89 protein-coding genes and 21 pseudogenes (1 of these 110 cut by a window edge) are annotated in these 115,343 nt (G+C 68.4%); 61 read left to right on the top strand and 49 right to left on the bottom strand.

The genetic code is table 11. The features are described 5' to 3' along the window. Window positions 1-683, bottom strand: the 5' end (the start) of a protein-coding gene (locus tag AS594_RS35045) for a type I polyketide synthase (RefSeq protein WP_069935743.1). Its footprint begins 6,844 nt before the window's first position; only the first 683 of its 7,527 coding nucleotides appear in the window; its start codon is at window positions 681-683; the stop codon falls past the left edge of the window. A gap of 325 nt (window positions 684-1,008) precedes the next feature. Between AS594_RS35045 and AS594_RS35040 the strand changes: the two genes are divergently transcribed. From AS594_RS35040 to AS594_RS35030, 3 genes are read left to right on the top strand one after another with little or no spacing between them, the layout of a single operon-like run. Continuing rightward, complete coding sequence (locus AS594_RS35040; RefSeq protein WP_069774555.1) at window positions 1,009-1,308, top strand: hypothetical protein; 300 nt, start codon at window positions 1,009-1,011, stop codon at window positions 1,306-1,308. After that, on the top strand, window positions 1,305-2,345 hold the full coding sequence (locus AS594_RS35035) for a GNAT family N-acetyltransferase (RefSeq protein ID WP_069935742.1): 1,041 nt from the start codon (window positions 1,305-1,307) through the stop codon (window positions 2,343-2,345). Before AS594_RS35040 ends, AS594_RS35035 begins: the two co-directional genes overlap by 4 nt. Next, window positions 2,342-2,947: a M15 family metallopeptidase gene (locus AS594_RS35030; RefSeq protein WP_069774526.1), complete on the top strand. Its 606-nt coding sequence runs from the start codon at window positions 2,342-2,344 to the stop codon at window positions 2,945-2,947. The genes AS594_RS35035 and AS594_RS35030 overlap by 4 nt, the downstream gene beginning before the upstream one ends. Before the next feature lie 65 nt (window positions 2,948-3,012). On the opposite strand, the gene AS594_RS35025 is transcribed toward AS594_RS35030, so the two are convergent. The 5 genes from AS594_RS35025 to AS594_RS35005 all read right to left on the bottom strand — a co-directional run bounded on the left by AS594_RS35025 (window position 3,013) and on the right by AS594_RS35005 (window position 10,437). Continuing rightward, the gene (locus AS594_RS35025; protein WP_069774527.1) at window positions 3,013-4,530 is read right to left on the bottom strand and encodes a hypothetical protein; all 1,518 of its coding nucleotides are present in this window, start codon (window positions 4,528-4,530) and stop codon (window positions 3,013-3,015) included. Window positions 4,531-4,635: 105 nt separating this feature from the next. Then, the gene (locus tag AS594_RS35020; protein WP_069930134.1) at window positions 4,636-5,049 is read right to left on the bottom strand and encodes a hypothetical protein; all 414 of its coding nucleotides are present in this window, start codon (window positions 5,047-5,049) and stop codon (window positions 4,636-4,638) included. Further along, a complete protein-coding gene (locus AS594_RS35015; protein WP_069774529.1) occupies window positions 5,046-7,169 on the bottom strand; it encodes an integrase in 2,124 nt (707 codons plus the stop codon). The genes AS594_RS35020 and AS594_RS35015 overlap by 4 nt, the downstream gene beginning before the upstream one ends. Continuing rightward, a complete protein-coding gene (locus AS594_RS35010; RefSeq protein WP_069774530.1) occupies window positions 7,166-8,899 on the bottom strand; it encodes a hypothetical protein in 1,734 nt (577 codons plus the stop codon). Before AS594_RS35010 ends, AS594_RS35015 begins: the two co-directional genes overlap by 4 nt. Next, window positions 8,896-10,437 carry a site-specific integrase gene (locus tag AS594_RS35005; protein ID WP_069774531.1) on the bottom strand — a complete coding sequence of 514 codons (1,542 nt, stop codon included), beginning with the start codon at window positions 10,435-10,437 and terminating at the stop codon, window positions 8,896-8,898. The genes AS594_RS35010 and AS594_RS35005 overlap by 4 nt, the downstream gene beginning before the upstream one ends. Before the next feature lie 42 nt (window positions 10,438-10,479). Here AS594_RS35005 and AS594_RS46660 point away from each other — a divergent pair. Further along, window positions 10,480-10,569 (top strand): annotated as a pseudogene (locus AS594_RS46660) (M15 family metallopeptidase); the annotation flags it as partial. Window positions 10,570-10,598: 29 nt separating this feature from the next. Next, window positions 10,599-11,066 carry a class I SAM-dependent methyltransferase gene (locus AS594_RS35000; protein WP_069774559.1) on the top strand — a complete coding sequence of 156 codons (468 nt, stop codon included), beginning with the start codon at window positions 10,599-10,601 and terminating at the stop codon, window positions 11,064-11,066. On the opposite strand, the pseudogene AS594_RS41715 reads toward AS594_RS35000, so the two are convergent. From AS594_RS41715 to AS594_RS34990, 3 genes and pseudogenes are all read right to left on the bottom strand, one after another. Next, window positions 11,030-11,266: pseudogene (locus AS594_RS41715) on the bottom strand (transposase domain-containing protein); the annotation flags it as partial. The gene AS594_RS35000 and the pseudogene AS594_RS41715 overlap by 37 nt on opposite strands. A 270-nt stretch (window positions 11,267-11,536) precedes the next feature. After that, window positions 11,537-11,935 (bottom strand): annotated as a pseudogene (locus tag AS594_RS34995) (SMI1/KNR4 family protein); the annotation flags it as partial. A gap of 21 nt (window positions 11,936-11,956) precedes the next feature. After that, window positions 11,957-13,330, bottom strand: coding sequence for a cytochrome P450 (locus tag AS594_RS34990; RefSeq protein WP_069936045.1), 1,374 nt, complete (start codon window positions 13,328-13,330; stop codon window positions 11,957-11,959). Between the two features lie 136 nt (window positions 13,331-13,466). Between AS594_RS34990 and AS594_RS34985 the strand changes: the two genes are divergently transcribed. After that, window positions 13,467-13,934 carry a VOC family protein gene (locus AS594_RS34985; protein WP_176733054.1) on the top strand — a complete coding sequence of 156 codons (468 nt, stop codon included), beginning with the start codon at window positions 13,467-13,469 and terminating at the stop codon, window positions 13,932-13,934. A gap of 239 nt (window positions 13,935-14,173) precedes the next feature. On the opposite strand, the pseudogene AS594_RS46655 reads toward AS594_RS34985, so the two are convergent. After that, window positions 14,174-14,377: pseudogene (locus AS594_RS46655) on the bottom strand (helicase associated domain-containing protein); the annotation flags it as partial. A gap of 408 nt (window positions 14,378-14,785) precedes the next feature. On the opposite strand from AS594_RS46655, the gene AS594_RS34980 reads away from it, so the two are divergent. Further along, entirely contained in the window at window positions 14,786-15,307 is a 522-nt protein-coding gene (locus AS594_RS34980; RefSeq protein ID WP_069774535.1) for an RICIN domain-containing protein, read from the top strand. Between the two features lie 622 nt (window positions 15,308-15,929). On the opposite strand, the gene AS594_RS34975 is transcribed toward AS594_RS34980, so the two are convergent. Both AS594_RS34975 and AS594_RS41705 read right to left on the bottom strand, forming a co-directional pair. Further along, window positions 15,930-16,475, bottom strand: a complete 546-nt coding sequence (locus AS594_RS34975; protein WP_069774536.1) for a hypothetical protein — start codon at window positions 16,473-16,475, stop codon at window positions 15,930-15,932. 22 nt (window positions 16,476-16,497) lie between these two features. Continuing rightward, a complete protein-coding gene (locus tag AS594_RS41705) occupies window positions 16,498-17,406 on the bottom strand; it encodes an IS3 family transposase (RefSeq protein ID WP_420877912.1) in 909 nt (302 codons plus the stop codon). 130 nt (window positions 17,407-17,536) lie between these two features. Here AS594_RS41705 and AS594_RS34960 point away from each other — a divergent pair, with 130 nt between their 5' ends. Then, window positions 17,537-18,760: a site-2 protease family protein gene (locus AS594_RS34960; RefSeq protein WP_069935741.1), complete on the top strand. Its 1,224-nt coding sequence runs from the start codon at window positions 17,537-17,539 to the stop codon at window positions 18,758-18,760. Between the two features lie 151 nt (window positions 18,761-18,911). Here AS594_RS34960 and secD read toward each other — a convergent pair whose 3' ends face one another. The 3 genes from secD to AS594_RS34945 all read right to left on the bottom strand — a co-directional run bounded on the left by secD (window position 18,912) and on the right by AS594_RS34945 (window position 23,419). Then, on the bottom strand, window positions 18,912-21,200 hold the full coding sequence (gene secD / locus AS594_RS34955; protein WP_079144232.1) for a protein translocase subunit SecD: 2,289 nt from the start codon (window positions 21,198-21,200) through the stop codon (window positions 18,912-18,914). Between the two features lie 580 nt (window positions 21,201-21,780). Continuing rightward, a complete protein-coding gene (locus AS594_RS34950) occupies window positions 21,781-22,440 on the bottom strand; it encodes a response regulator (protein ID WP_069774539.1) in 660 nt (219 codons plus the stop codon). Beyond that, entirely contained in the window at window positions 22,433-23,419 is a 987-nt protein-coding gene (locus AS594_RS34945) for a HAMP domain-containing sensor histidine kinase (protein ID WP_069774540.1), read from the bottom strand. The genes AS594_RS34950 and AS594_RS34945 overlap by 8 nt, the downstream gene beginning before the upstream one ends. A 360-nt stretch (window positions 23,420-23,779) precedes the next feature. Here AS594_RS34945 and AS594_RS34940 point away from each other — a divergent pair, with 360 nt between their 5' ends. The 4 genes from AS594_RS34940 to AS594_RS34925 all read left to right on the top strand — a co-directional run bounded on the left by AS594_RS34940 (window position 23,780) and on the right by AS594_RS34925 (window position 26,067). After that, window positions 23,780-24,109 (top strand): TraR/DksA family transcriptional regulator, encoded by a 330-nt coding sequence (locus AS594_RS34940; protein WP_069774542.1) that lies wholly within the window; start codon window positions 23,780-23,782, stop codon window positions 24,107-24,109. A gap of 59 nt (window positions 24,110-24,168) precedes the next feature. Further along, window positions 24,169-24,540 (top strand): TraR/DksA family transcriptional regulator, encoded by a 372-nt coding sequence (locus tag AS594_RS34935; RefSeq protein ID WP_069930973.1) that lies wholly within the window; start codon window positions 24,169-24,171, stop codon window positions 24,538-24,540. A gap of 4 nt (window positions 24,541-24,544) precedes the next feature. Then, the gene (locus AS594_RS34930; protein WP_069774564.1) at window positions 24,545-25,357 is read left to right on the top strand and encodes a rod shape-determining protein; all 813 of its coding nucleotides are present in this window, start codon (window positions 24,545-24,547) and stop codon (window positions 25,355-25,357) included. A gap of 89 nt (window positions 25,358-25,446) precedes the next feature. Further along, window positions 25,447-26,067: an Rv1733c family protein gene (locus AS594_RS34925; protein ID WP_069774567.1), complete on the top strand. Its 621-nt coding sequence runs from the start codon at window positions 25,447-25,449 to the stop codon at window positions 26,065-26,067. 277 nt (window positions 26,068-26,344) lie between these two features. Here the strand turns inward: AS594_RS34925 and AS594_RS34920 are convergent, their stop codons facing one another. Continuing rightward, window positions 26,345-26,713 (bottom strand): hypothetical protein, encoded by a 369-nt coding sequence (locus AS594_RS34920; RefSeq protein ID WP_107383070.1) that lies wholly within the window; start codon window positions 26,711-26,713, stop codon window positions 26,345-26,347. Here AS594_RS34920 and AS594_RS46650 point away from each other — a divergent pair. Then, the gene (locus AS594_RS46650; protein ID WP_420877911.1) at window positions 26,600-26,953 is read left to right on the top strand and encodes a hypothetical protein; all 354 of its coding nucleotides are present in this window, start codon (window positions 26,600-26,602) and stop codon (window positions 26,951-26,953) included. The two genes, AS594_RS34920 and AS594_RS46650, sit on opposite strands and share 114 nt — an antisense overlap. A 49-nt stretch (window positions 26,954-27,002) precedes the next feature. Here AS594_RS46650 and AS594_RS34910 read toward each other — a convergent pair whose 3' ends face one another. From AS594_RS34910 to AS594_RS34895, 4 genes and pseudogenes are all read right to left on the bottom strand, one after another. Next, window positions 27,003-27,587 (bottom strand): DUF488 domain-containing protein, encoded by a 585-nt coding sequence (locus tag AS594_RS34910; RefSeq protein ID WP_069935740.1) that lies wholly within the window; start codon window positions 27,585-27,587, stop codon window positions 27,003-27,005. A 67-nt stretch (window positions 27,588-27,654) separates the two neighbouring features. Beyond that, window positions 27,655-28,310: pseudogene (gene folE, locus AS594_RS34905) on the bottom strand (GTP cyclohydrolase I). Window position 28,311: 1 nt separating this feature from the next. Then, window positions 28,312-28,734, bottom strand: a complete 423-nt coding sequence (locus AS594_RS34900) for a hypothetical protein (RefSeq protein ID WP_069774548.1) — start codon at window positions 28,732-28,734, stop codon at window positions 28,312-28,314. A gap of 63 nt (window positions 28,735-28,797) precedes the next feature. Then, window positions 28,798-29,337, bottom strand: a complete 540-nt coding sequence (locus AS594_RS34895; protein WP_069774549.1) for a DUF2231 domain-containing protein — start codon at window positions 29,335-29,337, stop codon at window positions 28,798-28,800. Window positions 29,338-29,464: 127 nt separating this feature from the next. Between AS594_RS34895 and AS594_RS34890 the strand changes: the two genes are divergently transcribed. The 4 genes from AS594_RS34890 (at window position 29,465) to AS594_RS34875 (ending at window position 34,191) form a co-directional block, all read left to right on the top strand. Continuing rightward, entirely contained in the window at window positions 29,465-30,280 is an 816-nt protein-coding gene (locus AS594_RS34890; RefSeq protein ID WP_069774551.1) for a helix-turn-helix transcriptional regulator, read from the top strand. Between the two features lie 29 nt (window positions 30,281-30,309). Continuing rightward, window positions 30,310-31,425 (top strand): transaldolase, encoded by a 1,116-nt coding sequence (tal, locus tag AS594_RS34885; protein WP_069774553.1) that lies wholly within the window; start codon window positions 30,310-30,312, stop codon window positions 31,423-31,425. 192 nt (window positions 31,426-31,617) lie between these two features. Continuing rightward, window positions 31,618-32,868, top strand: a complete 1,251-nt coding sequence (locus AS594_RS34880) for an NAD(P)/FAD-dependent oxidoreductase (protein WP_069774554.1) — start codon at window positions 31,618-31,620, stop codon at window positions 32,866-32,868. A gap of 528 nt (window positions 32,869-33,396) precedes the next feature. Next, complete coding sequence (locus AS594_RS34875; RefSeq protein ID WP_107383068.1) at window positions 33,397-34,191, top strand: IS5 family transposase; 795 nt, start codon at window positions 33,397-33,399, stop codon at window positions 34,189-34,191. Here AS594_RS34875 and AS594_RS48090 read toward each other — a convergent pair. After that, on the bottom strand, window positions 34,139-34,954 hold the full coding sequence (locus AS594_RS48090; RefSeq protein WP_420877874.1) for a hypothetical protein: 816 nt from the start codon (window positions 34,952-34,954) through the stop codon (window positions 34,139-34,141). The two genes, AS594_RS34875 and AS594_RS48090, sit on opposite strands and share 53 nt — an antisense overlap. A 536-nt stretch (window positions 34,955-35,490) precedes the next feature. Here AS594_RS48090 and AS594_RS34865 point away from each other — a divergent pair. The 10 genes and pseudogenes from AS594_RS34865 to AS594_RS34830 all read left to right on the top strand — a co-directional run bounded on the left by AS594_RS34865 (window position 35,491) and on the right by AS594_RS34830 (window position 42,330). Continuing rightward, window positions 35,491-36,717: a PP2C family protein-serine/threonine phosphatase gene (locus AS594_RS34865; protein ID WP_141747195.1), complete on the top strand. Its 1,227-nt coding sequence runs from the start codon at window positions 35,491-35,493 to the stop codon at window positions 36,715-36,717. Window positions 36,718-36,773: 56 nt separating this feature from the next. Then, window positions 36,774-37,253 carry a universal stress protein gene (locus AS594_RS34860; RefSeq protein ID WP_069774561.1) on the top strand — a complete coding sequence of 160 codons (480 nt, stop codon included), beginning with the start codon at window positions 36,774-36,776 and terminating at the stop codon, window positions 37,251-37,253. Continuing rightward, the gene (locus AS594_RS47355; protein ID WP_256096716.1) at window positions 37,250-37,381 is read left to right on the top strand and encodes a hypothetical protein; all 132 of its coding nucleotides are present in this window, start codon (window positions 37,250-37,252) and stop codon (window positions 37,379-37,381) included. The genes AS594_RS34860 and AS594_RS47355 overlap by 4 nt, the downstream gene beginning before the upstream one ends. Window positions 37,382-37,387: 6 nt before the next feature. Next, the gene (locus AS594_RS34855; protein ID WP_338120222.1) at window positions 37,388-38,512 is read left to right on the top strand and encodes a glycoside hydrolase family 15 protein; all 1,125 of its coding nucleotides are present in this window, start codon (window positions 37,388-37,390) and stop codon (window positions 38,510-38,512) included. Then, a complete protein-coding gene (locus AS594_RS47350; protein WP_256096717.1) occupies window positions 38,509-39,066 on the top strand; it encodes a glycoside hydrolase family 15 protein in 558 nt (185 codons plus the stop codon). Before AS594_RS34855 ends, AS594_RS47350 begins: the two co-directional genes overlap by 4 nt. Then, window positions 39,063-39,545, top strand: coding sequence for a hypothetical protein (locus AS594_RS34850; RefSeq protein ID WP_069774563.1), 483 nt, complete (start codon window positions 39,063-39,065; stop codon window positions 39,543-39,545). Before AS594_RS47350 ends, AS594_RS34850 begins: the two co-directional genes overlap by 4 nt. A 132-nt stretch (window positions 39,546-39,677) precedes the next feature. After that, complete coding sequence (locus tag AS594_RS34845) at window positions 39,678-40,175, top strand: VOC family protein (RefSeq protein ID WP_256098522.1); 498 nt, start codon at window positions 39,678-39,680, stop codon at window positions 40,173-40,175. A gap of 53 nt (window positions 40,176-40,228) precedes the next feature. Continuing rightward, window positions 40,229-40,731: pseudogene (locus tag AS594_RS34840) on the top strand (DUF488 domain-containing protein). 8 nt (window positions 40,732-40,739) lie between these two features. Beyond that, window positions 40,740-41,453, top strand: a complete 714-nt coding sequence (gene folE / locus AS594_RS34835) for a GTP cyclohydrolase I (RefSeq protein WP_079148810.1) — start codon at window positions 40,740-40,742, stop codon at window positions 41,451-41,453. After that, window positions 41,446-42,330, top strand: coding sequence for a RibD family protein (locus AS594_RS34830; protein ID WP_079144235.1), 885 nt, complete (start codon window positions 41,446-41,448; stop codon window positions 42,328-42,330). Before folE (AS594_RS34835) ends, AS594_RS34830 begins: the two co-directional genes overlap by 8 nt. A gap of 598 nt (window positions 42,331-42,928) precedes the next feature. Here AS594_RS34830 and AS594_RS44965 read toward each other — a convergent pair. From AS594_RS44965 to AS594_RS48085, 3 genes and pseudogenes are all read right to left on the bottom strand, one after another. After that, window positions 42,929-43,081: a hypothetical protein gene (locus AS594_RS44965; protein WP_167368092.1), complete on the bottom strand. Its 153-nt coding sequence runs from the start codon at window positions 43,079-43,081 to the stop codon at window positions 42,929-42,931. Between the two features lie 239 nt (window positions 43,082-43,320). Further along, window positions 43,321-43,960, bottom strand: a pseudogene (locus AS594_RS43350) (cation:proton antiporter domain-containing protein); the annotation flags it as partial. Continuing rightward, window positions 43,921-44,052 (bottom strand): hypothetical protein, encoded by a 132-nt coding sequence (locus tag AS594_RS48085; protein WP_420877910.1) that lies wholly within the window; start codon window positions 44,050-44,052, stop codon window positions 43,921-43,923. The gene AS594_RS48085 and the pseudogene AS594_RS43350, both read right to left, overlap by 40 nt. A 385-nt stretch (window positions 44,053-44,437) precedes the next feature. On the opposite strand from AS594_RS48085, the gene AS594_RS34810 reads away from it, so the two are divergent. Both AS594_RS34810 and AS594_RS34805 read left to right on the top strand, forming a co-directional pair. Beyond that, complete coding sequence (locus tag AS594_RS34810; RefSeq protein ID WP_069774572.1) at window positions 44,438-45,484, top strand: glucose 1-dehydrogenase; 1,047 nt, start codon at window positions 44,438-44,440, stop codon at window positions 45,482-45,484. Window positions 45,485-45,520: 36 nt separating this feature from the next. Next, window positions 45,521-46,030 carry a gluconokinase gene (locus AS594_RS34805; protein ID WP_069774573.1) on the top strand — a complete coding sequence of 170 codons (510 nt, stop codon included), beginning with the start codon at window positions 45,521-45,523 and terminating at the stop codon, window positions 46,028-46,030. 88 nt (window positions 46,031-46,118) lie between these two features. Here the strand turns inward: AS594_RS34805 and AS594_RS47660 are convergent, their stop codons facing one another. The 3 genes and pseudogenes from AS594_RS47660 to AS594_RS34795 all read right to left on the bottom strand — a co-directional run bounded on the left by AS594_RS47660 (window position 46,119) and on the right by AS594_RS34795 (window position 49,396). Beyond that, complete coding sequence (locus tag AS594_RS47660; RefSeq protein ID WP_338120221.1) at window positions 46,119-46,568, bottom strand: hypothetical protein; 450 nt, start codon at window positions 46,566-46,568, stop codon at window positions 46,119-46,121. A gap of 98 nt (window positions 46,569-46,666) precedes the next feature. After that, a pseudogene (locus AS594_RS47655) lies at window positions 46,667-47,491 on the bottom strand (IS110 family RNA-guided transposase); the annotation flags it as partial. 606 nt (window positions 47,492-48,097) lie between these two features. Next, window positions 48,098-49,396 carry an ArsB/NhaD family transporter gene (locus tag AS594_RS34795; protein ID WP_069774576.1) on the bottom strand — a complete coding sequence of 433 codons (1,299 nt, stop codon included), beginning with the start codon at window positions 49,394-49,396 and terminating at the stop codon, window positions 48,098-48,100. 874 nt (window positions 49,397-50,270) lie between these two features. On the opposite strand from AS594_RS34795, the gene AS594_RS34790 reads away from it, so the two are divergent. Further along, window positions 50,271-50,486: a hypothetical protein gene (locus AS594_RS34790; RefSeq protein WP_069774577.1), complete on the top strand. Its 216-nt coding sequence runs from the start codon at window positions 50,271-50,273 to the stop codon at window positions 50,484-50,486. Window positions 50,487-50,921: 435 nt separating this feature from the next. Here the strand turns inward: AS594_RS34790 and AS594_RS34785 are convergent, their stop codons facing one another. The 4 genes from AS594_RS34785 to AS594_RS34770 form a co-directional block, all read right to left on the bottom strand. After that, entirely contained in the window at window positions 50,922-51,818 is an 897-nt protein-coding gene (locus tag AS594_RS34785) for a universal stress protein (RefSeq protein WP_069774615.1), read from the bottom strand. Between the two features lie 282 nt (window positions 51,819-52,100). Further along, complete coding sequence (locus AS594_RS34780; protein ID WP_069930976.1) at window positions 52,101-52,724, bottom strand: FMN reductase; 624 nt, start codon at window positions 52,722-52,724, stop codon at window positions 52,101-52,103. A gap of 4 nt (window positions 52,725-52,728) precedes the next feature. Further along, window positions 52,729-53,853: a CE1758 family FMN-dependent luciferase-like monooxygenase gene (locus AS594_RS34775; RefSeq protein ID WP_069936042.1), complete on the bottom strand. Its 1,125-nt coding sequence runs from the start codon at window positions 53,851-53,853 to the stop codon at window positions 52,729-52,731. Between the two features lie 423 nt (window positions 53,854-54,276). Further along, a complete protein-coding gene (locus AS594_RS34770; protein WP_069774618.1) occupies window positions 54,277-55,128 on the bottom strand; it encodes an SMP-30/gluconolactonase/LRE family protein in 852 nt (283 codons plus the stop codon). Window positions 55,129-55,212: 84 nt separating this feature from the next. Between AS594_RS34770 and AS594_RS34765 the strand changes: the two genes are divergently transcribed. Beyond that, entirely contained in the window at window positions 55,213-56,397 is a 1,185-nt protein-coding gene (locus AS594_RS34765; RefSeq protein ID WP_069774620.1) for an FUSC family protein, read from the top strand. Between the two features lie 23 nt (window positions 56,398-56,420). On the opposite strand, the gene AS594_RS34760 is transcribed toward AS594_RS34765, so the two are convergent. Beyond that, entirely contained in the window at window positions 56,421-57,803 is a 1,383-nt protein-coding gene (locus AS594_RS34760) for a glucose-6-phosphate dehydrogenase (protein ID WP_069774622.1), read from the bottom strand. A gap of 161 nt (window positions 57,804-57,964) precedes the next feature. Here AS594_RS34760 and AS594_RS34755 point away from each other — a divergent pair, with 161 nt between their 5' ends. From AS594_RS34755 to AS594_RS34740, 4 genes are all read left to right on the top strand, one after another. Then, the gene (locus AS594_RS34755; RefSeq protein ID WP_167368090.1) at window positions 57,965-58,597 is read left to right on the top strand and encodes a cytidylate kinase-like family protein; all 633 of its coding nucleotides are present in this window, start codon (window positions 57,965-57,967) and stop codon (window positions 58,595-58,597) included. Between the two features lie 35 nt (window positions 58,598-58,632). Beyond that, a complete protein-coding gene (gene uidA, locus AS594_RS34750) occupies window positions 58,633-60,414 on the top strand; it encodes a beta-glucuronidase (RefSeq protein ID WP_069774627.1) in 1,782 nt (593 codons plus the stop codon). Then, a complete protein-coding gene (locus AS594_RS34745; protein ID WP_206281734.1) occupies window positions 60,378-61,802 on the top strand; it encodes a glycoside-pentoside-hexuronide (GPH):cation symporter in 1,425 nt (474 codons plus the stop codon). The genes uidA and AS594_RS34745 overlap by 37 nt, the downstream gene beginning before the upstream one ends. A gap of 361 nt (window positions 61,803-62,163) precedes the next feature. Continuing rightward, window positions 62,164-62,526: a UBP-type zinc finger domain-containing protein gene (locus AS594_RS34740; RefSeq protein WP_069774635.1), complete on the top strand. Its 363-nt coding sequence runs from the start codon at window positions 62,164-62,166 to the stop codon at window positions 62,524-62,526. Between the two features lie 87 nt (window positions 62,527-62,613). On the opposite strand, the gene AS594_RS34735 is transcribed toward AS594_RS34740, so the two are convergent. Next, on the bottom strand, window positions 62,614-63,555 hold the full coding sequence (locus AS594_RS34735; RefSeq protein ID WP_069774590.1) for a DUF5996 family protein: 942 nt from the start codon (window positions 63,553-63,555) through the stop codon (window positions 62,614-62,616). 473 nt (window positions 63,556-64,028) lie between these two features. On the opposite strand from AS594_RS34735, the pseudogene AS594_RS34730 reads away from it, so the two are divergent. The 3 genes and pseudogenes from AS594_RS34730 (at window position 64,029) to AS594_RS34720 (ending at window position 68,050) form a co-directional block, all read left to right on the top strand. Then, window positions 64,029-65,368: pseudogene (locus AS594_RS34730) on the top strand (APC family permease). A gap of 437 nt (window positions 65,369-65,805) precedes the next feature. Then, complete coding sequence (locus AS594_RS34725) at window positions 65,806-66,492, top strand: NADPH-dependent F420 reductase (protein WP_069774591.1); 687 nt, start codon at window positions 65,806-65,808, stop codon at window positions 66,490-66,492. Window positions 66,493-67,051: 559 nt separating this feature from the next. Then, entirely contained in the window at window positions 67,052-68,050 is a 999-nt protein-coding gene (locus tag AS594_RS34720) for an IS4 family transposase (RefSeq protein WP_079148807.1), read from the top strand. A gap of 196 nt (window positions 68,051-68,246) precedes the next feature. Here the strand turns inward: AS594_RS34720 and AS594_RS48080 are convergent. Next, window positions 68,247-69,322 (bottom strand): IS630 family transposase gene (locus AS594_RS48080; RefSeq protein WP_420877873.1). Its coding sequence is split into 2 segments (ribosomal slippage): window positions 68,247-68,837 and window positions 68,840-69,322, totalling 1,074 coding nucleotides; the frame shifts between segments, so codons are not numbered across the junction. Window positions 69,323-70,108: 786 nt separating this feature from the next. Between AS594_RS48080 and AS594_RS34705 the strand changes: the two genes are divergently transcribed. The 9 genes and pseudogenes from AS594_RS34705 to AS594_RS48075 form a co-directional block, all read left to right on the top strand. Beyond that, a complete protein-coding gene (locus tag AS594_RS34705) occupies window positions 70,109-70,387 on the top strand; it encodes a hypothetical protein (protein WP_069774658.1) in 279 nt (92 codons plus the stop codon). Window positions 70,388-70,540: 153 nt separating this feature from the next. Further along, window positions 70,541-71,599, top strand: a complete 1,059-nt coding sequence (locus AS594_RS34700; RefSeq protein ID WP_069774660.1) for a 2,3-butanediol dehydrogenase — start codon at window positions 70,541-70,543, stop codon at window positions 71,597-71,599. Window positions 71,600-71,687: 88 nt separating this feature from the next. After that, on the top strand, window positions 71,688-73,514 hold the full coding sequence (locus tag AS594_RS34695; RefSeq protein ID WP_069774662.1) for a glycoside hydrolase family 15 protein: 1,827 nt from the start codon (window positions 71,688-71,690) through the stop codon (window positions 73,512-73,514). A 516-nt stretch (window positions 73,515-74,030) separates the two neighbouring features. Then, window positions 74,031-75,466, top strand: a pseudogene (locus tag AS594_RS34690) (NF041680 family putative transposase). Window positions 75,467-75,532: 66 nt separating this feature from the next. After that, window positions 75,533-76,732: pseudogene (locus AS594_RS34685) on the top strand (ISAzo13 family transposase); the annotation flags it as partial. 741 nt (window positions 76,733-77,473) lie between these two features. Then, window positions 77,474-78,760 (top strand): group II intron reverse transcriptase/maturase, encoded by a 1,287-nt coding sequence (gene ltrA, locus AS594_RS34680; RefSeq protein WP_240509018.1) that lies wholly within the window; start codon window positions 77,474-77,476, stop codon window positions 78,758-78,760. Window positions 78,761-78,890: 130 nt separating this feature from the next. Then, a pseudogene (locus AS594_RS34675) lies at window positions 78,891-79,391 on the top strand (helix-turn-helix domain-containing protein); the annotation flags it as partial. Between the two features lie 140 nt (window positions 79,392-79,531). Further along, window positions 79,532-80,014 (top strand): annotated as a pseudogene (locus AS594_RS41685) (GrpB family protein); the annotation flags it as partial. 50 nt (window positions 80,015-80,064) lie between these two features. Next, window positions 80,065-80,316: pseudogene (locus AS594_RS48075) on the top strand (transposase family protein); the annotation flags it as partial. A 443-nt stretch (window positions 80,317-80,759) separates the two neighbouring features. Here AS594_RS48075 and AS594_RS34665 read toward each other — a convergent pair. From AS594_RS34665 to AS594_RS34640, 8 genes and pseudogenes are all read right to left on the bottom strand, one after another. Continuing rightward, complete coding sequence (locus AS594_RS34665; protein WP_167368089.1) at window positions 80,760-83,696, bottom strand: CHAT domain-containing protein; 2,937 nt, start codon at window positions 83,694-83,696, stop codon at window positions 80,760-80,762. Further along, complete coding sequence (locus AS594_RS34660) at window positions 83,693-84,637, bottom strand: hypothetical protein (RefSeq protein WP_069774673.1); 945 nt, start codon at window positions 84,635-84,637, stop codon at window positions 83,693-83,695. Before AS594_RS34660 ends, AS594_RS34665 begins: the two co-directional genes overlap by 4 nt. A gap of 6 nt (window positions 84,638-84,643) precedes the next feature. After that, entirely contained in the window at window positions 84,644-85,069 is a 426-nt protein-coding gene (locus AS594_RS34655; protein WP_141743718.1) for a hypothetical protein, read from the bottom strand. A 361-nt stretch (window positions 85,070-85,430) separates the two neighbouring features. Beyond that, window positions 85,431-85,550, bottom strand: a pseudogene (locus AS594_RS46640) (toxin Doc); the annotation flags it as partial. A 261-nt stretch (window positions 85,551-85,811) separates the two neighbouring features. Then, on the bottom strand, window positions 85,812-85,958 hold the full coding sequence (locus AS594_RS46635; RefSeq protein WP_240509171.1) for a hypothetical protein: 147 nt from the start codon (window positions 85,956-85,958) through the stop codon (window positions 85,812-85,814). A 66-nt stretch (window positions 85,959-86,024) separates the two neighbouring features. Then, window positions 86,025-86,423 carry a hypothetical protein gene (locus AS594_RS34650; RefSeq protein ID WP_240509170.1) on the bottom strand — a complete coding sequence of 133 codons (399 nt, stop codon included), beginning with the start codon at window positions 86,421-86,423 and terminating at the stop codon, window positions 86,025-86,027. A 379-nt stretch (window positions 86,424-86,802) separates the two neighbouring features. Then, on the bottom strand, window positions 86,803-87,351 hold the full coding sequence (locus AS594_RS34645) for a hypothetical protein (RefSeq protein WP_069930137.1): 549 nt from the start codon (window positions 87,349-87,351) through the stop codon (window positions 86,803-86,805). Further along, window positions 87,348-87,938, bottom strand: a complete 591-nt coding sequence (locus AS594_RS34640; protein WP_069774679.1) for an RHS repeat protein — start codon at window positions 87,936-87,938, stop codon at window positions 87,348-87,350. The genes AS594_RS34645 and AS594_RS34640 overlap by 4 nt, the downstream gene beginning before the upstream one ends. A gap of 248 nt (window positions 87,939-88,186) precedes the next feature. Here AS594_RS34640 and AS594_RS34635 point away from each other — a divergent pair, with 248 nt between their 5' ends. The 8 genes and pseudogenes from AS594_RS34635 (at window position 88,187) to AS594_RS34605 (ending at window position 101,593) form a co-directional block, all read left to right on the top strand. Continuing rightward, entirely contained in the window at window positions 88,187-91,669 is a 3,483-nt protein-coding gene (locus AS594_RS34635) for a WD40 repeat domain-containing protein (protein ID WP_141747194.1), read from the top strand. A gap of 316 nt (window positions 91,670-91,985) precedes the next feature. Continuing rightward, on the top strand, window positions 91,986-93,605 hold the full coding sequence (locus AS594_RS34630) for a hypothetical protein (protein WP_069774685.1): 1,620 nt from the start codon (window positions 91,986-91,988) through the stop codon (window positions 93,603-93,605). A gap of 170 nt (window positions 93,606-93,775) precedes the next feature. After that, window positions 93,776-95,017, top strand: a complete 1,242-nt coding sequence (locus tag AS594_RS34625) for a tRNA nucleotidyltransferase/poly(A) polymerase family protein (protein WP_167368088.1) — start codon at window positions 93,776-93,778, stop codon at window positions 95,015-95,017. Continuing rightward, window positions 95,017-96,438: a hypothetical protein gene (locus tag AS594_RS34620; protein ID WP_069774612.1), complete on the top strand. Its 1,422-nt coding sequence runs from the start codon at window positions 95,017-95,019 to the stop codon at window positions 96,436-96,438. Before AS594_RS34625 ends, AS594_RS34620 begins: the two co-directional genes overlap by 1 nt. Before the next feature lie 50 nt (window positions 96,439-96,488). Beyond that, window positions 96,489-97,097: an SLATT domain-containing protein gene (locus AS594_RS34615; RefSeq protein WP_240509169.1), complete on the top strand. Its 609-nt coding sequence runs from the start codon at window positions 96,489-96,491 to the stop codon at window positions 97,095-97,097. A gap of 238 nt (window positions 97,098-97,335) precedes the next feature. After that, window positions 97,336-97,462: pseudogene (locus AS594_RS46630) on the top strand (telomere-protecting terminal protein Tpg); the annotation flags it as partial. A 414-nt stretch (window positions 97,463-97,876) separates the two neighbouring features. Then, window positions 97,877-100,882 carry an NACHT domain-containing protein gene (locus tag AS594_RS34610; RefSeq protein ID WP_069774694.1) on the top strand — a complete coding sequence of 1,002 codons (3,006 nt, stop codon included), beginning with the start codon at window positions 97,877-97,879 and terminating at the stop codon, window positions 100,880-100,882. Window positions 100,883-100,891: 9 nt separating this feature from the next. Further along, window positions 100,892-101,593, top strand: coding sequence for an IS5/IS1182 family transposase (locus AS594_RS34605; RefSeq protein WP_069774617.1), 702 nt, complete (start codon window positions 100,892-100,894; stop codon window positions 101,591-101,593). A gap of 121 nt (window positions 101,594-101,714) precedes the next feature. Here AS594_RS34605 and AS594_RS46625 read toward each other — a convergent pair. Beyond that, window positions 101,715-101,908, bottom strand: a pseudogene (locus AS594_RS46625) (IS110 family transposase); the annotation flags it as partial. A 338-nt stretch (window positions 101,909-102,246) separates the two neighbouring features. On the opposite strand from AS594_RS46625, the gene AS594_RS34595 reads away from it, so the two are divergent. Then, a protein-coding gene (locus AS594_RS34595) for an IS3 family transposase (protein ID WP_240509316.1) occupies window positions 102,247-103,484 on the top strand; the annotation gives its coding sequence in 2 pieces (ribosomal slippage) (window positions 102,247-102,570 and window positions 102,573-103,484; 1,236 coding nt in all). 433 nt (window positions 103,485-103,917) lie between these two features. Further along, window positions 103,918-105,002 (top strand): IS630 family transposase gene (locus AS594_RS48070; RefSeq protein ID WP_420877872.1). Its coding sequence is split into 2 segments (ribosomal slippage): window positions 103,918-104,358 and window positions 104,361-105,002, totalling 1,083 coding nucleotides; the frame shifts between segments, so codons are not numbered across the junction. A 41-nt stretch (window positions 105,003-105,043) separates the two neighbouring features. Here AS594_RS48070 and AS594_RS34580 read toward each other — a convergent pair. Both AS594_RS34580 and AS594_RS34575 read right to left on the bottom strand, forming a co-directional pair. Continuing rightward, entirely contained in the window at window positions 105,044-105,736 is a 693-nt protein-coding gene (locus tag AS594_RS34580) for a hypothetical protein (protein WP_069774704.1), read from the bottom strand. A gap of 11 nt (window positions 105,737-105,747) precedes the next feature. Further along, window positions 105,748-107,829, bottom strand: coding sequence for a pre-toxin TG domain-containing protein (locus AS594_RS34575; protein ID WP_240509168.1), 2,082 nt, complete (start codon window positions 107,827-107,829; stop codon window positions 105,748-105,750). Between the two features lie 620 nt (window positions 107,830-108,449). Here AS594_RS34575 and AS594_RS34570 point away from each other — a divergent pair. Next, a pseudogene (locus AS594_RS34570) lies at window positions 108,450-109,653 on the top strand (IS256 family transposase). Window positions 109,654-109,778: 125 nt separating this feature from the next. After that, a complete protein-coding gene (locus AS594_RS34565) occupies window positions 109,779-110,201 on the top strand; it encodes a DUF6924 domain-containing protein (RefSeq protein WP_069774286.1) in 423 nt (140 codons plus the stop codon). A 30-nt stretch (window positions 110,202-110,231) separates the two neighbouring features. Here AS594_RS34565 and AS594_RS43335 read toward each other — a convergent pair. From AS594_RS43335 to AS594_RS34550, 4 genes and pseudogenes are all read right to left on the bottom strand, one after another. Then, window positions 110,232-110,351 (bottom strand): annotated as a pseudogene (locus AS594_RS43335) (IS5 family transposase); the annotation flags it as partial. Window positions 110,352-110,740: 389 nt separating this feature from the next. Next, window positions 110,741-111,259 (bottom strand): pentapeptide repeat-containing protein, encoded by a 519-nt coding sequence (locus tag AS594_RS34560; RefSeq protein ID WP_069935732.1) that lies wholly within the window; start codon window positions 111,257-111,259, stop codon window positions 110,741-110,743. A gap of 904 nt (window positions 111,260-112,163) precedes the next feature. Then, complete coding sequence (locus AS594_RS34555; RefSeq protein ID WP_167368087.1) at window positions 112,164-113,009, bottom strand: alpha/beta fold hydrolase; 846 nt, start codon at window positions 113,007-113,009, stop codon at window positions 112,164-112,166. 335 nt (window positions 113,010-113,344) lie between these two features. Continuing rightward, a pseudogene (locus AS594_RS34550) lies at window positions 113,345-114,217 on the bottom strand (IS110 family RNA-guided transposase); the annotation flags it as partial. Between the two features lie 361 nt (window positions 114,218-114,578). On the opposite strand from AS594_RS34550, the gene AS594_RS34545 reads away from it, so the two are divergent. Both AS594_RS34545 and AS594_RS46620 read left to right on the top strand, forming a co-directional pair. Next, window positions 114,579-115,106, top strand: a complete 528-nt coding sequence (locus AS594_RS34545) for a hypothetical protein (protein ID WP_240509167.1) — start codon at window positions 114,579-114,581, stop codon at window positions 115,104-115,106. Beyond that, window positions 115,103-115,315, top strand: a pseudogene (locus AS594_RS46620) (peptidase inhibitor family I36 protein); the annotation flags it as partial. The gene AS594_RS34545 and the pseudogene AS594_RS46620, both read left to right, overlap by 4 nt. Window positions 115,316-115,343: the final 28 nt, after the last annotated feature.

The raw sequence follows: 115,343 nt of genomic DNA, 5'->3' as shown, positions 1-115,343 counted from the left end.
CCCGCGGGGCTCAGCAAAACGTTCACTCCGCCGGCGATCGCCAGCGGGCTTCGCCCCATGCGCAGCGCCTCGCACGCCTGGTGCACCGCCGTCAGAGCCGAAGAGCAGGCGGTATCCACCGCGTTCGACGGGCCCTGGAAGTCGAACACGTACGAGAGGCGGTTGGCGGTATTGCAAGCTGCCGAACCCCCCATGGTGTAGGGGTTGTACGTGCGCAGCCGCCGCGCTTGCAGATCGGAGTAGTCGTGAGAGGAGACCCCGATCACCACGGCTGTGTCACTGCCGGCCAGCGTGGCCGGATCGATCGCGGCGTCGTCGAACGCCTCGACCGCGCACTCCAGCAGGAGCCGCTGCTGAGGATCGATACGGGTGGCTTCCTTGGGAGCGATACCGAAGTAGCCGGCGTCGAACGACGCCACATCATCGAGAAACCCGCCCGCGCCTGTGTAGGACTTACCCGCCCGCCCGGCGTCGGCCGCGACGAAGGCCCCGGTGTCGAACCGGTCAGCGGGCACCTCCCCCACCAAGTCCCGTTCCCCTTCAAGGGCTGCCCACAGACCGTTCAAGGTCCGAATCCGACCAGGAAGGCGCAGGCCGACGCCCACCACAGCCACCGCATCTCCGGGCAGACCCCCGGACACCGAGCCTGGAAGCGGCTCGGAAGCTTGAATTTCTACTGTCATGACAAGGCTCCAGGAGGTAGGCAGCAACGGACTGATCGCCCCGAAAACAAGCAGGGGGCCGCCCGTATAACGGCCAACAGCTGCACAAGTCGCGCTTGATCGACGATCTTGTGTCAACGGCCTTGAGTACCCGTGTCTGAGCGCGCACGTTGCCGTAGGAGTGAGCCGAGTTGACGGACTGGACAGCCGCCGGCCGATCCGCCCCTCCGGGGCGTGATCTCAATCACGCCCCGGAGGGGCGAACGAGACATGACGGCTCGCGGTGGCGCAACACGGGCTCGAGAGCCAGCTCTCCCGTAAAGCGACACGACCTGCGGGGGACACGGTGAGTGCGACAACAAAGCGGAGCGAGCCGGGACCGGCCGTACGGGATCTGGTCCGCCTGTCCGACACCTGGGCCGGCCGCCCGGACCTGTTCGAGGCGTTTCTGGCCGGGTACGGCAGGCCCTTGACCGCCGCCGAACAGGCCCGCCTCGTCATCGACGCAGCTCTGGATTCCGTGAGCGGGATTGCCTACGGCGCCGCCCACGGTGACCCCGAGCTGGTCGAACGCGGGCGGCGGACCCTGGCCCGCCTGCGCGCCGAGCACCGTGCCGCCCTCTCACCGACAGGAGATGCCCCGTGAACGCCGACACGGCCCCCACTGCCGCGGCCGAGCCGCGCGACGCCGCCGGACGGCCTCCGGTCCGCGCGGCAACCCCCGCTGACGCCGAAGCCTTCACCCGGATGCGCTCCGAACATGTCCTGTCCGCACCGTTCACCGAGGACTGGGTCCGGCAGTGCACGGACGAGCTGGCGCCACGGCTCACGCCGCAGGGAGATGCCCGGGCCTTCGTCGTCGACGCCGCGGACGGCACGATGGCCGCCTGCGCCCTCGGCCTGATCCACCCCGTACTCGCGGCTCCGGCCTACCCCCGGGGCCGGGCAGCCCGCGTGCAGCTCGTCGCCACGCACCCGGACCACCGGCGACGCGGTTACGCCCGGGCCGTCGTATCCGCACTCCTCGACCACCTCGCCGACGTCGAAGACGTCACCCTGTTCGAACTGCACACCAGCACGGAGGCCGCGCCCCTGTACCGGGAGTTCGGCTTCAGCGGCAGCCCGGCACTGATGCGGATGACCCGCCACCGTCAACGTGCCGGTGGCGTGCCCGGTGCGCAGCCGGACTCGACGTGGGTGCCGCCGCAGCAGTACGCCGACGCACTGCCCCGGGCGGCCGCGTACGTGTGCCTCTACGTCACCGACGAGGACGACCGGCCGCTCCAGCTGCACTCCGTCTACTCCCCCGGCCACCCCTGGCACATGATCGGCGGCGCGATGGATCTGGGCGAGCGGCCCTGGGACGCGGTGGTGCGCGAGTGCCGAGAAGAGACCGGCATGATCGCCGCCGGGCCGGCCCGGCTGCTGGCCACCGTGTTCGGGCTGCCCCCGGAGCAGCGGCCGTACAGCACGCTGCAGCTGATCTTCGACGGCGGGCGCCTGACCGCTGAACAGATCCGGGGCATCACCCTCAATCCGCGCGAGCACGACGAGGCCCGTGTCCTGCCCCTGGCCGAGTGGGAGGCCTTGATGCCGGCCCGCGATTTCGTGCGGCTGCGCGCCGTGGAGGAGGCCCGCCGCACGGGCGTGGCCGCATACGTCGACACCTGGGGGAACGCATGAGCGCCAGCAGCATCGTCTTGATGTCCGACCGGCGGGTCGCCGCGATCCCTGTCCAGGAGCGCGGCGAGGTCCTCCTCGATGCCCGCGTGCACGGCCTGATGGTCGACGACCGCAAGCAGGACGCTGCGGGCGCCTGGGCCCACGTCCGCCGCGGCGTGCTCACGCGGCTCCAGCAGGCGCAAGCGCTGCTCCCCGGCGGTGTGCAGTTGCTGTTCATCGAGGGCTACCGGCCCCCGTCCCTGCAGCGCCGGTACTTCGATGAGTACTCCGACGAGCTCGCGCGCGCCCATCCGGACTGGCAGGCCGCCGAGCTTCGGGAGGCCGCCAGCCGCTTCGTATCGCCTCCGGAGATCGCGCCGCACTCCGCCGGCGCAGCCGTCGACGTGACGCTCGTCGACCACCAGGGCCGCGAGCTGGACATGGGCACGCGCGTCAACGCCTCCCCGGAGGAGTCCGACGGCGCCTGCTACACCGACGCCCCCAACCTGAGCGGCCGGGCCCGCACTAACCGGGCCACCCTGGGCGGCGTGCTGTCCACCGCCGGGTTGATCAACTACGGCACGGAGTGGTGTTCCCAGTCAAGTTCTTGTGTTCAAGAATAGGAGGTCCTTCGAAGGGCCCCCAGGATGTGACTGGCGGGGCAGAGAGTTCAATCGGCGGCCAGGGCTTACAGCCGGGGTATCAGATCCAACATGACAGCGAGCGGCAGCGAAGGATTGGCGGCTGCCGCCTCCACCACCCGCCAGTCGGCGTCGGTGAGTAGCTTTTCGATGATCGGCGGCGGAAGTGCCGCATGGCTGGCTGCTATAGGCCTCGCCTGTGCGTCTGCCAGGCAGGCGAGCAGCGCCGGTGCCGACGCATTGCGATGCCGGGCGATCTCGCGGAACGCCTTCTGTACCGATGGTTCGCGCCGGGCAAGGTCCTCCAGAAGTGCCGGAGTCGCGTCTGGATTGGTGGCCACCTTAGCGAGGACCCGGACTCCGTGCCGGTCGAGCATGGTGCGCAGTTGGCCTTCCGAGAGGCCCGGGTGTGGAGCGATGGACTTGACCACTTTTGCGTCGGAGTCGGCGGCCAGCGCGTCGCGTACAGCGAGTGGCAGATCGCGGCGCTGGGCTATGAGCATCCGCGCGGCCGGGTTCGGTGATTCGGCCAGCTTCTCGACCTCGTCGGGGGATGCCGAGGCGATCCGCGGCAGCAGAGTGGCGCCGATCCTGGTAACGCTGGCCAACTGGGTCAGCACATCGAGCGGTACGAGCGGGTTGTGGGCGAGCCTGCGCCGCACTTCATGGTCACGGTCGGTGGCCAGTGCGCGGATCAGGACGTCGTCGATCGCCGGATTCTCAGCGAGATCGGCTCGAACACCGGGATTCGAATCTACGGCGAGCCGAGCGCAGACCTCCAATGGCAGATTGGGGCGGCCGGCGAGTGCCCAGCGCAACAGCAGCGAAGGGTGGCCGGCGAAGCCGACGACGGCTTCGGCAGGTGTGGCCGGATTCCGAATCGCCATCTGCTGTGTCTCGTGCCTGGTGGACTCGTGGGAGCCGTCGCAGGAGGTGCCGGACGGCAGATCGCAGTCGAGTCGCGAGCATTGTGGATCGTGCACGAACGGCGTCTCTTCACGGTCGCAGACCAGGCACCGCTGTGCGGGTGGCAACCCCTCGCCGGTGAGTAGCGCCGCCAGTACGGCGGGTGGCGTCGCCTCGTTGGCCGCCACCGCGCGACGGACCTCGGCATGGGGATGCGCCGCAAGTCTGGTGGCCGTCTCCGGTGTCGTCCACAACGCGAGCTCCGCGACGACCTGTACGTCCGAGTCGGTGGCCAGCATCTCCACCACATCGAGCGGAAGGCCGGAGCAGGCGGCCAGCTTCTCCCGGCGCTCGACGACTGGATCTTTTGCGAGGCGGCGCGCCCACTCCGGGCGTCCGGCACACTCGGCAAGCAGGGCGAGCGCGACGTCCGGTTGCGTCGCGGGATCAACGTCTGCGGCGGTCAGCAGACCTGCGTACGCAAGCGACACAGCACTTTCCTCGACACGAGAGGCCAGCACCACCGCCTGCGCGTGGCTGAGGTCGGCCCGATGAGCGAGGTCTGCAGCGATCTCGGCATCCGCGACCGCGATCAGCCGGTCGACCAGCTCGGACGGCAGGCTTACGTTGGCGGCAAGCCCGCACAGAACATGGTTCACAGAGGCATCCTGCCTGGAACGCCAGCGAATGGCTCCTGGATTTCGATGCCCAGGTGCTACCGGTAGAGAAGTGGCCCGGACCTGCGGTCGGCGGTGCCCGTCTGGTCATTCTCCCTTCGGATGGAGGGGTACGACATTGGCTGGTGCCTCCGCCGAGCTCTCGCTCAGATTGTGGCCCTGGCGAGTGAGGACGGCGTTGGCGAGTGCGAGCTGAGTGACTTGGTGCCGGAGCGCCGTGATTTCGGCCTTCTGTGCGGCAACGGTTTCCTTCAGGTCGGACACCGTCTTACGGAGCCGCTTTTCCGATTCCGGGGGTTGCTTCGTCTCAATGCGGACGCGTTCGTAGAACTCGTGCTTCAGGTCCGCATGGCGCTTTTGGAGGGCCATGCGGTGAACACCGGCCTCGGCCGCGAGAGCGACGACGGTCAGTGCGCCGTCGGAGGCTGTAGGCCGGCCGGCGAGGAGCCGGTCGATGGCAGCGCGAATACGTGCGCGCTCGTCAGTGGATTGCTCGGTCATGTCAGAGCCTCGGCGGGGTGAGCGGTGGCGTGGTGAGTGTCGGCGGTATCGCGATGCTGTTCGGCGGCGGCGCGGAGGCGCCTGGCCAGCGGCTGAGGGGCGTGCGCCGCGAGTTGGTTGAGGCGGTTGGTCTCTTCCAGCAGTTCGTTCGCGTGACTGTCGAGGCGGACGGCGTTCCCGCAGCCGGGGCGGCAGTCGAACTGGTTCGGGGCGGTTGCGTCGGGGCCTGGTTCGCAAAGCGCGTTGTCGCGCTTGAAGACGCAGATCAGGGAAGCGTCGGGGTTGTCGAAGAGGACCAGGCCGTCGCGGGCCAGGTAGTCGGCGGCCTGTCTGGCGAACTTCTGGGTGACGGTACGGCCCTCGAATCGTGGCGCCTGGACGGCGGCGGTGAGGGCCCGTCGGGCGGCGGGTCCGGAGATCTTCTCGCCGGTGGCGAGGCGGTCCCGCAGCCGCGCGGCGGTGTCAGCGGCAGCCAGGGCGGTCTCGACGTCGAGGACGCTGTGGATGCCGCGGCGGCTTCGGCTGCCGTAGCCGCTGGAGGTACGGGCGTCGAGGACGGTGCGCATGTGGCCGTACTGGATCGCGAGCGCGACGAGTCCGCCAGGTCTGCGGGCGATGTGCCATGCCAGGGTCCGACGGAACCGCCCGAGCCCGATGGCGCCGTGAGGATCTTCGGGAACGCCCTGGTCTGGTAGCCCTTGGGATTCTGCTTCCCGGTTGATCCACGCGACGAAGCTCTCGATCCGCTGGTTCATACCGGCGTTCTTCAAGGCGCCGCTGAACTGGCGGCCACGGACAAAGTCGTGATGGGCGGAACTGAAGAGCAGCTCGCCCTCGGGGACCATGCGTTCAAGGACTCGGATCGCACGGACGACCGGGGTGATGGCGACCCAGGGGACATCCCGTTCCTCACCGGCCGAGACGTGCTGGCCGTCGGCGTCGGTGACGTTCTTGTAGTGGTGACTGCGGATGAGATGGCGGCCGCCGTCTTCGGGGTCGGGGCAGCAGCCGGACCGCAGACCTTGTACTTCCTGCGGCCGCATGCCGGTCAGGTAGAGGCAGACGATCATCGCGGCGGTGGACAGGTGCCGCATCAGGGTCGGGGCCTCGTTGAAGTCGAGGTGCTCGCGCCAGGGCCTGCCGTTGATCTGCCCTGTCACCGGAACCTGCAGCGGACACGGGCCGGGCTGCGGCGTGCTGAGGCGATGGCGTTGCCGAAATCCGTTGACCTGGTTGATGCTGCAGCCGACGGTGGCCGCGATGAAAGAGGTGTTGAGGACAGTTCTGCCTTGACGCCCGGTGGCCGGAAGCCCCTCGCCCGCAGCGAGTCGGGGCAGGAGGTAGGCGTCCAGCGCGGCCAGTCCTTCGAGCGTACTCGGGTTGGAGGTGGCCAGCTGCTGCAGATGGAGCCGCTCCGCCCAGGCGGACAGGACGTCGTCGGCGAAGCCGTCGACCATGCGGATGGCCCACATCAGCAGCGGCCCCAGGACCTTGGGGTCCAGCGGCTCGGTCGTGTTCTCACCGGCGTCCCGCGATGCGGACGAGGGTAGATAGTCGTCGATGCCGTGTCGTTCCCAGGGCGGTTGGGTGACGCCGACGGGGCGAGTGCAGAGCTGGTCGAACGCCCAAAGATCGGCCAACCGGCTCAGGGTCTCGCTGGCGTGGTGCCGCGAGATTTTGGCGCTGAAGCGGTCTGCGGCGTAGGCGGCCCAGTGATCGTCGGTACAGTCTCGAAGATTCTTGATGCCGGCGGTGTGCAGCCAGCGGGCGAGCCTCATCCATTCATAGCAGGTCTCGCGCATCTCGGTGGCGGAGCCTCTTGGCCGGGCGCGGATTCCGCGAGTCTGGAGGTAAGTGGGCCGCAACTGGCCGTTCAGCAAGATCCAGGTCACCTGCCTGATCTGCCACTCCAGGCGATCCGGGCAATGCCTCCAGTGGATCTTGGCCAGGCTGGCGCCGGGCCTGTCGATGAGCGGGCCCAGCGGCCAGATCGACTCCTGGTAGCGGCCGTTGGGGTTGGTATTGCCGGCACTGATCCATTGAGGAAGGACGACGAGACTGTCCGGGGTCGGGACCGGCAGCAGATAGGGATCGTCACCGGAGGCAAGAGCAAGGGTCATGGAGCCAGCTGTCCTTTCAGCAGGAGGTCGACCAAGGCGCGGTCGGTGTCGCTGACCCGGCCCAAGGCGGTAGCCCAGGACGGGCGACCGGCCTTGTCCGCCAGGTCGTCGAGCCGCTGCCAGTGCTCGTACCAGCGCTGGTGCCATCTGTGTTCAGGCATCGCCGACCGCAAGCTCTGGATCTGTTCGTGGAGGAGGGCGAGGCGGGGGTGGTGGCCTGGGTGGACGTGTGCGTTCGGGCAGGCGAGGCAGAGCAGGAAGTCGGCTCCGCAGCCACCGCCCGGGGCAGGCCACGGGGTGGTGGTCTCGTCCGCACAATCCGCGGTCGCGGTCTGCCCGTGGGCCGGGTCCGGCCCCAGAGCGAGGTGACCGCCGAAGAAGATCTTCTTTGCCTGGTCGAGAGCTTCGAGCGCGCCGTCCTCGAAGATCTGCTGCGAGTCTTGCCGGACTTTCTGGTCGGGCAACACGTAGACGCTCTCATGAGTTCCCTGCGTGTGCTGGAGAGGCTTGCCCTCCCTCGTCACCGTCGTGCGTCGGATCTGACGGAAGGGCGAGCCGCTCAGCTCGTGTTCACTGGCCCAGGATTTCCCGTCGACACCCGAGACACCGAAAACGAGCGGGCCGACTACCGGAGGACGGTCCATGTCCTTGCGTCCGCCCTTCTGGCGAACCGCGCGGGCCGTCATCAACAGATCCGTTCCCGGAGCCAGTTGCGCAGCAAGGAGTCGTCCATGGAGCGTGGCCTGCAGTGCCTGCGTGATCAATCGCCCTGGCGAGTCGGCCCCGGAGTCGGTGAAGTTCTCCGTGGAAAACCAGCGGCCATTCCCCGCCCGGCGTTTCTCGACCTGCACTTGGTAGGTCACGTTCTTGGTCTCCGCGACCGACGGAGCCCTGGTCGGGGCCGGCATACGGTCATAGACGGAGAGGTTCCAGCCGAAGCGGTCGGTCAGCAGCACGGCCAGGGCCGTCAGCTCCGACGGGGTCAAGAACAGCCGGCCCCACGTGTGCTCGCTGTCGCGGCCGCCCAGCAATCCGCGGTTGGTGACGGCCTGCCTGCCGCTCGGCAACTGCGTGCGCGGGACGTCTCCGACGCGAGCGACATGGTCCAGTGCTTCCCCGAGTCGCCAGTCAAGGCTGCCGTCGGCCAGGAATCCCGCCCTCCACTGCTCCAGCAGGACGGTGTTCTCCCGGATCCTGAGCCATGCGGTCCGGAACTGACGGCCTGCTGCCAGCAGTACGTGCTCGCGTTCCGCCTCGTCGTAGGACTTCCTGACGGGCTTCGGTGCGGGAACGCGACGAGCCAGTTCCTCTGCGACCGGCCCTTCGCTCAACCGTGGGTCGCTGCGGAGTATCCGATGGACCACCCGTAGCGTGGTGCGGCCGGTGTTGGTGCTGATGTTCTGCAGCCGCCAGCGCTTGAGCGCCGCCGCGTCCAGTCCGGTCAGATCCTCGGGAGGAGTGTCGAGACCGGAGATGAAATCGGCGAACACCTTCAGCCTGTTCCAGGCGGCTGTGGCGCTGTAGTGGCTGGTCCACTTCATCTGCTGGGCAGCGAACACCACTGCCAGGGAGCACTTCATCGGCTCAGGGATTGGCAGGTCGGAGAAGACGAAGTCCTTCCCGTGGCCCGCCTTGTTGACGATGGTGACCACCAGTCCGTTTGCGGCGAGCGCTGGTTCCGTCGCGAAGTTGGTCGGCGGCAGGACCGCCCGGCGTCCACGGCGGCTCAACGGCCGGCCACCGGCAGCCGGTCGACGATGACGTCGATGTCCTGGATCCCGGCTGACTCCTTCGCGAGCCGAGCGAACACGCCGTCGATGTTCTCGACCTCGCGGTCGGGCCCGTCGGCCTCGGCCGTCGCCAGGATCGATTCGAGCTGTAGATGTGCAACCGGAGCCAGGTAATGACGCTTGGTCGTCTCGACGTCCGCGTGCCCGAGGAGGGTCTTGACCAGCCACCAAGGATCACCGAACAGCATCGCGAAGTCCCGGCGATCCGCTGCGGTCAATCCGAAGCGGGCCTCCATCAGCTGGTTCAGCACGATGAGCATGTAGAGCGCGAAGGAGTGTCGGGTGGAATGCGGGGTCGCATACGGGGTCCGGCCCCGGACTTCTGCGGCTCGCAGGTTCCGGCCCACTTCCCGCTCCGCGGGGGTCAACAGAGCCTCTTCACAGCGCAGGTTCGCCGTGGTGAACACCGTGTTCCAACGGTCGGGAAGCATCGGCAAGCCCTGCTCGGTCAGCCACAGCCAGGCAGGCTCCGGCCCCTCCGGTCCCTCGATGAACAGCAACTGCCTCTCCCGCCAGCCCAGATGAGTCAAGTACTGATGGCCCTCGACACCATCCCGATCGACCCAGAAGACCCGTGGCGCCCGGCCGCGAGTCACCTTTGTGACCAGACGCATCTGCGCGACCCGCTCGTAACGGCCCATCTGCTGCGCGCGCTTCACCGCCCAAGCGCGCTCCGACTGCACGTAGGTCTCGACCTGCCCCAGGGCGTCCAGCGAGGTGTAGAAGGTACGACCGTTCTTCGATCGGGTCACCGCCCCGGCGAGCTGGCCGTGCTGGAAGCGCCCGTGCTGCAACCGCTGAGCGGGCAGCTCGAACGTCAACAGCGACCCGCCTTCCTGCCGTCGGAGCCCCGAGCTCAAGGTGAACTGGACGAACGAGGTGTTGCGGGCCTCGGTCCGCGCATCCCATCCCCAAGTCGGTACCCCGTCGCGGCCGTGACCGCGCAGGCCGACGTCCGACCACAAGCTCCACGTACGCGGTGTCAGCCACGACACCCGGGCACTGACCGAGTCAGCCGCACGGTCCTCCCGCCGGGACGCGTCCACTGGCCGCGGGCTCACTCTCGCCCACTTGAACAGGCGGGTGAAGGCGGCGGCCTCACGGTTCCATTTCGACCCGCTGATTCGCTCGGGATTCTGCGGAGCATCACAGCGCCAGGTCCTGTAGTTCAGCAGGTCCTGCTCGGAGGCCCGGCGCCAGTCGATCCCGCGCGACGACAGGAACGTCAGGAGGATCCGAATGTCCGTGGCGTAGTTTCGCTTCGTCTCCCGCGCAAGGAAGCGGAAGTGCTTCGAGAGAACGAACTCCAACAGGTCGGAGTCGATGGTGAAATCTGGAGCGATGAAGACAGGATCACCCGGCATCAAACCGATCCGCTCGACCGCCGCCGGAAGGTCTTCGACCCCCAACCCTCCCGCCTCAGGAAGCGTCCCCCACCGGCCCGGGTCGGGCACCCACACCACATGCCACTCACTCATACCGCCCCCTCCTTGATGCTTGAACACATCTAATCATCAGGGAAGTGGTGGCACTGGTCGTTCGGTGACCGGTACTGGGCGCTGCAGACCCAGCAGTCGGCCGCCCTCTACGGCCCCGTCGAACTGCCCTGACACCGCCTTTCACGAACGAGGAGCGACCTGTGGGATGCACGTGGACTGACTGGTCCGAGCACTACAACGAGGGGCGAGGCTTCCGGCGGCTCGGTGACCAGGAGAAGGGCCTACTCGTCGAGCACGCCCCGGCCCCCGAGGGCGGCCGTGCGCTCGACATCGGCTGTGGCACGGGCGAGTTGTCCGTCTACCTCACCTCGCTCGGCTACACCGTCGACGGAGCGGACTTCGCCGAAGGCGCGCTCGAGCGGGCTCGCGCGGAGCACGCCGAGGTGGAGGGGGTGCGCTGGCTGAGCCTGGATGTCGAGCACGGCGACCTGGCCGACCTCGCCGAGGACGGCTACGACCTGATCGTCCTGCGGCTGTCCATCGCGTTCATCCGCGATCGCGCCCGTGTCCTTCGCGCTCTGGTCGCGCGGCCGAGGTCACCGACGATCGGGGAGGCCACCGGCACTTCGGCCAGCCCGGCCGTCAGCTTGTCCCAGACCAGCCGGTAGCCGACTTCAGGGAACAGACACATCGCGAGCAGGAAGTAGATCCCGACCCGCGAGGGAAGATCACGTAGTCGTCTCTGCACCGAGCGGGTCTCCGCCAGGACCGCGTCGATGAGCTCGAACGGCACGACGGCCGTCAGCTCCCCCAGATGCCCGGGCGCGAACCGGCCCGCGGCCACGGTGACCGTACGGGTGATAGCCATCACCGGGGCCGGCAGGACATGATGAAACGGCAACGGAGCTCCTCAGGTACAAGCTGTCTTGGACGACTGCCTGTATCAACGAGCTCCGTTGTTCTGCGTCGGAAAACCTTCAACTGGCTTGCGTGACCTGCAAAAACGTTAACTACCCGGCCTTGGGACAAGGCCCCACGTCGTCCGCGAGCTACAGACCCTCCTCGCCACCTGGGCCGGCGCCTGCCCAACATGTCACCGCGGCATACCCACACCGACCCCAACCTGACCAAGCCCTACTAGCAACAGGGAGCCGTGGTCGAACGCGGCGTCCATCCGGGCCTCACGCTCCTGCTCCGGCAGTGCCTCCTCGTCCTCCTCGCCGTTCTCCCACATCCACGTCGCCGTGAGGGGAAACGGCTCGACAAGCAGGCGCTCGGGGCGGTCGGAGCCCCAATCCGAGGGCGTTTGCGCGAAGGGCAGCAGACCGTAGTAGGGCGGCCCGGCCCGCAGGCCGTCGCAGACCTCCGCCACGAACGTGCGGTACGGCTCCGGCAGCACGATGCCGTGCTCCGCCTCGAAGGACCGCACCGCCCCCCAGCCGGCCGGCGGCGCCGCCTCGGAACGGGGCGCGAAGATCTCGCGGAGGGCGGCCAACTCGGCCGGGTCGCAGGTTTCCGTGTTCATGCCGATCATCATGCAAGATCCGAGAAAGACGGCCTAGGCGGTACGGGGCCGGACGCCGCAGCGTGCCGGGCCGGTCGCCCGGAGGGTGATCGCGGAGCTGACCGGCACCTCCGTGTCGATCGCCTCCAGGTCGTACTTCTGGAGGATCATCGCCAGCGCGATCACGGACTCCAGCATCGAGAAGTGCTGCCCGATGCAGGCGCGCGGGCCGCCGCCGAAGGGGAACCAGGCGTAGCGGGGGCGGCCCGCCTCGGCTTCGGGGGTGAAGCGCTCGGGGTCGAACCGCTCCGCGTCCTCCCAGTACGCGGGGTGCCGGTGGGTGACCCAGGGGGCGACGATCACGTCGGCGCCGGCGGGGATGGTGTGGCCGCCGATCTCGGTGGCGGCTACCGCCCGGCGGCCGATGACCGGTGCGGCCGGGAAGAGCCGCATGGCCTCCTTGAGCACCTGGGTCACGTAGGGCAGGGCCTCGAGGTCGGCGGCGCCGGGGGTACGGCCGGCCAGGACGCGGTCGACCTCCTCGTGGGCCCGCTTGCGCTGCTCCGGGTGGAGGGCGAGCAGGTGGAGGGCGAAGCCGAGGGAGGTGGCGGTCGTCTCGTGTCCGGCGAGCAGGAAGACGAGGACCTGTTCGCGCAGTTCGGAGGCGTCGAAGCTGCCGTCCTCGGCGCTCTCGGCCTCGACGAGGAGGGACAGCAGGTCCTGTCCGCCGCCGTCCCCGGCGTCCTGCCCGGCCGCCCGTCGCTCGGCGATGATCCGGTCGCAGACGGCGTACAGCTCCTCGTGCGCGGCTGCGGCGCGGCGGTTGCCGGGGGTGGGCCAGTCGCGGGGGATGTTGACGGGCGAGAACCCGCGGCGCAGGACGTAGTCGCCCATGACCGGGAAGGCGCGCTCGACGATCTCGACGGCCGCCTCGACATCCGTGCCGAAGAGGATGCGGGCGACGGCGCGCAGGGCGAGTCGCGTCATCTCGTCGAGGACGTCGACGGTGGAGTCCGTCGCGGTGCGCCATTGCGAGGTGACGCCTTCCACCTCGGCGGCGATGGCCTCAGCGTAGCTGTCGACGCGGCGGCGGGTGAAGAGCGGCTGGGCGAGCCTGCGCTGGCGCAGGTAGTCCTCGTCCTGGCTGGTCAGCAGGCCGTTGCCGAAGGACTCGCGGACTTCTTGGTAGAAGTGGTTGTCCTTGCGGAAGTTGGCGGACTCGGTAGCCAGGATCTGCTGGGCCCCTTCGGCGGAGAAGACGCCGTAGACGACGCCGCGCATGCCGGGCGGTCCGGCGGTGATCCGGACGACGTCCCCGTGTGCGCGCTGGGAGTTCAGGAAGGTGCCGAGGGAGTCGTTCTTGAGGTCGAACATCGAGCCGAGCAGCGGTAGCCCCGCCGGGCCCGGAATCGTGCTGGTGGTTGCCATGTGTGCGTTGCCCCCTTGATCGTCACCGGCCCGCTGATTGTCCCGCACCGGGTGACTCACCGGTAGCCTCGGACGAACACCGGGCCGGATGCGGAGAGTTGGCTCGATTGTCGGTGGCGCCTGGCAGGCTCGTCCCATGGAGCCCATCGACATGACCCTGCAGATCACCATCGACTGTGCCGATCCCCAGAGGCTCGTCCTCTTCTGGGCGGAGGCCCTGCGCTATGTACCGCAGCCGCCGCCGGAGGGCCACGCGACCTGGCGGGCGTACTGGGAGTCGATCGGCGTCCCGGCGGAGGAACTGGCCGACGGGGCCGGGGAGCTGCCCGAGTCCGTCGTGGACCCGAAGGGGATCGGGCCGCGGATCTGGTTCCAGCAGGTCCCGGAGCCGAAGACGGTGAAGAACCGGGTGCATCTGGACCTGAAGGTCGGCGGCGGCCGGGAGGCCCCGCTCGCCCTCCGGCGCGAGCGGGTGGACGGAGAGGTCGCCCGGCTGACGGCACTGGGCGCGTCGATCCTCTGCACGATGGACGAGCCGGAGGGGATGGACTATTACGCGGTGGTGCTCCAGGACCCGGAGGGGAACGAGTTCTGCGTGGTGTGATTTCCGTGGTGGATTCGGGAAGGCACGGTCACCGAATCGTGAAGCTCGGGCGAGACGCTTGTGCCCTGTCGGCACACGCACGTCGCACTCGGGGGAGAACCGATGAACCGTCACGTCCGCCACGGGGTCCGCAGAACCGCCTTCACCCTCGCCGCCGTGTCCGCACTGGGGCTCACGGCCTGCGGGCCCGAGGAGGTCCCGTGTACTGCACGCCATATGCGTAGCGCCATGGGTAGACCGCTCTTCCGGCGCAGGTTGGCCATGTGCTGGCCGACCGGCACCACCGCCTCGCCCTCGCCCCAGACCGCGTCTTGCCGGGGCGCGAAGGTGCCCCGTGGCCTGCCGGTAGGACCGGAGCGCGGTGAGCTCGTTCTCCCAGGCTTCCTCGCCCGGCTCCAGACCATCCCGGCCTCCGGCGCGTCCAGCAGCGCCTTGCGCCGCTCCCACGAGGAAGGCGCCCGGCCGCCTGGACAACTGGTCGTTCGCACAGCCTCCGCTCCTGCAGCGCCGAGGCCATCCCCGCCTCGGCCTGTGGCGGGCCGCTGTACCACGGTCGGGCATTGCACCAGGAGGCCTTTCCGCCCCCACCCTGCACCACCCCAGCAAGATCGGAATCGGCTCTTGACGGATCGGCCGCCCTCGCGCAGTCTTTGATCTGCATGAAGATCATGCAGGTCAGGAACCTGGTGCGTCAGGTTCCGACCGGGGGATGTCACCACAGGTTGAGGACCAGTCGCCTCTGCGCGCTGAGCCGCTGTCTGTCGTGCGCGCACGCACTTGGGGTTGCACGAACCCGCCAGTGACCATGGGCGTCCCTCGCCTCGCATCACAGTCTGACAGGGATTCCCACCATGAAGAACCTGGCTCGCAGCGCTGCCACTCTCGCGGCTGCCTTCCTGGCGTTCGCCACGCTCAACGTTGCGCCGGCGCAGGCCGCCGACACAGTCGGGCGCGTCGCCAACTACAGCAGCAGCGGGACGAAGTGTCTCACTCCTGAGGGGAACCGCACGTCCAACGGAACCGTCCTGACCTTCTGGGACTGCACGGGCAGCGCCCTGCAGACCTACTACCAGGAGATCGGCGACGACCGCCTGATCCACCGGGCGAGCGGCAAGTGCGTCACGCCCAAGGGCAACGGCTACAACACAAACGGTGCCGTTCTGACACTGTGGGACTGCGGAGCACGCAACAACACCGTCCAGTCCATCGTGATGCCCTCCCGCGGCTATTACGCCAGCCAGGCCCGGATGAAGTACAGCGACAAGTGCTTCACCGGCTACGGCAACGGCACCTCCAACGGCACCTGGGTCACCCTGTGGACCTGCGGCAACCCCATCCCGGAGACCCAGAACTGGGGCATGACCACCTTCTAGGAAAAAGCGGCGCCGAGGGCCATGCCCTCGGCGCCACAGCGAAGCCGGCAGGCAACCTCACGCCGGGCGGACGGGAAGCGGCTGCCCACCCCACCCAGCCTGAGGCTGGTCGAACGCGGCACGGGGCCCGTGAATCAACGAGCCCGCAGCCAGACGTACCGCCCCCTGCCCACCGTCGGCCAAGAACCGTCGTCACCCCGTCTCGTAGCCGTTCTCCAGATACACGGTCCGCTACCACCCCCGAGTACGCACGCCTGCACACGGCACGCCAAGACCGGCACGAGCACAGCGCCGACCGACCCGACGTCCACGAAAGCGAAACCGCGCAGCGCCTCCTCCCGAGACGGTACAGCGGAGATCTAGCCCAGAGGCCGGACCGCCCCTGCAGCTCGACCGGCGGCCTTTCGAACCCGACACAGGTTCAGGTGTACACCTCCGACGCGGCCGGCCGGTATCAAGGCCGGGCCCACTCGCCCGGCTGCGCCCACCGGCGCCCCGAGCACGGCGCCGGCCGCGACGACGACCTGGTGAGCCTCGAGGAACTTGTCGGCAGCGAGGCCTTCGACCCGTGCAGCAAGTGCGGCGGGTACGCGATACGCCGCCTGAACCAGGACCAGGTCGCCTACGACCGTGCCGCGCACCGGCTGCACCGTCTAGGACAGCAAGTGCATCCCGCAGCACGCAAGGGTGCTGCGGATGACCCGGGCTTGGTGGTTTCGGCACGATGGACGCAGGTCATGGCTTCGCCGTGATGGATGCCGGTGTCGCTTTGCTCAAGGAGCCGCTTGACGCTGGCCTGCGCGCGAACGGTGCGACCGAGGAAGGCCGCGGCGCCTGCGGAACGGCGTCGGTACTCGGCTGCGGCCGGCCCGCTGACGTGCTCGTTGTCCTCATCCAGACGGGTCCAGTCGTCCTCGGACTGCTCGAGGACCATCTCCAGTCGCTCCACCGCGACGTCATCCAGCCAGGAATCGTCGCCTTGGGCGGCGTAATTCAGAGTGACCTTCGTCTTGAGATGGCCGTACTGCAGGGCGGCGGCGATGAGGCCGCGGGGGCGGCGCACGATGAAGTACGCGAGGGTGCGGCGGAAGCGCGACGCGTGCAGGTGCTTGATGGGATCTGGGGGAATCGCCACGCCGCCATCGGCGGGGGCGAAGGTGGAGTTCACCCAGTCCTGGAGCCGCTGCAGCTCACGCTTGGTCTTGCTGGAGCCCCACGTTGAGGGCGCCCATTCGGCTCTTGCGGCCACCGGTGCCGGGCAGGCGGGTCGGGAAGAGCAGGTCGGTTTCGTGGAGCGTCTCCAGCAGGTCGATGGCCTGATGTACGGGGCGGACGACGGCCCAGGGGCGGCTGGCCGGCCCGCGTGACTCCGCCGCGGTGCGGTCATGGCCTTTGCCGCGGTGCCCGAGCAGCAGCAACTCCCCGGAATCCCACAGCCGGTTCGGTCCCTTCGCGGTGAAGTCGCGTTGCACGAGGTCAGGGGCCAGGTCGGCGTCCGGGTCACGTCGGGTGAAACCCGTGCCCCGGCGGGGGCTGATCCCGGCCAGGCCGGCCTGGCGCATGAGCCGTTCGACGCGCTTGCGGCCGACGTGGACGCCCTCACGCTTGAGGACGGCGTGCACGCGGGGTGAGCCGTAGATCCGGCCGGACTCGTCGTGGACCTGCCGGATCCTGTGCGTCAGCTCGGCGTCCCGGCGGTGCCGTTCGCACGGTTCCTTCTCCGCCTGGCGCCACCGGTAGTAGGTGGAGGAGGGGATGTTCAGTTCCCGGAGTACGGGCTCGACCCCCAGATGCGGGTGCTCGTCGACGAGCGCCGTCCTGGGCCGGGTCGGGTCGAGCTGGGCCGCGAAAAAAGCCGAGGCCGTCCGAAGGACCTCGTTCGCCCGCTTGAGCTGGGCATTCTCTTTGCGCAGGGCGGCAAGCTCCTCACGCTCGGCGGTGGTGAGCATGTCGTCGCGTTCGCCGGCGTCAGCCTCGGCCTGGCGGATCCAGTTGCGCAGGGCCTCGTGGTGCACGCCGAGTTCCTCGGCCATGCGGCGGATCACGGGCTTCGGCTCGGTGGTCCGGTACATCCGTACCGCACGCTCACGCAACTCCAGCGGGTATTTCCTCGGGGGCAGGCATCGTCTGGGCTCCTCTCATGAACCCATCTGACCCTCTGTCACCCAGCCCCGCATCTCGGGGGAACCTCACCTATCCAGTGATCGACAACGGACTTGTCACTGGACCGTGCCCCTGCTCGTGGTGCTCTTCGGATACAGCCTGGGCAGCCAGACGCTCCCTGCCTGGGTTCCGGAACAGTCGAACGCCGCATACACGGTCGCCGGCCTGGCTGGTGCGCTGCTGCTCCTCGCAAGCCTGCTGGCTCATGAGGCCGCCCACGCGATCACTGCCCTGAAGAATGGCATACCGGTCGAGAACATCACGCTGTGGGCGCTGGGCGGGATGACCGAGATGGGCAAGCCGCGCGCGGCCGGCGCAGCCTTCCTGGTTGCTGTGAGCGGCCCGCTCACCAGCCTGGTCTTGGGTGCGGCGGCGCTCGGCGCGGGCCTTGGCCTGAACGCGCTGACTGGCTGGGCGGTGCCCGCGGCTGTCATGGTGTGGCTGGGGTGGGTGAACTTCGTGCTGGGGGTGTTCAATCTGCTGCCTGCCGCGCCGCTCGACGGAGGACGGGTGGTGCAGGCGCTGGTGTGGTGGCGTACGGGCGACCAGGCCCGGGCCGAACGGGCAGCCGCACGCGGCGGGCAGGTTTTTGGCTTACTGCTGATCGCCGCCGGATGGATCTCCGTTTTGCGCGGTGCCTTCGGCGGTCTGTGGCTGATGGTCATCGGTTTCTTCATCATGATCGTCGCCAACGCGGAGCGGCGGCACGCCGGGCTGGCCGCAGCCCTGCACGGGGTACGCGCAGGCGATGCCATGTCGAGTCCGGTGGAAACCTGCCCCGACTGGCTGACCGTGGAACGCTGCATCGACGAAGTGGCCATGCAGGCCCGCCACTCCACCCTGCCCCTGATCGACTTCGAAGGACGCCCCAGCGGCATGGTCCACCTGCCACAACTCGCGAACACGCCGACGCCGCAGCGGGAGACATGGCGCGTACGTGACGTGGCAACCCCGCTGTCGCAGTACACCACATGCGCGCCCGACGACTTCCTCGAAGACGTACTGGAAAAGGTCCACCGGAGCAGCGGCATGCGGATCCTCGTCACCGACGGCCAGCACCTCATGGGCATCATCACCGCGCGTCCCCCACCAGACCGGGCGCGGTCCCGCCTCCGCGACCAGCACCACGAGAAGGACATCAGTGATCCCCAGGCCGCCGGCCTCGCGCTGTCCGGCGGCCCGCATCATCGCCATCAGCACCAGGAAGGTGATCGTGCCCCGCAGGAAAATCTCCAGGACCGGGGTGCTCGGGACGAAGACCGCGTTCCAGTCAGGCATGCACCGAGATAACCATCCTCGCGGTGGCCGCCCGGCCCGCGACGCGCGAGGCGCTTTGCCGCGCTGGTCGCAACTCCGCCCGGCATCGCCGCCGACAGGCCGGGCAGATTTGCCCGTTGGCGTCATTGCCCAGGGCGGAGGATGACGCTACGCATGCACTACGTCAGGGCGTCTGTGCGCTCTGATGCCCGCTCGGCGCAAGGCGCCCCGGTGGCGGAGTGCTGCGGGAGTGGAGTTCGACGGCTAGCGGTGCTGCGGTGAACATCGAGGAGTAGGTGCCGACGACGATGCCGATGAGCAAGGCGAGGGCAAAGTCGGTCAAGGAGTCCCCGCCCAGCAGGGCGAGCGCGGACAGGATGAATGCCGCGCCCATCCCGGTGTTGATGGTGCGCGGGACTGTCTGCAGGATCGCGGTGTTGGTGACTTGCGCGAAGGACGTCTTATGCGGCGCAGCGGCAGTCTTTCTGCCCGCCCACAGTTCCCGGATGCGGTCGAAGACGACGACGGAGTCGTTGACCGAGTAGCCGATGACGGTGAGCAGGGCGGCGAGGAACACGCCGTCGATGGGTTTGCCGAGCCAGGCGAACACGCCGATGAGGATGAGCGCGTCGTGTGCCATGGCGGCGACCGCTGCGGTCCCGAACGTCCAGCGGAAGCGGACGGCGAGGTAGAGCAGTTGGGCGGCGAGAGCTGTGGCGAGGGCGATGAGGGCACCTTTGCGCAGCTCTGCGCCAAGGCTGGGCCCGATCAGTTCGTCACGGGTTTTCTCCGCGGTGCCGGCGAGGTCGTCGATCGTCTCGGTGATCCGGGCCTCCTCGGCGTTCGAGAGCTCGTCGGTGCGCACGGTCAGGGCGTCTTCCCCGGAGGTCTGGACGACGGCGCGGGGGAAGCCCGCGTCGGCCAGGGCATCACGGGCCCGGTCGACAGACACCGGTGCGCTGGTGGAGTACTCGATGAGCCGGCCGCCGGTGAACTCCACGCCGAAGTTCAGCCCGCGCACCGCGATGCCGGAGATGGCCAGGGCGAGAGCTGCGGCGGACAGGGCCATCCAGCGGCGCCGGTGGTGCATGAGGTCTGGGTTGCGGCGGTCGAGCCAGTCACGGACCGCGCCGGTGTCGGCGATGCCGGTCAGGCGGGGACGTCGGCGTACGGCGCGGCGGGCGACGGCGAAGTCGGCAAGGACACGGGTGATGACCAGGGCGCTGAGCATGGAGGCGAGTACTCCGATGCCCAGGGTGACGCCGAAACCGCGGACGGGGCCGGAAGCGAGGAAGAACAGCAGTCCGGCGGCGATGAGGGTGGTGATGTTGGAGTCGGCGATGGCGCTGAAGGCGTTACGGAAGCCGGCTGTCACGGCGGAGCGCAGGCTCTTGCTCCGGCGGGTGGCGTATTCCTCGCGGGAACGTTCGAAGACGAGGACGTTTGCGTCGACCGCCATTCCGATAGCGAGGACGAATCCGGCGAGCCCGGGCAGGGTCAGCGTGGCACCCAGTGCAGCGAGGGCGGCGTAGGAGATCAACCCGTAGCAGGCCAGTGCCAGGACGGCCAGCGTGCCCACGAGCCGGTAGATGGCGATGAGAAACAAGGAGGTCAGCACGGTGCCGATGACGGCGGCCTGCGCGCTGGCTTCGATGGCCTGGGCGCCCAGGCTGGGGCCCACGGTGCGCTGTTCGACCGTCTCAACCGGTACCGGCAGGGCGCCGCCGTTGATGAGCAGCGCCAGTTCCTTGGCCTCGTCCGCGTTGAAGGACCCGGTGATCTGGGTGGATCCGCCGGCGATGCCGCTACGGCAGCGCACAGAGGGATCGACCTGGGGCGATGAGATGACCTTGTCGTCCAGGACGATAGCGACGCGACGCGACGGATCGCCGACAGGGGCGCAGGCCGCTGTGGCGGTCAGCTCGGCCCAGCGGTCCGCGCCCGCGCCCTTGAAGTCGACGCCGACGAACCAGCCAGCGAGGCCCTGCTGGTCGATCCCGGCTTCGGCTTCGTCGACGTCCGCACCGGTCAGCATGGGCGCCCCAAGGCGCAGGGGTTGTCCCTCTTCGTCGGGCAGGATTTGTTCCTTCGGGCGCTTGGGAAGCGGCTTAGGTTTCTCTTGACCGGGGTCGGCCAGGCCGAGCACGGGATGAAAGGCGAGCTGGGCGGTACGGCCCAGGACGTCGGCGGCTTCCTTCGGATCCTGCACACCGGGCAGTTCGACGATGATCCGGTTGTCCCCGGAACGGGCGATCGTGGGCTCAGCGACACCGAGCGCGTCGACGCGGCGGCGCAGCACCTCCAGGGTGCGATCGGTAGCTGCCGAGTCCGCCTCGGCGGTCGGCGAGTCACGGGTTTCCAGCACGATCTGGGTCCCGCCGCGCAGGTCGAGGCCGAGGCGGACCGGTACGGCTGCGGCGATGTAGAGCGACAGGGCGAGAACAGCGAGGGCGAAGAATGCCCGTACACGCATGGCGCGCGTCAAGAGTGCCTCCAGCAGGCATACCGCAACCGCCCCGGGCGGCGCGGAGAAGACAAGGGGAGATGTCAGGGGCCGGCTGGAGACGGTGGCGCCCGCCCGCTGTGCCGCACGGTGTGCTCAGGTGGTCCGGCCGCCTCGGGCGCCGGCAGCGCCACCGGCTCGGGCCGTGGCCACACGGGGCATCGTGCGACGGGCGGGCCCCCGGTCGAGAGAGCGTGCCGCTCAGCGATGGTCTCCCGGCAGACCCGCGTCGGGACGCCCCAGGGCGTAGTGCACGTGTCGTCAGTGTGCGGGACGATACTGCCGCCGCTGCCCTCGGTCACTACGGATGGGTGCGAAGTGGTCACGACGCTGCGAGAGGCGGGGGCTGCGGTGCCGAGGATGGTCAGAAGGCCGAGGAGGGTGAGCAGTACGGGCAGCAGCCTGCCAGCGGTGTCAGCGCGGCGTGGACAGCCGCTGAGAGTGGCGGTGTGGCGCGGCTGGGCCATCCGCCGCCTCCTTCTCGGGCTGGGTCGTCGTACTCTCGGGTGGGGCGCGGCCGGGGTCGGGATTTGGCGAGGTGCGGGCCGGCTCAGGGTTCGATCAGGCCAGCCCGGATGGCATAGCGGGTCAACTCCAGGCGATCGCGCAGACCGAGCTTGTGCAGCAGGTTCGCCCGATGGCGCTGCACGGTCTTGACACTGATGAACAGCGTCTCCGCGATCTCCTTGGAGGAATGGCCTTCGGCGACGAGTTTGAGGACCTCCTCCTCCCGGGCAGTCAGCACGCGGTCCGGGACCTCCTCGCCACGCCGGACGCGGTCGAGGTAGTTGCGGATAAGGGCGGTGACCGCTCCCGGGTAGAGGAACGGCTCGCCGCGCATGGCCGCCCGGCACGCGGCGACCAGATCGCGGTCGGCCACCGACTTCAGGACGTAGCCGCAGGCTCCGGCCTTGAGTGCCTCGAAGAAGTACTGCTCGTTGTCGTACATCGTCAGCATCAGGATCCGCAGCTGCGGTTGGCGGGAGGAAAGTTCCCGTGCGGCCTGCAGCCCTGTCATGCGGGGCATGGCGACATCCAGGACGGCCAGGTCCACTTCGTGCGCGCTGGCCAGGGCGATGGCTTCCGCACCGTCACCGGCCTCGGCGACGACTTCAAGGTCTGGTTCGCCATCGAGGATGAGCCGCACCCCGCGGCGGACCAGGGCATGGTCATCGGCGAGCAAGATCCGGATCGGGGCCTGGTCAGCCATGATCGGCGTCCTCCTCCTGTGCGGTGGGCACGGGCTTCTTGGCCGTGGGTGCGGACAGGGACACGTGCGTGCCACCGGTGGTGCCGGTGTCGATCTCGAGTGTCGCGCCGATGAGCAGGGCGCGTTCGCGCATACCCCGGATCCCGTCACCTTCCCGGCCGATTCCGATGCCTCGGCCGTCGTCGCTGATGTGCAGCACCACGGCACCGGTGGTTCGCCGCAGCCTCAGCTCGATGCGTTCGGCCTCCGCGTGGCGGGCGACGTTCGTCAGCGCCTCCTGCGCCACCCGGTAGAGCACGAGTTCGGTCTGCGCGTCCAAAGGCGGCAGATCCGCAGCGAAGTGACGTGTGATCTTCAACCCGGTATGGGTAGCGAAGTCATTGGTCAGTGCCGTCAGCGCACTGACCAGGCCAAGGTCCTCCAGGACGCCGGGGCGCAGCCGACGCGCGAGCCGGCGTACTTCGTCCAGGCTTTCGCGAGTGGTCTCCTGCACCTGTTGCAGTTCGGCGCGCAAGGGCCCCGGGGCCTGGTCGGCTGCTCGCTTGAGTCCCAGCAGGACCGCGGTCAGGCTCTGCCCGACCTCGTCGTGGAGTTCCTGGGCGATGCGTTGCCGCTCAGATTCCTGGGCGGACAGGGCGCGGGCGCTGCTCGTGGCGCGTTCGGCCTCCAGCCGGTCGAGCATGGCGTTGAAGGTACGGATCAGCTCAGCCACCCCGCCGTGTCCGGTCACCGGCAGACGCTGGCCCGGGCGCAGCAGGTCCACCCTGGTCATCAGCTTCGTGAGCCGGTCCAGTGGGGCCAGCCCGATGCGCAGCAGGGCAGCGTTGGCCACCAGCATGACGACCAGGCCGCAGACCAGGATCACTGCCTCGGTCAGCAGCACCGGCACCGAGACGGTCACCGGTGCCCACAGCAGCAGCGCCGTGGCCGTACCGAGCACCACGGCATTGAGCCCGAAGATCCGCCAAAACAACGACACAGCCCGTTGAGCCTCCCTTGGAATACGCCCCGATCACCACTATCCGTCAGGCGGGGCCCGGGTTCCCTGCCGCGCCTCGCCAGGCTTGCCTCGCCGCCTTGGGTCAGCCTGCCTGCGACGCGGTAAGCGTGTCGATGGGGTGCAACACCCATCTCCCACGGCGCCTGCATCGCCGAGCCCCCTGTAGATGGGTGCTGCGGCCGATGGTTTCCCCTGACCCGGCGGACCAGGGTGGAGCCATGAGCCAGACGGCCGCCCCACCAAGACGGCCGCAAGCAACTGCGGCACGCAGCCCACCGTGCCTCCGTGATACCGCGGATTGGCCCATGGTCACCGCTCCGTTCGAAAGGACTACTTTCCATGCCGCTCGACACCGCCGCCCGCCGGGAGTCCGGCCCTGAACATCTGACGGCGCATGAGGCCCGGCAGCGTCTTGAGCATGAGCGCGCCTCGCGGCTCGTCCAGCTCACCGCGATCGAAGAGGCCGGGCCTGGGGCGAACGACCAGGTCATGGCCGTACAGAAGGACGCCTTGCAGCGCGTGCTGAAAGCAATCGACGCTGCCTTCGATCGCCTCGAGAACGGCACCTACGGAATCTGCCAGGACTGTGCCCAGCCCATCCCCGTCCAACGACTGGAGATCCTGCCGTACGCGCGCTGCTGCGTCGGATGCCAGCGCCGCACCACCTGATCGCAGACAGCCAGGGCAGGTGGATCGAGTTCCATTCCGCTGTGTGGAGGCATGAGGACGTGAACAACCAGGTCATCGGCGCCGACAACGCGGGCCTGCGGCCCGAGGATCTCGCCGGACTGCGCGAGAACCTGCATGAGCAGCGCCTATTCCGCAAGGACCAGCTGCAGCAGATCGCAGCGCCTTCCCAGACGCGGGCCCAGCGGATGCGCGGGCGCCAAGCGGCTTCACAAATGGAGGTCCACGTCAAGCTTGCCGCCTCCGCCCGCATGGTTCTTTCGGACGTGGAAGCGGCGCTGCAGCGTATGGACCAGGGCCGTTACGGCAGGTGCCACCTGTGCGCCCAGCCCATCGCCCTGGCACGCCTGAAGATCGTGCCGCAAGCCCGCTACTGCGGCCGCTGCCACCACGTCCGAGAAGCAGGTCGGTGACCGTATGTCCGTGTACTTCGCACCCTCTGATGACCCCACCACCTGGCCGGTGTGCCGACGCTGTCCCGGGATCGCCCTTGACATGGGCAGCTCCCGCACCCGCGCCTGGGCGCCCGGCCGCGGGATCATCCTCGACGTCCCCACCATCACCTTCGAGGGCGCCGCAGGGTCCCACCCCATCCAGCGCGGCACCATCGTCGACCCCCAGGGCACCGCACGGATGCTGCAGCGTCTCTTGGGCCCCCGCATTCCCCGCCACGCCCGGCCTCTTATCGCCCTAACCACGCCCGTGCTGGGCGGCATCGCCTACCGCGAGGCAGCGCGCACCGCATTGGAAGTGCTACGCCCCCGGACCGTGTTGACCATCCCCACCGCCACAGCAGTGGCGCTGGGCGCGGGGGCGGACATGAGCCGCCCCCTGCTCATCGTGGACATCGGCGCCCACCTCACCGATGTGTTTCTGCTCAGCGACGGGGCGGTCGTCGATGCGCACCGCACCGCCCTGGGCACCGACGACCTGGACCACGCGACCACCCATCGCACCATCGCCGACGCGGTGACCGGCACGGTGACCGATATGCTCCGAAAGGACCACACCACACAGACCCTCGACGCCGTCCAAAGCGGAGTCCTCCTGGCCGGCGGCGGTGCCCTGCGCCCCCACTTCGCCGGCCAGCTCGCGCAAGACCTACACGTGCCCGTGCGGCTGCTGCCCGCCCCGCACACCGCCGCCCTTCGCGGCGCCGCCAAAATCCTGCAGTCCGCCCGCGGACACCCTTCCGCCACCCACTTCGCCGGCCACCCGCCACCGCGGTAGCAGCAGCGCGGCCGAGCCACCACCCCTGATCGCTCGGTCCGCTGAGTCAGCAGGCAACGGCCTCTTCGCAAGTGAAGGAGAGAGGCGACGTGACCGACGAGATACCGCAGGCCGAGCCGCGCCCCGCCCTGCGCCCCGCCAGACTGTGGCGATGGCGGCGCAGCCCCCTGCGCCGCCCCACCGACCTGGTACAGGCATGGATCGGGCTTGCCCTGACCTTGGCCCTGCTGGCTGCCACCCCGCTGGCCATGGTGCTGGTGGGCACCACCGTGCACCGCTCCCTGCAGCAGACCGCCGACGAACAGGCCCAGTCACGACACCGCACCACGGCCGTACTGCTCCACGACGCCCCCCGCCACCCCGAACCCGGATCACAGGAGGAGCAGCACAGCCGATACCCGGTCAAGGTCCGCTTCACCGGTCCCGCAGGACACCCCCAAACCGCCACGACCGAAGTACGGCCCGGCCTGCCCGCCCAGAGCACTGTCCAGGTGTGGACCACCGACACCGGAAGAATCACCGGCCCGCCCTGGACCGTTGAGCAGATCCGCAGCCGCACCTTCGGCTCGGCCGGCGCAGCCGGCACAGGAGTGCTCATTGCCGGAGCGCTCACCTACGCCGCGGCCGCCCGCGCACTGGACCGGCGACGCCTGGCCGACTGGGACAAGGCATGGGCCCAGACCGCACCCCGCTGGACGCCACCAACATGACAGCCGCTCCCTGGCCAATCAGGCCGGTGACGCGCTTCACAGCCGTCAGTGGACCGAGCACCGTGCATCACCTGACGACTTCAGCTTCGTGGCATTCCCCGCACATCGCTCAAGGGAGAGCTGTACAAGGCAGAGGCCATCATCTGTTCCGATCTGCTGGTTCCGTAGCGAAGGCCGCTCAGAATCACACCGATCAGGCGCAAATCACCTTTCCTCCTCATCGAGGCACCTACGTGCCGTGACGAGGCCGCGGTGACCGGGCCACGACGCGGTTGTTTCAGGCGGCCAGGGCAGCGGTGCCCAGCGCGACCAGCGCGACCAACTTGCCCCCCTCGCAGGCGACGTAGACCAGGTGAGCGCGGGAGCGCGCGACGTCCTCTCCGACCAGGACCCGGTCGGAGCGACGGTTGAGGACGGGCCGGACCGCGACCATCTGCACCGCCAGCAGCGCGACGGCGATGACCGTCAGGACGAGCACGGCCACAGGCGGCCCGCCACTGGCGACCGCCACTGGCGACCGCCACGACCACGACTGGAGACGCTCGGCCCGGCATCGACGGGCGCGGTGTGGCGGTTGTCGGAGCCCGGTCGGCAGGTCGACGCCAATGTCGTCCGGATCCCGCCCGAGCGGCGCGTCGAAACCCATGCCGAGCCGGACCTGGATGTCCTTCTGCTGGTCGTGGCCGGCGACGGCACGCTGGTCACCCCTGAGGGGTCGTCCCCTCTGGGTCAAGGCAGCCTCGCCTGGCTGCCCCACGGCTCTACCCGCGGCCTTGCCGCGGGGGAACGGGGCATGTCGTACCTGACCGTTCACCGGCGCCGGCCCGGCATGCGGATCCAGGCCGCTGGAAGCCGGGATCCGGGACCCGGTCGACTGCGGCCCTGAACTGTCCTCTGCTGGGGGTCTTTCTGGCGTAGGCGCCGTCCCACCGAGCTCACGGGAGTGCCGAGCCGGCGTCGTCGTACACAAGAAGGCCGTCATCGCGAAGACGCACGCCTGGCGTCGGACTGTGCGCCGTGAGGCGTCCGTCGTGCATCAGGTGGCGGACGAGCATGCCGCGGGCCAGGACGGCGAAGTCGGCGATCAGGCGCCGGTGGCATCGCCACCACACCGCCTCGCTGCACATCACCACGGTGCGCTCCCGACCCGCTTGTTGCATGAGGGCGTCCATGGCGGAGACGAACTCCGGGCTGCGGGTATGCGCGGCGTAGCCGCGGAAGGACGTGTTACGCCAGACCGTGTCGGGCGAGTTTGGCGGCGGTTTGCGGAAGCCGCCCAGGCGCGGCTCCCACCGGTAGGCGATGCCCTCTTCGGGCATCCACAGGGCCAGCCGATGCCGTGACAGGTCCGGGTCACGGCGGCTGCCGGGAGCGGTCCTGACGTCCACGACGGCGGTGACACCGGCTTCCCGGAGGAGCTGTGACAGTGAAGCCCGGCCTGCGGTGCTGTGGCCGAAGGTGATCAGCCCGAGCCGGGGCATCACGGATCCGTCTGCGGGGCCGGTCCGGTCAAGGTCCATACATCGAGTTCAGCAGCTTCCGGCCGGAACGGCACCGGCCGACCAGCGCCCCGTTCGGCTGTCCAGGTCAGTGAGGCAGGCCGGTTAGGGCGAGGAACTCACTGCGGGATCGTGCATCGCTGCGCAGCAGGCCGAGGAGTGTGGAGGTCATGGTCGTCGTCCCGGTGGCCTGGACGCCGCGCAGCGTCATGCAGGTGTGCTCGGCTTGGATGACGACGCCGACGCCTTTGGGCTCCAGGTGGGCCTGGAGCCAGTCGGCGACCTGCTTGGTGAGCCGCTCCTGCACCTGAGGACGGCAGGCGAAGTACTCCAGGACCCGGGCGAGCCTGGACAGCCCCAGGATCCGGTGCCCGGGCAGGTAGCCGATGTGGGCCGTCCCTACGAACGGCAGAAGATGATGCTCACAGACGCTCCGGAGCGGGATGCTCCGGGCGAGCACCAGTTCGTCGTAGCCCTCGTCGTTGGGGAACGTGGTCAGGTCGAACGGGCGAGGGCTGAACAGTTCGGCGTAGGCGCGGGCCATGCGGCCCGGCGCAGGCTCTCCGAACCGGTGTCGATACCCAGCGCCTGGAGGAACTGCCCCGCTGCCAGTTCAGCGGCCGTCAGATCCACCCCTTGCGCGTCGTGGACCACGCGCAGGGCGGCGGGCACCGCCGCTATCGATGCCTGGTTGACCGCGGCGCCGGGGGCAATGTGCAGGGCGGACTGGAGGTGCTGGGTCATGTCACTCACCCGTCCCGAGTGCGGTGAGCAGGACGAGGACCAGGGTCACGACCGCGGCGAGCCCGTGTCCCGCGACGACGGGGACGGGGAAGTGGCGTTCGGCCGGTGCGCTCTGGCCGGCACCGGCCGGTGCGGCAGCGCGGCCCCGGTGGACGGGAATCCAGCGGGCGAACATCACGAACCCGAGCAGGGCGACGGGCAGCAGGAGACCGAAGGCGGTCCAGGCCAGAGGGTCCTTGCCAGTGACCACGTAGAGGATCCACACGACGAGGCCGACGGCGGCGAGTGCGAAGTGGCCGAAGATGACAGGGACGGGCAGGTGGCTGGTGCCGCCACGGGCGCCGCCGCGTGAAAGCCAGATGCCGAGCATGTAGAAGCCGCCGAGAGCGGTGACCACCCAGGTGATCAGTGCGGCGATGTCCATGGGGAACTCCGTGAGCGGTAGAGGTGAAGGCGTAGTGCCGATGCGTCGCTGGAGGCGCACGGGTCAACGGCGCTCTGAGTGCCGGCGGGAGGAAACGAAACCCTCGACCTGGGTCGCCTCGTCGGCGACGCGGACGCCGTAGCGGTAGGCGAGCTTGCCGCCCAGGAACCCCGAAACGCCGAGCACGGCCAGCGTCACGGCGTTCAGTACGAGCTGCCCCGCCCCGACGCTGCCGGACGGCCCGTCCCCGGCGTGACGCCACAGGAAGTTGCCTGCGTACGCGGCGGTCACCAGCAGGTTCAGCGTCATGTGGATGAGGCCAATACGGAAGGCGCGCGTGCCGGCGGGGATGGCGAACAGATCCAGGAACCCGGCCATCGCAGCAGCCAGTGCCCCGATAACGCCCATGGCGATCAGCCACATCGCACCGCGGGCGAGGAAGTCGGGATCGTCCACGAGGTGGGAGGCGATGTCGAAGATGAGGCTGCCCACCCACGCGCCGATCGGCACTGTGACCAGGATCGGATGGAACGGGTGCCCGTACGGGCCGGCGAGGACGGCGCTGACCGGCTGCTTCGCCTGTTGGCGCAGTTCGCTGGACATGGCATGGTCCTCTCCCGCGAGTTTCACTAATGAGTATTGGACTTATTCTCTGGAACAGTCAAGCCGCCAGGGAAGAGAGGCGGACCCGACCGGTTACGCACACACAGATTGGAGTTATCGTGAATGTATGACCTCTGACCTGACCCCGGCTTCTCCTCAGGCCCCCGCCGCTTCGGGGGTGGAAGCGGTCTCGGTGCTCGGGGACGAGGTGCGCCGCAGGCTGTATGGCTTCATACGGCGCGCCCACCGGCCGGTGACGCGGGAGGAGGCCGCCGCCGATGCCGGGATCTCGGCCAAGCTGGCCGCGTTCCACCTCGACAAACTGGTCGCGTCGGGGCTGCTGACTTCCCGATACGACCACCCGGGCGGCATCCGCAGGGTGGGCCGCAAGCCCAAGGTGTACGAGCCGGCAGACACCGACATCCGCATCTCCATCCCCGAGCGCCGTCCCGACCTCGTGGCCGAGATCCTCATCGACGCGGTCCTCCACCAGCAGCCGGGCGAGGACGCGCAGTCCGCTGCATTGCGCACGGCCCGCCACCGCGGTGAGGAACTTGGAGCCGCGACACGCGCCAGCGGCCGTCCCGGCCGTTTGGGGCCCGAGCGTTCTCTCACGCTTTCCGAGTCCGTGTTGGAGGAGTACGGCTTCGAGCCCGACCGGCAGGCCCCAACCGAGGTGCGGCTGCTGAACTGCCCCTTCCACCCGCTGGCCGCCCGGTCGCCTGAGCTGGTGTGCGGGATCAACCACGCCTTCCTCGGCGGCTTCCTCACCGGCCTGCAGGCAAGTGGGATCGAGGCGGTACTCGCCCCTCACCCGGGCCGGTGTTGTGTGGAACTACGTGCCGCAGCCGGCGGTGCGAGCGTGCCCGAACCTGCCACCGGGTCGTGCGCGAAGGAGGTCTGCACCCGGCCCGCACAGGATCCGGGCGGCACGTGGACGTAATCCCGCGAAACGACGCAAGGGAGAAGATCATGAGTGAGAACCTGGACCGGTTGGCCGCCGAAGGCGTAGCGGTCTGGCTCGATGATCTGAGCCGGGAGCGGCTCGCCAGTGGCGGGCTGGCCGACTTGGTGCGTGACCAGCGGGTGGTGGGCATCACCAGCAACCCGACGATCTTCGCCAAGGCGATCCGCTCGGGTGCCCGCTACGACGCACAGCTCGGTGATCTCGCCCGGCGCGGGGTGCGGGTCGAGGAAGCTGTCAGGCTGCTGACAGCGTTCGACGTGCGCTGGGCCTGTGACGTACTGCGCCCCGTGTACGAGGCCAGTGACGGGGTGGACGGCCGGGTGTCGCTCGAGGTGGACCCGCGCGTCGCGCACGACACGGCGGCGACGATCGCCGAGGCCCGAGCCCTGTGGTGGCTGGTGGACCGGCCGAACCTGTTCGTGAAGATCCCCGCCACCCGGCCCGGCCTGGAGGCGATCAGCACCGCGCTCGCGGAAGGCATCAACATCAACGTCACACTGGTCTTCTCCCTCGACCGTTACGACCAAGTGCTCCGCGCCTTCCTCGACGGCATGGGTAAGGCTCATGCCGCGGGGCGTGACCTGGCGTCCATCGCGTCGGTGGCCTCCTTCTTCGTCAGCCGTGTGGACACCGAGGTCGACAGCCGGCTGGACAAGATCGGCACGCCGGATGCAATGGCCCTGCGCGGGCGGGCCGCGATTGCCAACGCGCGCCTGGCCTACCAGCACTTCGAGCAGGCCGCCGCCTCCCAGGAGTGGCAGGCGCTGGCCGCGGCCGGGATGCGGCCCCAGCGCCCGCTGTGGGCTTCCACCGGGGTGAAGGATCCCGCCTACGCCGACACCCGCTACGTCGACGAACTGGTGGCGCCCGGGGTGGTCAACACCATGCCGGAGCAGACTCTGCGTGCGGTCGCCGACCACGGCCGCATCCAGGGCGACACCATCCACGGCACTTACCCGGCATCCCAGCAGGTCCTCGACGACCTGGAGACCGCCGGAGTGTCCTACGACGACGTGGTCCGCGTGCTGGAGGACGAGGGCATCGCCAAGTTCACCGCCTCCGGCAACGAACTGTTCGAGCAACTGGACGCCGAACTGCAACCCACGCGCACCGCCGCCTGACGCAGCGACAGTCGACGAACGGTCCGAGCACCCCCTCACCGGCGACCACCTATCGGCAGACACACCGGGGAACAAATCAAACCGCTGACAGCGCAGGGCTATCGACAACGATGGCCTGGCCACGGGCGACGCCTGGCAGTGAGCGGATCACCACCCGCCCGCGGGCCGAGCCAATGCAGCAGAGGAGAGGACATGGCCGTGAATAACGCATTCGTGATCGTCGGAGCCAGCCTGGCCGGTGCGAAGGCAGCACAGACCCTCCGCGAAGAGGGCTTCGACGGCCCGATCGTGCTGCTCGGAGAGGAAAGCGAGCGCCCCTACGAAAGGCCGCCGCTGTCGAAGGGCTACCTGCTGGGCAAGGACGAGCGTGACACCGTCTACGTCCATCCTCCCCAGTGGTACGCCGAGCACGACGTCGACCTGCGCCTTGGCAGCACGGCAACCGCGGTCGACCCGGCCGGACACGAGGTGACGTTCGCTGACGGCAGCCGCATCGGTTACGAGAAGCTGCTCCTGACCACCGGCTCCTCACCACGTCATCTGACCGTGCCCGGTGCCGACCTCGACGGCGTGCACTACCTGCGCCGGCTCGCCGACAGCGACCGCATCAAGGAATCCTTCGAATCCGCATCCCGCATCGTGGTGATCGGCGCCGGCTGGATCGGTCTGGAGACCGCGGCCGCCGCCCGCGCGGCGGGCGTCGAGGTCACAGTGCTGGAGATGGCGGAGCTGCCGCTGCTGCGCGTGCTGGGCCGCGAGGTGGCCCAGGTCTTCGCCGACCTGCACACCGATCACGGAGTCGACCTGCGCTTCAGTGTCCAAGTCGCCGAGATCACCGGTACCGAGGGCAGGGCGAACGGTGTGCTGCTGGAGGACGGCAGCCGCATCACTGCCGACGCGGTCATCGTCGGGGTCGGCATCACCCCCAACACTCAGCTCGCCGACGCTGCCGGCCTGGAGGTCGACAACGGCATCCGCGTCGACGCCCACCTGCGCACCTCGCACCCGGACATCTACGCCGCCGGGGACGTCGCCAACGCCTTCCATCCACTGCTCGTCAAGCACATCCGTGTCGAGCACTGGGCCAACGCCGTCAACCAGCCGCAAGTCGCGGCCAAGGCGATGCTCGGCCAGGACGTGGCCTACGACCGTGTGCCCTACTTCTTCACCGACCAGTACGACCTGGGCATGGAGTACACCGGCTACGTCGAACCCGGCGGCTACGACCAAGTCGTCTTCCGCGGCCGAAGGGAGACGCGTGAGTTCATCGCGTTCTGGCTCTCCGGCGGCAGGGTGCTCGCGGGCATGAACGTCAACGTCTGGGACGTCACCGACCCGATCCGCGCTCTCGTCACCTCCGGCCGAGCAGTCGACGCAGGCAAACTCGCCGATGTGGACGTTCCCCTGGCACAGCTTCTCAAGCACCCCGACGCGACCGGCTGATTCGGAGAAGAACCGTTCCGCGAGGGCCTTTCTCATCAGCCCGGTTATCCCGGTCCGGATCGTCGCCGATCAGGCAATGTCGGCCACTCACCGGCGGCGTTCTATTGCACTTCTTCAAGCTGTCCTGTGGCGACGTCGAGGACGAACCCGCGTACGGACTCGCGGTGGGGAAGGTAGGGACTCGCTTTGATGCGGCTGATGGACCGTCGCACGTCGACCTCCACGTCATGAAAGGACTCCTCCGGCCAAAGTGGGCTAAGTAGCCGTATCTCAATCGAACATGGAACGTGTAGGTCGAACAGGTTTCCCGCCGGGGTGATCTTCCCGTTGTGCGCGCATGAAGGCAGGGCCTCTCGGTAGCTCGGGGATGCGAATCTAACCGAGCAGTGCCGGGAGGCCCTGGTGTCGTTGTTGTACGCGTCCGAACCCGTTCAGTTCAACTCGGCTGCTCCATCGTGTGACTGCCTCGCGCATGTGTACGGCAACGCGGCCGACCATCCGGACCGGGAACGCCGGTATCCCTCGGACATGTCGGATGCGGAATGGGCGGCCATCCGGCCTTTGGTGCCGGTGCCGGCCTGGCTTCAGGGACGGGGCGGGCAGCCCGAGGGCTACTGCCATCGGCAGATGTTGGACGCGATCCGTTACCTGGTCGCGGGCGGGATCTCCTGGCGGGCGATGCCCGTGGACTTCCCTGATTGGGGCCGGGTCTACGCGTTCTTCCGCCGCTGGCGCGAGCACGGGCTGACCACAGAGTTCCACGACCGGATGCGCGGACGGGTGCGTGAGCAGGAGGGCCGTGAGGCGGAGCCGACGGCCGGGATCATCGATGCGCAGTCGGTGAAGGCAGCGGCCTCGGTGCCGTCCGTCTCGCGCGGATGGGACGGCGGGAAGAAGGTGGGCGGCCGCAAGCGGCACATCGTGACCGACTGCCTCGGTCTGCTCCTGGTCGTCGCGGTCACCGCCGCGAACATCGGTGACCGGGATGCCGCGGTGGGTCTGCTGCAGCGGCTACGCCGCCTGCACCGCGACATCTGCCTGGTCTGGGCCGACGGCGGTTACACCGGCGGCCTGGTCGACTGGTGCCGGCAGAAACTCGCGCTCACCCTGGAGGTCGTCAAGCGCACCGAAGATACGGCGGGGTTCGTGGTGCTGCCGAGGCGTTGGGTGGTAGAGCGCACGTTCGCGTGGTTGATGCATTCGCGCCGACTGGCCCGGGACTACGAGACGTTGCCAGCCAGCAGCGAGGCGATGATCCGGTGGTCGATGGTCACGCGGATGGGCCGGCGTCTGGCGCGGACACGGGCCGCCGGCCGGCTCTGAACATCCCCGACGTCTCCTGCATGAGCCACCCGCGCTCCACCAGGCGCCTGGCCTTCGAGCGCACCCCCTCGACCTTCGCCGGCGTCGTCTCCAAGCCCAGCCCCACCGTGATCTCCCTGGCCTTCAGCGGTCCTTGGCCCGCCGACTGCCGCTCCTCCAGCACGCCCAGGATCCGCTGGTAGTCCGGCGCCAGCACCGTCACGGGCAGTCCTTCGCGCCAGGGTGGCACGATCGAGCCCGGCACCGGCGCGGGCGCGGTTTCCCGCTCCGCCTCAACCTCGGTCACTGCGGTGGTCCCGGCAACCGAGGCTGCCAGGGCCTCGACCAGCTCTTCCCGCGCGATCACCCGCCGGTCCAGCTCGATCTCGGCGGCCTCCAACACCCCAGCCAAACGGGCGACTTCCTCCCGCAGCCCTTCCACCCGCACCCGGGCCGCTGTCTCCCGCTCCTCCAGCACTCCCAGCACCGACGCCATCGCGCACCCCTCACTCACGGAGCGGAAACAAGACGCCGGATGTCTCCCTCCTTCAGAGCTAGACCATTCCTGACCAGCACAAATCAAGCGATCATGTTCGGTTGAGATACGGCTTCTAAGACCCGACTCGCTGCGGATCGGCTCCTTGAGCGTGTAGCCGGGGTAGGTCAGCATCCGGCAGTCAGTGTGGTGGATGAGGATGATCTCGTCCGTTCCCAGCAACTGCTGGCTCACTGCCAGCGATCGGATGACGTCGTCGGTGATCACTCCCCCCGCGTTGCGAATCACGCTGGCCTCGCCATCCTTCAGGCCAAAGCACGGCGTAGATGTTCTGGGAGGGTTCCATCGGAAGCGGACCGCTGAAACGAGAGGCATAGGCCCGATTGTTCGCGAGATACTGCTCGGTGACCGACATCTTCGCCGCCTTTCCCGCAATGGTCTTGGCACGGATGAACGCTGCCGCAGGATTCTTCTGCTGCAACGCACCCGCTCGCCCGGGCGTCGAGGGCTGTGCCGGCACGGGCCTGCAGCCGACGCCGACCGCGTCACAGCCTGGACGAGAACTACGTCCCTCACTTCGATGATCGCCCCGGATACGTCCGCATACGACCCGACGCCTCCCGGGCGGACGCCACACGCACAGTGCCGTGCAAAGCGCGACGAGCAGTGAGCCACCGCCTGGCGTCATACCCGGCCAACTCGAACAGGTCAGTGGTAGCCACTGATCTGACCAGCGTTGATGCGCTGGTCGTTCGCCCATCCTTAGCCGCTGGATTCGGGACCATCGCGTGTTCCAAACGTGCTGCACGCTCGGCAGTAGTGCCGTGCTGTTCAGAGCGTTCTTCGTGCCGGAGCGACGCGGAGCCCGTCGCTTTGCGGCGGCGGGTGGACCGCGAGAGTCTGGAAAGGTGATTCGTCGGCGCGTGGCGGCCCCTGCGCCCGGCGCGCCGCTGAAGTCGCGCGCCGGGCGCGGTGTCGAGTCATCGCCCATAGGTGGCGTCAAAGCCCCGATGGCCTATGTGGTCGCGGCGACCGTACCGATTGTGCTGCTGGAGTTGATGATCGATGACCGCACGGTGCGGCTCATCCCCCTACTGATCCTGCTTCCCGCGTTCCCGGCGGCGGTCGGCACCATGCGGCAGACCGTCTACGCGGTGGGCTGGGTGCTGATCGTCATCGCCGCAGTTCTGATCTACCGGCCACTCCCCTCGTCGTACAACTTCGCGATCGTCATGGTGCTGGCCTTCGTGCTCGGCATTCTGTGCGTGGTGACCTGCCACTGGCGGATCCGGCGGGAGCGGGAGTTGCTGCGGACCCGGTCCACGGCTGTCGCTCTCCAACGGCAGATGCTGCGGTCCTTGCCGATCCTCACCGACCGGGTGATCGTCGACGGTGTGTACCTGCCGGTGGAGGCCGACAGGCTGGTAGGCGGAGACGTCTACGAGGTGGTGGCCTCGCCGTACGGCACGCGGCTGCTCTTCGGCGATGTCCAAGGCAAGGGCCTGCCCGCGATCGGAGCCGCTTTCGCCGTGCTCAGCGCTTTCCGCGAGGCCGCCCCACGCGAGCCGACCCTCACAGCGCTCGTGGATGACCTGGAGCAGGCGGTGGTCCGGCACAACGTTTTTGCCCAGCAGACCGGCGAACCCGAGCGATTCGTCACCGCTCTCATCCTGGGCATCGACACGTCGATGGAAACGCAGGCCGTCAACTGTGGTCATCCTCCGCCCTACCTGCTGAATGCCGGACCGGTGGCCCCCGTGCAGCTCGGTGACCCGGGCGTACCCCTGGGCCTTGCGGACCTCACTCCCAATCCCCGGACCGTCGCGTGGTTCCCATTCCCACCGGGCGCCACCCTCATCAGCTGCAGCGACGGTGTCACCGAGGCCCGTGGCATAACCGGCGCCTTCTATCCACTCGAAGAGCGCTTGGGGGCCTGGGCGGACATCTCGCCCTGGGAAGTCGCCGACCACTTGGCCGAAGACGTCATCCGCCACACCGCGGGCAAACATCGGGACGACATCACCGCGCTCGTAGTCCGCAGGAGTGACTGAACACGCGCCTGCCGTGCAGGCAGCACACCACACGACACGGCTTGGAGGCACCCTCGATGACGAACGCCGCCCCTCCCTCACCAATCGTGGTCGGTACCGACGGCTCTGCCGCCTCTGGGCCGGCCGTGCGCTTCGCCCTTCAGGAGTCACAGCTACGTGGGACCGGGCTGCGCGCCGTATGCGCGTACGACTTCGCCACCAGGTACAGCGGTTTCGAGTGGCCTGCCGTCTCCGGTTTCGTCGATCTGGACACGCAGCTGCGCGACACCACGTGGGAGGCGGTTACCAAGGCGCTGGAGGAGGCCCGGGAGCAGGTCGGCGGGCCGCCGGTGGAGGTCGAGATCAGAGTCGAGCAGGGTCGCCCGTCGCAGGTCCTATTGGACGCGAGCGAAGATGCCTGCCTCCTGGTGGTCGGCAGCCGGGGCTCGGGCGCATGGGGGCGCCTGACCCTGGGCTCCACCAGCACCGAGGTCGTGCATCACGCCCCTCTCCCGGTCGTCGTCGTGCCCGGCGGGCAGCCGGGCCGGCCGTCGTGAATGACTCCATCGCCGCCGCGCCGGCACGGGTGGACGGTTACGCGGAGCTGCGGGACTACGCGGTGATCGGGGACGGCCGCTGTGTCGCGCTCATCGCCCGCGACGGAGCGGTGGACTGGCTGAGCTGACCGGACCTGGACTCTCCGACTCTGTTCGCCGCCGTCCTCGACCACGTCCGCGGCGGCAGTTTCCTCCTGCGGCCCGAAGTGCCGTACACCGCGGCCCGCCGCTATCTACCCGGCACCAACGTGCTGGAGACGACGTTCACCACCGCGGGCGGCACGGTCCGGGTGACCGACGCGCTGACCCTGCCCGACACCACCTCGCTGGCACCCGGCCGCGAGCTGGTCCGGCGGATCGAGGGCATGGCGGGCAATGTCCCGATGCTCTGGAGCGTCCAGCCGCGCTTCGGCTACGGCGCCCACCCACCACACCTGGCGTGCCGAGCGGGCGTACCGGTGGCCACTTGCGGCGTCGAAGCGGTCGCGGTCTGCGCCTGGTACGCCGGCCAACCGCAGTGCACGGCCGACTCCGTCACCGCCCGGTTCCGGGCCGACTCCGGTACCCGGGCACTGATCGCATTGCCGTACGCGCACCAAGAACCCCTGGTCCTGCCCACGCGCGCCGAGTGCGAGGCCCGCCTGGACCACACCGCCGCCACCTGGCAGAAGTGGGCAGACAACCGCACCTACACAGGACCTTGGCGTGAAGCCGTTCTGCGGAGCGCCCTCACCCTCAAGCTCCTGGTCTTTGCCCCTTCCGGCGCGGTCGCCGCCGCCGCGACCTGCTCCCTGCCCGAATCCGTCGGCGGGGAACGCAACTGGGACTACCGCTTCAGCTGGATCCGTGACTCCGCCTTCACTCTGGACGCCTTCCTCAAGCTGGGCTGCGCGCCGGAAGCCACCAGCTACCTCTGGTGGCTCATGCATGCCTCGCAGCTCACCCACCCTCGCCTGCACGTCCTGTACCGCCTCGACGGCGGCACCCGAGCACCCGAGCACACCCTGCCCCTGGCGGGCTACCGCAGCTCGTCGCCCGTACGCGTGGGCAACGCAGCCGCCGATCAGCTCCAGCTGGACACATACGGGGAGCTGATGCAGACCGCCTGGCTCTACACCACCGCAGACCATCGACTGGACGCCGACATCGCCCGCCGACTGACCGAGATCGCCGACTTCATCTGCACCGTCTGGCAAGAGCCCGACGCGGGATTCTGGGAGGTCCGGAGCGCCCCGAACATTTCACGCAGTCCAAGATGATGTGCTGGATCACCCTCGACCGCGCCCTCGACCTGGCGGGGCGGCATCTGATCTCGGACCGGCACACGGCCCGGTGGCACCGCGAACGTCAGGCCGTCGCCGACTTCGTCGACACCCGCTGCTTCAGCGAGCGGCTGAACAGCTATGTGCGCTCCGCCGCCGGCGACGCCCTGGACGCAAGCCTCCTGCTCGGCCTGCTGCACGGCTACCGCCCGCCCGACGACTCGCGCATGCGCGGCACCGTCTCCGCCGTCCAGCAAGCCCTCCGAGAGGGCCCCTACGTCAACCGCTACCTGCGCACCGATGGTGTGCCCGGCAGTGAGGGTGCCTTCCTGGCCTGCTCCTTCTGGCTCGCCGAGGCCCTCGCCCGATGCGGCCGTATCGAAGAAGCCGTGTCCCTCATGGACCAGCTCGTGGCCCTCGGCAACGACGTCGGCCTCTACAGCGAAGAAATCGACCCCACCACGAACGCCTTCCTCGGCAACCTGCCCCAGGGCCTGTCCCACCTGGCCCTGGTCAGCGCCGCCTGCGCGATCGGGGAGGCCACACGATGAGCATCTGGGCTGCGCTGGCGGGTGGCTTCGTCGGCACCCTGGTCTTGACCACCGGCCTGCGGGCGGCTAACACCTTCAATCTCACTCGCATCGATCTGCCGTTCCTGCTCGGCACCGCCTTCACCAGCGACCGGACCCGCGCCAAGGCCCTTGGCTACGGCGCGCACTTCGTCAACGGCCTGGTCTTCGCCCTGCTCTACTACGCGGTCTTCGCCGCCATCGGCTACAGCAGTTGGTGGCTGGGCACCGTCTTCGGCCTCGTCCACGGCCTGTTTGCCGCCACCGCGCTGGTCAACATCCTGCTGCCCCTCGTCCACCCGCGCATGGGCACATCCCAAACCAGTGCCCCCGAAGTCGCGCTGCTCGAACCACCCGGCTTCCTCATGCTCAACTACGGACGCGGCACACCCACCGTCACCCTCGCCGCGCACCTCGCCTACGGAACCATCGTGGGAGGTTTCCTCACCTGGCCGGGCTGACACCCCGGCCGGCGCCGTTCAGGGCCGGCGGTGTGATCCCGGCAGGTTCTGCGCGGGCCGGGTAGCGTGAAACCAGGACCAGGAACCCGCGCAAAGTGGCCTGCCATCGCGGGAGAAGGCGGAGAGGTCCTCATGGCACATTCACATGCAGCGGCGCCCAGCGGCCCGCATCCTGCGCCGCTTCCGACGGATTCCGAGCCGACCGGTGGCGGACCGGATACGCGCGGTCCGCGGCTTGCCTCGGTCGTGGTGTTCGTCCACGACCACGACGCATCTGCGGACTTCTACAGAGAACTGCTGAACATGGAGGTGACGGTCCGCACTGCCACTGCCGCGTTGCTCGTGGGCCGTGGCGGCTTCCAGGTGTACCTACGCGCCGTGGGCCCTCACGCCGCACACCCGGTGGGCCACGTCGGCGCACAGTACGTCATCTGGACAGCAGACGGCCCCGACGACTTCCAGCGCTGCGAGCGCGTGCTCAGAGCCCGGTCCGACCTGGTGGACACCCGGCACGGTGACGGCTTCACCATCGTCGAAGGCCGGGATCCCAGCGGCCTGCCGGTGCTGGTGGCCTACCCGGGGCCGGACGAAGTGGCACGGCTCGAGATCATCTCTCGTTACTACGTGTGACGCGGAGGGAAGCGGAAGCAGCTGGCCCACAAGGAGGTCGAGGAGGTCCTTCCATGGCTCGCAGCAGAACGGTGCACGTGCGCCGCGTCTACGAGGCTCCGGCGCAGACCGACGGCGTGAGAGTGCTGGTCGACCGGGTCTGGTCCCGAGGGATGACCAAGGACAAGGCCCACATCGACGAGTGGTGCAAACAGGTCGCCCCCTCCACAGAACTGCGCAAGTGGTACAGCCACGCCCCCGACCGTTTCGCGGATTCAGCCGTCGCTACCGGACCGAGCTCAAAGATCCCGAACACGTAGACGCTCTGGCGCACCTGCGCGACCTCGCCCAAGACCAGCCGTTGACGCTACTCACCGCAACCAAGCATCCCGAGATCAGCGAAGCAGAGGTGCTCGCCGAGCTGCTGCGGAGCCGACAGTGGGGACCACACGCCCCGGGATACGCTCGGCGCCTCACCGTGCTTGCGCAGGGGCATTATGTTCCTGGGCGGCGCCCATACGGAAACCGGATGATAATGGTCGTGACTAGCTCTAGTGAGATGTTCTTCGCATCTTGAGGCTGCTTATGAACGATCAACTGCCGCAGATGAACGGTCCCCCGCCCGTCGCAGGGCTGGTCGGCGAGAGCCTCGTGCCCGTTACAGATGAGATCGAGTGGGCGGCCGTCTCTCCGCGGCAGATCACCCCCGAGGAGTGGCAGCGGTTCGAGGACCACCTCAAGGAGATCTTCGAGGCACTGGGCCTGGCCGTCGGGTCAGCGGCCACGGCCGACACACCCCGTCGCTTTCTGCGCGCCCTCTTCGACGCCACCAGCGGTTACGAGGGCGACGAAAAGCTGGTGACCGCCTTCGAGACCGAATGCCACGGCGGGTCGGACTGCCGGATCAGCCAGATCGTCGAAGGACCGATCCCGTTCTTCGCCCTATGTGAGCATCACGCTCTGCCGTTCTTCGGCAAGGCGTACGTCGGGTACGTCGCACACGAGCACATCCTCGGCCTGTCCAAACTGACCAGGCTGGTACGGCTGTTCGCCCGCCGCTTCTCGGTGCAAGAACGCATCGGCCACCAACTCGCCGAATCCTTGCAGCAAATCATGCTGCCACACGGCGTCGCGGTCCATTTGGAAGCGGTGCATCTGTGCACGCAGATGCGCGGCGTACGGGAGATCGAGTCCAGCACCCGTACCACCCATTGGCGGGGCACCTACGACGAGGATCCGCAACTGCGGGGAGAATTCTTCACGTTGTGCGGCCAACGCGGCCTGGCCGGTCATGGCTGAGGACAGCACCGCCCGCCCCGTCGCCGGAACACAGCCAGGCTCGTTGGAGCCACTGGAGTTGCTGTACGAGGAAGCCGGACAGCCCAGCTTCGGTCTGCCAGCCACGCTCGCCACGGCCTACGGTGGCGACCTGGGATTCACGACGCCGTGCGTGTACGCGAACTTCGTCGCCTCCCTTGACGGAGTGGTCGCCCTCGGCCCCGAGTATCCATCCTCCGGCTCGGCGATCAGCGGGCGTGAACCCGCGGACCGCTTCGTCATGGGACTGCTGCGCGCATGCGCCGACGCGGTACTCATCGGCGCCGGCACACTCCGAGCCACACCCCGCCACCTGTGGACCCCCGACCACGTCTGTCCGCAAGCCGCACCCGACTTCCGCGAACTACGGCGCAGCCTGAAACGCGCCACCCCACCGCAACTGGTTGTGGTCACAGCGAGCGGCGATGTGCCCACCGAGCACCCGGCCCTGCAGTCGGGCGCGCTCGTGGCCACCACCGCGGACGGCGCCCGCCGACTCGAGGGCCGCCTGCCGCCAACCTGCGCGATACTCACCGCGGTCCAAGGACCCGCCCTCCGTATGGCCGACGTCCTCGCGGCTCTCCACACCCATGGACACACCGCGGTGCTCACCGAAGGCGGACCGCGGCTCATCGGCCACCTCCTCGGCGAGGGCCTGCTGGACGAGCTGTTCCTCACGACATCCCCAGTGCTCGCCGGCCGGGCTGGCACACCCCGACCCGGGGTGATCTCCGGACTCGAACTGTTGCCGAACCAGCCGGCGTGGACGGACCTGATCAGCGCCCGCCGCCGGGACTCATATCTCTTCCTGCGCTACCGACTTCGTACCCCGAGCGGCGGCCCAGCACTGGCCCATTGACGCAGGCCGAGGTGCGACGCCGAATGCCTGGTCGCGTGCGGACGATGTGAATCTCCCGCTCATACAGCCTCCGGACATCGCACGCGCTACGGAGCCGCGGCGACCACCGGGGCATCTGCGGACCGTCCTCAACCAGCAGGTGTGCGCCGCCCTGACGACCACTGGCCTTCACATGATCAGCCATCGCCGTCGACCCGTGATGGAGAACCGACGGAATCCGCTGGCCCGCACAGCTCGCGCGGTGTGGAGCGCCCCGTCGCGTTGTCAGGGGAGCGTACCTGTATGCCGTCGGCCGGGGGGCTCACCTCACCTACCGCTGTCAGGCGGGGGAAGAGGAGTTCCTCGAGAGCATCCATGGCGAAGAGAAACGCCATCATCAGAGCGGGCACGAGCAGAACGAGCAGAATCACAGGACCTCCCGAGGGATGGTCGGCCTGTGGAGCCGATGGTGCCGCTTTCCAGAATGGGGCCGAATGGGGTAGCGCGCATGCCATGCGCGGAGGCGCACCGTGTGTCAGAGGGCTGCCAGCGCGAGAACCCGGGACCGTGCCCTACCGTTCCAGGTCTCTGTGCGCACCGTGTGCTGCATGCTGTCGCTCTACCGCTCCAAGGCCGCCACCGACTGCTCTGAACCTGTCACCGGGGTCACCGGCCCCTCATCCACGGGATCGAGGGCCTGGGCCAACCGCGCCATCCCTGCCGCCTGCGAGCGGACCGCATTGATCACCTCGACCAGCTGGTCACGCAGCACTTGGCAGCCACTCCTCGCGGCGGGAGTCCACGCCGGTCTCTCCGAACCGATCATCCTCACCCCCATAGGGCGCCCGGGACAGGACCCGCCCTGAACGTCTTCCGCCAGTGCCAGGGCGGCGACGGCCGTCACCGCCGAACCGACGGCCATCCCGCACAACGCGCGATCAACGCCCATGACAACGTCAGCGCCGAAGGCATCACACCATTGGCCCAGCTCGGGGCACCTCGGAGTGGCCTCTAGCCATGGGGGGCGGGGCCTGCCGGGCCGGGGTGGCCGTGTTCGCCGAGCCAGCGGGCGAGTTTGCCGCGTCGGCCGATCGCGCGCAGCCGCCGTTCGGCGGCCTCGCGTACCTGGGGGGTGGTGATCAAGAGCAGTTCGTCTCCGGTACGCAGCATGGTGTCCTGGGTGGGACCATGGTGGTGGCGTCTCGGACGATCAGCGTCAGGGCGGTGGGCGAGGGCAGGCGCAGTTCGAAGACCGCCACCCCGGCCAGGCGAGAGCCTTGAGGGACGGTGACGGTGAGCAGGTCGGCGTCCAGGACATCCAGAGGGGCGGTTTCCACCTGGAGCTCGCGTAGTGCGCCGGGGCGGGTCAGGCCCAGCCATCGGGCGGCAGCGCGGGGCCCTGGATGAGGGTGAAGAGGACCACCAGGACGAACACGATGTTGAGCAGGTCACGCGCACCGGCGATGCCGGAGACGATGGGGTAGGTGGCCAGCACGATCGGCACGGCGCCGCGCAGCCCGGCCCAGGAGATGAACGCCTGTTCGCGCCAGGGGATGCGGAAGGGCAGCAAGCAGGTCATGACGGAGGCGGGCCGGGCGGCCAGCAGCAGGATCAGGCCGGCCGCGAGAGCCGGAAGAACAGCGGAGGGCACACCAGCCAGGCTGGTCGGTGTCTGTACTTCCGCGGACGGCGCGGGCGCCCGGATTCGAGGGCCTGGGCGAATCGTGGGTCGCTCTGTTCCATCTGCTGTTCGAGATCCTTCAGCAGCCTTTCGTCGAAGTGCGACACAGCTCCTCCTTCCAAGGACCATCCGAGCCGGAATGGCGGCTTCGCCTCCAGGGTCTCCCGCATTCCGTAGCGGCCGGAATCGGTACCCAGCACCCATTTGTCCCGGTTCAGGAATCGGTCCGTCCCCCGCGGCGGGGCCGTCTGTCCGTTGGGCCGGTCCCTCTCGAGCCCTGAGCGGCTCATCCCTTCCGGGTAGCACAGCGGCACACGGACGTGTCCCTCCATTCCGGCTGCCTGGTGCTGGAAAGCTCTGTGCGGGACACATGTCAAGGCGGGACATACGTCAAGACAGCGGCGCGCGGACATCAGGCGTCCGCGGACGAGAGGGACGAGGTTGACGATGCGTGCATTGACCGTGCGACCCGGCGAAAAGGACTCCCTGGAGGTCCGGGATGTGCCTGAGCCCGTCCCGGCTTCCGGGGAACTGCTGGTGGAGGGCCTGGCGGTGGGGGTGTGCGGAACGGACAGGGAGATCGTCCGGGGTGAGTACGGCTGGGCCCCCGCGGGCCGTGAGTGGCTGGTGCTGGGGCATGAGTCGCTCGGGCGGGTGCGGCAGGCGCCGCTCGGCAGCGAGTTCGCGGCCGGTGACCTTGTCGCCGGGGTGGTGCGCCGCCCGGACCCCGAGCCGTGCGGGGCCTGCGCTCGCGGAGAGTTCGACATGTGCCGCAACGGCCGCTACACCGAACGCGGCATCAAAGAGATCGACGGTTTCGGCGCGCAGGTGTGGTGCGTCGAGGCCGACTACGCGGTGAAGCTGGAGCCGCATCTGGAGCACGTCGGTGTGCTCATGGAACCGACCACCGTGGTGGCGAAGGCATGGGAACAGGTGGAGCGTATCGGCGCCCGTTCATGGTTCGAGCCGCGCCGCGCCCTGGTGACCGGTGCCGGGCCCATCGGTCTGCTGGCCGCCCTCCTGGGCACACAGCGCGGACTGGAGGTGCATGTGCTCGACCGGGTGACCGAAGGGACCAAGCCCGCTCTGGTACGGGACCTGGGCGCCACCTACCACGCGGAGGACATCGAGCAGGTGATCTCCGCCGTGTGCCCGGATGTCATCATCGAAGCCACGGGAGTGAGCGAGCTCGTCTTCGCCTCGTTGACGAGCACCGCACCCTACGGGGTGGTGTGCCTGACCGGTGTGTCGCCCGCCGGCCGCAGGGTGAGTGTGGACGCGGGCGCCATCAACAGGGAGATCGTGCTGCAGAACGACGCGGTGGTGGGCTCGGTCAACGCCAACCTGCGGCACTACCGCCAGGCTGCCGACGCGCTGGCCCAGGCCGACCTGTCATGGCTTGAGCGCCTGATCACCCGGCGGGTCCCGCTGGAGCGCGCGATGGAGGCGTTCACGCCACAACCGGACGACGTCAAGGTGCTCGTCGAGTTGTAGCGGGCAAGATCCGAAGGCAGGCCCTAGCCTGGACGGATGTCTCACAACACTGCTCCATTGGTCGTGGTCATGGGAGTGTCGGCCTCGGGAAAGACCACGGTGGGCCGACTGCTGGCACAGCGCCTCGGTGTTCCATACGCCGAGGCGGACGACTTCCACCCCGCAGCCAATGTGGCCAAGATGCAAGCCGGCCATCCGCTCGATGACGAAGACCGCCGCCCCTGGCTAGACGAAATCGCACGATGGCTGACCGACCAAGCGGACAGCGGTGGAGTCGTCTCGTGCTCGGCGCTGAGGCGGCGTTACCGTGACCGGCTGGCTTCCGCAGCGCGGCACGTCTTCTTTCTCCACCTCGATGGCTCGCCTGAGCTGATCGCCGCACGGATCACCGCGCGACAGGGCCACTTCATGCCGCCCGGCCTGCTGGAGACGCAGTTTGCCGACCTCGAACCTCTGGGCGACGACGAAGCGGGCGCGGCCATCCCGATCGACGGTACGCCGCAAGAGACCGCCGCCCTCGCTCATGCCGCCGTCACCTCCTCCTGAACATTGCGCAACCTGCTCCAGCAGCCCTCAAACCGCCTGCCGGTCAAGTAGAGGCATCGCCGTCGTTGCCGTCCCCGTTCTCCGCGTCCTACCGTCGATGCTGAACGGAAAATCCCCGTTTCTCCGGGCAGGCGGGAGCGCCGTACGGCGGAGCCGGACGGTTTCTCTGTGGGTGGGGGTGACTGAGGTCAGGCCACGATAGTGGGTGCGAGGGTGACGTGGTGCCGAGGGCCTGGAGCTGGCGGACGAGGTCGCGGGTCTTGCGGGCGGGATTGAGATGGCGCTGGTGCCAGTCGGTGCCGAGTTCCTGGTATCGGGCGTCGGGGTCGTTGATCAGGTGCCAGGTGATGACGAGGATGGAGCGGGCGACGGCGACGAGGGCTTTGGCGTGGCCGCGGCGTTTGACGATTCTGCGGTAGCGAGCGCCGAGGAAGGTGTCGGTGCGGGCAGCGGCGTTGGCGGCTTCGCCGAGGGCGCCCTTGAGCCATGGGTTGCCCTTGCCCGCCGGGCCGGCGGTGTTCTTCGCTCCGGACTGAATCGTGCGGGGGCACAGCTTCGCCCACGAGACGAGGTGTTCGGGGTGGGGAAGCGGCTCATGTCCAGGCCGATCTCGGCGAGGACGATCTGGGCGGTGGCGGGACCGATGCCGGGGACCGCATCGAGACGCTCGGCCAGTTCCTGCGCGGTCACACCGTCGCGGACAGACGGCCCGCCGGTGTCGTCCCCGTCCGACGGCCCGCCGGTGTCGTATGGAGCCGTGGTCTGTTTCATGAGGTCGGCGATCAGCCGGTCGAGTTCCTGGACCTGCGTGGTGAGGTGGTCGACGGTGCCCAGCAGCACGCCCAGCAGGCGGCCGTGATGTTCTTCGAACTGCCCGGTGAGTGCCTCGGCCAGGGCCGGCTTCTTCTTCACCAGGCTCCCTCTGGCGAGATCCGCCAAAGCTCGGGGGTTGCGTTCACCGGCGGCCAGGGCATCGAGCATGGCCCTGCCGGACAGACCGAAGAGGTCGGAGACAACGTCGGACAGCTTGATCTGCGCGTCCTGCAGGGCCTTGTCCACCCGGTGCTTGTGCCGGGTGCGTTCCTGGATGAACACTGTGCGGGTGCGGGTGAGGTCTCGTAGCTGCCGGACTGGCTTGGGCGGTACGAACGAAGCGCGGACCATGCCGCGTTCGGCGAGCTTGGCCAGCCAGACCGCGTCGAGCTTGTCGGTCTTCGGCCGGCCGGGGACGTTCTTCACATCACGTGCGTTGACCAGCCAGCATTCCAGGCCGCGGGCCTCCAGGAGGTAGAAGAAGGGCCGCCAGTAGCTGCCCGTCGCCTCCATCACCACCCGCTGGACCCCCTGGCAGACCAGCCGGTCGCCGAGTTCGAGGATCGCGTTCGTGGTGGACGCGACCGTCCAGACCTGCTGGACGCGCCGGCCTTCGATGGTGTCGTGCGGGATGCGCAGGCACACCATCCCGGTTGCCTTGGCGATGTCGATCGCCGCGACCCGGGCAACACTTCCGTCGTCGTGGTCGTCTTTGGACTCCTCCATCGTCTTCCTCCCCTTGGGCATTGGTGCGGGCGGGGGCTGCCCGGGGAGCCTGAGGGGAGACGGAGAAGCTGAACGGCGTGCTCGAGACGACAGTGTGCGGCCCCTCGGACGGCTCCCTCACCAGACTCCTATGCGGGCTCACAGCCCAGACATCGATCGGCGTCGGCGGACAGCCCCCGTACCGATTTTCACGCCCGCGAGGCGTCATCCGCAGGTGAACGGCTGACTCCTATTGCTGTCATCGTCCGTCCGGCGACGCCCGAACCCGCGCCTACGTCGCGCGACAGAGTGCCCGAGTCACGACCACCGGAACCCGAGTATCAGCATCAATGTCAGTGCTTCCGGTTCCTTAGCTGCAGCAGCACGCTGGCAGCGTCGAAGCCAGGGAATCGAGGAGCACAGCGGGCTTGACGTCCCGCCTCCTCGGCGTGCGGACAGCCCAGTTCACCGACAAGCGGGAAGACGGTGAGCCGGATCGGGCGACGAGTTCGGGTAGCCCGGCGCCTCTCCTCTGCCGGGTCGTCACGATCAGGCCAGGGCGAAGTAACGAAGCCATACATACAGGGCCGACACGGTGACGGTGACTGCGGTGACGATCAGGCCGTAGCGGCTGAACTGCCAGAACGAGATGTGGTGACCGCTGCGTTCAGCGATGCCTACGACGACGACATTCGCGGAGGAGGCGATGATCGTGGCGTTTCCGCCCAGGTCCGCGCCGAGCGCGAAGGACCACCACAGCATTTGGGCCTGTTGGGGCCCGCCTGCCGAGGCGACGATCTCGGAGACGATCGGGCTGACGGATGCCACGAACGGAATGTTGTCGATGACGGCCGAGGGGACGACCGATCCGAAGGTCAGGGCCATGGAGGTGCCGAGTAGTTCCCCCTCGGTGGCCCGGGCGGCAGCTTCGCCGAGGTCTGCGATCACGCCGGTCTGCACCATCGCGCCGACCATCACAAACAGCCCGGTGAAGAACGCGAGCGTTTCCCACTCCACGTCCTTGACGACGTCGGCGGGACTCAGCCGGGAGACGGCGAGCAGGACCAGTCCGCCGCTGATGGCCACGACGGAGGGCTCCAGATGGAGGGTGGTGTGCAGCACGAAGCCCGCCATCACGATCACGACCACCACACCGCTGACGACGAGCAGCCGCACGTCCTTGATCGCCTCCCGTTCACGCAGTTCCATCACCGCATCCACCCGCTCGGGGTCGTAGCGGAACGCGCTCCGGAACATCACCCGGGTCATCAGGACGAAGACGGCCATCAGCACGACGACGATGGGCGCCATATGGATCAGGAAGTCGTTGAAGGAAAGGTCGGCGCGCGAACCGATCATGATGTTGGGTGGATCGCCGATCAGGGTGGCCGCACCGCCGATGTTGCAGGCCATGACCTCGGCGATGAGGTACGGGATGACCGGCAGCCCGAGCCGGGTGCACACCAGGATCGTCACCGGTGCGATCAGCAGGACGGTGGTGACATTGTCGAGCCAGGCGGACAGGAACGCGGTCGCCACCGTCAGCAGCACCATCAGCCGGTACGGTCTGCCCCGGGCCCGTTTCGCCGCCCAGATCGCGATGAACTCGAAGACGCCGGTCCGTTTGAGGACGGAGACGATCAGCATCATGCCGAGCAGCAGGAAGATGACGTTCCAGTCGATACCGGCGTCTTCCGAGAAGAAGGCGTGCTCTGCGTGGGTCGCTCCGATGACCGGCATCACCACTGCGCCGCCGAGGGCCGCCGCGACGCGGTGCACCCACTCCGTCGCGATCAGGATATAGACGGCGGCGAACACCGCCACGGCCAGCCACGCAGTGACATCCACAGGCGCTTCCCCTCGGGCGGCGCTCATGGCGGCCGCCCACTTCTTCGCGCGCCCGCCATCCGCCCTCTCAAGCGGGCATCCGTGCGTCAATCGGCACGGCAGACGCCGGAGCAGGGCCTTTCCTCTACGGTCACCCGGTGCGCGGGGCGCTACCATCCGCACCAAAACCCATTTCCTGGGGTGACGAGCGTGTAGATGGCTCCGCGGCACGGGGGGTGGAATGAGTGCTGACGGCGCAGCCTCATGGCGCTCTGCCATGCAGCGGCACATAGTGACGGCCAGGAGACACAGGGCCCTTGCACGCAGTAACCGGACCGGAGGGGTCGGGACGAGGAATTCCGCCACGGAGGCCGTACAACCGTGTCAGCCCGCTTCTGCCCTGCGAACTGCCTGTCGGCCAAGTAGAGGCATTGCCGCCGTTGCTGTGTCCTTGCTCCGCGTCGAAGGGCAGTTCACCTGCCACGGTGAGGTGAGGGAACGCCGACCTGGCCAGTACCTCGAACCGGTCCACCCCTGCCGCACTACGACGGCAGCCCTCACCGGGGCGTCCTTCTCATCCGCGTTCCCGAACGGCCCGGGCAGTTGGACGGCGTGGGCAATGTGCAGGGAAGCACAATGTGCAGGGAAACAGCGCGCAGAGCGGCCTGATGTGCTGCGTATCGCACGAGGGTGTCCTGATCGCCTTTCAGGAGATCTCTTAAGACATGCCTAATCCGGGCCGCCCCTCGAGGACGTGCGATGACGCGGACTGAGAGAGGCCGTACGGCTGGGGCGGCTGATGTCCACCGCCGCCGGGCGCTGAGAGGATCGCCGTGAGCAGCAGCCCGACAGCGGCCAAGATGGCCAGTGCCACAGCGACCTTGACTGTCCATGAGTGCTCTTCACCGCCATCGGAGACTGGACCGGCGACCACCTCTTCGTCGGCGCGCCCGGTGACTGGGCCCACGCCCCTGCGGTCCGGGAGTCGGTCGTCACCCGCCGGCTCGGTGAACTGCGTGTTGAGCGAATCGATGCGCCGTGCCAGCTCCGGATCATCATCTGCCAGACGTTGCTCGATCCGAGCGAATGCGCGCTCATCGTCCTTCGGTGAAGTCATGTCGGTCACCTCGGTGTCGAGTGACTGCCGCCCGGCCGACGGGGGCCTGGTCACGGCACGTGGTGCCGCGGATGTGCCGGGCGGGTGCGACAGCCGACGACACCCGTCTGCACATCAGCCGAGTCCGGGTACCCACGAACCAGGTGGACCAAGCGCGCCAGGGAAGCAGGTACGGCCCTTCAGGGCCGGGTGGCCCTTGTCCTCGGTCGCCCTCGGTCACGAGGAAGGGCGACCGAGTGCCGCCAGTCTGCCTCGCGCTCCTTGTGCTGATCCCTGACTCAACCTGGACGGGCAGGGGTCATGTGTTGTCACGGCCCTGTTCGGCAGCGTTGCAGGAATCGCTCGGCGGTCCCGAAGTGGGCGCACCAGCATCCGAGGCGGCCGGGTCCTGTGGCCGGAGCCCCGCCATGACCGGAGTCAGTACCGGGATCAGCTATCGCGGTGACCAGGTACTACGGCGACTGGGCAGTGTGCGGTGTGCAGCACTGCGGCGCTGACCGACCCGAGCAGGAATCGGCGAACCCCGGTACGTCGATGGGATCCGACGACGAGCAGGCAAGCACCGGTGGAGGCTTCGACGAGCAGCGGTCCGGGTGAGGAGTGGTCGATGCGTAGGTTCACTTGTACGCCGGGGTGGCGGTCACGCCGCCTTCTTAGTTCGGTGTCGAAGAATTCCCGCTGGCCGCTTCTCACCCGTGTGGGGTCCAGCGGGACGGTTGTGATGGCCCCTGTGGGAGACGTGGCGATATCGACGGCGCAGTGCACTACGTCGAGGCGAGCACCGCGCAGACCGGCTTCCAGATATGCCATGTCAAGGGCCTGCAGCGAGGCGTCGTCGGTGTCGACGCCGACCACGACACGATTGTCGGGCCGCTCCGCCGTCTCGGAGGGACGCACGACGACGACGGGGCACTCGGCGTGCGTGGCCACATGCCAGCTCACCGATCCCAGCGGCAGCCGGGCAAATCCACCACTGCCCCCATGGCCGATCACGATCAGCTCCGCATCCGCAGAGCGTTCAACCAGCCCGGCGGCCGCGGGCCCCATGATCAGTTCGCCGCCGACGGAGAGGCCGGGAACCTCCTCGCGGGCCAGTCGCTCGTAATGCTCCACCAGCTGTGCACTCGCTTTGGCCGCGGAGCGGCTCTCCTTCTCGTCCGAGATGGACCTTCCGGGCAGTGGCAGCTCCAAGGCGTGCGCGATGTGCAGGGGGCGTGTGTGCAACGCTGCCTCGCGGGCTGCGAAGCGTACGAGATCCTCATGGCCTGGCCCCCTGTCGATACCGGCAACGATGGGGCGCTCCGGCGGCTGCATGGCACTGGTCATGGCTACTCCCGGCGGGCATCGGTCCCAGGGCCGTACGGGTACCCGTACCCCGGCTGCTCTAGACGCCCGCCGGTGACGCCTCTGGGCGGGTGCCGACGAGGTCCGAAGGGGAGCCTGGAAGCTCGAGTGAAACGTCTCCGGCTTCCTCCTCGAAGGGGGGCGCTGCGTGCTCCGGGGCATGCGCTGCTTGCCGCACCGTCGCTAGCGCTCGGCCAGGCAGCGGCACCTCGGTGACTGAGACATCCGCTGCCGAACCGGCGTGGTGACGTCGTCGCTGTCCTGCTACGGGGCCGGAGGCGATCCATCTTTCAGGAGTTGCTCCATCGATGTGAGTTCGTCCTGGAAGGAGTCATGTCGCTGGTGGGCACCGCACCCCTGGACCAGCCGGGCGAAGTCGGCCGCGGCAGCGCCGATGCGCCCGCTGAGTCCGGAGCCTTCCCCGGCGCCGAAATCTGCGGTAGCGGCGTAGACGCCTCTGGGGGAGACGATCGCGTGGAGGTACGAGAACATCGGCCGCAGTGCGTGTTCGAGCACGAGTGAATGTCGTTCGGTTCCGCCCGTGGCGCCGATCAGCACTGGCATGTCCGCGAGGGTTTCCTCTGGCAGCACGTCGAAGAACGACTTGAACAGGCCGCTGAAGGAGGCGTTGAACGCCGGCGTCACCGCGATGACGCCGTCTGCGGCGGCGACATTCTCGAACGCCTCCTCCAGCGGAGGGGCGGCGAACCCGGTGAGCATCGCGTCTATGACGGTATGGCCCAGGGGCCGCAGCTCCACGATGGAGGAGGTGGCGTTGAGACGCAGGGCACCCATCTCGGTGCGGACTGCTGATTCGAGGCGGTCCGCAAGAAGACGTGTGGAAGATGGCTGGCGCAGTCCGCCGCTGATGACCGTCAGGTTTGTCATCACATCACCGCATCCCTGCTCTGCTGTCTTGCCGTTCGTGGCGATGCTCCTCGCCCGTGTCTCGTGCCTGCCGCAGCGACTGGTGAGTGGGGGCTGCGGGCACATCGGCGGGTCTGCCGACGGCGAATTCCTTGCGAAGCACGGGGACCACTTGCTCGCCGAGGAGATCCAGCTGCTCCATGACCGTCTTCAGTGGCAGGCCGGCATGGTCGACGAGGAACAGCTGCCGCTGGTAGTCGCCGGCGTAGTCGCGGAATCCCAGCGTCTTCTCGATGACCTGTGCGGGCGACCCGACTGTCAGTGGTGTCTGCGCGGTGAACTCCTCCAGTGAGGGGCCGTGCCCGTAGACCGGGGCGTTGTCGAAGTAGGGGCGGAACTCGCGTACCGCGTCCTGGCTGTTGTGGCGCATAAAGACCTGTCCGCCCAGACCCACGATGGCCTGGGAGGGCTTGCCGTGGCCGTGGTGCGCGAAACGCTGCCGGTAGCGCTGCACCATGCTCCGGGTGTGGGAGACGGGCCAGAATATGTGGTTGGAGAAGAACCCGTCCCCGTAGTGCGCCGCGAGTTCCGCGATCCAGGGTGTGCGGATGGCGCCATGCCACACGAACGGCGGGATGCCGTCCAGCGGCCGTGGCGCGAGGGTGAAGCCCTGCAGTGGTGTCCGCAGCTTGCCCTCCCAGTCGACCACCTGCTCCCGCCACAGCCGGCGCAGCAGGCCGTAGTGCTCGGCGGTCAGTGGCACGGCCTGGCGGATGTCCTGCCCGAACCAGGGATACACGGGCCCGGTGTTGCCCCGTCCCAGCATCACGTCGGTGCGCCCGGCGGACAGGTGCTGCAGCATGCTGAAATCTTCAGCGATCTTGACCGGGTCGTTCGTGGTGATCAGCGTCGTCGAGGTCGACAGAATGATCCGCTCGGTCTGGGCGGCGATGTAGCCGAGCAGTGTCGTGGGCGAGGACGGTATGAATGGCGGATTGTGGTGCTCGCCGGTCGCGAAGACGTCCAGGCCGACCTCCTCGGCTTTCCTGGCGATGGTGACCATGACCTGGATACGTTCTGCTTCACTGGGCGTACGGTCCGTGGTGGGGTCCGGGGTGACGTCCCCGACTGTGAAGATCCCGAACTGCATGCCGGTCATGAGCGTTGCCCTCTCCGCGAGCCGCGAAGCCTTTCGCGTCTATCGCTCGTCAGGACGAGTCCCAGGCTACGCCCGGGCCCGGCCGCTGTCGCAGTGCTCATGGCACCGGCGAGGCTCGGCTCCCGGGCAACCTCTGCTCGGGTCTGCCGCGGCCAAAGCGCGTTTCGCCGTGACCACCACGACGTGCCTCTCGTCGGGCACCGGCACGTTCGGCGCGTGGACTGTTTCCGGGTGTGGCGCGGACAGGTTGCGAGTACCGCACGTGCGCGATGTGAACCACTGTGGCGTCCGCCTACGGTGCGCCTCCCAGGCGCAGCTCACTTGCGGGACCTCATGACGTTGCCGTGGCGGGCCGTGTGACCCGGCGCTGGCCGAGGTTTGATGGATGCGTGGGGCCCCTTCGGTGAGGCTGGTTCATCCTGCGAACTCGCGGGCGGGCAGCCCGGCGATGTCGACTCGTGCGCGGAACAGTGAGCCTGCCAGCGGGTCCTCTGTGGGTTCGAGATTTTCCCGGGATGTGGTGATGAACAGCTCGTCCAGGTGCGGCCCTCCGAAGGCGCAGGCGGTGACTTTCCTGGCCGGCAGTTCGATCACCTCGTCGAGGGCGCCGGCGGGAGAGTAGCGTCGTACAGCTCCACCGTTGTTGAGGGCCACCCAGACGCCGCCTTGCGCGTCGACGGTCAGCCCGTCCGGGCGCCCGGCCTCGGCGGGAACGGTCACGAAGGTGCGCCGCCCGGTCAGGCCCGACTCGGTGTCGTAGTCGAACACGGCGATCTGCTGTGTGGGCGTGTCGTTGTAGTAGGCGTGGGTGCCGTCGGGGCTCCACTCCAGCCCGTTGGAGATGGTGACCCCCGTGAGGATCACCGTGACGGAGCCGTCGGGCGCCAGCCGGTACAGGGTGCCGGCGCCGGGGCTCTTGTCGTAGGCCATCGAGCCACAGTAGAAGCGGCCGTCGGGGTCACAGCCGCCCTCGTTCATGCGCATCCCGCGGTCCTCGTCCCACAGCGTGGGCAGGTGTGTCAGGGTGCCGTCGGCGTCCTCCAGGGCGAAGCCCCGCTCGACTCCGATGACCGCGCCTCCCTGGCGGCGGGGCCGCACCGCTGCGGCAACATCGCCCACGTGGCGGCGGGTGACGGTGCCGCCGTCGGCCAGGGACAGCACGTCTCCGGCCAGCATGTCGACCCAGCGCAGGCCGCCCCAGACCGGCGACCATACGGGCCCCTCGGCGTGGTAGGCGATCGGATCTGTCATCTGCTCCACACGCATCGGCGCCTCCCGATGGAGAGTCTGATTTGGGCGGATAGTTCTTTTTACTTCTTACTCATGGTGCCTAAACCAGGAGATCTCCGTATGGCCCGTTCGCGCACGGCCGCCGCGTTGCGGACGTGGCTCGCCGAGACCTGGCCGCTGGTACAGGCGACGGCAGCTGCCACGGTGGCCTGGGTGATTGCTGTCCGGATCGGCGATCACGCTGCTCCGTTCTTTGCTCCGATCGCCGCAGTGGTCGCTCTCAACTTCGGGCGCGGTGAGCGGGGCCGCAACGCCCTGCGGCTGCTCCTCGGGGTGTGCATTGGCATCGTGATCGGAGAACTCACGGTCGTGGTCCTCGGAAGCGGCTGGGACAGCCTGGCGCTGGCCACGTTCGTTGCGCTGGTCATCGCCCAGGCGCTGGGCGCCAATCGCCTGATGCGCGTCCAGGCCGCCGCCGGGGCGATCCTGACCATCGCCGCTGCCAGCGGCACCAGCGACGGCGGGGCTGGTGTGAACCGGTTGATCGACGCGCTGATCGGTGCCGGGGTGGCGCTGGTTTTCACGCAGGTTCTGTTCCCTCCCGAGCCGCTCGCCCTGGTGCGCAGGGCGGAGAGGGCGGCGCTGGCAATCATGGCCGAGGGTCTTCGCCTGACGGCGGAGGCGATCGGGCGCGGCAGGGACGACGAGGAACTGCATGCGGGGCTGATCGGGTGCATGTCCGGCGTGCGGGAACACCTCGCTGAGGTGGGCAGGGCTGGACCGGCCGGCGCCCGGGTCGCCGGCCACTCGTTGATCTGGCGTTACCGGCGCCCCGCCGCCGCGTGGACGAACCAGGAGGCCGCCCAGATCCAGTTGCTGGGAGCCAGTTGTCTGATGCTCATGCGCACCGCTGTCAGCGCCGATCTGCCGGGTCAGGACAGGCTCGCGCAGGCGGTGCGGGAGCTGGCCGGAGCGATCACCGACCTCTCGGCAGACCTGGGCAGTCACCGGATCCGCCAGCGGGCGGTGGACCGTGCCTTCGCCGTCGCCCGCCGGGCCGGCGAGGCCCCTGCGCCGTCCATGGAGCGGGAAGCAGCGGCGGCCGGCGTGCGGTTCCTGTGCCTCGACATCATGATCTTCGCCGGCGCCGCCCCCGGGGAAGCTTCCGCGGTGCTTCAGCGGGACGCCGGCAAGCCGCGGGCCATGGCGCCGCCGGAAGACTTCCACCTCCCCGGCCTGCCGAGCGGGACGGTGTTGCACCGTCTGCGGCGCAGGCTGGCTGGCCGACGGCGGCGCCGACGTTGACAAACGGTGGTGCTGGCCGCGTCTCAGGGCGGGCCCGCGCTTCCTGCGGCGTATTCCTCCAGCGGGACCATTCCCGCGTTCCAGGCTGTCAGTACGGGCGTCATGACGCGCCAGGCCGCTTCGGCCTCGTCTCCGCGGACGGAGAGCGTGCTACCGCCCGACAGGAGTTCCAGCAGAACGCGACCGTAGGCCGTTAGGTCGGCGAAGGGAGGCGGCGCGGCCAGCGTCACCGGCGTGGGGCTCGGCGGATTCAGGGACACCCCGCCGGTCAGGTGCAGGGCGATGTCCTCGGGGCCGTCGAGGCCGATCCGCAGCGTGTTGGCCGGAGCGCTGCTGTACGAAGGGTGCTCGGCCGGCCGGAAGCGGACTGTGACCTGCTTGCGTCGGCGGTGCAGCGCCTTGCCGGCCCGGAGCAGGAAACGGGTGCCCGACCACCGTTCAGTGTCGAGGTCCAGCACGATCTCGGCGAAGGTCTCGGTGCCGCGGGCCGCATCGACGCCGTCCTCATTCCGGTATGCCGGGACGGCGCGCCCGGCCCCTCCTTCCGCGTCAGGGAGGCGGCCGGCGGCGTAGCGGGCGCGGCGGGTGCGGGTGACCGCCTCGTCGAGGCGCAGAGGGCGCACGGAGCGCAGGGCGTCGAGCTTGCGGTCCCGCAGGGCTTGTTGGTCGAGGCGCGTCGGCAGCTCCATCGCGATCAAGGACAGGATTTGGAGCATGTGGTTTTGCATCACGTCTCGCAGCGTGCCGGAGCGGTCGAAGTAGCCCGCCCGGCCCTCCAGGCCCAGGTCCTCCTCCCACAGGATGTCGATCTGCTCGATGTGTCGGCTGTTCCATACCGGTTCCAGGATCCGGTTGGCCAGGCGTAGCGCGAGCAGGTTCTGGACCGTGGGCAGCCCGAGAACGTGGTCGACCCGGAACACGGCCTGCTCCCCGGCGGTGCGCGTTACTTGGGTGAGGAGCCGGTTGAGTGCCATGGCGCTGTCGAGGTTCTCGCCGAAGGGTTTCTCCAGCGCGATCCGGCTTCCCGCAGGCAGCCCGGTACTCCCGAGCGTGGTCACCACCGCCGTGTGCAGACCGGGAGGCAGGGCCAGGTAGGCCGCCCATGGCTGCCGGATGCCGGACAGCAGACTGCCGAGGCTCGCGGGGTCCGTCATCTCGGTGGGGCGGTAGCGAAGCGAGCGGACGAGGTTCGCGCGGGCCGCGGCCGGCACATGCGGGGCGTGGCGCTCCAGTCTCTCTGTGGCGGTGCGCTGGAAGGACCGGTCGTCCAGGTCTTCCCGGGCGGCCGCGACGACCTGGAAGCCGTCGGGAAGCCGGTCCGCGGCACGGAGCGCGGCAAGAGCGGGCAGCAGGAACCGGCCCGCGAGATCACCGGTCGCACCGAGCAGCGCCAAGGTCTTGATCAATTGCTAACCCCCGCTACGACGGCATCGACAGCACCGGACAGCACAAAGATGTTCAGTTAATCCAGAAAGCGGCATAAGTAGCGGATTGCTGATGCTTGTGAAGAATTCCTAGTATGCCTGATCTTGCGTCCCCGGGTTCGGATCCGAAGCGGCCTCCTCCGGTGGTGACGCTCGCCGCGCTGTATGGCACCGGGGGCGTCGTCATCGGGCCCGACGTGGCACAGCGGCTCGGCGTGGACTTCCTGGATCGCGCCATCCCCGCGTCGGTCGCCGCGCAGACCGGCGCGCCCGAGGAGGTCGTCGCCGCCGCCGATGAGCGCCCGCTGAGTCGCGGGCAACGGCTGCTGTCGCTGCTGGCCAGGGCGCCCAGCCTGACGGCCGGTCCGGCCCAGGACCGCTGGTTTTTGGAAGAGGGCGAGATGCGGGCGCGGATGCGTCGCTTCATGGCCGACGCCGCCCGGTCCGGAGGGGTGGTGCTGGGGCGGGGCGGGGCGATCGTGCTGCGCGAGGTGCCGCAGGCGCTGCACGTGTACCTGGGCGGGCCGCTGCAGGCCCGCATCGCGCGGGCCGCGGAGGCCGAGGGCGTCGATCGTGCCACTGCTGAGCGGCGCGTAGAAGCCAATGACTGGGCCAGGAGGGAGTACGTCAGAAGGGCATACGGCGCCGACGGCGATGATCCGGCCCTGTATCACCTCATGATCGATGCCACCGCCTTAAGCGTGGACACATGCGTGGAGCTGATCGTCGCGGCGGCCACCTTTCACATGCCGCGCAGTACGGACGCGACAGCATGACGCGCAGTGCAGACGCAACGACGTGAGGAGTGCCTATGCTCAGGCCCCGCGCTACCCCCACCCGCGAGTCCACATCGCTCAACGGCCTGTGGCGGTTCGCCGTCGACACCGATGGCGTCGGCCGGACCGACGGCTGGTGGCGCCACCCCCTGCCCGGCAGGCGGGAGGCACCCGTGCCGGCCAGCTACAACGACCTGTTCCCGGACCCGGCCATCCACGACCATGTGGGCGACGTCTGGTACCAGAGGGTGATACGGATTCCCGGGCGGTGGGAGGGCCAGCGGATCGTCCTGCGTTTCGACTCCGCGACCCACCGGGCCGCGGTCTGGGTCGACGACAACGAGGTCGCAGCACACGAGGGCGGCTATACGCCGTTCGAGGCCGACCTCACCGACCTGGTCGAACCGGGCGGCGAGCACCGGGTGACGGTCGTCGTGGACAACACCCTGTCCTGGCAGTCGATCCCGCCCGGCTACGTCGAGCAGACCCCCGTCGGTCCACGCCAGCGCTACTTCCACGACTTCTTCAACTACGCCGGTCTGCACCGCAACGTCTGGCTCTACACCACACCCCGCACCTACATCAGCGACATCACCGTCTTCACCAGACTGACCGGACCGACCGGAATCGTCGACTACCAGATCCAAGTCGACGGCCAAGAAGAGCACGATGTCCGCGTCGTCCTGCGGGACGCTGACGGCGCCGAAGTCGCGCGTGCCACCGGAAGCACCGGCGGGCTCACCGTCGAGGATGTGCACCCGTGGCGGCCGGGCGAGGGCTACCTCTACCGCCTCCATGCCGAACTGCGGGGCACCGGAGAAGAACCGGCCGACGCGTACGCGCTGCCGGTGGGGGTACGTACCGTGGCGGTCGAGGGAAATCGGTTCCTCATCAACGGGGAGCCGTTCTACTTCACCGGCTTCGGCAAGCACGAGGACAGCCCCGTACGCGGCAAGGGCCACGACGACGCCTTCATGGTCCACGACTTCGCGCTGATGGAGTGGCTCGGCGCGAACTCGTTCCGTACCTCGCACTACCCGTATGCGGAGGAGGTGCTCGAGTACGCGGACCGGCACGGCATTGTGGTCATCGGCGAAACTCCCGCCGTGGGACTCAACGCCGAGCTCGGCGCGACGCTCGCCGAGGCGGTGTTCACCACGTTCTCCGCGTTCACCATCAACAGCGCCACACAGGAGGTCCACCGCCAGGCGCTCGCCGAGATGATCGCCCGGGACAAGAACCATCCCAGCGTGGTGATCTGGAGCATCGCCAACGAGCCGGAGTCCACCACGACCGCCTCCCGCTCCTACTTCGAGCCCCTGGTCGACGAAGCCCGGCGACTGGACCCCACCCGCCCCCTGGCCTTCGTCAACTTCATGAGCGCCACCCCGGACAACGACGTCATCTCCGGCCTGTTCGACGTTCTCCTGCTCAACCGCTACTACGGCTGGTACAAGAACCTGGCGGATCTCGGGGCGGCCGAACGGAACCTGGAAGACGAGCTCCGCGCCTGGACGCGCAAGCACGACAAGCCGATCATTATGACCGAATACGGCGCGGACACACTCCTGGGGCTTCGCACCATCACACCCACCCCGTGGACCGAGGACTACCAGGCCGACGTACTCGCCATGTATCACCGGGTCTTCGACCGCATCGACGCGGTCGTCGGCGAGCAGATCTGGAACTTCGCCGACTTCGCCACCGCCCCCGGCCTGCTCCGTGTCGACGGCAACAAGAAAGGCGTGTTCACCCGCGACCGCAGACCCAAAACCAGCGCATGGCAGCTGCGCGAACGCTGGCGAGCACGCCGATGACCGGCCCGAGGGTCGAGCAGACCACCAAGCTGCGTCCCCTGCAGTACGTCGGATACGGAGCCGGCGACTTCGCGAACAACCTGGCCTTCTCGATGGCCTCGATGTTCCTGCTCCTCTACTACACCGACGTCGTGGGGATCTCCGCCACCACCGCGGGAACACTGTTTCTGGTCGTGCGTGCCTGGGACGGGATCGGCGACGTTATCGCCGGCCGCATCGTCGATCGCACCTCCACCCGGTGGGGCAAATACCGCCCCTACCTGCTGTTCGCCTCGCTGCCGCTGCTGCTGCTGCTCGTCGCGCTCTTCTCCGTGCCGGGCGGACTGAGCGAGGGCGGCGCACTCGTGTACGCCTACATCTCCTACGCGCTGTTCTCCTTCGCCTACGGTCTGGTCAACATCCCCTACGGCTCCCTGTCCACCGCCATGACCCAGGATCCCGACGAACGCTCCAAACTCTCCAGCGCCCGGGTCCTCGCCACGAACGTGGTCATCCTGCTGCTCGCGGTCGTCGTCTCACGGCAGATCGCGAACTCCGACGACCTCCAGCAATCCCTGACGATCCTCACCCTGGGCCTGGTGGTGATCGGGATGGCGCTGTACGTGTTCACCTTCTCCACCGCCAAGGAGCAGGTCCAGCGCGACGACGAGAAAGTCAGCCTGCGCCAGGCGTGGGACACCGTGAAACAGAACAAGCCACTGCTCCGCCTGGGCCTGTCCAGCGTGCTGTTCCTGTGCGGCATGTTCGCCCTGGAGACCACCGCCATCTACTACGCCCGGTACGTGCTCGACGACGCCGGCCTCTACGTCATTCTTGTCGCCGTACAGGTTGTCGGCATGCTCCTGGCCACCCTGCTCATCCCGACCATGGTGAGCAAGGTCGGAAAGCGGACCGCCTACGTCGCGAGCGGAACCATCGCCGTGCTGGGCGGCATCGTCACCGCCGTCGCGCCAGGATCCAATCCCGCGATCGCCATCGTCGGATTCGGCATCCTCGGCATCGGGATCGGCGCCATCAACACCCTGATCTGGGCGCTCGTCGCCGACACCGTCGAGTACGGCGAATGGAAAACCGGCGTGCGCGCCGAAGGCGCGACGTACTCGGTCCTCTCCCTCAGCCGCAAGTTCGGGCAGGCCATCGGGGCTGCCGCCGCGGCCTACATCATCGGCCTCGGAGGCTACGAATCCGGTGCCGCCACCCAGAGTGACGGCGCTATCACCTCGATCAGGATTGCGGCCGGGGCCGTCCCGGCCCTGGTCATCATCCCCGCGATCGCCCTCATGGTGACCTACCCCTTGACCGAGAAGAAGTTCCGCCAAATCGTCGCTGACATCGCTCAGCGCCACGCAGAACCCGGCCCGAACGAATCGCGAGCCCCGCGAGAATGAGCAGTGCTTGAGCAATGAGCGGCCCGCTCGGGTGTCCGGCCCCGGGTGATGACGGCCTTCCCCTCGCGAACGCCCTCCCAGCCAAGCGTTCTCATCAGACGATCGCGTCACGTGTCCTGGCTCGTCAACACAACTGCGGCCTTGCGCATTGCCCTTGCGAGCACCCGGTGGCGGAATGGTTGCACGGTGACGGTAGTTGGCGGATCAGCGACTGGAGCGGCCGGCCCTGCCGTAGATCTCCGGCGCCCGGGTGAGTCGGAAAGTACCCACCGTGCTGGTCCACTCCGGCGGCCATATGGCAGTCGCTCCCCTGCTCTCCCGCCAAAGCAGCACAGATCTGCATAATTGTTACGATGGGGTCATGTCTGATGACGTCGAGCGCATCCCCGGAATCGATCCCAACGCGGGGCCGAGCGGGGAGGGGTGTATGGAGTGCTTGGCGGGCGACGGCCCCGGATGGTGGTTCCACTTGCGGCGCTGCGCCGCCTGCGGGCACATCGGATGCTGCGATTCCTCACCCTCCCAGCACGCCACCAGGCACGCACATGATGCCAAGCACCCCATTTTGACCAGCTTCGAACCCGGAGAGAGCTGGTTTTGGAATGCCGAGACCGAGACGTTCTTTGAGGGGCCGAAGCTGATGCCGCCCACCTCGCACCCCGAAGCGCAGCCAGTGCCTGGCCCCAAGGACAAGCTCCCCATGGACCAGCGGCACCTGCACTGAAAGCCCACAGGCGAACGAGCACATCGAACGGGTCAGTACGCGAGTTGTGGCCGCGTAGCGCCGGGGCGAGCACGCGCCGAGTCGGGATCAGGCGGGCGGGGCCGCCAGGTGCCGGTCCGTTATCCCTCCAGGGCAGGCCAGCCTGACCATGTCCCAGTCGGCGCGCCCGGCTCCGGCCCGGTAGGCGCTCTCGTAGAAGGCGAGCACGGTGGCGCGGGGGTCTGCTTCGGCGCGGGCATCGTCGTAACGGAGCACGGCCAGATGACTGCCGTTGCGCGCCACCCACCGGGCGGATCCTGGTGCCAGCGGCTCCTCCGCCAGCCCTGGGGGTTCAGGTGAGGTGTAGGAGTAAAAGGCGGGTTCGGGGAACGCGTCATCCCCGAACCAGAAGCCGAAGCTGATCACCTCACGGGAGTACGCCTCGCGGGTGACCGGGTCCGCATCGGCCGGCTGTTCGGCGTGCCGTCCGGAGAACCTACTGTAGGCGATGTCGAAGGTGTGCCAGAAGTGATGCACAGGGCTGGCTTTCCCCGAGAATTCAGCTGCGAATTCCTCCAGTATCAGCGCCACCTGGCTGAGGACTCGCCAATAGCGGTTGGCCTGCACGGGATCGTAGGCAGCGTGTTCGGTGTCCTCGGCGAACGGCCTGGAAGCGTCCGGCAGGTCGAACGGGACGGGGAGTGGGATGTCCACCCGAACACCCAGCGCGGCCAGAGCGTCCAGGGTCGCGCGGTGGAAGGACGCCACCGAGCGGCCGTAGAGCGGAAAGGACACCTCAGTGCCGTCCAGCGAAGCGGCCACCAGCTGGTGGCCGACAAAGTCCAAGTCGATGGTGAACGGATCACCGTCGGCTTGCCCCATCGGACGCGTGGTGATGCCACGCCCAGTGAGGTGGAAGGGCACATTCCACCAGTGGTTGCGCCGAACGCTGGCGGCAAGCCGAATCTTGCCGACGACCTGCGCGAACCGGTGCAGCGCCTCCTTGCAGTCCCGCCATTCGGCGAGCGGAATCGGCGGGAAGAGCTCCATAGTTGTCCTTCCTCGGAGGCTCCGGCTGAGCGCGGATACCGGCGGACCCCTCCATGATGGCCGACCCCGCTGCGCACGGCACGCCGCCAGGTACCACCGCTTACGGTGCGCTCAAGGGCGACTGGCCCAGCTGTCGCGCAAGCCCGCCAACCGGGGCGCAGACTGTGGTCCGGGTGCCGCCCCTGGACCTGGCGCCGGAGTTGGTGCAGTTTGGCCGCAGCTTCCCCTGGCATCGCGCAGACGCGTGTCATGCGATGCGGGCTGCGCCTGTTCAATCGGCCCCGCGAACCAGAAGTGCGGTGATGTCGTTTTCGCCTGCGGTGCGGCGGCTGAGGTCGTTGTCCGCTGCCGGCGCGTTTTCCAGATCGCGGCCGGAAAGCTGGCAGACGGATCAGAAGGGGAGCGAGCCGTACTGTTCGGTCGTCGATGGCCAGCCCGCGGCAGCACAACGGAGACGGTGAGCGTGACCGGCCATGGGACCGTTGCCGGCGTTTCCGCGGCACAGATCCCGCAGCCCACCGGCCCCGGCAAAGCATTGGCTGTTCGTGATCGGTGACATCCTCGGTACCGGGATCTATGCCACCACCGGTCAGGTCGCTGGCAAGGTCGGCGGGGCACTGTGGCTGCCGTTCGTCATCGGGTTCGCCGTGGCCATCCTGACCGCAGCCTCGTACGTCGAGCTCGTCGGTAAGTACCCGCAGGCGGCCGGCGCCGCGCTCTACACGCAGAAGGCGTTCCAGGTCCCGTTCCTCACCTTCATCATCGCCTTCATGGTCATGTGCTCGGGCCTGTCCTCGGCGAGCGCGGCGGCCCGCGCCTTCAGCGGCGATTACCTCGCCGAGTTCACTGACGTCCTGCCGTCCACCCTCGTCGCGATCCTGTTCATCCTCGCCCTGGCGGCCCTGAACCTGCGGGGCGTGTCGGAGTCCGTGAAGACCAACGTGGTCCTCACCCTGGTCGAGCTGACCGGCCTGCTCATCATTCTCACGATCGGCGCCTGGGCGGTCCTGACCGGTGACGGCGAACCGGGCCGGCTCGGCGAGTTCCAGGCGCAGGGCACCGGTTCCGCGCTGATCACCAGCGTGCTGGGCGCGACAGCCCTTGGCTTCTTCGCCTTCGTGGGCTTCGAGGACTCCGTCAACATGGCGGAGGAGACCAAGGATCCGGCGCGTACGTTCCCGCGCGCCATCTTCATCGGTGTCGCCGTCACTGGAACCATCTACGTCCTGGTCGCCCTGGTCTCCTCGCTGCTCGTCGACTACCGCGTGCTGGAGGACTCCAGCGGCCCGCTGCTGGAGGTCGTCAAGGCCGGCGGGATCGACTTCCCGCCCAAGCTGTTCGCGCTGATCGCCCTGTTCGCCGTCACGAACTCGGCCCTGATCAACATCATGATGGCGTCCGCCTGTGCTACGGCATGGCCAACGAACGCATCCTGCCCCGCGGCATGGGCCGTGTCCTCCCCCGGCGCCGCACCCCGGTCGTCGGCATCGTCTTCGTCTCGCTCCTGGCTATCGGCCTGGTTTCCACCGGAGAGATCGCCGGCCTCGGCGACACCACGGCCTTCCTGCTGCTGTGCGTCTTCACCGTCGTCAACATCACCGTCCTCGTCCTGCGCCGCGACCGCGTCGAGCACAAGCACTTCCGCACGCCGACCGCCCTGCCCGTGCTCGGCGCGATCACCGCCCTGATCCTGGCCAGCCCGCTGTCCGACCGGCCCGCGGACGTCTACATCCGGGCGGGCGTGCTGCTGGCCATCGGAATCGGGCTGTGGGCGCTCAACAAGATGGTGATGAAGGTGCGCGGTGAGGCGTGAGCCGCGCCGTCGTCCCGGTGAGGCGGAACATCCCAAGTGGTCTAGCAGGCCATGCGGCTTGCCAGCCCGCGAAGGGCCGGGTCCGGTTCGGTCACGGTGTCACTGGCATCGCGTTGGCCTCGACCGGCGTCCGGCTCCTCTTTCCTCTGTCCCGGAGCGCGCCCACAGCAAGGCCGGTGGTAGCCCGCACAGCGCACGGCCACCGACGATGACAGGAGGTGCCCCTCAGCGCGAGTTGGCGTGCCGTCCAGGGGGCCAGGCGATGTTCCACAGCCTCCGCGGTATGAGCATCCCGTCTCGTGTCCGGCATCCGGGTGACTGCGGCCGTCCTCCCCGCACAGCCATCGGGCCTCGGGATAGGGATGCATCTGCGCCCTTCGGCGTCCTGCCTGACGCGGCACTTCGCTCCGGGCCGGCTCTGCCCATGGGCAGAGCCGATGGACACGACGGCGTCGTACGTTCCGTCAGACCGGAAGGCAGCAGCTGTGAAGATCAACATTGTGGGCCCCGGCAAAATGGGCCGCGCCATCGCCACCCGTGCCCTTGCCGGCGGCCATGGCGTGTGCCTGGTCCACCCCGACTCCGACCCTGCCCGGGCAGTGGCCGAGGAGCTCAAGCAGCGGTTTCCGGACGGCGAGTGCGACTGGGCCGCTTCGCCGGAGGCGGCCGATGTCACCGTGCTCGCACTGTGGTACGAGGGGGCATTGGAAGTTGCGAGATCTTCCGGGGCCTCACTGGCCGGGCAGGTCCTGGTCGATATCTGCAATCCCATCGACGTCTCGACCATGGATGGGCGGGTGACACCCCCGGACAGCTCGGCTGCCGAGGAGATCCAGCAGATCGTCGGCACGGACGTGAAGGTCGTCAAAGCGTTCAACACCACCTTTGCCGACCTGCTGACGACAGGCGAGGGCCATGACTTCCCGCTCGACGTACTGATCGCCGGGGACGACTCCGCCGCCAAGGACAAGATCGCTGAGCTTGTCCGCTCCGGCTCGATGCGCCCGTTCGACGTAGGCCCCCTGCGCAGAGCCCGGGAGCTGGAGGCGATGGGATTCCTGCACATCGCCATCCAGCAACCCCTCGAGCTGAACTGGCACAGCTCGATCAAGATCTTTCCCTGACAGATGTCTGATGCGCGGACCGGCGGGTCGGCCTTCCTCTGTGGCAGGCAAGCCCGCCTGTGCTACCAGCCAGCATGGGGCGAGTCGTGAAACAGCAGCCCCAACAGGTGTCGGCGTACACCTGACCTTTCAGGTGTACGCCGACAGCGGGATCGCGCTGGGCGAGACGCCTTGTAGCTCACGCTCACCGGTAGCAACCAGCGCTCGCTACGCAGGCCGCAGGGATCAGGGTGAGCACCACGACGCTGGAGGCAGGCTCTTCTGCCGTGTGAGCGCGCCACCCTTCATCTCGGTAAAGCGGAGGCTGTGGGAGGTGCTTGCCGATACCGGCAGCGCCGCCGGGCAGGGGCAGCTTGGGGGCTCAGATCGCTGACCGGAATGGGGCTGGCGACAGTTCACCCAGGACATCACGCTCGGCCGTCTGTCCGAACCGCAGGATGTGGCAGCTGTCGTCTCGTTCCTGTCCGGTCCCGACTCCGACTCCGACTACATCACAGGACAGTCGATCCTGGTCCAATACCGTTAGTTTAAGGTGCTCTTGATGTCACTGTGATGGTTCATCAGGCACGGGGAGAGTGTGGTGCCGGGGGCTCGCGATGTCGTGAGTGTGGGGTTGTTGGCGCGGGTGTATCCGGCGGCGGAGGTCGATCGGGCGATCGCGGCATGCGGGCGGTCCGAGCAGCGGTCCAGGCTGTTGCCGGCCCGACTGGTGCTGTACTTCGTGCTCGGGCTGGCACTGTTCTCCCCGGACCCGTATTTGGAAGTCATGCGCAAGATGACCTTCGGGCTTCGCCAGGTCGGCCTGATGGGGGCGTGGCGGGAGCCGGCCAAGTCGTCAATCTTCCTGGCGCGTCGGCGCCTGAGCTGGGAGCCGTTTCGGGAGTTGTTCGCCCGCTCGGTGGTGCCGCTGGCCGAGCCGTCGGACACGTGGGCGTTCTGGCGCGGGCTGCGTCTGATGGCGGTGGACGGCACCTGCGTCGACATTGCCGATACCCCGGCCAACGACGAAACGTTCGGCCGGCACGGCGGACGTCCCAAGCCCGGGAAACGACCCTACAAGCGGGCCGCGTTCCCCCAGGCCCGGATCGTGGGACTGGTGGAATGCGGCACCCATATCATCGTGGACGCGGCGATCACCGAGTACAGCACGCACGAGACCACCGCGGCCAAGGACCTGGCCCGCTCGATGGGTCCGGAGATGCTGGTCCTGGCCGACCGGGGCTATCCGGGAGTCGACTTGTGGCGGGTCTGGTCGGCCTCGGGCGCCCAGTCCGCAGCCCTCTACACCGAACGCTGGGAAATCGAGACGACGTTCAAGGAACTGAAGGCACAGCAGATCGGAGCCGGAGAGGTCCTGGCCAGCAAGACACCCGACGGCGTGCACCAGCAGCTCTGGGGCCACCTGCTCGTGCACTACGCACTGCGCGTCCACATGCTCGAGGCCGCCCGGGCCAACAGTAAAAACCTCGACCCCGACCGCCTGTCGTTCATGACCTGCCTGCGCGTCGCCCGCCGCATCACGATGATGCCGCCGGCGGCATTTCCCCCCTCGGCCTGACCATGCCCTGGCTCTCGCCCTGGACGAACTCCTGGCCAACCTCACACCGCCGAGACGCCCCCGGTCCAACCCGCGAAGGGTCAAACGCATCATCTCGCGCTACCGAATCAAGAAACCCGAGGACCGCAGCACCCGAGCCCCATCCCGAGCCCCTCAACTCATCCCACCACCCAGTTAAACTACTGACTTCGGCTTGTCAGGGTGCGGCTGTCTCGAGGGTCAGGCCGGTGCCGGCTATGAAGCCGTCGAGGGTATGGGGACGGTATTGCAGGCGTTTGAGGCGGTTGCGGACGAGGGCTTCGAGCTGGTCAAGGGCCATGACGGCAAGGTTGGCCAGGCTGCGTTTGACGTGGGCCCACACGCCTTCGACGGGGTTCAGGTCGGGTGAGTAGGCGGGCAGCAGGAACACGGTCAGCCACTCACGCTCGGCGACGAGTTCTCGCATCCTGCGGGAGACGTGGGTGTTCAGGCGATCCCAGACCAGCACGATCGGTGCCCGGACGAGCTGGTGGACTCCGTCGACCAGCGCGATGAAGTCCCGCTCGCCCATGCTGCGACGTGCGCCTTTGCCGGCGGGGTGGGTGCGCAGGCGGTGGCACAGCCGGGTCCGGGAGCCTGGCCGCATCGCGATCAGGCCGGCCACCGACAGCCGTCCCGAACGCCGGCCGCTGACGGTCACGACCGGGGTGATCCCGCGTCGGCCCCAGGTCCGTCCACGGGGCGGCCTGCGGGTGAACCCGGCTTCGTCCTCGAAGCAGACGTAGCCCCCGCAGGCCGCCCGGGCCCTTTTACCTCCGCCCAGGTCACCTCCCGCCACACGCTCACGGCCCTCTCGTCGCGCTCGGCGACCCGCCGGGCGGGGACCTGCGGGCTGAAACCGAGCCGGTGCATCAACCGGGTGGCGCCCGAGACGCTGTACGAAACGTGGAACTTCCGGCCGATCAGCGTGGCCACCCTCGACGCGGTCCACACCTGGTCCTCCACCCAGCCATGCGCAGCCGGACCCTGCTCCAGGTATGCGGCCAGCTTCTCCAGGCACCGCGGGGACAGGCGGCACCTTGAGCCGCTCGGACCGCGGGAGGCCAGAGCCGGAACACCGCCGTCCCGCCACAACTGATGCCACTGGTAAGCCGACTTCACGCTCACCCGTAGCCGCCGTGCGACCTCCGACGGATTGATCTCCTGCTCGAACAGTTCAGCCGCCTGCATCCGTACCGACTCCCGACGCCGACGTCCCGTAGGAGTCAGCCCGCCCCCATCCGCATATCTCACACACCACGGATACAGCCACCCACCCACGTTCAACAGGGACTTCGCAACGATTCACCCTAAAGAGCTGAAGTCAGTAACGGTATTGGATCCTGGTCGATGGTGGCATGGTCTTCAACTGACCAGACCGCTACCAGCAGCGCCTGCTCCAGTTCTGCTGGGGCCAGGCGCCTGTCGACGGGCACCCCGTGGTCCTCGATCGGCAGTAACCTGTCGGGCTCGCCGGCTGCCAAAGCTGCATGAGACGGCTGCCCGAAACAGTATGGATCTTGCTGCATCGTGGCTCACCGGGCGGTCCGATGGGGAGGACGCTCGCGCCCGTTCCCCCGTAGTGGTTGGTGCCTCTGCTGCGAAGGGGGCAGCCCTGGGTAGTGCTCCCCGAGCTCCTCGGGACAGTCCCGCTGGGCCCCGCCATCGCCGGAGCGTTCGCGTACTGCCGCTCGATGCGCACATGGAGCGTGGCGATCGAGTGATGCGAACGGATCCAGGCGGACGCGAAGATCACGGCGTGCCACGCTGAGTTGTAACCCGGTTCTGGGTTTCCAGCCGCATGACTCCACGATCGCCGCAAACCGGCAAGGTGCAACCCGAGCCGAGTTCTCGTCCAGGAGCCTTCGTGTCCACAACCGCAAGGGATGCCGCCACTTCAGTCGTGGGGAGGGGGCGACACACGGCTGCGGCGCGCCATCGACCCAAGACTGCTCAGCCTTTCGTGATCAGCGACATTCTCGGCTCCGCCTGGGGCCGGACACAGTGACGCCGCTTGGATCGCCTGCCTTCCTGCTCGACGTGACCGCCATCGCCATCGCCATCGCCGACATCGTCAACGCTCGCGCCGCGTCCCGGGCGCCGATGACCGCCGCTCCCCCGCTCGGCAGCACCTGTCCTGCAGTCCTTCCGTGGCGGGCGATGGGACCGGTGCACATCAGCGGTGAAGTGATCAACCCGAGTGTCATCTCCTTACCCTCGGCGAGTCCGCACTCCTTGTCGGCGCGCGCAGCGTGCGCGGGCAAGCGCACCAGCACCTCTCGAATCGCGGAGTGGTCGAACCTTCTGGTGGCGGCGTAGCTTTCCGAGACGCCCTGCCTAGCCAGTCCAGGTGCATCCCTTGTCGGGCGGACATAGCCTGGATTGCGGGGTGCAGTGTGCTGCGGGCGGGGATTTCCATCGCAGTCGCGGGCCGCGTCGAGAAGCCCGTGTCGCCAGGAAACGAGGCATGGCATGAAGGCTGCGCGTTACTACGGCAAAGAGGACCTCCGGATCGATGACGTCCCGGAGCCCCAGGTGCGGCCCGGAGCGGTGAAGATCGCACCGGCCTGGACCGGGATCTGCGGTTCCGACCTGCACGTCTACTTCGAGGGGCCGATGAACCCGATGCCGACGGCTGGCAACCCCCACCCGCTGTCCGGTGAGGAGCCCCCGCTGGTGTTCGGGCATGAGTTCTCCGGGGTGGTCAAGGAGGTAGGCGAGGGTGTGGAGGGCCTCTCGCCCGGCGACTCCGTCGTCGTGGAGCCGCTGATCGTCTGCGGTGAGTGCTTCGCCTGCCGGGACGGCCGGTACAACCTCTGCGAGAAGATGGGCTTCATCGGGCTCTCCGGCCGCGGCGGCGGGCTGTCCGAGCGCATCGTCGTGGAGGAGCGGTTCGTGCACCCCGTCGGTGACATGCCGCTGGACCAGGCGGCCCTCATCGAACCGCTGGCGGTGGCGGCCCACGGGGTCCGGCTCTCCGGCGCCGGGGACGGCGACGTGGCCCTCGTCGGGGGTGCCGGTCCGATCGGCCTGTTCACCTCCGCCGTCCTCAAGGCGCTGGGCGCGACAGTGATCGTCAGCGAGATGAGCCAGAAGCGCAAGGAGAAGGCGAAGGACTCCGGTGTGGCCGACCACGTCCTCGACCCTGCTCAGGACGATGTCGTCGCCAGGACGATGGAGATCACCGGAGGCAGGGGCGCCGACGTCGGCTTCGAGTGCGCGGGCGTCCAGCCGGTCTTCGACGCCCTGCTACATGCCCTCAAGACGGGCGGCATGCTCCAGGTCATCGCCCTCTTCTCGAAACACCCCACCCTGGACACCGGACCGCTGCTGTTCAAGGAGATCAAGATCCAGGGCAGCATGGGGTACGCGCACGACCACCCGAACGTGATCCGCCTGGTCCGCGAGGGCAAAATCGACCTCACCCCCTTCATCACCCGCAGGATCGCAGTCGAGGACATCGTGCCGGAGGGGCTGCGCAGGCTCATGGAGCACAAGGACGAGGAGGTCAAGATTCTCGTGCACCTGTAGTCAAGGCGAGCAGGGCTTAATCATCTTGCAAACGCCTTCCATGCCAGTGCCGTAGAAGATCGGCACTGTGTCGGTCCGGGGAGCTGCGATGGGCGAAACACAGCACGGGCCCGCGGCCGCGCCCTGTCTGCCGATCGCCGAGCACGGTCTGATCGGCGACCTGCGCAGCGTGGCCCTGGTAGGGACCGACGGCACGATCGACTGGTACTGCTGCCCCTCCTTCGACGCCCCGAGCGTCTTCGCCGCGGTCCTGGACGCAGACAAGGGCGGCCGCTTCGAGCTGGCGGCAAGTGTGCCGGCGCGCACCGAGCAGTTCTACTTCCCCGACACCAACGTGCTGATCACCCGGTTCTTCAGCGAGGACGGTGTCGGCGAGGTACAGGACTTCATGCCGGTTGACAGCGACTCGGTGGAGATCGAACGCCACCGGCTGATCCGGCGGGTGGTGTGCGTGCGCGGCTCCATCCCGTTCCGTACTTGCATGGCGCCGCGGTTCGGCTACGGCGCCGAGCCACACACCGTGCGCATGGCCGGCGACGTCGCAGTGTTCGAGTCCGCCAAGCTCTCGCTGGGGCTGACCTCGACCGTCCCGCTGAAGATCGACGGCCTGGACGCGCGCGCCGACTTCAAGCTGGCCGAGGGCGAGTCGGTGGTACTCGCGCTGGACCAGGTGGGCGGCACGGTGGCACCACGCGGGTGCGCGCGGACGGAGGCCGAGGAGCAGTTCACCACCACAGTGGCCTACTGGCGCAAGTGGCTGTCCGCCTCCAAGTACCGAGGCCGCTGGCGGGAGATGGTGCACCGCTCGGCCCTCACCCTGAAGCTGCTCACCTACGCGCCGACCGGTGCGATCGTGGCCGCCCCGACGACGAGTCTGCCCGAGCAGCTCGGTGGCGAGCGGAACTGGGACTACCGGTACGTGTGGGTACGCGACGCCGCCTTCTGCGTGTACGCGTTGCTACGACTGGGCTTCACCGGCGAGGCCGAGGCATTCATGAACTTCGTGTCCCAGCACATCACCCCGGGCGGCGGCAAGCCGTCGGGCCCGCTGCAGATCATGTACGGCATCGACGGCCGCACCGACCTGCCCGAACATGAGCTCACCCATCTGGAGGGGCATCAGGGTTCCGCGCCGGTACGGGTCGGCAACGGCGCGGCTGAGCAGCTCCAACTCGACATCTATGGCGCGCTGATCGACTCGGTCTACCTCTACGACAAGTGGGCCGAGCCGATCCCCAGCGGCCAGTGGGACGACCTGTGCGCGCTGGTGGACTGGGTGTGCGAAAACTGGGACCAGCCCGACGAGGGCATCTGGGAGACCCGCGGCGGCCGCAAGAACTTCCTCTACTCACGCCTGATGTGCTGGGTGGCCATCGAGCGGGCCATCCGCATGGCCAACCGGCGCGGCCTGCCCGCCGATCTGCCCCGCTGGCGGGAGAGCCGCGACACGATCTACCGGCGGATCATGAAACGCGGCTGGTCCGAGACCCGCCAGGCCTTCGTTCAGCACGAGGACGGCGACGTCCTCGACGCGGCCGTCCTGATGATGCCGCTGACGAAGTTCATCGCCCCGACCGACCCCAAGTGGCTGTCCACCCTGGACGCGCTCACCCACGACCTGGTGTCCGACTCGCTCGTCTACCGCTACGACCCGCAGGCGAGCCCCGACGGACTGCGGGGCGACGAGGGCACGTTCTCCATCTGCTCGTTCTGGTACGTCGAGGCCATGGTGCGCGCCGGGCGGATCGACGAGGCGCGGCTGGCCTTCGAGAAGATGCTCACCTACGCCAACCATCTGGGACTGTACGCCGAGGAGATCAGCCACACCGGTGAGCAACAAGGCAACTTCCCACAGGCGTTCACCCATTTCGCCCTGATCAGCGCCGCGTTCAACCTGGACCGTGCGCTCGGTTGAGGAACCGGGTACTCAAGGTCGTGGTATTCGTGGAGATCGGCCATCGCTGAGGCGAGCAGGCAAGAGTTCGGATCATGTCCGGGCCGGTGTGATGACCGCTGTGCTCGGAGGGCGCCCCTGGGGCTGCTGCCGCGGCACTCGCACACATCGGCATCTTATGCAATGAGCCTCGACAACCTCGGACCGTACGGCTGGCTGCTGAAGGAGGCTGAACGGCTCTTCGGCGCTGAGGCATGGGCTACCCGAACCAGCCACATCCTCCGTACCGACACCCCGCAGCCCACCTCATCTTTGGAGTGACAACAAGCCGCCTGTGTGACAAGTAGCGTGCTTCGGCTCACAACTCCAAGCACGGGTTCGGCCGACCTCCGGGGCTTAGCTTGGCGTTTATGGTCTGCCGTCGAACACGGCCTCGAACTTGCTGATGGGTTTGCCTGAGTTCCGGACGTAAGAGCGGCCTTCGCCTGATCCTGTGCTCCGTCACAGAGGCATGGGATCAACACGAAGGCCGTAGATATGAGTGTGCTGCAACACGGCGTCCCGCGGGATGCGTTTGCCGAACTGTCATGCTTCCGGACGGAGCTCTATGCCTGTCTGACCGGGCGGCGCGATGCGCTGTTCGAGCTGAGTGATGCCCTGCTGTGCGCGGATGGTCCGGTGAGGACGTTGGTCGAGCTGTCGTTGGAGCCTGAGCACCGGCGTGGGCATGGCGCCTTGTACGGCGGCCTGAACTGCGGGGATCTGGATGTGGCACGCCTGCGCAGGACGCTGGCAGGGCTGCCGCTTCCCCGCACGGCGTCGGGGCGGCTGGTCCTGGCGGTCGATGTGAGCAACTGGTTGCGGCCGGACGCGAATACCAGCCCGGACCGGATGTTCTGCCACACATACGGGCGAGGCAGAGGCTCGGCCCAGATGATCCCCGGTTGGCCCTACTCCTTCGTTGCCGCTGTGGAGCCGGGCCGGACCTCGTGGACGGCCGTGTTGGACGTGCTCCGGCTGCGGCCCTGGGACGACGCGATCGCCGTCACCGCCGGCCAGGTCCGAGAGGTGTTCCAGCGGTTGTATGTGGCAGGCCAGTGGCAGATCGGCGACCCGCCCGTCCTCGTCGTCTTTGATGCCGGCTACGACGTGACCCGCCTGGCCTTCCTGCTCGCGGACCTGCCCGTGGAGTTACTGGGCCGGATGCGTTCGGACCGAGTCCTGTACTTTCCGCCTACGCCCCAGCCGGCGGGCAAGCGCGGGCGTAAACCCAAGCACGGGGCAGAGTTCACCTTCGAGTACCCGGCCACCCTGCCGGTCCCGTCCATCACCACGGTGACCGACACCACTCACTACGGGCAGGCCGTCGCCACGGCGTGGGACCGCCTGCATCCACTGCTGACCCGGCGCTCGGCCTGGGCCGACCATCCCGGAGAGTTGCCGATCATCGAAGGCACCGTCATCCGTCTGCGGGTCGACCACCTTCGCGGCGACCGCCACCCCCGGCCGATCTGGCTGTGGTGGTCGGCCACCGATGCCACCGCCGGGACGTGGACCGGCTCTGGCAGGCGTTCCTGCGCAGATTCGACCTGGAACACACCTTCAGGATGTTCAAGCAGACGCTGGGCTGGACGGCTCCCAAACTCCGCGAGCCGGCCGCCGCTGACCGTTGGACCTGGCTGGTCATCGCCGCCCACACCCAACTCCGCCTGGCCCGGCCCCTTGCCGAGGACCTTCGCAGACCCTGGGAGCGGCCCGCACGCCAAGGACGTCTCACCCCTGCACGGGTCCGCCGAGGATTTCGCCGCCTCCACGGCAAGGCCCCTCAACCGGCCGGTGCACCGAAACCCAGCACCGCAGGCCCAGGCCGACCAATCGGCACGAAGAACAAGCACCGTGCACGCGAACGCACCGTCGGGAAACAGGGCCAACCGGACCTCACGACAACCATCACAAGCAGCAGAGCTGGATAAACGTCAAGCTTAGGGCTCGCAGAGAATCAACGTGTTGCTTCCGGTGATGTGGCTCGTTGACGTGGTATGGGCATACCGCAAGAGGTTCGAGATCAACTGACTGCCAAGTTCGGGGTGTTGTTCCCACACCTGGACGAGCGGCAGCAGCGTCTGCTGATGGGAGGAGAGGCCCGCGTCCTGGGGCACGGCGGGATCCGGGCCGTCGCGCGGGCCGCCGGGGCCAGCGAGGCGACGGTCCGCAAGGGGGCGGATGAGCTGGAGGCGGGCGAGGCGCCTTTGGGGCGGGTCCGCCGGCCCGGAGGCGGCCGGAAGAAGGCCGCCGACCTGGATGCGGGACTGCGGCCCGCGCTGCTCGCCCTGGTCGAGCCGGACATGCGCGGAGACCCGATGTCGCCGCTGCGCTGGACGACTAAGTCGACCCGGAACCTGGCCGGCGAGCTGACCCGCCAGGGACACAAGGTCAGTGCCGACACGGTCGGTGACCTGCTGCGGGAGGAGGGTTTCAGTCTGCAGGCCAACTCCAAGACCATCGAAGGCAAGCAGCACCCGGACCGGGACGCCCAGTTCCGCTACATCAACGAGCAGGCCAAGGACCACATCGGCGCCGGGGACCCGGTGGTCAGCGTGGACAGCAAGAAGAAGGAACTGGTCGGCCAGTACAAGAACGCGGGGCGTGAATGGCAGCCCACGGGTGAGCCGGTGCAGGTCAAGACGCATGACTTCCTGGACCGGGAGGGGCCCGGCAAGGCGATCCCGTACGGCATCTACGACATTGCCGCGAACGCCGGCTGGGTCAGTGTCGGCACCGACCACGACACCGCCGCTTTCGCGGTCGCCTCGATCCGCCGCTGGTGGCACGGGGCCGGACAGGGCGACTACCCCCGCGCCCGTCGGCTGCTGATCACCGCCGACGCCGGGGGCTCCAACGGCTACCGCACCCGGGCATGGAAGACCGAACTCGCCGCTCTAGCCGCCGAGACTGGCCTTGAGATCACGGTGAGTCACCTACCGCCGGGCACATCGAAATGGAACCGGATTGAGCACCGGCTGTTCTCCCACATCTCCATGAACTGGCGCGGCAGGCCCCTGACCAGCCATGAAGTCATCGTGCAGTCCATCGCGGCGACCACCACCCGCACCGGACTGAAGGTCCGCGCCGAACTCGACACCGGCGCCTACCCCACCGGCGTGAAAGTCGACGACGCCCAGGTCGACGCGCTGACGATGACCCGCCACCGCTTCCACGGCGACTGGAACTACACCCTCGTGCGCCACGAGGCGCCACTTGATACCGGGTAGGGGTGAAAGACCCCTACCGCCGGCCTGTCGCAGCAGGCTGGTGAAGCTGAGGGCAGCCGATGCGTGGAGATGCACGCGGAGGTGGGAGCAGCCCTGACAACGACGGGACGCGTCGGTACTTCCAGACGGCGCGGGTCCGGCAAGCAAGACGAGACGCCGTACGAGAGGAACCAGTGTCTGACGCCCCGTAAGAGTTCCACCGGCTCCAATCTGGAAGATGCGGGCCGGGTGCAGCGCACGCCACCTCCGGGTGGCGACTCCGAAGCCGATTTGAAGGTGCCGGTGGGGAGGCCACGTTGAAAGCCTGCGGCGTAGGCGTGGCGATGCTGTCGGGGTAGAGCTGGGCGGCTCACTCGTCGACCGGTTGGTGGTGAACGTGGGAAGCGTCCTGGTGTCGCCCTTCCCGTCTGGCAGCCAGTCAGGTGGAGGGCAAGGCCCGTCGTCGGCTGACGACGCCAGGACGTGGCGGAGGCCCCGTAGTAGTCCGAGCGCGTTAATGGCGCGCACATGGCGAAGGGGGCCAGCAACTCAGCAGTCGAGGAACTGGAAGACCGGGAGGTCATCGGTGAATACCGACGAACTGGAGCACGCCACGTATGAGGCGGAGCGCCGGGTACGGGAGATCCAGGCCAAGCTGCACCGTTGGGCCCGTGATGATCCTCATCGCAGGTCGATGACCTCTTCAACCTCTGTGCCGATCCCGCGTTCTTGCTGGTCGCGTGGGATCGGGTGCGGGGTAACAAGGGTGCCAAGACCGCCGGGGTGGACGGCCGCACAGCGGCGTCCATCGCGGAGCAGACGGGCGTTGAGGAGTTCCTCGACGCACTACGAGGCTCGATCAAGGATCGTAGTTTCCGTCCGCTGCCGGTGCGGGAGCGGATGATCCCCAAGACAGGCGGCAAGCTGCGCCGCCTGGGGATCGCGACAATCGCCGACCGGGTGGTGCAGGCGTCCTTGAAGCTGGTGCTGGAGCCGATTTTCGAGGCGGATTTCCTCCCGTGCTCCTACGGGTTCCGTCCGAACCACCGGGCTCACGACGCGGTGGCCGAGGTCCGCCACTTCACGTCCCACGGGTATGAGTGGATCGTGGAAGGTGACATCAAAGCCTGCTTCGACGAGATTTCGCATCCCGACTTGCTCGACCGGGTGCGGCTTCGGATCGGGGACAAACGCGTTCTTGACCTGGTGAAGGCATTCCTCAAAGCGGGCATCCTCGGTGAGGATCGCGTGCTGCGAGAAACCAGCGCCGGAACCCCGCAGGGTTCGATCTTGTCGCCGTTGCTCAGCAACGTGGCCCTGTCGGTCCTGGACGAGTACGTAGCCCAGGGACCGGGAGGACCCGGAAGCAGCAAGCTGGGGCGGGAACAGCGTCGCCGTCAAGGTCTTCCCAACTACCGTATTTCCAGGTATGCGGACGACTGGTGCCTGATGGTCCACGGCACCGAAGGCGATGCCACAGCCCTGCGCGAGGAGATCACAGGGGTCTTGTCCACGATGGGCCTGCGCCTATCCCCGGAGAAGACCCTGATCACCCACATCGATGAGGGACTGGACTTCCTCGGGTGGCACATCCAGCGCCACCGCAAACGAGGAACCAGCCGGTACTACGTCTACACCTACCCCTCACGCAAGGCCCTCGCGGCTGTGATGGCCAAGGTCAAAACGGCGTGCCGGAAGATGGCCACGAACCAACCGCTCGACACCCTGCTCATCCAGCTCAACCGGATGCTGCCGGGCTGGTGCGCCTACTTCCGACCCGGCGTGTCCAGCGCGACATTCCAATACCTGAGCTCGTACACATGGAGCCAGGTCATGAAATGGCTGCGCCGCAAGCACCGCCGGATCACCTGGAAGGACCTCCGCCGCCGCTATTGCGAGGGAGGTTGGCGGCCAGTTGGAGAGGAACGGACGCTGTTCGACCCCGGAAAGGTGCGCACAACGCGCTACCGCTACCGGGGCGCGGCCATCCCTTCCCCCTGGCCGACCACGGCATGAGGACGATCATCGACAGCAAAGCGGGACTTGTGGAGCGCCCGGTGCCATGAGAGTGGCACGCCGGGTGCGGGAAGCGGCCCGAAGAAACGGCTCGATCGAAAGACGAGACCGCGCTTCGGGCCGACTTCACCACGCACACCATGCCCAGCGCGCGCCCACAGCCACCAGCACTCCACACGGCGCGGAACCACGGCTGTGGGACGCCCGGCAGCACACCCGCCTCACCGACCCGGAACTCACCGGCATCGCCCGCTCACAACTGAACACCCTCATCAGCGAGTTGGCGGCCCTCCAGGGTGCCCGGCGAGAGGAACAGCGCCGCCACCGACGCGGTCGCGAACGACAGCGAGCCCCCGGCGCCGGCCCCCGGCAGGCGTTCACCGACCCCGACCGGGTCCTGGCCACGATCCTCTACCAGCGCGGGTGCTTCACCCACGCCCTCCTCGGCGAACTCTTCGGAACCAGCTCGCAGACCATCACCCGCACGATCCAGGACACCCAGCCCCTCCTGGACCAGCACGGCTGCAACGTCCCCCGCTCCACCGCACGATTCACCACCCCCACCGACGTGGCCGCCTACCTCGACGCCTACGGCACCGAGCCCCAAGACAACATCAAACACGCATGTTGATTTTCTGCGAGCCCTTACGACTTGGTACGCGATACCCAGGGCTCTCCGAGGGATTCGATGGGCCCTGGCGATCCTGCGAGACTGCCGACATGACTCGCACGATCGTGGTCAGTGACTACGACCCCTGATGGCCCGAGCGGTTCGAGGATCTGCGGCAGCGACTGACACCTCACGTCGCGGATCTTGCTGTGTCCATCGAGCATGTCGGCAGTACGGCTGTGCCGGAGTGCGCCGCGAAGCCGATCATCGACCTCGACATCGTGGTGTCCGAGGAGGCCGTCATGCCCGAGTTGATTTCCCGACTCACCGCGCGGGGTTATCGGTCACGAAGGCGATCTGGGGATTTTGGGCCGGCAGGCTTTCCAAGCCCTTCCTGCGGCTCCCGAACATCATCTGTACGGCGTGGTCGCGGCTCAAAGCCCTACCTTGATCATGTCCTACTCCGTGACTACCTGCGTCAGCGACCCGATGCAGTCCGGCGCTACAGCGCGTTGAAGATGTCCCTGGCTCAGCGGTTTTCTGCAGACAGCGAGGGCAGGGCGGCCTACTCGGCAGCGAAGAGCGCTTTGGTCGAGGAACTGGTCGCCCACTCCTACGCCGCTCGGGCCGCCAGCGAATCGTGACGTGAGGTGGACCGCACGGGTTGTTGATGTTGTGACGCAATATCGAGCTCGTGCGGCCTTGTCCCAATCCTGCCTTCTGCGGCCTTGATCGTGCACATCTCGGCCTTTTGATCGCGGAGTTGACCGATCCCTGGCTGGCACGGTGCGAGTCAAAGCTGCGCAAGCGGCGTGGCGGAGAGCGCAAACGGGCCGCCGGAACCGAGCCGAACCACACGCTGGTCTTCACCGATCGGATCACGGTCACCCTGGTCCACCTGCGTCTGCAGCTGCCGCACACGGCACTGGCCGAGCTGTACGACGTGACCCGCCCCACCGTCACCCTCGCCATCCACGAGATCCGCCCGCCGCTCGCCGCCCGGGGCTTCGCCGTTCCCGACCGGCCTGGCATCCGGCTGCGCACCCTGGCCGACGTCTTCGCATACGCCCAGGCCGAAGACGTCGAACTGCGCATCGACGGCACTGAGACCCAGGTCCGCCGTCCCCAAGCCGGCCGAGCCGGCCGCAAGGCGTTCGTCTCCGGCAAGAAGAAGCAGAACACCGCCAAGACCACCACCCCCGCATCCGCCACCGCAGATCCGCCCGAGCACTCCGGCCCGCAACCTGCGCGAACACCGACTCCAACTCATCTGCCCGGTCGGCAACTTCAGTCATCCACTCCAGACCAGGACAACGACGACCGCCAGCTCGGACACGAACCGCAGCTGGAGTACTGGGTCCGTCCTGCCGTCCCTCGCGGGTGGGAGTGTCAAGAACCGTGGAAGCTGAGAGCGGCCCAGTCCGCAGGATGCGTCGCGGAGCGTGCATGGGGATCACGAAGTCTCAGGCTGCGCACTAGCTCTTCGAGGTCTTCGTCGTCTCTTGACGGCGTCAGGGCGGGTGTCAGGTCCCGTATCTTTTCTGCGTTGGTGGTATCCCTCATCCAACGCTGTGCGAGGCGCAAGGCGAGGGCCGGCTCCCGTCCCTCGCTCCGCCACAGTTGATAGAAACGGGCCGTCAGAAGGCTCATCGTTTCACTGCGAACCGCCCATTGAGCTGCGATGACTCCGGCCACACCTGCCTGGATAAGGCCGGTCGGCAAGGAGACGACCTCATCAGGCAACGGGGTGCCAGGCTGGTCCGTGTCGCACGCCGCGAGTACGGTCAGCCGGGCTCCGCCCCCGGCGCCGGGGTGTCCCAGTCGCATGGACAGAATTGCACGCAGAGTGAGTTCGCGGTCGTCAGCCAGGACGAGCGCGCTGTCCAAAGGGCTGTCCGTATCGGAACGGCCGTGGCAGATGAAGTGGTGAACCTGGTTCCGAGAGAGGGCCGAGGCTACGGCTTCAGGCGTGGCCTTATCACCCCGTAGTACTTCGCTGTGAGCGAACCAACGGCGTGCCCAGGCGGCCTCCGTGCGCGTGTACGCAATAGCCGGCCTTGAACTCGGTTGGGGGTCGGCGGCCACGAGGACCCGATCGCCGTGAGTACCTGCCGCAGTCCGTTGCGTGAACTCAAGTGCCCGCGCATTGGGGACGTAGCGCACTGTCCGTTCGTCCAGTAGATAGTGTCGTGCGCCTGGTAAGTCAGGCAGTGGCCGCCAGGCGGCGTGCAGCGGGAGGAGCGTCAGTTTCCCGGATGGCACGATGATCAAGTCCTCGGCCTCGTCGAGGATTGGCAGGACTGGCGAGACGATGGTTAACCATGCCCAGCGGGTGACGGCATCGAGCGCGCCCTTCCACGCGCCCGCCTGCAGGACCAGGCTCCGCCGCGTTTTCATCACGACACCGACACGCCGCTCGACCGCGGCGGTCGTCAGGGAGGGCAGCTCAACAGCGGTAATCCGGCCGGTGTGATCCACGGTCACTGCGACTCCGGCCCGTTCAGCAGCCGCCAAATAGACCAGGATGGCGCCTTGCCGTACGGCCCGGCAAATTTCGGCGAAGTCTGGTGGGGTAAGGAACCGTTCGAAACCCTCGACCAACCGGATGTCCGCGATGGCACCGTCGACTGCTCCGCGGAGGCGCCGGAGCGCCACCGGCGAAGCACCGTCGCGCATGGCTCGGTTCAGGGCTGCCGTCGTGGCGCGGTAGCGGTCCACTAGCTCGGCATGGTCACTGTCGGCAAGCTGGTGGAGTCCGGTCCGATCGGCTTCGAGGACCTCCGACAGCAGCATGCTCCGGCCAGTCTCCAGGACCTCGACCGCCTCCTTCCACCGCCCGGTGCGCACGAGCGCGTATGCGGCCTCCGAGGGCATGCCTTGTGAATCGGCGAGCCATGTCTCCTTGTCCTCCCGGAGAAGCTGGGTACGGAACAACCCTCGACCGGCCTCCAGGCCGCCGCCGTATGCCTCACATGCCTCTTCCCAGCACTCACGCGCAACGGCCCACTGGCCCCATCTCCTTGCTGCGGCGAGCGCCCACTCTGGGGAGCTGTCCAACCCATGGCCGACGGCGTCCCGGTACGCGGAAACGGCTTCTTTGATCAGTTCATCGCCGCCAGCAACAACACTTCTGGCCTGCAGTGTCGAGCCGAGGTTGTAGGCGCGAGAGGCCCTTTCGGGAGCGTTCTGCGACGTCAGCGCGAGGGCTGTGCGGTAGTGCGCGACGGCAGCCGTCCCGAACTGGTCGTCACCGGTCTCGCGCCAGGCCGACGCAAGGGCGTTGCCCGCGTTGTTGTGGCCCGATGCGAGCTGCCAGTCACCGGCCCTGCGCGCGTTGAGGGTCTTCATCTGCAGATCGACGGCTCTCAGCAGGTCGCCCCTGCCGCCGAAGCTCTGGTAGCGCGTGAGCAGCGCGTTGCCCAGAAGGCTCAGACTTACGGGATCGGCCCTGGAGTCGTCGTCCCCGACCTCCTCTTTCAGGACCCGGATCGCTTCGTCCAATACGGCACCGTCCCGTGTGCGCAGGTACAGTCGCCGCAGCAGGCTCCCCAGGGTTCCACGAAAGGCATTGCCGGTCCTCGGCGCCATGATGTAGTCACGGCTCTCCCCCGCCCCGCGCAAAAGCTCAATGGCGCGGTGGAGGTCATCGAGGCTTCCGCTCGCGTCGTACCTCGTCGCCAGCAGTTCAGCCAGGATGTATGCGAATCGGTGGCCCAGCTGTGTGTCGCCGGCGGTGGTCGCAGACCACTCCGCGTGACTCACGGCTTCCGCCAGTACCGCCGCGTCACCGTGCACACGGAAGCGGGTTCCCAAAGTTGATGCCAGTCCGGCCCGGCACAGTGCGGCCAGTCTTTGGTCGTTTCCGGCGCAGGAGACGCTGCGCCGGGCGTGGTCCAAGGCATCGCTGAGCTGATTCTCGCCGCCTGCCCTCTGAAAGAGGTTGACCAGCGTGTTGCCGAGGCCGTATTCGAGCCATGCCTGCTCCGGTCCTCCCAGCGGTGTGATGCGAAGCCCTTCCATGAGGAGTTTGCGGGCCGCCAGCAGATCCGTGTCGCTCGACTCACCCACTCCGCACCAGTTGTGCGCTATGCCCGCTCGCGTGAGCAGGGCTACTCGAAACGGGAGGGGGCTGCCGGGAAAACACTCGCGGGACACCACCTCGTCGAATGCCTCCGCAAGGCGACGCCGGGCGGACGCATCACCGTTGACATAGTCCGCGAGCGCTCTGCGTGCCACGTCGAGAGTGGTGTGGAATCGGACCGGAGGCCGTGGGATCGGCGGCCATCCCAGCCAATTCTCGGCATCGTGCACCCGTTCCTTCTTCACACCGGCCTCCTGCTTGCCTCGTCCAGCAGTGGTCCCCGCTCCAGGTAAGCCGTCAGTCGCTTGCCAGTGTCGTATGCCTGTGACGGGTCGGCAGGGAGTTCCCATCCGAGGCGTTCGTACAGGTCCTTGCGATAGAGGTCGAAGCTTGCCTGAATCAGTCGGCCGTACTGCATGGCCTCGGCAACAGCCAACCGGTAGCCGATGGCCATTCCCAGCCAGGCGACAGGGAGCACCCACCACGTGAACGTCGCCCACATAGCGAAGAGCAGGCTCCACAGCCAGAGACGAGCGGCGTCGTCCAGCCGAGCGCGCGCAGCTGCGACATCAGCTTGGGCCCGCTCGGGCAACGACAGCCAAAGATGTGGCCAGCACACCGTTGCATCCATACCGTACCGGTGGTGGGGACGGGACTCCGCGGCCTTCAGCACATCGCCCAGCTTGGTCGGCATCCTGTCCCGCGGTGCAGGAGGAACGCATGCCCGAGAGGTGTTCAGCGCCGCGAACTCGGCATACTCGGCAGGCGTCAAGTGCGCCCGGCGCCGGGCCAGCTCCCGCCATCGTTCGGCCCTCCGGTCGACGGCCCTGCCCCGTAGTGCCAGGAGATGCGCCCGGACCGGGGACATCCACCGAGGCCAATACCCCTCCAGCAGACGAAGCACGGTCAAGGTCAGAGCTTCGCCGAGCCGCGTCGACGCGGCCACCAACAGCACGGCGAGGACCACCAGCAGTGCTTGGGCAGCAGCCGGCAGGCTGCTGCCCATGTTCCGGCTCCACGCGCGTCCCAGTGACTGCCAGCCGGACTCAGGCCCGGCCAGGCCGCCGTGTCCCCACACCCAGGCGATGATCCCTCCCATCCAGAACGCCAGCGCGGGGGAGGTCAGCAGCGAACCCCATCGGTCACCCAGCTTGCTCCCAAAACCCGTCAGCAGCGGGTTCAGCACAACACATCACCCCACGCGGATAAGAGGACCGTGCTCATCGGGGCACATTCCGGGTACGGGCTCGCCCACCTCGAAAGCGGGATACGTATACGCGCACGTCGGGCATCGGTACAGCATTTCAGTCGAGGGGACGCCGTCGCCCGCCAGCGGGACGAAGGCCACACCTCCCGACGCCTCGCGGTAGGTGTCCTCATCGAATGGCAGACGCGCCTTCAGCTCCGCACGGAGCAGCGCATCCGACGTGATCAGTACAAGGAGATCGTCAGCTACCCTCTCCCCGGCCTCAGCGCGCTGGAGTAGCGCGTCCACCCTCGCTGCCCGCGTCCCGCCGTCGGCGGACCACAGGTGACGTAACTCCCCGCGCATGACACGGGCCGCCGCCACAATGTCCTGCTCACGCATCGCTCCCCCAGTGACCTTCTTCAGTGGCATGCGGACGCACGGACCGATGGGCGCACCAGTCGACCTCCGGATCCGTCCCACAGCCTTCCACGAGCCACGGGTGGCCGAGGAGGATTTTGCAAACACGGAACGCCCAACCCCTCTCCGTCGGGAGCCAGATGCAACCCATGAGGGAGTTGCCGTGGAGGACCCGCCCTCGGCGCCGGTGGCGCTCAGCACAATGCGCGTGGCACCGGCCGGCGACGGATCTGGCGAGTACCCGCGGGAGTACGTGCGAGATGCCGATGCACAGCAACCTCACAATCTCAGGCGATCCGCGAACTCAGGAGTTCGCTGCACAGCTTTCAGCCATGCAGCGAGAATTCACAGCGCCAGGCCCTGGTCTGGTCACTCAAATGCGCCAGGTGCGGATGCGGTCGGCTGCCTGGTAGACGCTGGTCTTGCCGGCCTGGATGTCGCGTACCAGGTCGACCATCGCGCCGTACGGGGCATCGATGCCCTCGCCGGAGGAACTCCCTCACCTGTGTCGCACCACAGCGCACTGAATGAAGTCATCCAGCCCGCTGGAGGCTCACCCTTTCACAGGCCCACGAAGGAGGGATGCTTGGGCACTCACCGGCAAGATTCGCCGGACACGGCCTAGCCGCGCCGCAGGGCCGTAGCGGTGCTGCGGTAGGACAATCACGTGCAGGCCGCCAATCGGGTCAGTGCCTCGTCACAGGCCGCCAGGAGGGTAAACGAACCGCGTTTCGGGGCGAGTCGGAAGGGGTGGCTACCGGTAAGGGCTCCAGCGGCCGAAGCGGGCCATCAGCTTTCGTGCGGCGTCCTCGTTCAATCCGAACGCGGCAGCGGCCTGTTCGAGGGTCGCGTCCTTCCGGGCGTCGTGGGCGGCCCAGTACCCGACCTCCCCTTCGGTCACCTCCAGGCGGCGGGCTGCCCGCAAGGCGGCCAGGGGCGAGGTGTTCGCCAGCTTCTCAGTTTCTTCTTACAGCTGGGTCAGCAGAGAGGTGACCGTCTCCGGTAGGGGGATGGCCGACTGCTCGACCTCGGCGCTGTGCGTGTCCCAGTCCAGCGTGCACGTGCCGGCCGTGTCTCCGGCGGCCTCGGTCAGCTCCCGGTCGCCGATCTCGTCCCAGTCCAGCTGATGCTCGGGGCCGGTCCAGCAACAGGAACACACGGCGCGCAGTGCGGCTGCCCGGGGTCCGTGCAGGGTGCGGCCGTCGTAGATGCTCCATTGCGACAGCGTTTGTCCGCCGCCGCCGGAGTTGCTCCCGAAGAAGACCGGGGCCGGGACGGTGTCGTCGTCCAGGAGCACGCCGACCGCTCCCTGGGGAGAGGGGCCGAACTCTTCCGTCGTCCACGTCTCTCGCTCACCCGTACGCATAGCCGCTCCTCCAGTCGTTGCGCCCGTTCCCCCAGCACCCCCACAACGGCAGCGTCCTGCGCTGGGACCGACGATGCCGCAGCCGGGAGGGGCCGCACTACCAAGTTCATCAAAGAGGCGAAAAGGTGTGCCGCCGGGAGGAACCCCAGACCGGACACCAAGCTTCCAGAGGCCCGGGGCTCGCGCTGTCGATTGGGTCGGCGGCGTCCACGAGGGTCTGCCGCGCCAAGCTCTGGCCGACTCGTTCGCGACGCGGACGCTGGCCGAGTGCGCTGGGGTACACCGGAGGCGAAGAACGTGTGACGTGGGGCGCACTTGAGGAGCAGTGGGCATCAGCGCTAGATGCGACGCGCTACGACCCGGCCCTGACCGTTTTCGATCAAGTTTGCCGCGGCGACGGTGTCGCACCGTGCGGGTTGTGCTTGTACCAGCGGCGCCCCTGCTCGGTCTTGTACGTCCGCCGGGCCTCCGCCTCGGCTTCCCGTGTCCGGCCAAGCGGCCCCAGGGCGCTGCTGCGGTACTCCGGCAGGGCCTGCTCCACGGCTTGGAGCGCGACGACGGCGAGCGCGGTCGCCGCCAGGACCGGGTCCGCGTCCAGCGCGCCCGGCTCTATGAGCTCCAGGAACTCACGCCGCGCACGCTCGATGTCGGCCTCCAGCGATGCCAGGACGTGGGCAGCGACGGCGGCGACGTCGTCCAGGTCGGCCGACCAGGTCGCGGCGACCAGACCGGCCTCTACGATCGCCGCCTCGGTCCGGCGCCGGAAACCATACGCCTCGCACAGGCTCGCTGAAGCCGCAGTCCTCGCACGGCAGGGCCTGGCGCACCGCGTCGGCGGCCGCTGCGGCCTGGCGCTCGCGCTCCGCCCGCTCCTGGGCAGCCGCACAGGCTGCGCCCCGGCGGGCCTGCTCCGCGCGGGCCTGCTCACACCGCCACACGCAGTCCCCGCCTCGAGGCGGTGCTGCGGCCGCGCCAGGTCGGCGTTCCGTCGGGACGGATGAGTTCGCTGAGGGCTCCTGCGACGATGGCGAAGAACCGGCGGTCGATCTCCTCTTGGGCCTCGTCGGCCTTGAATTCGCGTTGTGCCAGAGGCTGCAGGCTCCAGGTAGTCCCACACCAGGGTGACACCGTTGTTCTGCTGTTCGGCCAACTGGTCGCCGTCCCAGCAGTACGTGGTGGATTCTTCGATGTGCCCTTCATGGTCCAGGCGCCGCTTTGCGATACGGCGACCGAGGGCGTCGTGCGCCAATGGCTGCCGCCGGGAGCGCGAACGTGGGTGAGCCGGTCTTCCGCATCCCACGTGAAGAACCAGATCAGTGTCTTGCCGCTGAACGTGGTGGTACGGCGTTCGACAAGGCGGCCCTGCGCGTCGTACTGGTAGTGAGTCCGTCCGGCCTTCGTGATGCGGCTACCGGTGTAGTGGCGCTCTCCGGAGGCATCCTGGCCGGGGGCTTGGGCGGGGAGCGTGGCCTGCGTCTGGTCGCCGTCCCATTTGTAGGCGTAGCGCTCGCTCACTTGTGTGCGCTGACGGCGGTGATCCGACCGGCTTCGTCGATGGTGTGAGTACTTCGGCCATAGCGGCTCCCTCTGCACCACCCGCGCCTCCAGCCCCGTGAGTCGCTGTGCCGCCGGTGCGGCCGGTCTAATCGGGGGTGTCTCCGTAAGACGTCAACTCCCCTGTGCGCGGGCGTTCCAGGTGCCACTATGTCCTCCTGGACCAGCGGTGGCACCACTCCGCCGGTTGCGCGCGAGGGGGAATGACAATGGCTGAAGGGCCGTCCGCGCCGTTGGACGTCGGCGCCTTACTTGGCGGGCCGAGGCTGTCGCTCGGCAACGACCGGGCCGTGGCCCGGCAAGCGCTGCTCTCGACCGCACAGCCCACGCTCGTGTACCTGTGCGCGCAGGTGGCCGCCGAGGACGTGGCCGCCCTCCGCGTGCTGCGGGACGGACGGACCCAGGTGCACGCGCTCCTGACGCCCCGGGCAGCGGCGCGGACCAGTGTCGTCGCCCTGGCGGACCATTTGCCGTACCGCCCGGCGAGGGAGTCGGAGCCGGGCGTCTCCCAGGCGCTGCGGGCCTCCGCCGCGATGGGTCTCGCCTTGGTGGATGACGCCGACCGTGCCCCGGAGGAGCTGGCCGTCGGTATGCGCTGGCTGCGTCACTCCTGGGCGCAGTTGGCGCCCGCGGACGGCCCGGCGTCCGATGTGCTCGACCGCTTGCTGTCAGGCCCCGGCCCGCGTAGGAAGGCGGCCGGGCACTCGGCGCGGGTCCGGCGGCTGGTCGAGGGGCTCGGCGCGGAGGACCGGGACCTGGCGCTGCCCGTCCTGCTCTGGCTGCTGACGCTCGACGGAGCTCTGCCCGAACCTCGATCGGTGGCGTCGGTGAGCGTGCTCTTCGACGGCGGCGACACCGGGGTGCGCGGCACGCTGAGCGTGGCGGTGCTGCCGGAGGGACCGCCCGCGCTCGTCCCCGATCCCCGTACCATGTCGGGCTTCCGGGCCGACGAGGCGTTCCACGGTTCCCTGCGGAACGCTTGGACGGCGGCTGGCAGCGGGGTCGGCGGAACCGTCCTCTGGTCGCTCACCGACAACGAGGGCGTCACCGCGATGGTCGCCGATCCCTCCCTGGGCTGCGCCTGCGCCGTGCTCCTGGACGAAGCGCGACAGCAGAGCGCAGGACGCATCCGGCGCGTCGTGACCGTCCGGCGTATCAATTCGCGGACCGCGCTGGTCGGCGCGCTCGACGGAACTCCCGACGGTCGGTTGAGCGGCGTCGGCGGCTACAAGCAGAAGCTCGGCGTCGCCGACAACGGCCAGATTGTCGTCCTGCCCGAGGGCGACCTGCCGAAGGCCCAAGAGGTGTGGGAGGGCGACCGGGCGGCCCAGCTGAAGGGTGTCGAGACCGTCACCGAGGCCGCGAAGGCCGCCCGTACTGTAGACACGCCCGCCCTCGTACGGGTCGGGGCGTCGGCCGTTGGAATCCTGACCGCGCTGGTCCTGATCGTCGGGGGGATGGCGTACTGGTTCTGGGACCGCGGCGAAGAGCGTGCGCGCGGGGCGCTCGCCGCCGACCTCGTCACCGAGGCCCTGACGCGGCGTGGCACGGAGCCCAGGCTGGCGGGGCTGCTCGCGCTGGCCGGGGAGCGGATTGACCCCGGCACCCCCAACGCCGAGCAGGCCATGCGGGACGTCCTGGAGACCAACTCCGGTCTGCGGCTGGCCTGGAAGGCGAGCCCCGGCAGCGTGGACAGCGTCGCCGTCGACGACGAACGGAACCGGGTGTACACCACGGGGGACGATCCATACCTCAAGTCGTGGGACCTGCGGACCGGCAAGGCGCTGGGCAGGGTCCCGGCCGAGGTCGGCAAGCTGGTGTTCAGCCCGGAGGCCGGACTCCTTGCCGCCGAGGCCGGGGATGGGATCCGTCTGTACTCGGCGCAGGGCCCCGTACCCGAGCCGCTCGGAACCCTGCCGGAGGCGAGCTGTGCGGGCCCGGACACGTACCGGGTGGCGACGGCGTTCACCGAGCTCGGAAACCGGCTGGTCGAGGTGCGCAGCGACGGCACGATCGCCCAGTTCGATGTGCTCACGCGCGAGGAGTCCGGCTGCCGCAGGTCGGGTCCCGGCGGTGCCTCACAGGTCCACTGGCGGGTCCTCGACGCGGCGGTAGCGCCGAGCGTGTGGGTCTCCGGCCAACTGCCGGGCGAGGAGCGGGCCGTCCTGCTCCTTGACGACAACAAGGTGGTCTCGGTCGGCCTGAACACCCACAAGGTCAAGTCGGAGATCGCGGACGAGGACATCCCGGGCCAGGCGACCGCCGTCGGGGCCAACGACGAACTGGTGGTCCTCGCCACCCCGCGCGGCGTGTTCGCCTGGGACCGGCAGCGGAAACGCCCGCTCGACTACCCCGTCGGCGGACTGGCCGACCAGCCGAAGGTCATGATCGAGCACAGCGGAAGCGTCGTCATCGCGGGCGACGGAGGTACCGCACTGGTCCCACTGGGCACCGGCGGCGACGCGGCTTCGAGCCGGGGACTGGAACGGCCCCGCGGCGGAGCGGCGAGCGCCGCCGCGGTCGGCGAGTTGTTCACCGTCGTCGCGGTCGGCCGCGACGGCTGGGTTGGCCTGCTGGACCGCCGCCCCGGGCCGCTCGGAATGCTCCCCGGCGGAGCGTCGAGCACCGCGACCTTCGACAAGGACGGTTCGCTGCTGCTCACGAGCGTCAGCGGGGAACTGTCCTATGGCCTTCGCAGGGTGCGCCCGGAACCTCTCGCCTACCAGCGAAACCCCGCCATGGCCGAGTACCCGACCCTCGAGGAGTACAAGTCGGCGGGCCACTTCATCAACGACGCGGCCTCCTCCCCCGTGTACGTGGCCACCGCCGGACAGTTCGAAGGATCCGCCAAGATCGCCGTCTGGCGTCGGGACGGGACTTGGCTGCGGGACCTCGAGCCGCCCGGCGCCGACCGGGGCACCACCTCCAGCGCCCATCGCATCGCCGTCGGCGTGGGCTTCGTCCCGGGCGAGGACCTGCTCGTGGCCCGGCACGTCGACGGGCCCCTGTACCTGTGGTCCACCCGTACGTGGAAACCGGTGGGCACCGTCCCGCTCGGCCCGAGCGAGGGGCTCGGCCTGACCCTGCACGAGAGCCGGCCGCTTGCCCTCGCACTGGAGCGGGCCGGTGCCGACGACGCCCGTCTCGTCCTCGTGGACCTCGTGGCCCGCACCACCAAGGCGGTCGACACCCCGGGGGTCCACCGGTTCGCCTGGAGCCGGGACGGCTCGCGGGTGGCCCTGCTCGGCCGGGGCAACACCGTACGCTTCCTCAACGCCGACCTCCGCGAGACGCGCCCGCCGCTGCGGCTTACCGGCGCCCTGACCGCGCCGTCCTCGATCGCGCTGTCGCCCGACGGCGGCCGGGTCGCGGTCGGGTACGGCGACCGGGTCTCCGTACGGGACGCGGCCACAGGCGACCTCGCCCTGCCCGAGCTCCGGGTCTCCGGCACGGACGAGATCCTCCACCTGCGCTGGTCGCCGAACGGCGACGTGCTGGCCGGAATTACCCGGTCACCGCGCGGCCGCGAGGGCGACCGGCCCGCCGGACCGGTCGAGCTGTGGCGGGTGGGCGCCATCGACTGGGGCGAGGTGCTGTGCCGCTGGACCGGCTCGGGGCTCACGCCTGAGGAATGGCTCGACCACGTCGGCCCGACCGAGCCGTACATCGATCTGTGCGCCGAAGAGAAGTGAGGCCGCCGCCATGCCACGTGTCCGTCTTTCCCGTCTGCTCCTTCCCTCGCGGCTGCTCGGGATACGACTGCCCGGCGGGGTGCCACCGGTTCGGCTGGACGGACCGGTGCCAGGACCCGCGTTCGTATCCATGGCTGCGCCCCCGTTCGCGCCCTTGTCCGTGTCGGCGTGGTCTTCGGCCGGGCCGTTAGGGGGATGGCAACCGCCCGGGGACGGGACGGCGCGCCCACGGCTTGAAGGACCGCTTACGGACCAGCGCACGCGTCGGACCGGGCATCCGCCCGGCCGTCGGCTCGCGGCCCTCCTGATCGCCGGGGTGATCGCCGCCGTGGGCTGTACGGCGACCGACGACGGCGCCGCGCCGGCCGGGACCCGCCCGTCCACCGGCGCCACCGGGGCCGGGCCGGACCGCACCCGACCGGTCCTTGCCTTCGTCCAGCCGGAGAAGCGGGCGGTGATGCTGGCCGACGCGGCCGGCCGTACTTGGCTCGCCGCCCGGACCGGCGCGAACCCGCCCGCCGAGGTCGTCTGGTCCCCCGACGCGGACCGCCTGGCCTGGCTCGACGGGGAGGGCTCAGGCGGCACCGGCGAGCTCCACATCTACGACGTGGCCAAGGGCAGGCTGCACTCGCAGCCCTGCCCCTGCCGCGGTGTCGGCTTCCTCGGCCAGGACCTGGCGACCCTGGCCGTCGACGGCACCTCGCTCGCCCTCTTCCCATCGGGCTCCCCGACCGAACGCACGCGCCGCGTCCCGCTCTCCAAGGGCCAGGGGGCATACGCCCAGCTCGCCGACGGCGGACCCGACGACGTCGTCATCTTCGGCGTACTGCCCGAGGGCCCTGGCATCACCCGGGGCCAGGGCGTCGTGTCGGCCGTCGACCGGCGCGGCACCGTACGCGGGCTCCTGCCGGCGAAGAAGCCTTCCACGTTCACCGACGCCCTGCGGGCCCCCGACGGCAAGGCTCTCGCGTGGGGCACCTCCGACAGCGGCGGCGCCTGCTGGACGAGGTCGACCCTGCTCACCCACTCCGGCGGCACCGCCGAGGAGCCCGTACGACATTTGCCGGAGGACGCCGCCTTCCGGCGGGCTCTCATCGGCGACCGGCAACGCTCCCTCACCTCCTTCGCCTGGGCCGGCGACGGACTCACCGTCACCTACGGCCCGTTGGAGGGCTGCCAGGTCCTCGGCCCCGAACGGTTCGTCTCGTACTACGTGCGTGACGGGGTCCGGACCTTCCTCGGCACCGGCATGATCGGGATCGCGCTCGGAGCGGACGGACGTGTGGCCAGGCTCGCCGACGACTCCTCGTCCGCCGGCCTGACGCGGGCGCCGTCCGGCATCGCCAGCTACACCGGGACGCTGACCCTGACCTTGGGGAGCCGGGAGCAGCCGCTGGGGAAAGGTGTGTCCGCCTTCGCCTTCACCCCCGCCGAAACCGCTGCGGTCCGGCCGCCCGCCGCCGCCGCACAGCCGCCGGACGCGGCCGTGACGACCGCGGACGACCACGGCAAGAAACTGCCCGAGGCAGTGGTCCGGCTGGCCCGGCAGATCGAGGAGGCGGCCGTACGGGGGGACACCGCGCGCCTCGTCGCCCTGTGCGGCACCTGCCGGGCGGGGGTCCATGAGTGGATCCGCGGCGAGGGCGGTGCGGCGGCCGTCCTGCGCGCCATCCGCGCACACCCGGGGCGCAACGGCGACGAGGGGCTGATGTACCCAGGGCTGAGCAGCTGCGTGGACCAGCCCGAACAGGACATCACCTGCACGCTGCAGCAGCTACGGGACGTCGCTCTGCTCGGTCTGCGGCCCGACGAGGACGACGTCGACTACGGCGGCATCGTCTACACCACATGGAGCGGCGGCCCCACCATGGTCCCGCTCGTCGTACGGACCGACGCGAAGGGGGAGGCACTGTGGACCGGCCTGGCGGCGGGATGAACGACCGGACGGTGACGGGCTCCGCGGTACCGACACCTAGGCAGGGCGGGGAGGCCATAGGCGGGCAGGGATTGGCCGGGAGCCGCGGACGGGAAGCCGGCGGTCGGGGACAGGAGGCCGGAACCGACTTTCGGCGGCCGAGTACCGGGCCGATCCTGACCGGCGACCTCGTGGGCGGCCGTCGCGTGCTCGGTTTCGGCCATGTCGACGGTCCCGCGTCCGACGCGAATGACGCCGCAGCGGGTAACGCCGGGACCGGCGTTACCCACCTTGGAGACCGGTTACTGCTCGACGGCGACGAGCACGCGAGCGGGCCGCCCGAACGGAGCGCCGACCCCGCCCACCATCCCACCCTGGAGCGGACGGGCCCTCCCCCGTACCAGCAGATCGACGACCGGCACGTGCACCACGCGGACGCCCTCGGCCCTGGGCTCGTCACCGCCTTCGAGGGACTGCTGTACGGGCCGGACGCCCACGGCTACCTCGGCGCCCTCGTCGACCGGCTCGCTGCCGACGGCCACGGCTTCTGGCTGGTTGGCGGGGTTCCGCGCGACCTGGTGACGGAAGCCATCCCGGGCACGACGCGCCACCCAGCCGCCGACGGGACAACGCAGGACCTGGACGTCACGGGCACCGCGCCCGCCGGCGCCTTCCGCACCCTCGTCGACGAGGTGCTCACCCTCGACGGCGACAGCGCGGAGCTCTCCGTGCAGTTCAGCAAGCATTCCCTCGTCTGCTCCGTCCTCACAGTCCGCCGCGACCGGCGGACCTTGGAATACCGGGGCCTGGGCCTCACTTGCATGCCGTACCCGGCGACCGGGACCGACCTGCTCCAGGACGCCCGGCAGCGCGACCTCACCATCAACACATTGCTGTACGACCCCGTACGGCAGCTCGTCCTCGACCCGCTCGGGCGGGCCCTCACTGACCTCGGACACAGCGGCCAAGCCACACCGCCCCTCCTCCGCCTCGCCCTGCCGGAAAGCCCGGCGCACCCCGACGTCTGCGCCGAACTCCTGCTGCGGGCGGCGAAATTCCTGATCCGCTGGGAGACACGGCCCGGCCTGGACACCACCGCACTGCGGGCCTGGGCCGCCTACCTGCCTTCGGACCTCGCCGCGCGGCTCGACGCCGGCCCTGCCGGGTTGACACGGCTCGCGGCCCTATGGGGAGAGTGGATACCGGGCGGACCGACGGCCGCGCAGATGGAAATGCTCCGGGGATACGGACCGGCCATGTCCGGCCTCCTCGACCGGCTGGCCGCGCCGACTCGGAAGGACGTACCCGCCCACCCGACCGAACACGAACGGCCGGACGAGCGTGACCGGCTCGACGTACGGGAAGAGCCTGACGCACGGGGACGGCCTGACAGATCTCTCGGGTTCGACCGGGACGACGGGAAGGGCTTGTGATGTCCGGAGCCGACTTCGGCACCGTCCCCACGCACCGGCCCTTAAGCGGATGGGTCGCCTGGTTCGAGCCGGGCGACACCCCCGGTGCGCCCGGGCTGCTCGGCCCCATCAACGATGGTGACGAGCGCGCCGACGCCCGGACTGCACCACGCTTCCATACCCATGGCTGGACCCGCGCCGACGCGATCGTGCTAGGGCCAACCGGTGTTCCCGTGCGGGCGCTCGCCCTGCGCGCGTCGGACGGCTCCCTCCTGGTCGAGCTGGACGACCGGGGCGCCCCCGTGGAGGTCTCGGCGGGCGGCGCTGAACTGGTCGCACGGCTCGAGGAACGGTGGGCCGACGCCCCCGCCGACCCCGCGACCGTGAACCGGCTCGCCGGCGAGAGCATGGAGCTGCGGTACTTCCTGCTGCACCGGCTCAATGTGGAGACCACCGCCCCGGCGGCCCTCTTCCACTGTCTGCCGTGGAACCGGGTCGAGGCCGTCGCCCACGCGGCCTCCGCCCTCCTCGACGAGCCCGGTCCCGAATCCGAGTCCGAGGCCGGAGCCGGGATCGGGACCGGGTGGGAGCCGCATCCCGCCTTGTACGGGGAGTTGCGCCACTGGTTCACTCCGGCCGCCACCTCGCTCGCCGGACCGCTGTCCGTCCTTGAAGCCGGGCTCCGCACCGTACGCCCCGGTCCTTGGTTCGGGAGGGAGGCGTCCGCCCTGCTCACCGGGTTGCTGACGGTGGATCCGGAGCGGCTTCCCTCGTCGGCGCGCGCCGCGCTGGCGGGGCTCGCCCTGCGAATCGGCGCGGTGCCCGCCCTCCACCACAGTGCGCGGCTCGCCGCCGCCCGGCTGACCGCCCCGGAGCCTCGGGCCGCGGCCGACGACCTCGGGCTGACGGCCCGGCTGGACTCCACCTTCGTCCTCCGCGCCGCCGACGAGGACGAAGGGCCGGCGTGCACATCGCTGGGGCACGGGCCGGTCGAGGCGGAGGTGACCGTCACGCGCGGCGGACGGGTGACCGTCGAGATGGAGATCGACGTCTTCGCGGCGGAGGCGGCCGGGACGGGTGGCGGCCGGGCCGTGGACGCCGCCGAAGGACCGCCGTGTCAGCCCGTGCTGCTCGGGCAGGTGGGCGAAGCGACCGGAGCGCCGGGGGGCAGGCGGTACTGGATGCTGCTCGACGATGTCGGCCCGGTGCTCCACGGACGGATCGCCGCGCCCGCTCCGGCGGGGCAGTTCGACGTGGACCTGGACGGACCGCCAGTTCCGTTGCTCTTCCTCGACCGGGTGTTCCCCGCGGAGCTGCTCGCCTCGCTGCGGGCCAACGAACGGATTGGTCTGGCCCGCTGGCACGAGCTGGTCGACGGCTTGCCGCCGCGCCATCCCGCGCACGCCGCGCTGTCTGCGTACGAGCAGGAACTCCCCACGTAGAAGCGGACGTTCCACCCCGTCGGCGTATCCGGCCGGGCTACCGTGGGCGGGTGGACACCTCAGCAGCCGATACGGATACGGCATTGAACCCGGCCGCCGCCACCCCGGGAGCCTCTGGGGGCGGGGCGTCGGAGCCCGCCACCGACGGCGATGCCAGCCGCCGCAGGGCCTTCGACGCCGAGTTCCGCCGTCTGGAGGAGAGCGCGATGTGGAGCGCCCAGTGCCAGTTCGAGGAGGGCAAGCGCTGGCGGGCGACGCACTGGGCGCTCGGCCTGCCCGCGACTCTGCTAGCCGCCGTCGCGGGGACGACCGCCCTCGTGGAGTCCACCGGCCGGACTGCCGCCGGCATCCTGGCGCTGCTGTCGGCGGGCCTCGGCGCGGTCCTCACGACAGTGAACGCATCCCAGCGGGCGAGTCAGGCCGTCGCCGCGGCCAACGTCTATCTTTCGATCCAGACGGCGGCACGGCAGCACCGCGAGATCGACCTGCCTGACTGGACCGCCGCCGGAGCCCGCGAGGCCCTGGCCGCGCTGACCGCCCGCCGCGACGAGCAGAACGCCGGCACCGATCCGCCCAGCCGCCGCGCCTACCGCAAGGCACGGGCCAACCTGGACGCCGGCGGCCAGACCTACACCGTCGACGGTCCCGCACAACACTGACCGGAGCCCACAATTACCTGAACCTGGGCGTCCGGACCGCAGCGAGGGGCGCCCACGTCCTTTTCGGGCACCGCCTCGATCACCTACCGCCACGCGTCCTGATGTCGAAGGCCAAAGGGAGGGCGGGGACAGAGCGTGGTGGCGGCTGACCGGACCGGTCACCGTTGTCGGTGACCGGTTACCCCGCAACCGACATGAGCTCCTGACTAGGGTCGCCACAGCCGCCCTGCTCCTCACCCAGACCGGCATCACCGTCGAGACCCGCGCCCGGTTCGACTTCACCGCCGCCCCCGGCAGCACCGACGACGGCCGGATCCGCCTCATCACCCACCACCTGCCCGCCGCCTTACGCCGCTCGCCTCTGGGTGAGGTGACTGACGGCGAGCCGGACGCTGGCAGCATCGCTCGTGCGGGTGGTCTGTACGGCAGCCGAGGAATCAGCAGCGCGAGGCGCAGCGTCGGTCCAGGCAAGGAATAGGTCGACGAGCAGCACACCTGCGAACCGGGCTGGCAGTCCTGGACATCACCGCCGCCGACGAAGACGCCATCGGCGCGGTGATCGACGGCCTCCAGCAGTGACGGGCCACCCTCCGGCATCACGCCGGTGTGGCGCACCCCAGGGGATGCGGGGGTCGATGCGCGGATGTACGCGGACATCCCGCCCCGGCACCACGGACTTACCGCGACCGTTTACCTTCTCAGAGCGGCCCTAACTCCCTACGATCTAAGCACCTTTACGTGTGGGGGCGCGTCCCCCTGGTGTCGGCTCGGGGGGCCTGATGGATCCGGCCAGTATTGGTACGACCGCCCGCATCGCGTCGTCGGTGGCGCGACCGATCATCGCGCGACTGTTCGCCAAGGAGAGCCAGGGCGCGGGACTTGTCGACAAACCGGTGCGGGTGTCGCGGCTGGTGAGCTGGGGCGAGAAGCGCAGCCTGAACGCGCTCGACATGTGGAAGATCGCCCGGGAACTGGTGAAGGTGGCCGTCGAGGCGAACCCGCACGAACCACCTGTGGCGTCCGATGAACGCGAAGCCCTAGCGGATGCCCTGGCCGCGACGCTAAGCGCGCTCGGCGAACTGGACATGGACGACGTCCAGGCAGTTCGGCTGGGCCACGTGGGGCTGGCACGCCGTTTGACCGCCGCACGTCCGGACGCCACCCGCCACCTGTCTGCCGACGCAGCCGTCCTCCACGACGGTTTGCTCGACCTGAGCTGTCTGCACATCTTGCACTTCTTCGCGCAGCGGTCGACGTTCGTCGCCAACGCCCAGGTTGCCCAGACTCGCATGCTCGACGAAACACTGCGTCTTCTGGACGCCCTGGTGGACCGGATTCCGCGGCCCGGCAGCGCGGACGAGGAGTTCGAGATCCGCTATCTGGCACACATCGAACGCAAGTATGGCAAACTCAACATCTTCGGGCTAGACCTGAGCGATCCAGGCCGGGCCCGCTGGCCGATGGACACCGCGTACCTCAACTTGGAACTGGCCTCGCAGCGCGACGGCGGCTCGCCGTCCGCCAACCGCCGGCGGGTCGAGGAAGCCCTCTCCGGCTGCAACCGGGCGCTGCTGCGCGGCCTCGCGGGTTCAGGCAAGACGACCCTGATGCAGTGGCTGGCCGTCTCCGCCGCGCAGAACTCCTTCCCCGACGAGCTGGCGAGCCTGCGCGGCCGCGTACCGTTCATGCTCCCGCTGCGCGCGCTCGCCCAGGACCCAGGGCTGCCACGCCCCGAGCAGTTCCTCGGCGCGACTGGGAACATCCTGCACGCATTACAGCCCGAGCACTGGGCCGACCGTGTGCTGAGCAGCGGCCGCGGCATGGTGCTCATCGACGGCGTCGACGAGGTCTCCGAGAGTGAACGTCCGGTCGTGCGGCGCTGGGTGCTCGATCTCGCTGACCTCTATCCGCGGACCTTTTTCCTCGTCACCTCCCGGCCGTCCGCTGTGAACGCCCTGTGGCTGGCGGAGGTCGATTTCGCCGAGTTCAACCTGCTCCCCATGAACCGCCACGACGTCGACCAGTTCGTCCAGAGGTGGCACAACGCCGTCCTGACCACCATCGACGAACCCGAGGAACGGCAGGCAGTCGAACGATGCCGCGACGCGCTGCTGACCACTCTCAGGCAGAAGCACGACCTGTACCGGCTGGCCACCATCCCCCTGATGTGCGCGCTCATCTGCGCCCTTCACCGCGACCGGCTCACCCATCTCCCCGACCGCCGCATGGAGCTGTATGCCGCCGCGCTCACCATGCTGCTCGTGCGCCGCGACAAGGAGCGTGAGATTCCCGTACCGGACGGTCTCGTCCCCACGGAGGAGGCACAAGTCCAGTTGCTCCAGCGGATCGCGTACTGGCTGATCCGCAACGGACGATCCGAGGCGGCTCAGACCACCGCGGTGCGCATCATCCGCGAGAAGCTCCCGGCCATGCCCCACATGGCGCCGCCCAACCGCGCCGAGGACGTTTTCCGCTACCTGCTCTTGCGCAGCGGACTGCTGCGGGAGCCGTCCGTCGGCATGGTGGACTTCATCCACCGCACATTCCAGGACTACCTCGGGGCCAAAGCCGCTGTCGAGGCCGAGGACCTCGACCTGCTCGCTGAGTCCGGCCGCGACGACCAGTGGGAGGATGTGATCCGGCTCGCCATCGGCCACGCGCGGGACGGTGAACGAGCATATCTCCTGCGTAAACTAGTCGAGCTGGGTGACCAGAGCGCCGACCCGCAACTACGCCGCCGCTACCACCTGCTCGCCGCCGCCGCTCTCGAACACGCCACGACCCTCGACCCGGCCGCCCGCGCCGCAGTGGCCCGTAGAGCATCCGCCCTGATCCCCCCTGACACCCCAGCGGATGCGGAACAGCTTGCCACCGCCGGGGCCATCGTCCTCGACCTGCTGCCCGGCCCTGAGACGTTGATGCCGCAACAGGCCCGGGCGACGGTGATGACCATCGCTCGGATCGGTGGGGATGCGGCGCTGGAGCAACTGGCCCGTTTCAAGCGCGTTGCCGACCCCGAAGTGCGGCAGGAAGTCGCCCTGTCCTGGCCATACTTCGACGCACGCTCCTTCGCCGAGGAGGTCCTAAACGGGTTACCGATGGACGACCTCACGCTGCACCTGTCCGGGCCAGAACAGATCGCCTGCCTCGATGCGCTCGACCGGGTACCGCACCTCTCCCTGAGGGGACAAATCCTAACGGCCGACCTCGTCGACGCTCTCTCCCCGTTGAAGGTCCACTCCCTGTCGATTGTGCCCTCCAGCGCGGTGTCATTCACACTGCCCTCACTGACGCCGCTGCGCGGCCTGCGCCGACTCTCCGTCGAATCCTGCGACGTCATCACAGCCCTGGCCCCGCTCGGCGAGAGCCCGGCCAAGGAGCTCGCACTGCACCGACTACCGAACGTCGTGAACCTCACCTTCCTGGCGAGGGCGGCGAACCTGAGGTCGCTGACTCTGTCTTCCTCGCACGGCATCCCACTCCCCGAGGTGCCGCTGCGCCAGGTCACCTCCCTCGACCTGGACGGCGTTCTGACGGGCGAGCAGGTCCCGGATTTCGCCGAGGTTTTCCCCTCCCTCACCTCCCTGACCCTCCGCTTGACCTGCCAGAGCTACCAGGCGCCCGTCGACCTGTCCCCACTGCGGAACGTGCTGCAAGGACAGGTGAACGTCACGCTCGTGGACGCCGGCAAGGTCCACGGACTGAACGCCCTTCCCGCCGACCGGGTCTCCGTACGGCACGATGGGCGGCCCAGAACTGGCCTCCTGCGGCGCTTTCGTGGATAGAGAGCCGACCTGCTCGGACCGCTATCGGTCACCCGTGAGGGCGACCGGCGCTGCAAGCTCCGTCCGTCCCAGCGCGCGATGGTGGCACTGGTGTACCTACGCGAACACACCACTCTCGCGAAGATCGCCGCCGGGTTCGGGATCAGCGAGTCCACCGCCCACGCCTACACCAGCGCGGTCGTCGACCTGCTCGCCGAACGTGCACCGGGTCTGCTGAAGACGCTGCGCGAGCACGAACCCGACTGCATCCTGCTCGACGGCACCCTCGCCGAGTGCGACCGGGTCGGCGACGGCCGGGCCGACTACTCCCACAAACACCGGCGCCACGGTGTGAACGTGCAGGTTGTCACCGACCCCGGCGGCCGGCTGCTGTGGCTCTCGCCCGCCCTGCCGGGCCGCACCCATGACCTGACCGCCGCCCGCACCCACCGCATCATCCGGATTTGCGAGCGCCAGGGCGTTCCCATCCTGGCCGATCTCGCCTACCAGGGCGCCGGCCCGTGGCTGACCACGGGCATCAAGCGCAGGCCCCTGCGGGAACTCACCCCCACCGAAAAGTCCCGCAATCAGGCACTGGCCGCAACGCTAGCACCTGTCGAACGCGGCGTCGCGAGGCTGAAGTCCTGGCGCATCTTCCGCCGGTCCCGATGCAGCCCCAACCGCATGACGTCAATCGCCAAGGCCATCCTCACGCTGGAGCGGCAACGCTGAAGAAGCTCACTGATTCGCAATAGGGTTGCCAAGCCGGACTGGTAACGCACTGTGAGCGTGTCAGCCGAGTGGGATGGGGCCCCGGTGGCGCGGTGACTCGAAGTTGCGACCGTCGCGTATTGAGGGCCCACAAGACGTTCAGGCGACGGCGCGCGAGCGCGATGATGACCTGCTTGTGGTCCTTCCCCTCGGCTTTCTTGCGTTCGTAGGCGCTTTCGAGGTGGGGCGGCATCGGGCGGCGACCATCGCGCCCATGTAGAAGGCTCTCAGCAGGCGCCGGCAGTGGCGTCGTGGGCGGCGCATGATTCCGCTGATTCATCGACGAGCTCCGCCGCGAACCGCTCCCCGCCACCGGTGACACCGCCGAGACCGAGGATGACGGCGGCGCTCTCAAGCGGGCACTCGCCGACACAGGGCGGCACCCCGCTGACACGAACCCGGCACGCGCCTGGTCGACGAGATGGTCGCCGCCGGCGGGCGGCTGGGACAGATCATGCTCGAACTCGCCCCGCCGTACCTCTCCGAGCAGGAAGCCGTCGACACCATCCTTGCCCGGTGCCAACGACATCGGCAGCGACGCCCGGGGCCTCCCCTGAGTGGTGGACACGCTGATACTGGATCTGCTCGATCCGGAGGAAGCGAGAAGACCGCCGATGGCGATGAAGGACTATTCGGACGAGTTCAAGGCCGATGCCGTGGCCCTGTACGAGTCCACACCCGGGGCGACATACAAGAGCATCGCCGCTGACCTGGGCGTCAACCGGGCGACCCTGCGTGAGTGGGTGCTGCGGGACCGCGAACGCCGTGGCATCACCGCCGCGGCTGCGAAGCCGGGCGCCCAGCCTCGGGAGGCGGTGCCGTCCGCTGATCCGGACGAGCGGGTGCGGCAGTTGGAGGCCCGGGTGGCCGAGCTCGAGGCAAGTGAGCGCAAGCTCGCCACCGAGCGGGACATCCTCCGCAAGGCGGCCAAGTATTTCGCCGGAGAGACGAACTGGTGAGGAGCCGCTTCCAGTTCGTTGACGACCATCGCAACACCTACGAGGTGAAGCGGCTCTGCCAGGTCCTGGACGTGAACCGGTCCGGCTACTACAAATGGCTCGCCGGCGCCGAGGCCCGGGCCACCCGGCAGCGGGAGGACCGGGTCCTGGCCGAGGAGATCCGCGAGGTCCACGGCGAGTCCGGCGGCGCCTACGGCTCTCCGCGCGTGACCGCCGAGCTCCGCGAGAAAGGGCGGCGGGTCAACGAAAAGCGCGTCGCCCGGATCATGCGGACGTTCTCCATCACCGGAATCCGCTTGCGCAGACGCGTGCGCACCACCGTCCCGGACCCGGCCACCTCACCGGTCCCGGACCTGTTCCAGCGGGACTTCACCGCCACCGAACCCGGCCTGAAATACATGGGCGACATCACCTATCTCCCCCTGAAAAACGGGGAGTTCCTCTATCTCGCGACCGTGCTGGACTGCTTCAGCCGCAAGGTCGTCGGCTGGTCCATCGCCGACCACATGCGCACCGGCCTGGTCGCCGACGCACTGCGGATGGCGGCCTCGACCCGAGGCGGCCTGGACGGTGCCGTGTTCCACTCCGACCACGGGGCCCAATACGGCTCCCGGGCCTTCGCCGGCCTCTGCGACCAGTTCGGAGTGACCCGATCGATGGGCGCGGTCGGCACCAGCGCCGACAACGCGGCCTGCGAAAGCTTCCACGCCTCCCTGAAACGCGAGACCCTCCAGGGCACCCACGACTACGGTGACGCCCGCACCTGCCGCAGGACCGTCTTTGCCTGGCTGACCCGCTACAACACCCGCCGCCGGCACTCCGCCAACGGCCACCTCAGCCCCAACGAATACGAACGCCGACACCACACCGCTAAACTCACGCTCGCCGCGTGATCAATAACCGCGTGCCCACCTTCACGGGGAAGGCCCCCCAGACCATCCTGGCTGTACGCCGCTACGCCCTCACCGGCGACCGCCGCGCCCTGGAAGGCACCTGCCTCTGACCACTTTTAACACGTCGATTGGGACGCCAGCTTCCGCGTGCCGTTGCCCATAGGGGCGCAGCCACGGCTGGCGCGAGGCCAGACGGGTGCTGACGTTCGGAGGCACCGGGTGTCACTGCTTTGACGGCAGGCTTGCGGCCCTGCGGGGCAACAGGCATTCGACCGGCGCCCTCGGGCGTCAACCCAGGTAACGCCGGCCTTCGAATGCGAGGGGGTCTCGAAGGCCGGCGTCAGGGGTGAGCCGGGTCAGTCGCGGCTACTGACCTTGAAGTCGTCTTGTCGTGGGGGCTGACGGTTGGTGATCGTCGCGGTATGCCGGAGGTATGAGGTATCCGCAGGGTGGGGGTCTGACCGCGGAGAGGCAAGCGTTCCGTGAGCGGGTCCGGATGGAAGCGGTCGGGATGTTCGCTGATGGGCGGGGCAGTACGGAGATCGCGAAGGAGTTACGGGTCAGCGTCCGGTCGGTCCAGCGGTGGCGCCGGGCCTGGCAGGAGGCGGGCCAGGACGGGGTTCGTTCCCGTGGTCCGGCGTCCCGGCCGAAGCTCAGCGATCCGCTGTTCGCCGTGCTCGAGGAGGAGTTGGACAAAGGCCCGGTCGCTCACGGGTGGCCTGATCAGCGGTGGACGCTGGCCAGGATCAAGACCCTGATCGGCCGGCGGTTCCACAAGTCCATGACGCTGTCGGGGATCTCCCAGATGCTGCGGCGACATGGCTGGAGCCACCAGGTACCAGCACGTCGGGCCATCGAGCGCGACGAGGAGGCCGTGTCCGGCTGGGTCAAGGACGTGTGGCCGCACGTGGAACCACTGCGGCGGCGCTCGGGGCCTGGCTCGTCTTCGAGGACGAAGCCGGATTCTCGATGACGCCGCCGACCTCCCGCACCTGGGGCCGGCGCGGAACCACTCCAGTCATCCGGGTCCGCGGCCGTTCCCAACGCCGCTTCTCCATCGCGGCCCTGTGCTGCTACAAACCGGGCGAGCGCTCCCGCCTCATCTACCGGCCCAAACGGCATACCGACCATAAGAGCGGCGGCCGCAAGAGCTTCTCCTGGACCGAGTACCGCGACCTCCTCATAGCCGCCCACCAACAACTCGGCGGACCGATCGTCCTCATCTGGGACAACCTCAACGTTCACAAAGACCGTCGCATGCGGGCCTTCATCGACGCCCACGATTGGATCACCGCCTACCACCTACCGCCCTACGCACCCGACCTCAACCCCGTCGAAGGCATCTGGTCCATCCTCCGCCGAACAAGCCAGGCCAACACCACCTTCACCCACCCTGACCACCTCATCGGCCGGCTCCGACACGGCCTCCGCCAGATCCAATACCGCAGCGACATCATCGACGGATGTCTCACCGCGACCGGACTCACACTGACGACACCACGCCTACAACCTCAGTAACGCCTCCCGGTCCTCGTGTCAGTCGTGCGGCTGGGGCAGGGTCATGGGCGGGCGTGCGGCTCGTCCACGAGGTAACGGATCGCACTGACCACGTACGGCCCGTGCCCGAACGCTGCACTGAGGCGTTCCAGGCGCTCGTACGTCTCCGGAGACAGACGGGACCAGTACTGCCCGGCCGCCTGTAGCAGGAAGCGGAACGCCAGCTCGGAGCAGACCGTCTCGGCGCACCGAACGAGCGCTTCGCGTGTCCGGGGCAGGGGACTGTGGCCCTCGGCCCGCTGGCCGAGCCGGCCGATCAGCTCCACCACCTCGGCCGTCAGCCCTCTGTGCTCAACCACCACCGGGTGGGTAGCACCCGGTCCGCAACGGAGGTATGTGGTGCAGGAGGCCTCGGACGCGCCGCGCGCCCGCGCGAGCGGTACCACCACGGACAGCAGTCGGTCCAGCCAGGCGCGTTCGGCCCCCCGAATCTCCGGCGCTCCACCGAGCGGCGGGTCCGTGGCGTGCCACAAGAGCCCCAGTTCGTCACCGGAGAGATCGGAGTCCCGCAGCCGCAAGAGGTCCTCGACCAGTAGGACGAGTCCTCCCGGGTCTCCTTCCGGACCCAGGTAGTTGGTCACGTGGTCCAGCTCGTGCTCCACGTCAAGGCACCAGTCCCCGTGGAAGGAGGAGCCGAGTGCGGTGACTCCGAAGTCGAAGTCGGTATCGTCCCGATGTGTCGCCGGATCGTGCATCCCTCGACTCCTTACGGCAGCGGGTAGGCGGTATGGACGTAGAACCCGCCGGGTTTGTGGCCACGCTTGGCGACCAGGGTCACGGTGAAACGGTTGCTCGTCGTCGCAGTGTGGTTGCCGAGGTGGTCCACGCTGTCACCCAGCGACCCGGTGCCGTATGTACCGGTGAGGGTGAGTTGCTGCTTTCCACTGGGCTTACCGGCATTCGCGACCCACTTCCTGATTTCTGCATCCTTCTCGGCGACGAGCTGGTTGACGGCCTTCTGGGCGAGCTCGGCGCTCGACCAGCGGGAGTTAGGGGTAGGCCGGCCCCTCTTGCGGGTCTTCTTAATGGCCAGGTCTTTCATCTGCTGCTGGTTTACGTTGACATGCTCGTCCAGCGTGTGCGCGACGCCCGGGAACATCCGCTCGGCGCGGGCCAGGTCGGTGCAGTTGTGGACGAGGATATCCTCGGTGCCGACCTGGACGTAGTAGCTGTCGATTCCGCTGACGTCGAGGTCGTACGTGTCCTGTCGTTCGTCGGAGCGATCGGTGGCGGCGACCGTCACCGGGCCGCCCTCGGGGGTCCGCAGGCGGTCCCCGGGCCGCAGCTCGCCGGCCGGGACCCAGCTGGCGCGCTCGGGCAGCCAGTACCGATGGTTCTCGGTGGAGGTGACAGTGCCCTGTCGGCGGGAGTCTTCCTGGTCGGCGGCCACGGTCAGGCGGACGAACGCCTTGGTCGTGTAGGAGGAGGTGAACGGCACCGACTGAACCGGCCGCGGCCGTGTCAGCTCCCCATCGCCGCCCGGGTCGGTGGCGAGGACGAGGTCACCGGCGCGCACATCCTCGATGGGCTTGTGCGAGCCGTTCGCCATCAGCACCGGCGTACCGGCCGGGAAGCTGTTGCACTCGAACACCACGTCGCCCTTGCGCGCGCCCCTGATGTCGTCCGGGATGAGCTTGCCGCCCAGCTTGAGCCAGCGCAGTACGGCCAGGGAGCCGAGGCCCCGGTCGAAGCCGCTGACGTGCTCGCCAGTCACCAGGTCCTTACCGGTGACGGCCTCGACGATGCCCTTGCCGTCCCCGACGCCCGGCAACATGCCGAGCAGGATCGACATGCGGCGCTGCTGCTCGGCACTGTCCAGGCTGGAGGAGTTGTCGCTCCAGGTCTTGCCCAGGTCGGAGAAGTCGAACTCGAAGGCGGGCACTTCGTGAAGTCCCTCGGCGGCCTTCGTGATGGCGGGGACGGCCTTGTTCATGTCGTCGACGCCCTTGTTGGCTTCGCCGATGCCTTCGTTGAGCTGCCCCATGCCCTTGTTGGCCTCGCCGATGCCTTCGTTGAGCTGCCCCATGCCTTTGTTGGCCTTGGCGATGGACTTGTTCATGTCGTCGAGCGAGCCGTTGATGTCGTCGAGGGCGTCGTTCATCCCGTTCAGCCCGCGGTTCATCTGCGCGAAGCCGGCGTTCATCTGGTCGAAGGCCTTGCTGATGCCCTCGAGGCTGCCCTTGACGCTGTTGACGGCCTTCTGGAACTTCGGGTCACCGACGATCTTCGCCAGCATCAGGATCAGCTGGATCAGCATCAGTGTCAGCTGGATCATGACCAGGATGGTCTCGATCGTCTCCAGGACGTCCCGGATCAGCTTGTCGATGTCACTCTGGGCGCCGGCGGCGACCGCGCGGATCTGGCCCTCGACCTGCTTGCGGTACTCCGGGTCCGCGATGGTGCTCGGGTCCTGCTTGAATGCCTCCTTCAGCTTCTGCAGCCCGGTGACCTCCTTCTTCACCGTGCCGAAGTGGCTGACGGTGTCCTTGTGGAGGTAGTGGATGCCGTACGCGAACATGCCGAGGCCCGCGCCGACTTTGACGGTCTTACCGGCGAAGTCCCGGTAGCAGGCGGGCTTCTCCAGGAGCGGCAGCTTGCCGCAGCCGGAGAGGGCGGCGGTGCCCTTGGCGATAGAGGCGATCCGGTCGGTGTCGAGCCCGGCCTCCGCGCGGACGAGCTCCTTCTCCGCGGCGACGACCTTGATGCTCTGTGCGGCGAGCGCGCTCTCCTTACCCATGCCGAGCGTCACGAAGAGGCTGAACAGGAGAAGGAGAGAAACGGCCCGCAATCTCGAATGCTGATACATATACGTCCCGTGCCTGAGGGCGCGGCGCCACCGGATGGTCGGTCCGGCGCGGCCTGCACCCTGCATTCCCCCGGGAGGACGCGCCGCAGACACGGCGACCCCCCGATTACCGATGAGTAGCTTACGGCCTCCCCGGCACCACCTGATCACCAAGACGCGGACGCCCTGGACTTCTCCCGGGCTGCCGTCGACGGCTCCCACATCCCGCGCTGATCATCGATTACACGGGCTTCCTCAAGGACGGCGACGCGTCGGCCTGTATGTCGCGGCAGTACACCGGCACTCAAGACCGCGTCGTATGTGGTGAGTCGAACGAGCCGCCCCCTTTTAGCGCGGACGTGGCGGAGTCGAGGACACTCCGTGAGACGTCTCCCCATGCCCTGGGCGGGAGCTGTCCGGTGGGAGCAAGGATCACGAGGCGTGGCTTATGCGCCCATCCAGGGCGTTTGCCGCGTTCGCCGAGTTCGGGAGTGTCTAATCAACGGCGGATCTGCTGGATCAAGGAGATGCGTCTGATGACGGAGACCGCCGTGGAGAACGAGCAGGCCGGGCAGGTGGTTCAGGCACCGTCGAGTGCGGTGTCGGACGAGCAGCTCGTTGCGATGCTCGTTGACCGTGCCCGCAACGAGGGTTTGCAACTGACCGGGGAGGGCGGGCTGTTGCAGCAGCTGACCAAGCGGGTGCTGGAGTCCGCCCTGGAGGGCGAGATCACCGATCACGTCGGCTACGAGAAGCACGATCCGGCCGGGAAGAACAACGGCAACAGCCGCAACGGGACCCGGGCGAAGACCGTGCTGACCGATGTCGGCCCGGTGGAGGTGAGGGTGCCGCGCGATACCGCCGGCAGCTTCGAGCCGCAGATCGTCAAGAAGCGGCAGCGGCGTCTGACCGGCGTCGACGAGATGGTGCTCTCCTTGTCCGCGAAGGGCCTCACTCACGGGGAGATCTCCGCTCATCTCGCCGAGGTCTACGGAGCGGAGGGTCCAAACAGACCATCTCCACCATCACCGACAAGGTCATGGACGGCATGGCCGAATGGCAGAACCGGCCCTCGACCGCGTCTACCCCGTCCTGTTCGTGGACGCCATCAACGTGAAGATCAGGGACGGGAAGGTCGCGAACCGTCCGATCTACGTGGTGATGGCGGTGACCGTGGACGGCACCCGCGACATCCTCGGCATCTGGGCCGGCGACGGCGGCGAGGGCGCCAAGTACTGGCTGCACGTGTTCACCGAGCTGAAGAACCGCGGCCTGGACGACGTGCTCATGCTCGTCTGCGACGGGCTCAAGGGCCTTCCCGAGGCTGTGGAAACCGTCTGGCCTCGCACGATTGTCCAGACGTGCGTGGTTCACCTGCTGCGCAATTCGTTCCGTTACGCCGCCCGCCAGGACTGGGACAAGGTCGCCAAGGCACTCAAGCCCGTCTACACCGCACCCAGCGAGGACGCGGCGACGGAGCGGTTCCTGGAGTTCCAGGAGTCCTGGGGAGGGAAGTATCCGGCGATCGTGAAGCTGTGGTCGGACGCCTGGGCCGAGTTCGTGCCCTTCCTCTCCTTCGACGTCGAGATACGCAAGGTCATCTGCAGCACGAACGCGATCGAGAGCGTCAACGCCCGCATCCGCAGGGCCGTCCGCGCCCGCGGGCACTTCCCCAACGAAGCCGCCGCTCTGAAGTGCATCTACATGGCGCTGATGAGCCTGGACCCGACCGGCAAGGGCCGCAAGCGGTGGACCATGCGCTGGAAGGCGCCCCTGAACGCCTTCCAGATCGCCTTCGAAGGCCGCCTCACCCCGAGCAACAACTGACCTTCAACAACCAAGATCAGCCGTTAAGTTGACACACCCGTTTGATATCGCCGGGTTGTTTGCGGAGTTCGGCAGGCGCGGTGGGTGTGACGGTCGATGTCAGCGTTGGGTGAGAGGATCACAGGATGCCTCTGCCTCAGCCTGATGATCTGACCTCGCTGGTACTGCGTACCGACTTCGGTGACGACGGAGCCTGGGACGCGGTTCGAGCCGCGCTCGACGCGGCTGGCGAGTACCCCCATGCCACGTATGTCAGCGAGCTTCGCTTCGCTGGTGTGGGCGTTCAGGCATTGATGGATGAAGAGGCTGCTGCGGATGAAGACGCCCAGATCATCCACATCTTTCTGGCTGACGCGGCCACGATGAAGGATCCAGGTCACCCGCTTTTGGCCGTGGACCTCTCGGACGAGCCTGGGCGGACGTTCAGGCTCCCTGCTCAGTGGTTTCCTGATGTCTCGGCCAACCTCAGCATCGCCAACATGGACTTTGCTGAGTTCGCCGACGCCGCTGATGGATCAGGGGCCTTCCGCGGCTTTGACGAGGGCTGACTCCTTGCCGCTGAGGCCTGTCCGGGCGAGTTATGTGTTGCGCCAGTTCAGCGTGGTTTCGCGGGTGAGGCGACGGCTCATCAGGTCGATCATCGCAAGGCGGATCATGGCTTCGGACCGGTGCGGGTGGGTTTCGTAGTCGCGGGCCAAACACCCGGGGCTCTTGGATGGGTGGCCTGCCTGTGAAGGTTGAGGCTGGCGGTCGCCTTCGTGGCGTCTGTGGCGGGTGACGACGGTCGAGGGTCCGTTTGAGCCCCTTCGCTCCTGTCTGATCCCAAGGCGCCCCTACTCACGCCCGTTTGCGCCCTGTGGCCGAGGGACTGGTCCCGGTACCTCCGAAACGGGAAGGTCGCCTCCGCGAACCCGGCGTCGCCCTGGAAGGTCGCCGACCCGAACCAGGCGACGCCCTTGAAGGTCGCGCCCTTGTAGGGCGACTCGATCCCGAGGTCGCCCTGGAATTTCTCCGACCCGAACCAGGCGACGCCCTGGAAGGGCCACCACTGGAACCCGAGGTCGCCCTGGAAGGGCGTCGACTGGTACTAGGCGACGCCCTTGAAGGCTTCGCCCTTGGAGGTCGACTGGAACCAGGCGTCGCGCTGGAAGGTCGCCGAGTCGAACCAGGCGACGCCCTTGAAGGTCGACTGGAACCAGGCTTCGCCCTTGAAGGTCGCCTCCGCGAACCCGGCGTCGCGCTGGAAGGTCGCCGACTGGAACCCGGCTTCGCCCTGGAAGTTCACCGAGTCGAACCCAGCTTCGCCCTGGAAGCTCGCCGACTGGAACCGGGCACCGCCGAGGCGGGGGTGCCCGGTGGCGGGATCGCGGAGGGCTTCGAGGAGGGGTTCGGTGAAGGGGGTGCCCCGGTGGTCAATGTCGGTGCCGGGGGTCAGGCCGGCCAGGTAGGCGTCGCGGTCGGCCTCGGCCAGGTGGGCGAGGCATGCGGTGTGGCCGGGGACGTGGATGCCGCGGCAGCCGACGGGATCAGTAGCGGGGTCTGCGCCGTGTGCGCAGTACGGCCAGTCAGGCGGAGTCGGGCAGGGTTCGGGGCTCGGGTGTGCCATACCCGGAGGATGATCGAGCGCGCCCGTCGCCTCCCAGGCCGCCACACTGAAACCCTCGCTGCGGCACTGAAGGGCGTACTGAAATGAATCGTGCGCTAGTGAAGTCTTCCGTGCGGTCCGACACGAACCCGCTCTCTGAACCGGGCGGTCAAACTCACCTGGCAAACGGTCAAGATCACCTGACAGAGGACAGCGGCGGAACGTCTTTGGCGAGGCACCTCACAGCTGTCCTGTCTCAATGAACTCAGTCGCCGTCTCACGATCCTGTCGACACGTAGCCCGACCGGGCCCAGCTCGTTGAACAGGCGTGGACGACAAGAACGCAGGGGCAGTATCGATCGCGCTGGCCAAGGACCCCTTACGGGAAGAGTTTCAACGGCAGGTGATGGCAGATCCACAGCAGGCGCTGGAGACCGTGAACCGGCTCGTGCTGGGGATGCACTCCGTGTCGTTGTCGGCTATCGACGCAGCACTGAAGGCGGGCGTGGGCTGGCATGAGATCGGGCGCGCACTCGCCGCGTTGGAGAGCTCCGGCATTCTTTTGCGTCAGGCGACCGTGCTGTTCCTGGGGCTGCCTGCCGCTGATCGTGCCGCTGAGCAGGCGATGCTCGCTCAGGCTCTCGGAGAGGAGCTGCTCGAAGACGTACAGAGCGAACGTCCGACGGACGAGGACGTCGTCTGGGCGGCGGCAGTTCAGCGATTCCAGCAGAACACGAGGTTCCGATCCCGCCCTCGTAAGCCCTGTTCTCGTATAGCTACCGCCAGGTGGCGTGTAACGCTGAGTAACTACTTGGGGCTGCGGCCGCGCTGCTGGAGGGCACGAAGTCGGCATGCGCCGTTTCGACGGCCTCCGGGTCCCGGACGCGCCGCCGTCGCCGTGATCTCCGGCGGCAACCTCGACCGGCTATGCGGCGAGTGTCGCCAGCGTCTGCTCGGGTGCGGTGAGGATGGAGAAGTGGCCTTGGCCGGGATGGATGTGAAGGCGTGCGCCCGGTATCGCCGCGGCGAAGTGGCGGGCGTGCGGGAGCGGGACGGTGGTGTCGGCGTCCCCCTGGTGGATCGACGTGGGCACCGTGATCGACTCGAGGTCGAAACCCCAGGGTCGGGTCAGCACGCGCAGATCCTGCCCGACTCCCCAGCTGCCGCGCTGGAACGCTCGCAGGTAGTTGGTCAGGAAGGCCGCGCGCGCGTCCGACTGGGCGAGGGCACGCCGGTCGCTGGCGGGCATCTCGCTGGTTGCCAGGCGAAGGAACAGCCCTGGCGCCCGGCGCGCCAGCGTGGCCAAGCGGCCCAGAAACCAGCCACCGAAGGCCGGAGCGTGCCGGGCGACCTGCAAGGAGGCGCGTTGCCCGGCTGCCATCCCGCGGGTGGGCCAGGTAGGCGGGCCAAGGGGCGCGATGAGCAGCAGGCTGCGGACGCGGTCAGGCAGCTCGGACGCGCATGCGGCCGCGAACGCTCCGCCGCCCGAGACGCCGAGCAGCGCCACCGAGCCGACGCCCAACGCGTCCAGGACCACGGTGGCTTCCGCAGCCCAGTCCACGACCCGCGGCAGGCGACGGGCATCGGTGCCGCCGATGCCGGGGCGATCCGGGGCGATGAGGCGCAGTCCGAGCGCGTGAGCCGCGCCTGCGAAGCCGTGCGCGGCCAGCCGGGAGTCGGCCAACCCGTGGCAGAACAGCACCGCAGGCGCGTCCGGCTCCCCCACCACTTCGACCGCGATCACCCCGCCGTCGGCTCGACGTAGCTCCACTCTCATATCGTACGTCTCCCGTGACCTTGATCTGAGAGCTGCCTGAGCAGTTTTCCAGAGGTTCTGCCGGTAGCCGGCTGGGAGCCAGGGGCCAGTCCGGGGGCGGCGGCGGTCAGGAGCCGGAGCCTCGGGCGTTCTTCCTCCTGATCAGGGCGGATGGGCACAGACGCCACCTGACGGTAGCTATACGAGAACAGGGCCTCGTAGTTTTATCCGAGATTTCCAGATGACCAGCACCATCGACTGCGTCCGGTGAGACGGCGACTCGGTTCGTTGAGACACATCAGTTGCCATGGAACCTGGTGACCTCTTGTAGGGATTCCTAATGCCGTCTGTCAAGCCGCGAGGGCGGTCGGTGGCGTGAGCTCGTAGCACCGTCCGTCACGGAGGAGGGCCCAGAGGACGTTGACGCGGCGGCGGGCGAGGGCAAGGACGGCTTGGGTGTGGCGCTTGCCCTCGGCGCGTTTGCGGTCGTAGAACCGGCGAGATTCCTCGGACCTTCGGATGCTGAACAGCGCGGAGGTGTAGAGCACGCGCTGGAGCCGTCGGTTGTATCGCTGCGGGCGTCGCAGGTTCCCGCTGATCTTGCCGGAGTCGCGTGGGACCGGTGCGACGCCGCCGAAGCCGGCGAGGCGGTCGGGGGTGCCGAAGACGGCCATGTCGCCGCCGGTGGCGGCCAGGAACTCGGCGCCGAGGATGATGCCGAGGCCGGGCATGCTGGTGATCACTTCGAAGTGCTGGTGGTCGCGAACCCGGGCCTCGATGAGCTTGTCGAGCTCGGCGACCTGCTCGGTGAGGGCCATCACCTCCTTCGCGAGCGTGTGCACCATCTGCGCGGTCAGGTTCTCCCCGGGCAGGCTGGTGTGCTGGCGTTCGGCCGCTTCGACCGCGGTCGTGGCGAGTTGATCGGCTCGGAGGACCTTGCGGTTTCGCAGCCAGGTCTCCAGGCGCTTGGCGCCGAGCCGGCGGATGGCCGCAGGGGTCTGGTAGCCGGTCAGCAGCGTCAGCGGGCCCTTGTTGGTGAGGTCCAGGAGCCGTTCCAGGCCGGGAAAGATCCCGGTGAGCTGGGCCCTCAGCCGGTTGACGGTGCGGGTGCGGTCGGCGACGAGGTCCATGCGGCGGCCGGTGAGGATCTTGAGGTCGGTGACCGTCTCGTCGCCGGTGCGTAAGGGGTGCAGGTCGCGGCGGATGCGGACCTGGTCGGCGATGCTAGTTGGCGGGGCCCGTTGGGGTCCGCCGCTGGTCAGCTCGTTGATTCGGATCGCTGGTTGGCGGGCTTTTCGAGCGGTAGATGGCGAGGGCCTCGACTTCGCCTCGCGGACGATCTGCCCTTCCTGCTCGGTACGGGGGTCCCGGTCGCGAACAGCCGTTTCCTTTGGATCACTGAATCGTTCGCCCGGTGTGTTGATCATGAACCGACAGGGTGCGCCTGAGTCGTTCTTGCTGGAGCGGACCCCGCCACAGGTGGTGAGCGAGGTTGCCGTCGGTGGCTCTCGGCGAGCTCGTGGAGGAACCGCCCAGGGCGGTTCATACAGGGCTGGACTGCGGGTGGGGCTCCGTCTACGGGCCGTGCCTCTGCCCGTTCCCCTGTTCCTTCCCGGCTGCCTGCTGGCGGTCTCGCTCCTGGCAGGTTGCACGGCTCCGGCGCCGCAGCCTGCGCCGGACGAGGTAATCAAGGCCGCTACCCAGCGCCTCACCGATGCCTGCCTCACCCGCCACGGCCTCACCCCGTCCAGCCCCGGTCAGAGTCCGCCGCCAGCCGCAGAACAGCAGCGCGTCGCCGCTGCTCTCTACGGCACGGGCCCGGCGGAGCTGTCCATCGCGTTGCCCACCGGCTACGTCGTACGCGCCCACACCGACGGCTGCTTGGCCGCCGCGCAGCAACGGCTCTACGGCGACCAGAGCCGCTGGTTCAGGGCCTCGGTGATCGTCAACAACCTCGAACCCGAGGCAGCACACACCCACCGCAGCCTCACCGAGGTCCGCGCCCGGCATCACGCCGACCTGGCCGACTGGCGCCGACTGCGCGCCCACGCCCTCACCACAGCTACCACCGTGCTCAACAACCCACTACAGACAGGAACCTCACGACCGTGAAACGCTTCACCACTGTTCTCGCAGCCGCCGTGATCTCCACCGGCGCCATCCTGACGGCCGCGGCCACATCCGAGGCCGCGGACTGTCGCCGCGGTTACTTCTGCGTCTGGACGCACGCGAACTTCGACGGCATGAAGATCGAGCACAGCGGCGACGACCGCTGGTGGGAGGGCAACATGTCCAACCAGGATTCCTCGTGGGTGAACCACGGCGTCTCTCAGACGCATCTCCTTGATC

Source organism: Streptomyces agglomeratus, assembly GCF_001746415.1.
Taxonomy (GTDB): domain Bacteria; phylum Actinomycetota; class Actinomycetes; order Streptomycetales; family Streptomycetaceae; genus Streptomyces; species Streptomyces agglomeratus.
This window is presented reverse-complemented; position numbering and strand designations above follow the sequence as displayed.

Excerpts from the sequence above, each read along its gene's own strand:
- AS594_RS35030 (WP_069774526.1), top strand. The coding sequence starts at position 2,342 with ATGAGCGCCAGCAGCATCGTCTTGATGTCCGACCGGCGGGTCGCCGCG.
- AS594_RS35020 (WP_069930134.1), bottom strand. The coding sequence starts at position 5,049 with ATGACCGAGCAATCCACTGACGAGCGCGCACGTATTCGCGCTGCCATC.
- AS594_RS35015 (WP_069774529.1), bottom strand. The coding sequence starts at position 7,169 with ATGACCCTTGCTCTTGCCTCCGGTGACGATCCCTATCTGCTGCCGGTC.
- AS594_RS35005 (WP_069774531.1), bottom strand. The coding sequence starts at position 10,437 with ATGAGTGAGTGGCATGTGGTGTGGGTGCCCGACCCGGGCCGGTGGGGG.
- AS594_RS34990 (WP_069936045.1), bottom strand. The coding sequence starts at position 13,330 with ATGGCAACCACCAGCACGATTCCGGGCCCGGCGGGGCTACCGCTGCTC.
- AS594_RS34985 (WP_176733054.1), top strand. The coding sequence starts at position 13,467 with ATGGAGCCCATCGACATGACCCTGCAGATCACCATCGACTGTGCCGAT.
- AS594_RS34980 (WP_069774535.1), top strand. The coding sequence starts at position 14,786 with ATGAAGAACCTGGCTCGCAGCGCTGCCACTCTCGCGGCTGCCTTCCTG.
- secD (WP_079144232.1), bottom strand. The coding sequence starts at position 21,200 with ATGCGTGTACGGGCATTCTTCGCCCTCGCTGTTCTCGCCCTGTCGCTC.
- AS594_RS34950 (WP_069774539.1), bottom strand. The coding sequence starts at position 22,440 with ATGGCTGACCAGGCCCCGATCCGGATCTTGCTCGCCGATGACCATGCC.
- AS594_RS34940 (WP_069774542.1), top strand. The coding sequence starts at position 23,780 with ATGCCGCTCGACACCGCCGCCCGCCGGGAGTCCGGCCCTGAACATCTG.
- AS594_RS34930 (WP_069774564.1), top strand. The coding sequence starts at position 24,545 with ATGTCCGTGTACTTCGCACCCTCTGATGACCCCACCACCTGGCCGGTG.
- AS594_RS34920 (WP_107383070.1), bottom strand. The coding sequence starts at position 26,713 with ATGGGTTTCGACGCGCCGCTCGGGCGGGATCCGGACGACATTGGCGTC.
- AS594_RS34910 (WP_069935740.1), bottom strand. The coding sequence starts at position 27,587 with ATGGACCTTGACCGGACCGGCCCCGCAGACGGATCCGTGATGCCCCGG.
- AS594_RS34900 (WP_069774548.1), bottom strand. The coding sequence starts at position 28,734 with ATGGACATCGCCGCACTGATCACCTGGGTGGTCACCGCTCTCGGCGGC.
- AS594_RS34895 (WP_069774549.1), bottom strand. The coding sequence starts at position 29,337 with ATGTCCAGCGAACTGCGCCAACAGGCGAAGCAGCCGGTCAGCGCCGTC.
- AS594_RS34890 (WP_069774551.1), top strand. The coding sequence starts at position 29,465 with ATGACCTCTGACCTGACCCCGGCTTCTCCTCAGGCCCCCGCCGCTTCG.
- tal (WP_069774553.1), top strand. The coding sequence starts at position 30,310 with ATGAGTGAGAACCTGGACCGGTTGGCCGCCGAAGGCGTAGCGGTCTGG.
- AS594_RS34880 (WP_069774554.1), top strand. The coding sequence starts at position 31,618 with ATGGCCGTGAATAACGCATTCGTGATCGTCGGAGCCAGCCTGGCCGGT.
- AS594_RS34875 (WP_107383068.1), top strand. The coding sequence starts at position 33,397 with ATGTCGGATGCGGAATGGGCGGCCATCCGGCCTTTGGTGCCGGTGCCG.
- AS594_RS34860 (WP_069774561.1), top strand. The coding sequence starts at position 36,774 with ATGACGAACGCCGCCCCTCCCTCACCAATCGTGGTCGGTACCGACGGC.
- AS594_RS47350 (WP_256096717.1), top strand. The coding sequence starts at position 38,509 with ATGATGTGCTGGATCACCCTCGACCGCGCCCTCGACCTGGCGGGGCGG.
- AS594_RS34850 (WP_069774563.1), top strand. The coding sequence starts at position 39,063 with ATGAGCATCTGGGCTGCGCTGGCGGGTGGCTTCGTCGGCACCCTGGTC.
- AS594_RS34845 (WP_256098522.1), top strand. The coding sequence starts at position 39,678 with ATGGCACATTCACATGCAGCGGCGCCCAGCGGCCCGCATCCTGCGCCG.
- folE (WP_079148810.1), top strand. The coding sequence starts at position 40,740 with ATGAACGATCAACTGCCGCAGATGAACGGTCCCCCGCCCGTCGCAGGG.
- AS594_RS34830 (WP_079144235.1), top strand. The coding sequence starts at position 41,446 with ATGGCTGAGGACAGCACCGCCCGCCCCGTCGCCGGAACACAGCCAGGC.
- AS594_RS48085 (WP_420877910.1), bottom strand. The coding sequence starts at position 44,052 with ATGGAACAGAGCGACCCACGATTCGCCCAGGCCCTCGAATCCGGGCGC.
- AS594_RS34810 (WP_069774572.1), top strand. The coding sequence starts at position 44,438 with ATGCGTGCATTGACCGTGCGACCCGGCGAAAAGGACTCCCTGGAGGTC.
- AS594_RS34805 (WP_069774573.1), top strand. The coding sequence starts at position 45,521 with ATGTCTCACAACACTGCTCCATTGGTCGTGGTCATGGGAGTGTCGGCC.
- AS594_RS34785 (WP_069774615.1), bottom strand. The coding sequence starts at position 51,818 with ATGACCAGTGCCATGCAGCCGCCGGAGCGCCCCATCGTTGCCGGTATC.
- AS594_RS34780 (WP_069930976.1), bottom strand. The coding sequence starts at position 52,724 with ATGACAAACCTGACGGTCATCAGCGGCGGACTGCGCCAGCCATCTTCC.
- AS594_RS34775 (WP_069936042.1), bottom strand. The coding sequence starts at position 53,853 with ATGCAGTTCGGGATCTTCACAGTCGGGGACGTCACCCCGGACCCCACC.
- AS594_RS34770 (WP_069774618.1), bottom strand. The coding sequence starts at position 55,128 with ATGCGTGTGGAGCAGATGACAGATCCGATCGCCTACCACGCCGAGGGG.
- AS594_RS34765 (WP_069774620.1), top strand. The coding sequence starts at position 55,213 with ATGGCCCGTTCGCGCACGGCCGCCGCGTTGCGGACGTGGCTCGCCGAG.
- uidA (WP_069774627.1), top strand. The coding sequence starts at position 58,633 with ATGCTCAGGCCCCGCGCTACCCCCACCCGCGAGTCCACATCGCTCAAC.
- AS594_RS34745 (WP_206281734.1), top strand. The coding sequence starts at position 60,378 with ATGGCAGCTGCGCGAACGCTGGCGAGCACGCCGATGACCGGCCCGAGG.
- AS594_RS34740 (WP_069774635.1), top strand. The coding sequence starts at position 62,164 with ATGTCTGATGACGTCGAGCGCATCCCCGGAATCGATCCCAACGCGGGG.
- AS594_RS34735 (WP_069774590.1), bottom strand. The coding sequence starts at position 63,555 with ATGGAGCTCTTCCCGCCGATTCCGCTCGCCGAATGGCGGGACTGCAAG.
- AS594_RS34725 (WP_069774591.1), top strand. The coding sequence starts at position 65,806 with ATGGACACGACGGCGTCGTACGTTCCGTCAGACCGGAAGGCAGCAGCT.
- AS594_RS34700 (WP_069774660.1), top strand. The coding sequence starts at position 70,541 with ATGAAGGCTGCGCGTTACTACGGCAAAGAGGACCTCCGGATCGATGAC.
- AS594_RS34695 (WP_069774662.1), top strand. The coding sequence starts at position 71,688 with ATGGGCGAAACACAGCACGGGCCCGCGGCCGCGCCCTGTCTGCCGATC.
- AS594_RS34655 (WP_141743718.1), bottom strand. The coding sequence starts at position 85,069 with ATGCCACTGAAGAAGGTCACTGGGGGAGCGATGCGTGAGCAGGACATT.
- AS594_RS34650 (WP_240509170.1), bottom strand. The coding sequence starts at position 86,423 with ATGCGTACGGGTGAGCGAGAGACGTGGACGACGGAAGAGTTCGGCCCC.
- AS594_RS34635 (WP_141747194.1), top strand. The coding sequence starts at position 88,187 with ATGGCTGAAGGGCCGTCCGCGCCGTTGGACGTCGGCGCCTTACTTGGC.
- AS594_RS34620 (WP_069774612.1), top strand. The coding sequence starts at position 95,017 with ATGTCCGGAGCCGACTTCGGCACCGTCCCCACGCACCGGCCCTTAAGC.
- AS594_RS34610 (WP_069774694.1), top strand. The coding sequence starts at position 97,877 with ATGGATCCGGCCAGTATTGGTACGACCGCCCGCATCGCGTCGTCGGTG.
- AS594_RS34580 (WP_069774704.1), bottom strand. The coding sequence starts at position 105,736 with ATGCACGATCCGGCGACACATCGGGACGATACCGACTTCGACTTCGGA.
- AS594_RS34565 (WP_069774286.1), top strand. The coding sequence starts at position 109,779 with ATGCCTCTGCCTCAGCCTGATGATCTGACCTCGCTGGTACTGCGTACC.
- AS594_RS34560 (WP_069935732.1), bottom strand. The coding sequence starts at position 111,259 with ATGGCACACCCGAGCCCCGAACCCTGCCCGACTCCGCCTGACTGGCCG.